The organism is Leeuwenhoekiella marinoflava DSM 3653 (assembly GCF_900129005.1).
Taxonomy (GTDB): Bacteria; Bacteroidota; Bacteroidia; order Flavobacteriales; family Flavobacteriaceae; genus Leeuwenhoekiella; species Leeuwenhoekiella marinoflava.
Window position 1 is genome coordinate 1 of record NZ_FQUN01000004.1, and the last position, 115,343, is coordinate 115,343.

Annotated in this window: 97 protein-coding genes and 1 pseudogene (1 of these 98 running past the window's edge); 55 read left to right on the forward strand and 43 right to left on the reverse strand. The window is 37.8% G+C overall.

Annotation, left to right across the window (positions count from 1 at the left end; all coding sequences use genetic code 11):
* Positions 1-678 precede the first annotated feature (678 nt).
* The gene (gene uvrA, locus BUB91_RS02195; RefSeq protein WP_073096413.1) at positions 679-3,462 is read right to left on the reverse strand and encodes an excinuclease ABC subunit UvrA; all 2,784 of its coding nucleotides are present in this window, start codon (positions 3,460-3,462) and stop codon (positions 679-681) included.
* A 230-nt stretch (positions 3,463-3,692) separates the two neighbouring features.
* Here uvrA and BUB91_RS02200 point away from each other — a divergent pair, with 230 nt between their 5' ends.
* Both BUB91_RS02200 and BUB91_RS20875 read left to right on the forward strand, forming a co-directional pair.
* A complete protein-coding gene (locus BUB91_RS02200; protein WP_073096415.1) occupies positions 3,693-4,277 on the forward strand; it encodes an RNA polymerase sigma factor in 585 nt (194 codons plus the stop codon).
* 58 nt (positions 4,278-4,335) lie between these two features.
* Positions 4,336-4,482, forward strand: coding sequence for a hypothetical protein (locus tag BUB91_RS20875; protein ID WP_164917811.1), 147 nt, complete (start codon positions 4,336-4,338; stop codon positions 4,480-4,482).
* Positions 4,483-4,541: 59 nt separating this feature from the next.
* Here the strand turns inward: BUB91_RS20875 and BUB91_RS02205 are convergent, their stop codons facing one another.
* Both BUB91_RS02205 and BUB91_RS02210 read right to left on the reverse strand, forming a co-directional pair.
* Positions 4,542-4,907 (reverse strand): hypothetical protein, encoded by a 366-nt coding sequence (locus BUB91_RS02205; RefSeq protein ID WP_083557808.1) that lies wholly within the window; start codon positions 4,905-4,907, stop codon positions 4,542-4,544.
* A gap of 1 nt (position 4,908) precedes the next feature.
* Positions 4,909-5,565 (reverse strand): endonuclease III domain-containing protein, encoded by a 657-nt coding sequence (locus tag BUB91_RS02210; RefSeq protein WP_073096417.1) that lies wholly within the window; start codon positions 5,563-5,565, stop codon positions 4,909-4,911.
* Positions 5,566-5,652: 87 nt separating this feature from the next.
* On the opposite strand from BUB91_RS02210, the gene bcp reads away from it, so the two are divergent.
* From bcp to BUB91_RS02235, 5 genes are all read left to right on the forward strand, one after another.
* A complete protein-coding gene (gene bcp / locus BUB91_RS02215; protein ID WP_073096419.1) occupies positions 5,653-6,102 on the forward strand; it encodes a thioredoxin-dependent thiol peroxidase in 450 nt (149 codons plus the stop codon).
* Positions 6,103-6,347: 245 nt separating this feature from the next.
* Positions 6,348-7,901, forward strand: coding sequence for a PhoX family protein (locus BUB91_RS02220; protein ID WP_073096421.1), 1,554 nt, complete (start codon positions 6,348-6,350; stop codon positions 7,899-7,901).
* Between the two features lie 74 nt (positions 7,902-7,975).
* Positions 7,976-9,814, forward strand: coding sequence for a cytochrome c peroxidase (locus tag BUB91_RS02225; RefSeq protein WP_073097173.1), 1,839 nt, complete (start codon positions 7,976-7,978; stop codon positions 9,812-9,814).
* A gap of 113 nt (positions 9,815-9,927) precedes the next feature.
* Positions 9,928-10,296, forward strand: a complete 369-nt coding sequence (locus BUB91_RS02230) for a hypothetical protein (protein ID WP_073096423.1) — start codon at positions 9,928-9,930, stop codon at positions 10,294-10,296.
* A 105-nt stretch (positions 10,297-10,401) separates the two neighbouring features.
* On the forward strand, positions 10,402-10,908 hold the full coding sequence (locus BUB91_RS02235; RefSeq protein WP_073096425.1) for a hypothetical protein: 507 nt from the start codon (positions 10,402-10,404) through the stop codon (positions 10,906-10,908).
* A gap of 116 nt (positions 10,909-11,024) precedes the next feature.
* Here the strand turns inward: BUB91_RS02235 and BUB91_RS02240 are convergent, their stop codons facing one another.
* The 8 genes from BUB91_RS02240 to BUB91_RS02280 form a co-directional block, all read right to left on the reverse strand.
* Positions 11,025-13,277 (reverse strand): S9 family peptidase, encoded by a 2,253-nt coding sequence (locus BUB91_RS02240; protein ID WP_073096427.1) that lies wholly within the window; start codon positions 13,275-13,277, stop codon positions 11,025-11,027.
* Between the two features lie 3 nt (positions 13,278-13,280).
* Positions 13,281-14,672 carry an aminopeptidase P family protein gene (locus tag BUB91_RS02245; RefSeq protein WP_073096429.1) on the reverse strand — a complete coding sequence of 464 codons (1,392 nt, stop codon included), beginning with the start codon at positions 14,670-14,672 and terminating at the stop codon, positions 13,281-13,283.
* Positions 14,673-15,225: 553 nt separating this feature from the next.
* Positions 15,226-15,618: an acyl-CoA thioesterase gene (locus tag BUB91_RS02255; RefSeq protein ID WP_073096433.1), complete on the reverse strand. Its 393-nt coding sequence runs from the start codon at positions 15,616-15,618 to the stop codon at positions 15,226-15,228.
* A gap of 106 nt (positions 15,619-15,724) precedes the next feature.
* Positions 15,725-18,748 carry an AAA family ATPase gene (locus BUB91_RS02260; protein ID WP_073096435.1) on the reverse strand — a complete coding sequence of 1,008 codons (3,024 nt, stop codon included), beginning with the start codon at positions 18,746-18,748 and terminating at the stop codon, positions 15,725-15,727.
* 3 nt (positions 18,749-18,751) lie between these two features.
* On the reverse strand, positions 18,752-19,969 hold the full coding sequence (locus BUB91_RS02265) for an exonuclease SbcCD subunit D C-terminal domain-containing protein (protein WP_073096437.1): 1,218 nt from the start codon (positions 19,967-19,969) through the stop codon (positions 18,752-18,754).
* A 184-nt stretch (positions 19,970-20,153) separates the two neighbouring features.
* On the reverse strand, positions 20,154-20,972 hold the full coding sequence (locus BUB91_RS02270; RefSeq protein WP_073097175.1) for an oxidoreductase: 819 nt from the start codon (positions 20,970-20,972) through the stop codon (positions 20,154-20,156).
* 136 nt (positions 20,973-21,108) lie between these two features.
* Complete coding sequence (locus BUB91_RS02275) at positions 21,109-22,296, reverse strand: BamA/TamA family outer membrane protein (protein WP_073096439.1); 1,188 nt, start codon at positions 22,294-22,296, stop codon at positions 21,109-21,111.
* A 239-nt stretch (positions 22,297-22,535) separates the two neighbouring features.
* The gene (locus BUB91_RS02280; RefSeq protein WP_073096441.1) at positions 22,536-23,072 is read right to left on the reverse strand and encodes a hypothetical protein; all 537 of its coding nucleotides are present in this window, start codon (positions 23,070-23,072) and stop codon (positions 22,536-22,538) included.
* A gap of 964 nt (positions 23,073-24,036) precedes the next feature.
* Between BUB91_RS02280 and BUB91_RS02285 the strand changes: the two genes are divergently transcribed.
* The gene (locus BUB91_RS02285; protein ID WP_073096443.1) at positions 24,037-25,590 is read left to right on the forward strand and encodes a M61 family metallopeptidase; all 1,554 of its coding nucleotides are present in this window, start codon (positions 24,037-24,039) and stop codon (positions 25,588-25,590) included.
* A 706-nt stretch (positions 25,591-26,296) separates the two neighbouring features.
* On the opposite strand, the gene BUB91_RS02290 is transcribed toward BUB91_RS02285, so the two are convergent.
* A complete protein-coding gene (locus BUB91_RS02290) occupies positions 26,297-28,612 on the reverse strand; it encodes a TonB-dependent receptor (RefSeq protein ID WP_073096445.1) in 2,316 nt (771 codons plus the stop codon).
* 209 nt (positions 28,613-28,821) lie between these two features.
* On the opposite strand from BUB91_RS02290, the gene BUB91_RS02295 reads away from it, so the two are divergent.
* Complete coding sequence (locus tag BUB91_RS02295) at positions 28,822-29,262, forward strand: VOC family protein (RefSeq protein WP_073096447.1); 441 nt, start codon at positions 28,822-28,824, stop codon at positions 29,260-29,262.
* 566 nt (positions 29,263-29,828) lie between these two features.
* A complete protein-coding gene (locus BUB91_RS02300; protein ID WP_073096449.1) occupies positions 29,829-31,295 on the forward strand; it encodes an alpha/beta hydrolase in 1,467 nt (488 codons plus the stop codon).
* Positions 31,296-31,518: 223 nt separating this feature from the next.
* On the opposite strand, the gene clpB is transcribed toward BUB91_RS02300, so the two are convergent.
* Entirely contained in the window at positions 31,519-34,122 is a 2,604-nt protein-coding gene (clpB, locus tag BUB91_RS02305; RefSeq protein ID WP_073096451.1) for an ATP-dependent chaperone ClpB, read from the reverse strand.
* A gap of 326 nt (positions 34,123-34,448) precedes the next feature.
* Here clpB and ytxJ point away from each other — a divergent pair, with 326 nt between their 5' ends.
* Positions 34,449-34,841, forward strand: a complete 393-nt coding sequence (gene ytxJ / locus BUB91_RS02310) for a bacillithiol system redox-active protein YtxJ (RefSeq protein ID WP_073096453.1) — start codon at positions 34,449-34,451, stop codon at positions 34,839-34,841.
* Positions 34,842-35,032: 191 nt separating this feature from the next.
* On the opposite strand, the gene BUB91_RS02315 is transcribed toward ytxJ, so the two are convergent.
* Positions 35,033-37,480 carry a TonB-dependent receptor gene (locus BUB91_RS02315; protein ID WP_073096455.1) on the reverse strand — a complete coding sequence of 816 codons (2,448 nt, stop codon included), beginning with the start codon at positions 37,478-37,480 and terminating at the stop codon, positions 35,033-35,035.
* A 403-nt stretch (positions 37,481-37,883) separates the two neighbouring features.
* Here BUB91_RS02315 and BUB91_RS02320 point away from each other — a divergent pair, with 403 nt between their 5' ends.
* Positions 37,884-38,249 (forward strand): CoA-binding protein, encoded by a 366-nt coding sequence (locus BUB91_RS02320; RefSeq protein ID WP_073096457.1) that lies wholly within the window; start codon positions 37,884-37,886, stop codon positions 38,247-38,249.
* Here the strand turns inward: BUB91_RS02320 and BUB91_RS02325 are convergent.
* On the reverse strand, positions 38,220-39,665 hold the full coding sequence (locus BUB91_RS02325) for a sodium:solute symporter (protein ID WP_073096459.1): 1,446 nt from the start codon (positions 39,663-39,665) through the stop codon (positions 38,220-38,222). The genes BUB91_RS02320 and BUB91_RS02325 overlap by 30 nt on opposite strands.
* A 280-nt stretch (positions 39,666-39,945) precedes the next feature.
* Between BUB91_RS02325 and BUB91_RS02330 the strand changes: the two genes are divergently transcribed.
* Genes BUB91_RS02330 through BUB91_RS02345 form a run of 4 tightly spaced genes read left to right on the forward strand, consistent with a single transcriptional unit; the run spans position 39,946 to position 41,994 of the window.
* The gene (locus BUB91_RS02330; protein ID WP_073096461.1) at positions 39,946-40,176 is read left to right on the forward strand and encodes a hypothetical protein; all 231 of its coding nucleotides are present in this window, start codon (positions 39,946-39,948) and stop codon (positions 40,174-40,176) included.
* Positions 40,177-40,749 carry a phosphatase PAP2 family protein gene (locus BUB91_RS02335; protein ID WP_073096463.1) on the forward strand — a complete coding sequence of 191 codons (573 nt, stop codon included), beginning with the start codon at positions 40,177-40,179 and terminating at the stop codon, positions 40,747-40,749. It begins immediately after the preceding gene.
* A 1-nt stretch (position 40,750) separates the two neighbouring features.
* Positions 40,751-41,695 carry an NAD-dependent epimerase/dehydratase family protein gene (locus BUB91_RS02340; RefSeq protein ID WP_073096465.1) on the forward strand — a complete coding sequence of 315 codons (945 nt, stop codon included), beginning with the start codon at positions 40,751-40,753 and terminating at the stop codon, positions 41,693-41,695.
* 29 nt (positions 41,696-41,724) lie between these two features.
* Positions 41,725-41,994 carry a hypothetical protein gene (locus BUB91_RS02345; RefSeq protein WP_073096467.1) on the forward strand — a complete coding sequence of 90 codons (270 nt, stop codon included), beginning with the start codon at positions 41,725-41,727 and terminating at the stop codon, positions 41,992-41,994.
* A gap of 5 nt (positions 41,995-41,999) precedes the next feature.
* Here the strand turns inward: BUB91_RS02345 and meaB are convergent, their stop codons facing one another.
* Positions 42,000-43,040: a methylmalonyl Co-A mutase-associated GTPase MeaB gene (meaB, locus tag BUB91_RS02350; RefSeq protein WP_073096469.1), complete on the reverse strand. Its 1,041-nt coding sequence runs from the start codon at positions 43,038-43,040 to the stop codon at positions 42,000-42,002.
* A 208-nt stretch (positions 43,041-43,248) separates the two neighbouring features.
* Between meaB and BUB91_RS02355 the strand changes: the two genes are divergently transcribed.
* The 5 genes from BUB91_RS02355 (at position 43,249) to BUB91_RS02375 (ending at position 47,947) form a co-directional block, all read left to right on the forward strand.
* Positions 43,249-43,674, forward strand: coding sequence for an organic hydroperoxide resistance protein (locus BUB91_RS02355; protein ID WP_073096471.1), 426 nt, complete (start codon positions 43,249-43,251; stop codon positions 43,672-43,674).
* A 635-nt stretch (positions 43,675-44,309) separates the two neighbouring features.
* On the forward strand, positions 44,310-44,855 hold the full coding sequence (locus BUB91_RS02360) for an RNA polymerase sigma factor (RefSeq protein WP_073096473.1): 546 nt from the start codon (positions 44,310-44,312) through the stop codon (positions 44,853-44,855).
* Positions 44,839-45,438 (forward strand): hypothetical protein, encoded by a 600-nt coding sequence (locus BUB91_RS02365; protein ID WP_073096475.1) that lies wholly within the window; start codon positions 44,839-44,841, stop codon positions 45,436-45,438. Before BUB91_RS02360 ends, BUB91_RS02365 begins: the two co-directional genes overlap by 17 nt.
* Before the next feature lie 2 nt (positions 45,439-45,440).
* The gene (locus tag BUB91_RS02370; protein ID WP_073096477.1) at positions 45,441-47,165 is read left to right on the forward strand and encodes a DUF4097 family beta strand repeat-containing protein; all 1,725 of its coding nucleotides are present in this window, start codon (positions 45,441-45,443) and stop codon (positions 47,163-47,165) included.
* A gap of 89 nt (positions 47,166-47,254) precedes the next feature.
* On the forward strand, positions 47,255-47,947 hold the full coding sequence (locus BUB91_RS02375; protein WP_073096479.1) for a peptidoglycan DD-metalloendopeptidase family protein: 693 nt from the start codon (positions 47,255-47,257) through the stop codon (positions 47,945-47,947).
* On the opposite strand, the gene BUB91_RS02380 is transcribed toward BUB91_RS02375, so the two are convergent.
* Positions 47,944-48,789 (reverse strand): AraC family transcriptional regulator, encoded by an 846-nt coding sequence (locus tag BUB91_RS02380; protein WP_073096481.1) that lies wholly within the window; start codon positions 48,787-48,789, stop codon positions 47,944-47,946. The genes BUB91_RS02375 and BUB91_RS02380 overlap by 4 nt on opposite strands.
* 416 nt (positions 48,790-49,205) lie before the next feature.
* Here BUB91_RS02380 and BUB91_RS02385 point away from each other — a divergent pair, with 416 nt between their 5' ends.
* From BUB91_RS02385 to BUB91_RS20705, 5 genes are all read left to right on the forward strand, one after another.
* The gene (locus tag BUB91_RS02385; protein WP_073096483.1) at positions 49,206-51,542 is read left to right on the forward strand and encodes an alpha-L-arabinofuranosidase C-terminal domain-containing protein; all 2,337 of its coding nucleotides are present in this window, start codon (positions 49,206-49,208) and stop codon (positions 51,540-51,542) included.
* A gap of 14 nt (positions 51,543-51,556) precedes the next feature.
* Complete coding sequence (locus tag BUB91_RS02390) at positions 51,557-54,256, forward strand: DUF5695 domain-containing protein (protein WP_073096485.1); 2,700 nt, start codon at positions 51,557-51,559, stop codon at positions 54,254-54,256.
* Between the two features lie 3 nt (positions 54,257-54,259).
* The gene (locus tag BUB91_RS02395) at positions 54,260-55,930 is read left to right on the forward strand and encodes a M1 family metallopeptidase (RefSeq protein ID WP_241652553.1); all 1,671 of its coding nucleotides are present in this window, start codon (positions 54,260-54,262) and stop codon (positions 55,928-55,930) included.
* Between the two features lie 773 nt (positions 55,931-56,703).
* Positions 56,704-58,287 (forward strand): DUF6055 domain-containing protein, encoded by a 1,584-nt coding sequence (locus BUB91_RS02400; protein WP_128759287.1) that lies wholly within the window; start codon positions 56,704-56,706, stop codon positions 58,285-58,287.
* On the forward strand, positions 58,253-58,537 hold the full coding sequence (locus BUB91_RS20705; protein ID WP_164917813.1) for a DUF4859 domain-containing protein: 285 nt from the start codon (positions 58,253-58,255) through the stop codon (positions 58,535-58,537). Before BUB91_RS02400 ends, BUB91_RS20705 begins: the two co-directional genes overlap by 35 nt.
* 133 nt (positions 58,538-58,670) lie before the next feature.
* On the opposite strand, the pseudogene BUB91_RS21600 reads toward BUB91_RS20705, so the two are convergent.
* Together BUB91_RS21600 and BUB91_RS02405 are read right to left on the reverse strand one after the other, a co-directional pair.
* Positions 58,671-58,979: pseudogene (locus BUB91_RS21600) on the reverse strand (DUF1684 domain-containing protein).
* Positions 58,980-59,269: 290 nt separating this feature from the next.
* The gene (locus BUB91_RS02405) at positions 59,270-60,028 is read right to left on the reverse strand and encodes a hypothetical protein (protein WP_073096487.1); all 759 of its coding nucleotides are present in this window, start codon (positions 60,026-60,028) and stop codon (positions 59,270-59,272) included.
* 378 nt (positions 60,029-60,406) lie between these two features.
* Here BUB91_RS02405 and BUB91_RS02410 point away from each other — a divergent pair, with 378 nt between their 5' ends.
* On the forward strand, positions 60,407-60,751 hold the full coding sequence (locus BUB91_RS02410; protein ID WP_073096489.1) for a MotA/TolQ/ExbB proton channel family protein: 345 nt from the start codon (positions 60,407-60,409) through the stop codon (positions 60,749-60,751).
* A gap of 113 nt (positions 60,752-60,864) precedes the next feature.
* Here the strand turns inward: BUB91_RS02410 and BUB91_RS02415 are convergent, their stop codons facing one another.
* The 6 genes from BUB91_RS02415 to BUB91_RS02440 all read right to left on the reverse strand — a co-directional run bounded on the left by BUB91_RS02415 (position 60,865) and on the right by BUB91_RS02440 (position 66,847).
* A complete protein-coding gene (locus tag BUB91_RS02415; protein WP_073096491.1) occupies positions 60,865-61,923 on the reverse strand; it encodes a nucleoid-associated protein in 1,059 nt (352 codons plus the stop codon).
* A gap of 82 nt (positions 61,924-62,005) precedes the next feature.
* The gene (locus BUB91_RS02420; RefSeq protein ID WP_073096493.1) at positions 62,006-62,530 is read right to left on the reverse strand and encodes an IS1096 element passenger TnpR family protein; all 525 of its coding nucleotides are present in this window, start codon (positions 62,528-62,530) and stop codon (positions 62,006-62,008) included.
* A gap of 33 nt (positions 62,531-62,563) precedes the next feature.
* The gene (locus BUB91_RS02425; RefSeq protein WP_073097180.1) at positions 62,564-63,595 is read right to left on the reverse strand and encodes a COX15/CtaA family protein; all 1,032 of its coding nucleotides are present in this window, start codon (positions 63,593-63,595) and stop codon (positions 62,564-62,566) included.
* A 46-nt stretch (positions 63,596-63,641) separates the two neighbouring features.
* Positions 63,642-65,069, reverse strand: coding sequence for a CCA tRNA nucleotidyltransferase (locus BUB91_RS02430; RefSeq protein WP_073096495.1), 1,428 nt, complete (start codon positions 65,067-65,069; stop codon positions 63,642-63,644).
* A 94-nt stretch (positions 65,070-65,163) separates the two neighbouring features.
* Positions 65,164-65,751, reverse strand: a complete 588-nt coding sequence (locus tag BUB91_RS02435) for an L-threonylcarbamoyladenylate synthase (RefSeq protein ID WP_073096497.1) — start codon at positions 65,749-65,751, stop codon at positions 65,164-65,166.
* Positions 65,752-65,779: 28 nt separating this feature from the next.
* Positions 65,780-66,847: a glycosyltransferase family 4 protein gene (locus BUB91_RS02440; protein ID WP_073096500.1), complete on the reverse strand. Its 1,068-nt coding sequence runs from the start codon at positions 66,845-66,847 to the stop codon at positions 65,780-65,782.
* A gap of 64 nt (positions 66,848-66,911) precedes the next feature.
* On the opposite strand from BUB91_RS02440, the gene BUB91_RS02445 reads away from it, so the two are divergent.
* The gene (locus BUB91_RS02445) at positions 66,912-67,670 is read left to right on the forward strand and encodes a lipopolysaccharide kinase InaA family protein (RefSeq protein WP_073096503.1); all 759 of its coding nucleotides are present in this window, start codon (positions 66,912-66,914) and stop codon (positions 67,668-67,670) included.
* Between the two features lie 3 nt (positions 67,671-67,673).
* Here the strand turns inward: BUB91_RS02445 and BUB91_RS02450 are convergent, their stop codons facing one another.
* Positions 67,674-68,429 (reverse strand): glycosyltransferase family 2 protein, encoded by a 756-nt coding sequence (locus BUB91_RS02450; RefSeq protein ID WP_073096506.1) that lies wholly within the window; start codon positions 68,427-68,429, stop codon positions 67,674-67,676.
* A 61-nt stretch (positions 68,430-68,490) separates the two neighbouring features.
* On the opposite strand from BUB91_RS02450, the gene BUB91_RS02455 reads away from it, so the two are divergent.
* Entirely contained in the window at positions 68,491-69,312 is an 822-nt protein-coding gene (locus BUB91_RS02455; protein WP_073096510.1) for a glycosyltransferase family 2 protein, read from the forward strand.
* On the opposite strand, the gene BUB91_RS02460 is transcribed toward BUB91_RS02455, so the two are convergent.
* Together BUB91_RS02460 and BUB91_RS02465 are read right to left on the reverse strand one after the other, a co-directional pair.
* Entirely contained in the window at positions 69,302-70,360 is a 1,059-nt protein-coding gene (locus BUB91_RS02460; RefSeq protein ID WP_073096513.1) for a glycosyltransferase family 9 protein, read from the reverse strand. The genes BUB91_RS02455 and BUB91_RS02460 overlap by 11 nt on opposite strands.
* Positions 70,361-70,372: 12 nt before the next feature.
* Positions 70,373-71,188 carry a 2,3,4,5-tetrahydropyridine-2,6-dicarboxylate N-succinyltransferase gene (locus tag BUB91_RS02465; RefSeq protein ID WP_073096516.1) on the reverse strand — a complete coding sequence of 272 codons (816 nt, stop codon included), beginning with the start codon at positions 71,186-71,188 and terminating at the stop codon, positions 70,373-70,375.
* 281 nt (positions 71,189-71,469) lie between these two features.
* Between BUB91_RS02465 and ruvX the strand changes: the two genes are divergently transcribed.
* The 5 genes from ruvX (at position 71,470) to BUB91_RS02490 (ending at position 75,008) form a co-directional block, all read left to right on the forward strand.
* Entirely contained in the window at positions 71,470-71,874 is a 405-nt protein-coding gene (gene ruvX, locus BUB91_RS02470) for a Holliday junction resolvase RuvX (protein WP_073096519.1), read from the forward strand.
* Between the two features lie 39 nt (positions 71,875-71,913).
* On the forward strand, positions 71,914-72,501 hold the full coding sequence (gene def, locus BUB91_RS02475; protein ID WP_073096522.1) for a peptide deformylase: 588 nt from the start codon (positions 71,914-71,916) through the stop codon (positions 72,499-72,501).
* 160 nt (positions 72,502-72,661) lie between these two features.
* Positions 72,662-73,090 carry a DUF5606 family protein gene (locus BUB91_RS02480; RefSeq protein ID WP_073096524.1) on the forward strand — a complete coding sequence of 143 codons (429 nt, stop codon included), beginning with the start codon at positions 72,662-72,664 and terminating at the stop codon, positions 73,088-73,090.
* Between the two features lie 100 nt (positions 73,091-73,190).
* Positions 73,191-73,964, forward strand: coding sequence for a nucleoside triphosphate pyrophosphohydrolase (gene mazG / locus BUB91_RS02485; RefSeq protein ID WP_073096527.1), 774 nt, complete (start codon positions 73,191-73,193; stop codon positions 73,962-73,964).
* Between the two features lie 87 nt (positions 73,965-74,051).
* Positions 74,052-75,008, forward strand: coding sequence for a sterol desaturase family protein (locus BUB91_RS02490; RefSeq protein WP_073096530.1), 957 nt, complete (start codon positions 74,052-74,054; stop codon positions 75,006-75,008).
* A gap of 20 nt (positions 75,009-75,028) precedes the next feature.
* Here the strand turns inward: BUB91_RS02490 and BUB91_RS02495 are convergent, their stop codons facing one another.
* Positions 75,029-75,784, reverse strand: coding sequence for a helix-turn-helix domain-containing protein (locus BUB91_RS02495; RefSeq protein WP_073096533.1), 756 nt, complete (start codon positions 75,782-75,784; stop codon positions 75,029-75,031).
* A 267-nt stretch (positions 75,785-76,051) separates the two neighbouring features.
* On the opposite strand from BUB91_RS02495, the gene BUB91_RS02500 reads away from it, so the two are divergent.
* The 5 genes from BUB91_RS02500 to BUB91_RS02520 all read left to right on the forward strand — a co-directional run bounded on the left by BUB91_RS02500 (position 76,052) and on the right by BUB91_RS02520 (position 85,046).
* The gene (locus BUB91_RS02500; protein ID WP_073096536.1) at positions 76,052-76,447 is read left to right on the forward strand and encodes a type III secretion system chaperone family protein; all 396 of its coding nucleotides are present in this window, start codon (positions 76,052-76,054) and stop codon (positions 76,445-76,447) included.
* A 12-nt stretch (positions 76,448-76,459) separates the two neighbouring features.
* Positions 76,460-77,179 (forward strand): PspA/IM30 family protein, encoded by a 720-nt coding sequence (locus tag BUB91_RS02505; protein WP_073096538.1) that lies wholly within the window; start codon positions 76,460-76,462, stop codon positions 77,177-77,179.
* A 2-nt stretch (positions 77,180-77,181) separates the two neighbouring features.
* Positions 77,182-77,889, forward strand: a complete 708-nt coding sequence (locus tag BUB91_RS02510) for a hypothetical protein (RefSeq protein ID WP_073096541.1) — start codon at positions 77,182-77,184, stop codon at positions 77,887-77,889.
* A gap of 16 nt (positions 77,890-77,905) precedes the next feature.
* Complete coding sequence (locus BUB91_RS02515) at positions 77,906-79,972, forward strand: flotillin family protein (protein ID WP_073096544.1); 2,067 nt, start codon at positions 77,906-77,908, stop codon at positions 79,970-79,972.
* A 160-nt stretch (positions 79,973-80,132) separates the two neighbouring features.
* Positions 80,133-85,046: a DNA repair ATPase gene (locus BUB91_RS02520; protein WP_073096547.1), complete on the forward strand. Its 4,914-nt coding sequence runs from the start codon at positions 80,133-80,135 to the stop codon at positions 85,044-85,046.
* Here the strand turns inward: BUB91_RS02520 and BUB91_RS21440 are convergent, their stop codons facing one another.
* Positions 85,047-85,178: a hypothetical protein gene (locus tag BUB91_RS21440; RefSeq protein WP_262490522.1), complete on the reverse strand. Its 132-nt coding sequence runs from the start codon at positions 85,176-85,178 to the stop codon at positions 85,047-85,049.
* A 113-nt stretch (positions 85,179-85,291) separates the two neighbouring features.
* Here BUB91_RS21440 and BUB91_RS02525 point away from each other — a divergent pair, with 113 nt between their 5' ends.
* A complete protein-coding gene (locus tag BUB91_RS02525; RefSeq protein WP_073096550.1) occupies positions 85,292-85,777 on the forward strand; it encodes a GyrI-like domain-containing protein in 486 nt (161 codons plus the stop codon).
* Here BUB91_RS02525 and rlmH read toward each other — a convergent pair whose 3' ends face one another.
* Positions 85,778-86,251, reverse strand: a complete 474-nt coding sequence (rlmH, locus tag BUB91_RS02530) for a 23S rRNA (pseudouridine(1915)-N(3))-methyltransferase RlmH (protein ID WP_073096553.1) — start codon at positions 86,249-86,251, stop codon at positions 85,778-85,780.
* Positions 86,252-86,377: 126 nt separating this feature from the next.
* Here rlmH and nadC point away from each other — a divergent pair, with 126 nt between their 5' ends.
* The 4 genes from nadC to priA all read left to right on the forward strand — a co-directional run bounded on the left by nadC (position 86,378) and on the right by priA (position 91,220).
* Entirely contained in the window at positions 86,378-87,235 is an 858-nt protein-coding gene (gene nadC / locus BUB91_RS02535; RefSeq protein WP_073096556.1) for a carboxylating nicotinate-nucleotide diphosphorylase, read from the forward strand.
* Positions 87,235-88,179, forward strand: coding sequence for a YihY/virulence factor BrkB family protein (locus BUB91_RS02540; protein WP_073096558.1), 945 nt, complete (start codon positions 87,235-87,237; stop codon positions 88,177-88,179). Before nadC ends, BUB91_RS02540 begins: the two co-directional genes overlap by 1 nt.
* Before the next feature lie 87 nt (positions 88,180-88,266).
* The gene (locus BUB91_RS02545; protein ID WP_073096560.1) at positions 88,267-88,695 is read left to right on the forward strand and encodes a DUF2147 domain-containing protein; all 429 of its coding nucleotides are present in this window, start codon (positions 88,267-88,269) and stop codon (positions 88,693-88,695) included.
* A 68-nt stretch (positions 88,696-88,763) separates the two neighbouring features.
* A complete protein-coding gene (gene priA / locus BUB91_RS02550) occupies positions 88,764-91,220 on the forward strand; it encodes a replication restart helicase PriA (RefSeq protein WP_073096562.1) in 2,457 nt (818 codons plus the stop codon).
* 48 nt (positions 91,221-91,268) lie between these two features.
* On the opposite strand, the gene BUB91_RS02555 is transcribed toward priA, so the two are convergent.
* Entirely contained in the window at positions 91,269-91,970 is a 702-nt protein-coding gene (locus BUB91_RS02555; protein WP_073096564.1) for a LytR/AlgR family response regulator transcription factor, read from the reverse strand.
* Between the two features lie 205 nt (positions 91,971-92,175).
* Here BUB91_RS02555 and rpsF point away from each other — a divergent pair, with 205 nt between their 5' ends.
* The 4 genes from rpsF (at position 92,176) to BUB91_RS02575 (ending at position 93,824) form a co-directional block, all read left to right on the forward strand.
* On the forward strand, positions 92,176-92,514 hold the full coding sequence (gene rpsF, locus BUB91_RS02560; protein WP_073096566.1) for a 30S ribosomal protein S6: 339 nt from the start codon (positions 92,176-92,178) through the stop codon (positions 92,512-92,514).
* 2 nt (positions 92,515-92,516) lie between these two features.
* Positions 92,517-92,816 carry a 30S ribosomal protein S18 gene (rpsR, locus tag BUB91_RS02565; RefSeq protein ID WP_073096569.1) on the forward strand — a complete coding sequence of 100 codons (300 nt, stop codon included), beginning with the start codon at positions 92,517-92,519 and terminating at the stop codon, positions 92,814-92,816.
* 13 nt (positions 92,817-92,829) lie between these two features.
* Positions 92,830-93,279: a 50S ribosomal protein L9 gene (rplI, locus tag BUB91_RS02570; RefSeq protein WP_073096572.1), complete on the forward strand. Its 450-nt coding sequence runs from the start codon at positions 92,830-92,832 to the stop codon at positions 93,277-93,279.
* A gap of 68 nt (positions 93,280-93,347) precedes the next feature.
* Positions 93,348-93,824 (forward strand): DUF6495 family protein, encoded by a 477-nt coding sequence (locus BUB91_RS02575; RefSeq protein WP_073096574.1) that lies wholly within the window; start codon positions 93,348-93,350, stop codon positions 93,822-93,824.
* A 55-nt stretch (positions 93,825-93,879) separates the two neighbouring features.
* Here the strand turns inward: BUB91_RS02575 and BUB91_RS02580 are convergent, their stop codons facing one another.
* A complete protein-coding gene (locus BUB91_RS02580; RefSeq protein ID WP_073096577.1) occupies positions 93,880-95,121 on the reverse strand; it encodes an ABC transporter permease in 1,242 nt (413 codons plus the stop codon).
* A 142-nt stretch (positions 95,122-95,263) separates the two neighbouring features.
* Between BUB91_RS02580 and hisS the strand changes: the two genes are divergently transcribed.
* Positions 95,264-96,994 carry a histidine--tRNA ligase gene (hisS, locus tag BUB91_RS02585; protein WP_073096580.1) on the forward strand — a complete coding sequence of 577 codons (1,731 nt, stop codon included), beginning with the start codon at positions 95,264-95,266 and terminating at the stop codon, positions 96,992-96,994.
* Between the two features lie 68 nt (positions 96,995-97,062).
* Here hisS and BUB91_RS02590 read toward each other — a convergent pair whose 3' ends face one another.
* A complete protein-coding gene (locus BUB91_RS02590) occupies positions 97,063-98,517 on the reverse strand; it encodes a nicotinate-nucleotide adenylyltransferase (RefSeq protein ID WP_073096582.1) in 1,455 nt (484 codons plus the stop codon).
* Between the two features lie 109 nt (positions 98,518-98,626).
* On the opposite strand from BUB91_RS02590, the gene BUB91_RS02595 reads away from it, so the two are divergent.
* Together BUB91_RS02595 and BUB91_RS02600 are read left to right on the forward strand one after the other, a co-directional pair.
* A complete protein-coding gene (locus BUB91_RS02595) occupies positions 98,627-99,391 on the forward strand; it encodes an MBL fold metallo-hydrolase (protein WP_073097182.1) in 765 nt (254 codons plus the stop codon).
* Between the two features lie 5 nt (positions 99,392-99,396).
* On the forward strand, positions 99,397-99,882 hold the full coding sequence (locus BUB91_RS02600; RefSeq protein WP_073096585.1) for a hypothetical protein: 486 nt from the start codon (positions 99,397-99,399) through the stop codon (positions 99,880-99,882).
* Here BUB91_RS02600 and BUB91_RS02605 read toward each other — a convergent pair.
* The 8 genes from BUB91_RS02605 to BUB91_RS02640 all read right to left on the reverse strand — a co-directional run bounded on the left by BUB91_RS02605 (position 99,879) and on the right by BUB91_RS02640 (position 108,185).
* A complete protein-coding gene (locus BUB91_RS02605) occupies positions 99,879-100,535 on the reverse strand; it encodes an alpha/beta hydrolase (protein WP_073096588.1) in 657 nt (218 codons plus the stop codon). The two genes, BUB91_RS02600 and BUB91_RS02605, sit on opposite strands and share 4 nt — an antisense overlap.
* A 1-nt stretch (position 100,536) precedes the next feature.
* Positions 100,537-100,866, reverse strand: a complete 330-nt coding sequence (locus tag BUB91_RS02610) for a hypothetical protein (protein WP_073096591.1) — start codon at positions 100,864-100,866, stop codon at positions 100,537-100,539.
* A gap of 2 nt (positions 100,867-100,868) precedes the next feature.
* Positions 100,869-102,122: a dihydroorotase gene (locus BUB91_RS02615; RefSeq protein ID WP_073096594.1), complete on the reverse strand. Its 1,254-nt coding sequence runs from the start codon at positions 102,120-102,122 to the stop codon at positions 100,869-100,871.
* Positions 102,119-104,038: a vWA domain-containing protein gene (locus BUB91_RS02620; RefSeq protein ID WP_073096597.1), complete on the reverse strand. Its 1,920-nt coding sequence runs from the start codon at positions 104,036-104,038 to the stop codon at positions 102,119-102,121. The genes BUB91_RS02615 and BUB91_RS02620 overlap by 4 nt, the downstream gene beginning before the upstream one ends.
* A gap of 74 nt (positions 104,039-104,112) precedes the next feature.
* On the reverse strand, positions 104,113-105,360 hold the full coding sequence (locus BUB91_RS02625; RefSeq protein ID WP_073096600.1) for a sensor histidine kinase: 1,248 nt from the start codon (positions 105,358-105,360) through the stop codon (positions 104,113-104,115).
* A 40-nt stretch (positions 105,361-105,400) separates the two neighbouring features.
* The gene (locus tag BUB91_RS02630) at positions 105,401-106,612 is read right to left on the reverse strand and encodes a sensor histidine kinase (protein ID WP_073096603.1); all 1,212 of its coding nucleotides are present in this window, start codon (positions 106,610-106,612) and stop codon (positions 105,401-105,403) included.
* A 138-nt stretch (positions 106,613-106,750) separates the two neighbouring features.
* On the reverse strand, positions 106,751-107,542 hold the full coding sequence (locus tag BUB91_RS02635) for a TIGR02757 family protein (RefSeq protein ID WP_073096606.1): 792 nt from the start codon (positions 107,540-107,542) through the stop codon (positions 106,751-106,753).
* Positions 107,523-108,185 (reverse strand): ABC transporter ATP-binding protein, encoded by a 663-nt coding sequence (locus BUB91_RS02640; RefSeq protein ID WP_073096611.1) that lies wholly within the window; start codon positions 108,183-108,185, stop codon positions 107,523-107,525. Before BUB91_RS02640 ends, BUB91_RS02635 begins: the two co-directional genes overlap by 20 nt.
* 306 nt (positions 108,186-108,491) lie before the next feature.
* On the opposite strand from BUB91_RS02640, the gene msrA reads away from it, so the two are divergent.
* From msrA to BUB91_RS02655, 3 genes are all read left to right on the forward strand, one after another.
* On the forward strand, positions 108,492-109,046 hold the full coding sequence (msrA, locus tag BUB91_RS02645; protein ID WP_394342896.1) for a peptide-methionine (S)-S-oxide reductase MsrA: 555 nt from the start codon (positions 108,492-108,494) through the stop codon (positions 109,044-109,046).
* Positions 109,047-109,058: 12 nt separating this feature from the next.
* On the forward strand, positions 109,059-109,658 hold the full coding sequence (gene folE, locus BUB91_RS02650) for a GTP cyclohydrolase I FolE (RefSeq protein WP_073096617.1): 600 nt from the start codon (positions 109,059-109,061) through the stop codon (positions 109,656-109,658).
* Positions 109,659-109,772: 114 nt separating this feature from the next.
* Positions 109,773-110,081, forward strand: coding sequence for a hypothetical protein (locus BUB91_RS02655; RefSeq protein WP_073096619.1), 309 nt, complete (start codon positions 109,773-109,775; stop codon positions 110,079-110,081).
* A 525-nt stretch (positions 110,082-110,606) separates the two neighbouring features.
* Here the strand turns inward: BUB91_RS02655 and BUB91_RS02660 are convergent.
* The gene (locus BUB91_RS02660; protein WP_073096622.1) at positions 110,607-113,153 is read right to left on the reverse strand and encodes an ATP-dependent Clp protease ATP-binding subunit; all 2,547 of its coding nucleotides are present in this window, start codon (positions 113,151-113,153) and stop codon (positions 110,607-110,609) included.
* Positions 113,154-113,402: 249 nt separating this feature from the next.
* Between BUB91_RS02660 and gyrA the strand changes: the two genes are divergently transcribed.
* Positions 113,403-115,343: the 5' portion of a DNA gyrase subunit A gene (gene gyrA / locus BUB91_RS02665; protein ID WP_073096625.1), read on the forward strand. 600 nt of this gene lie beyond the right edge of the window; the window shows 1,941 of its 2,541 coding nt (coding positions 1-1,941); the start codon lies at positions 113,403-113,405; the stop codon falls past the right edge of the window.

Consider the following 115,343-nt stretch of genomic DNA (forward strand, 5'->3'; position numbering starts at 1 on the left):
GGAAGGGGGTAAGCCAATTAATATCTTTTGGTTCGGAATAAACATAGGAAGTTACGAAGGAGCGGAGTGATAGCGACGTGGAGCAGGCAATAGCATACATGAATAGCTTTTTTAGTATTCAATAAGCTTTTTTCTTTTTTGCATCGCCCAAAAAAGAACCAAAATCCTCATCCCCAACCCTTCTCCCATAGAGAAGGGAGTTTGATTCCTGACAGCATCCCTCGTGAGATTCAAAACACGTTCAGCATGACGCTTTAACAAATTGGAAGGGGGTAAGCCAATTAATATCTTTTGATTCGGAATAAACATAGGAAGTTACGAAGGAGCGGAGCGATAGCGATGTGGAGTTAGCAATAGCATACATGAATAGCTTTTTTAGGGTTCAATAAGCTTTTTTCTTTTTTGCATTGCCCAAAAAAGAACCAAAAAAGTCTAGGCTTATAGGAGGTTCTCTAAATTTATTGCTCGCTGCGCTGCATGCAAATTATAAGAGAACCTCCTGATAGGGCAGTACTGGAGTTTTAATAAACCTTGTTTTAAACTTATACTAAAGCTCCCTTCTCTCCCGAAGCGCAGGGGAGGAGAAAGGCCGAAGGTTACTTCGGTTCACTGCTCCTGGCGTCGCAATACTCAGCAATCAAAGGTTACCGCTTTTAAATAATGAATAACCAATAACAATCAAAGTTTCTCTTTTAAATACTGCGCGGTATAGGACTTTTTATTTTTAGCGACTTCTTCTGGAGTACCGGAAGCAATAAGGTGCCCGCCATTTTCGCCACCTTCCAAACCTAAATCAATCACGTGGTCTGCACATTTGATCAGATCCAGATTGTGTTCTACTACTAAAATAGAATGTCCTTTTTTAATCAAGGCCTGAAAAGAAGTCAGCAACTTCTGAATATCGTGAAAATGCAAACCGGTTGTAGGTTCGTCAAAAATGAACAGGTTCTTTTCTTTGGTGGTACCTTTTACTAAAAACGAGGCCAGTTTGATACGCTGTGCTTCTCCGCCCGAAAGCGTAGAGGAGCTTTGTCCCAGTGTTACATAGCCCAGACCTACATCTTGTAAGGGTTTGAGCTTGCGCGTTATTTTATCTTGTTTGTGTTCTTTAAAGAATGTTATCGCATCATCTATGGTTAGGTTGAGCATGTCGTCTATATTCTTGCCTTCAAAAGTAACTTCGAGTACTTCTTTTTTGAAACGCTTTCCTTTACAGACTTCACACTCTAAATGTACATCAGCCATAAACTGCATTTCGATGGTCACTTCGCCTTCTCCTTTACAGTTTTCACAACGTCCACCATCTACATTAAACGAGAAATGCTTGGTTTGAAAATTACGGATCTTACTGAGTTTCTGTCCCGCATATAACGAACGGATGTCGTCATAAGCTTTAATATAGGTCACCGGATTGGAACGCGAAGAACGCCCTATAGGATTCTGATCTACAAATTCTATGTGATTGATGTTGTCAAAGTTGCCTTCAATGCCGGTCATTTGACCCACTTTCTCCCCATAACCGCCTGTTTCTTTAAGCATAGACGGATATAAGAGCTTTTTAACCAGCGTACTTTTACCACTACCGGAAACTCCGGTTACCGCTACAAAAACACCTAATGGAAAACGAACATCTATATTCTTCAAATTATTCTCCCGAGCCCCGATGATATCCACATAATACTTAGAAGTTCGTCGGGTTTCAGGGACTTTGATCTCCATCTCTCCGTTGAGGTATTTTGCAGTTAGGGAGTTACTTTTAAGGATCTCATCGTAAGTACCCACAGCAACCACATCACCACCAAAAGTCCCGGCTTCCGGACCAATATCAATGATCTCATCGGCTGCCTTCATAATATCTTCATCGTGTTCTACCACAATCACCGTATTCCCCAGATCGCGTAGGTTTTTAAGTACCTCAATCAGACGCTCGGTATCTTTAGGATGCAAACCTATACTGGGTTCATCTAAGATATACATAGAGCCCACCAGACTACTTCCCAAAGAAGTGGCCAGGTTGATACGTTGCGATTCACCCCCGGAAAGGGTATTGGATTTTCGATTTAAAGTCAGGTAATTCAAACCAACTTTTGAAAGGAATTCTAATCTGCTTTCAATCTCCGTCAACAGGCGTTTTGCGATTTTGGTGTCGTGTTCGCTTAGTTTTAGTTGCTTGAAGAAATCAGCTACTTTGTTAAGTGGTAAGCCCACTAAATCTGTTATGGTCGCACCACCAATCTTGACGTAGTTAGCTTCTTTTCGCAGGCGTTTACCCCCACATGTTTTACAACGGGTTTTTCCGCGATAGCGCGAAAGCATCACCCTATTTTGGATTTTATAGGCTTTAGATTCTAAAAACTCAAAAAACGAATTCAAGCCTTCAAAATGTTTGTTTCCTTTCCAAATCAAGTCCTTTTGAGCTTCGGAAAGTTCGAAATACGGTTTATGAATAGGGAAATCAAACTTATAGGCATTATTCACGAGTTGGTCTCTATAATAACTCATACTATCCCCACGCCATGGAAAAATAGCATTCTCATAAACCGAAAGCGCCGTGTTAGGAATCACCAGATCCTCATCAATACCAATCACATCACCATAGCCCTCACAAGTAGGGCAGGCACCATACGGGTTGTTGAAACTGAATAAGTGTACATTAGGTTCGAGAAAGCTTATTCCATCCAATTCAAAACTGTTGCTAAAATGACGTTGTTTATTGGTGGCAAGATCTTCTACATAAGCTTCGCCCTTGCCTTCAAAAAATGCTGTTTGTACTGCATCAGCGAGCCGGTTGTAAAAATCTTCCTCGTCTTTTTTAATGATTCGGTCAACAACCAGAAAGAGATTGTCAGTCTTTTTGATGCTTCCGGTTTCTTCAATACGCACCACATCGTCATTTACTTTAATACGCGCATAACCTTGTTGCTTCAGGATATTCAGCTTTTCTTCAATCTTTCGGCCTTCTTCTAGAATAAACGGAGCCAGCAACAGCAATTTACTGCGCTCCTCAAAAGCGCGTACATATTCAACAACATCAGTTACCGTATCTTTTTTGACTTCGTCGCCAGAAATAGGAGAGTAAGTTCTCCCGACACGAGCAAAAAGCAATTTCAGGTAATCGTAAATCTCTGTAGAAGTCCCTACAGTAGAACGCGGGTTGGTACTGTTTACCTTTTGCTCAATGGCAATAGCAGGTGCAATACCTTTTATATAGTCAACCTTGGGTTTGTTTAAACGCCCTAAGAACTGGCGCGCATACGAAGATAAACTCTCCACATAGCGGCGCTGTCCTTCTGCATAAAGCGTGTCAAATGCAAGACTGGACTTACCCGAACCCGATAAACCGGTAATCACAACCAGTTTATTACGCGGTATTATGGTATTTATATTTTTTAAATTATGAAGCTTAGCCCCTTTAATGATGATATTCTGTTTAGGGTCCGCTTTAGAAACGTCAATGATCATAGCAATAGGTATAGGTATGCAAAGATAATTTATAGTATGGATAACCCATCAAAGATTTGCCCAACGTCCTGTTAATGTTAAAATTGTAGAACGGGTGTTGTTTATTTGGAATGAAAGTTGTTATATTTGGTTCACTATTAACAAATAAGCGAAACGCCTATATCTGAAAATTACTTTTTAAAACTTTGACCGGTCCTTAAAGGATCAACTTAACCTACAAAAGTAATTTTATGGAAGATATGTTAATAACTGACGCAGCTCTGGTCAGCAACTACATACAGGGCGATGAAGCGGCACTTTCTGTTTTAATATCAAGGCATCAGCAACGTATATATAGTTTTATTTACTCTAAGGTCTATGACCGTGATGTAACTGAAGACATTTTTCAGGATACCTTTATCAAAGTAATTCGCACGTTAAAACGCGGCGGATATAACGAAGAAGGAAAGTTTTTACCCTGGGTGATGCGTATTGCTCACAACCTGGTAATTGATTATTTTAGAAAGAACAAACGCATGCCGAAGTTTGACAACACCGGCGACTTTAACATATTTTCTGTTTTAGGAGATCCCGATTTAAATGCCGAAAAGCGCATTATTAAAGATCAGGTAGAAGAAGACGTGCGTAAACTTATTGAAGAATTACCTGAAGATCAACGCGATGTTTTGGTGATGCGTATCTATAAAGATATGAGTTTTAAAGAAATAGCAGAGCGTACCGATGTGAGTATCAACACCGCTCTGGGACGTATGCGTTATGCATTGATCAACCTGAGAAAGGTGATTGAGAAAAACAATATAATTTTAACAAATTGAAGTAAACTAAATCCAAAAAGTGTACGTTATAGGTAGACTAATAACCAAACGTCATTTGATGGAAAACATTTACTCTAAGAAATCGTGTGATCACGATAAAAACTTACAACCTTCTAAAGAGACGGTTAACCGCATTTTAAATTATTCTAAGGCTTTAAGTGTTATGAATACCAAATTTGGAAAGTTTGAGAACCTTCTCAATTAAAACTGAAAATCCCCGTTATTTAGCGGGGATTTTTGATTTAAGGTTCTTAAGATCATTTTTTAAGACCGAGGCAATTTAAAACGACTTAAAACTTTATATACATTTTCAGGGTCATCTTGAGCGTGATAGTTAAAATGAATTTGTTCAATATTTACTTCATAGGTTTCGCCCGAATATGGATATTCTGGCATGCAAATCAATTTGGGTTTGAATTTCGTTTCTTGAGTGAGAATAGCTATAGGATTTTCAATAGCTACACTCCAAGTTGCTTTGCCACCGTTTATTAAGGGGAGGTAGTTGTTAAGAATAATGTGTTTGATGATATCTGATATTTTCCAATTGGATTGAATTGTGATCTCTTGTAAATGGGAATCTATATCATCTCCTGCAGCAACACTGTCTCTATTAATTTTTATAGTTTTCACCCTATTTCTTCCCCTTATAATATTCTTTTAAAACACTTTTGCGACCTATGGTTGCGGTGATGATATCTTTATGGAGATCCCATCCGCGGGCCGGACTGTATTGCCGTCCGTACCAAATGATTTGCAGGTGGAGTTCGTTCCAAAGGTCTTTAGGAAAAAGACGCTTGGCATCTTTTTCGGTTTGAACTACGTTTTTACCATTGGTTAAATTCCAGCGATACATCAATCGGTGAATGTGCGTATCTACCGGAAATGCCGGTATATTAAAGGCCTGCGCTACAACAACACTTGCCGTTTTATGGCCTACCGCCGGTAACTGCTCCAGTTCTTCAATACTTTCAGGAACCCTTCCGTTATACTTATCAATTAAAATATGTGAGAGTCCGTATATACCTTTTGCTTTCATCGGTGACAAGCCCACCGGTTTGATGATCTCCCGTATTTCTTCCACAGAAAGCTTTATCATATCATATGGGTTGTCGGCAACTTCAAATAATAATGGTGTGATTTGATTCACCTTGACATCGGTACTTTGCGCACTCATCAAAACAGCGATGAGCAATGTATATGGATCTTTATGATCTAACGGAATGGGAATTTGTGGATACAAACGCTTTAACGTATCTATAACAAAGGTTACCTTATCGGCTTTAGTCATTATCTGTAATTTTAGGGTCTGAATGCAAAAGAAGCAATTGCTTCACTATAATTAAAGTAATAATAAGAATAATAAAAATAAACCGATATGAACATGCTTAAAGAAGGAGATCAAGTACCTGAATTTACTACAACAGATCAGGACGGTAACGAAGTAAAATGGAGTGATTATGCAACTAAAAAAGTTGTGGTGTTCTTTTATCCTAAGGCTTCTACACCGGGCTGTACGGCAGAAGCGTGTAACCTGAGAGATCATTATAAAGCGTTGCAAGCTGCAGGGTACGAACTGCTGGGAGTAAGTGCAGATTCTGAAAAACGCCAGCGTAATTTTAAAACTAAATATGAGTTCCCATTTCCGTTATTGGCAGATGAAGATAAAACGGTGATCAACGCTTTTGGTGTTTGGGGACCTAAAAAATTTATGGGGAAAGAATACGACGGAATTCACCGTACTACCTTTATTGTAGAAAACGGCACCGTAACCCGTGTCATCGGAAAAGTAAAAACAAAAGATCACGCTGCGCAGATCTTAGAATAGCAATTACCTACATAAATAAGAATTGAAGAGGCTGCTAATTAAGCAGTCTTTTTTTTTCAGTATTCTAAAATCAATTTGTGCCCGCTTAACACAAATCCTTAGAACAGGTTTAAATAGTAAAGTTGCGGTAACTTTTTTAACGTTTAATTGATTTAAAATTAATTCAACCACGATGCGAAATTAACCTCCCTCAAGAGTCCTAATGATAGATTTGTTTCAAACTAAAAATCAAACTTTATTTAAAAATGACTACACTTAAAAAACTTCTTTTTAACCTTATGATGCTTGCATCGGTAAGTGTTGTATTTCTTGCTTGTGATGTAGAAGACGGTATGGATGGTATCGACGGAATTGACGGTGAGGACGGAACCGACGGCATTGACGGTGAGGATGGTGAAGATTTCACTCCAGACCCGGGAATGTTCTCAAACAAATCTAACTTAGCTCCACTAGTAGCGATGATGCCGCAGTTTAATTATGTTAATGCGTATTCAATAATCAGTTCTTCTGATACGCTAAGCAACGACTTTAAATTAATAGGTGCTCAGGACGGTGCCGGATTTTTAAAAGATCCAGATAGTGATGGTTATATATATGTTGTAAATGCCGAAGATACCTATGCTGTTTCTCGTATTATGCTCGATAAAGATTTAAAACCTATAAGCGGCGAGTGGTTATTGAATTCAAGTGTGGGAGACTACGCGCGCCAATGTAGCGGTACCATGTGGGAAGCTGCAATTCACGGCGGTTCACAGGATCTGTTTCTTTCAGCTTCAGAAAGCATAAATTACGATGTAAAAGGAATTGATCCTTATATGATCCCAACTCCAGGTGCAGATTTTGGCCTGGATGCTTTAGGCGAATTCTCTTGGGAAAACGCAGTGCCGCTACCTAAAGATGCTTACTCAGGAAAGACAGTTATCATTGGTGGAGATGATGATTCAGATGTTTCTGAAGGTCAGGTGACGATGTACCTTTCTGAGAATGGGGATGCGGACTTAGATAATGGTAAGATCTACGTGTTGCGTTTTAAAGAAATTAGCGACAATACAGGTGGGAAAACAGAAGTAACAGCCGGCGAAATTTATAACGAAAGCGATCTGGATTTTCAGGAAACATATGCCGTTGAATTTGTAGAAATTCCTAACGGAAAGGATATGACAAAAGATGAAATGGAAGACGCTTGCGTAGCGGTTCAGGCATCTGGTTTTATGCGTGTTGAAGATGTAGATTATCAAAAAGGCTCTGCTGCAAATAATCGCAACGTATATTTTGCAGTTACCGGTAGAGGACCTGAAGGAAACTACAACAACTGGGGAACCGTTTACAAATTAGAGTTGGATGAAAACAATCCGCTTGAAGGTCAATTAACGCAAGTAATTAGCGGAAACACCAATACTAACAATGAGGATGGTAATGTTTCGGTATTGCAGAGCCCTGATAACATCTGTGTGACTGAAAACTTTATTTATACACAGGAAGACCCTAACTCATTCAGCAGGGGGCATTCAGCTTACATCTATCAATCTGATTTAAATGGAAACAACACCAGCGTTGTTTTGGAGTTTGTAGTACGTCAGGATCTTGCTCCTAACGGTACAGGATTAAGTGGCGAGTATGGTGCGTTGATTGATATCTCGGATAAAGTAGGACAACCGGGTACATTTATCCTCAATCTTCAGCCTCACTATTGGAGAGATGATAGCTTCAGAGGTCGTGATGGACATACCTTTACAGATGGTACTTATGAGGATAATCAAGGTGGACAAATTGTTTTATTACAGGGCTTACCAAGATAAGTTTTAGATGAACAATATTTAAAAACCTCCGTTTTTTGACGGGGGTTTTTTCTATGAAATCAAATTTAGAGATAATGAAAATACCTTTAAAAATACTGATGCTGACAGTTACACTGGTGTCGGTTATGTTTTCTGCTTGTAAAAATGAAGAAAAAACAACGCAGAGCGATGAATTGGTAGCACGGGTAGATTGGACAGCAGTACAAGATTTTTATTTAGAAAACAGCAAAAAAACTTTAGCTTATTTAGATAGCCTGAATACCTCATCAGTCTCATCAGAAGCTGCTAAAATCTATTTTATAGAAGCCCGTAAAGCGTTTAAAGAAGCAGAGCCGTATGCTTCCTACCTCAAACCCGAAGTAGGACATCAGGCAAACGGCCCGGCTTTGCCACGCTTGACCGATGATACCCAGCGCGTATTGTTGCCCATTGGGCTTCAGAAGATTGAAGAATCTATTTATGAAGGTGGTGTATCTGAAAATAACTTTAAACGGGAAGTTGAACTGACTCGCGGTCTTGTTCAGGTATTGCACGACGCTATCGAGAAACGCGACCTTAATGAACAACGTTTTTTTATTGCTACACACCAGCAGTTGATGCGTATGGTAAGTTTTGGAATTACCGGTTTTGATACGCCCGTTAGCGGTTTGGGATTAGAGGAAACTAAGGCTTCTTTACAAAATTTGATAACTGTTTACGGTTTGAGTGTTCAGGAACTGGTGCAATCTAAGGATGCAGCTCTTGATAAAAAATTACAAAAGCAAGTGACTGAAGCGATCAATTTTATAGGTGATAATCCTAATTTTGAAACTTTTGACCGTTATACTTTTCTTAGGGAGTATTTTAACCCGGTAATGCGTAGTTGGGTCGCCATTCGCAAAGCTTCCGGTTTAGGGGAGCCGGTGTTGCATAAGCCCTTCAATTTTGATGCCCCCACCTTCTTTGAAGAAGATTCTTTTAATGTTGAATACTTCAGGGCGATTACCAATCGCAATCCTTCCGAAGCTAAAATTGCATTGGGCAAACGCTTGTTTTTTGATAAGAATTTATCTCAGGCTAAGGATATGGCTTGCGTGACCTGTCACAATCCGAAGTTGACCTATACAGACGGACTCGTAACCAATCTGAATAACTCGGGTAATCCGTTAAAACGCAATTCACCTACCTTGATCAATGCTATTTTTCAACGTGGTTTTTTCTGGGATGGCAGAGCCGAAACTTTACTGGCGCAAATTTCTGGCGTGTTCACCAATAAGGAGGAATTCAACAGCAGTGTTCATGAATTTTCTGATGAGGTTCTGAAAGATTCTACATATTATGAGGCTTTTAAAGAAGTCTTTGGTACGCGCCGTAAATGGAGTAATGACGAAACCATAAAAGCGCTTTCGGCTTATATTTCTACGCTTAACGGTTTCAGTTCTAAATTTGATAAAAATATCAGAGGTGAAGTAGACACGTTCACAGCGTCTGAAAAACTGGGTATGAACTTGTTTATGGGAAAAGCTTTGTGCGCGACCTGTCACTTTATGCCCTTGACCAGCGGAACGGTGCCCCCATTTTTTACCGATACTGAAAAAGAAGTTATTGGAGTACCGGAGACTGCAGCTAATAAACACCTTGATGATGATCTGGGTTTTTATTTTATGTATACTGAGCCTATACAATTGGGAATGTTTAAAACCCCTACGGTACGTAATGTGGCGCTTACCGCACCGTATATGCATAATGGCGTGTATCAAACTTTAGAAGAAGTCATCGATTTTTACAACAAAGGCGGTGGCGGTGGTCTGGGCTTTGATTTACCGCATCAAACTCTGCCTTTTGATAATCTTGATTTAACCGATACCGAGCAAACAGCTCTGATAGATTTTTTAAAAAACCTTACAGATGTTCCTCAGGAAACCGAATATTAGCTTTCTTTAAAGCGCGTTTGAAGCTCATAAATATTTAAATCTCGGTGATTGCGTAAAATAGTTCAAATTTTAGCAGCAACTTAACAGGTTGCTGCTTTAACTTTGTACCTGTTATGAAAGCAGTTATCTATTCCATATTTATGTTTTTGTTCTTGCTCTTGGGAGCAGGGCAAACTTCTTATGGTTTTGCTACAGATAGTATTTCTTTACCGCAAGACAGTTCTAGACATATTGCGGTTTTTGAGCGCGCCAATGATAAAGCAGTTGCCGTAGAGCAACTCACGCTGGCAGAACCAGCGGTATCGGTTGATGCACAACAGCAACAAAACCAGACAGATCGTTTCCGTAATTTTAGCGGTTCTGGCTTACTGAATTACACGTTTGCATCACCGATTGATACCAGCTATTTAGAGCAATCAGCGTTGATTACTGCGTCGTGTACCAGTCTGGTACTTATTTTTCCTTTTCATTTATTTCCGTAAAGAACATTCTTTTTTAGAACGCGCGTAGGCAGTCTGTTGATTTGTACTACGACTTTGTGATGCTCTGCATCCATTAAATTTTTAAAAACAGAATACCTTATTATTATGAAAATAGACATGATTGTGGTTTTCGCCTTTGTGGTGGGAATCGTAGCACTACCTTATATATTCTTTATCTTATTTGGATCAAGCAATACCAAAAAGATCCATGCTAAATTTAAAGAGGAAGCCTCTAAAAATGATTTGTCTTTAGCGCAAAGCGAAACGTGGAACGGTCGCCAAATAGCGATTGATACTATTAAAAATGTCTTGTTGTACGGTCGTATTGTACAGGATAAACTCATTTTTGAATACATAGATCTTGCTCAAATTAGTCAGGTGAACATCTTTGAAGATTCAAAAACCAAGCGTATTGACGGTAAAGTGATAACGACTTTAGAAAATTTAGCTTTAACCTTTACTCCTCAAGGAAACGGAACTCCTGTAACACTTAATTTTTACGATTCGCTTTTTGATGCGTCTCAAAACTTTGAACTCAAACGAGCTACACAGTGGAAAAATACCATTGCACAGCAACTCCATATTAAATCAGCTCATCATGTAGCTGCTTAATGTGCCTTTTCCCCCTTATAGGCAAAAACCTCGGTCTTCTATGAAGCCGAGGTTTTTTATTGGCACCGCCAAAGGGTTTTATATCCCGTCCCGCTATCGGGATGCCTCGAAATAATTTACTTCCCGTTATGAGTGAATAAATAATTAGTCAGTAACGTATATAAATGTCTGCGGGTATTTTCTCCTTCATAAATACCGTGAGAACGGTTGGGGTAGGCCATCATCGTAAATTGTTTGTTGTGTTTGATGAGTTCGTTGACCAGGTATTCCATATTCTGATAATGTACGTTATCATCACCAGTTCCGTGAACAACGAGCAGATTTCCTTCTAAATCTTTTGCATAAGTTGCAGGCGACCCTTCCCTAAAATCTTCTTTGTTTTCCTGTGGAAGTCCCATATAACGCTCCTGATAAATGTTATCATAAAACAGCTGATTGGCTACAGCAGCTACAGCCATTCCGGTTTGATAAAGTTCAGGATACCGAAACATCAGATTTAAAGTCATAGAGCCCCCGCCGCTCCAGCCCCAGACAGACACACGGTTTTCATCTAAGAAACTCCATTTTTTCAAAAGAGCTTTTGTCGCCATCGCCTGATCGCGAGAATTAATCACACCCACTTTGCGATAGATAGACTTACGCCAGTCGCTTCCTTTTAAAGAAGGCGTACCGCGGTTGTCCATATTGATAATTACAAACCCATTTTGCGCTAAAAAGATATCGTACAAACCGATGAAATTATCAGTAGCCATTTGTCCCCAAGGCTCACCATATACGTGAAAAAGTACCGGGTATTCTTCAGAAGCATCAAAACCTGTTGGTTTGGTGATACGCCCTTCAACCACAATACCGTCTTCGGTCTCTACTTGAAAAAACTCAGTCTCCGGCATAGCCAAGGTAGATAGTTTATCCTTTAGCTTTTGATTAGTTATTAGGGTTTTAATGGTTTTGTGTTTCGGTAAACCAATCAAACGCGTTGTAGTCGGTGTAGTCACATCGGTGTGATTGTGAATAGCATATTTTCCGTTAGGAGCGATTTGATAGGTATTGATTCCTTCAAATGTTGACGGAGTCAAACGCTGGGGTTTTCCTTTTCCGCTTAGCGATGCTTTAAATAAATAGCGCTGTGCAGGGCTTTCAGGTGAAGCCGAAAAGAATACTTCTTTATCTGTTGCAGTATAAAAAGCCGCTACATCATAAGCCCCGGGCGTCAACAAAGTCTTTTTACCATCTTTAAGCCGCACTTTATAAATGTGTCTCCACGCGTCATTCTCGGTCATTCTTAAAAAAGCCGACTGATCATCGGTAAGTAACAAGTCGTTTTTACCCCATTGATTGGCGGAAACATCGGGATAATCCAGATCAACCCAGGTATCTTCAGTTTCGGTATACACGTTTTTAATCACATCTGTAGAAGGCGTATAGGTAAAGATCTTAAGCGTATTTTGCTTGCGGTTTAATTGCTGAATCAACAACAAATCTTCATTAATCCATTGCAGCGCAGGAATGTAATGTTGTACGGCATCTCCCGGAACAGCAATCCAATGGGTCTTTTGAGTTTCGGTATTTACAATACCTACTTTAGCTGAAGACGGATCGTAACCGGTTTTAGGATACTGTAAGGGAATAGGCTTAGCATACACCGAATCTGTATTGTTTATCATATAAAAGGTGCCTATTTCTGAAGCATCCAGTTGCCAATACGCGATGTGCTTTCCGTCAGGATTCCAACGAAAGCCATCACGAGCCCCAAATTCTTCTTCATAAACCCAGTCAAAAGTTCCGTTGATGATATCGCCGGTTCCGTCTGTGGTGAGCTGCGTTACTTCGCCGGTTTTGAAGTCTTCTTCGTATAAATTGAAGCCCGAAACATAAGCTACCTTTTTATTAGCATCCGAAAACTTAGCAAACATCAGCGAAGAGGAGGGAAGGTCAGTTCCCAGTTGCTTCAGCTTTTTGGTATCCAAATCATAAACCCAGTAATCTCCTTTTGTATTAGAACGCCATACCCGACTGGTATTGGTAAAAATCAATACTTTGCTTTCATCCTTAGAAAGGCTGAAATCTGCTACACGTAAAGCTTGACTAGCTCCGGCAGGCGTAAGCGCATCAGCACTTAAAAAGACTTCCTGATCGTTAGATTTACTTTCATATTTGATCAATTGATCCTCTCCAGAATCCGTACGCTCTATGGTTACAAAAGCCTCACCATCGTTAATCCAGCTGATGGAGCGGGCATTGTCACCATTAAATTCTGGTGAGTAAATGCGATCTAAAGTCAGTTTAGAAAGATCTTGTTCCTGAGCAGTAGCAGTAAACCCTATCTGGGCTGCCACTAGTACAACGAATACGTGTTTTAAAATTCTCATGATTTAGTTGTTTCTTAATTTTTCGATAGCTGCTACGGTTTTCGCAAGTGGTTCTCCCAGGAGATCGCTGCCGTCTTTGGTGATCACAAAATCTTCTTCAACGCGGATACCGCCAAAGGTTTTGAACTTTTCAACTTCGTCGTAATTCACAAAATCCATATACTTATTTTGGGCTCTACGCTCGTCAATCAAAAACGGATTGAAATACAAGCCGGGTTCAACCGTAAGCACAAAATCTTCTTGTAGTTCCTTACCCAGACGCAAGGATTTTAAACCAAACTCGGTGCTTTTCTCAAGTTCTGGCGTGTAGCCTACATATTGCTCGCCCATATTTTCCATATCATGAATATCAAGCCCCATCATATGGCCCAATCCACACTGAAAGAACAAGGTGTGTGCTCCAGCCGCAACAGCATCGTCTGCATTCCCTTTCATCAAGCCCAAATCAGTGAGCCCTTCTACTAACTTCTTAGAAGCTAAAAGGTGTACCTCTTTAAAACGAATACCGGGTTTTAGTGCAGCAATCGCACTCTCGTGTGCGTTTAAAACAATGTTGTACACCTCTTTTTGAAGTGGTGTAAAGGTTTTGCCTGCAGGGAAGGTACGGGTCATATCACCCCCATACCCCATTTTATTATAAGCACCACTATCACATAAAACCAAATCACCTTCACTCAGTTTTGCTGTTGTCGCGTGGTTGTGTAAATATTGTCCATCTTTAGTCAAAATAATAGGGAAAGCGAGACCGCCACCGCCACTTACAGCAATACCATTTAAAGCACCGGCAACTTCCATTTCGGTCATTCCGGGTCTTGTATTTCTAATAGCATACTCGTGCATTTTACGCGTGATGTTTACCGCTTCGTGCAGTTCTACTAATTCTTCAGCAGATTTGCGTTCGCGCTGTGCGACAACAGCTTTTATCAGTTCAACAGATTTATTGGCTTCAACTTCCGCAAGCGGAATATTCAATAAATCACTTATAGCCATCTTTTGAGCTCCACGATAAGGAGGCAAGTAATGCACCTGTTGCCCTTTTTTTAACTGTGTTTTTAAATAAGAAGCAACCTGATCCAAAGGTTTTACGGTACTGAAGCCTGACTTTTCAGCAAAGCTTTCTAGTTTTTCCGGGGAGCCTATCCATACTTTTTCTTCTGGGGTAGCATTGTTTCCAAAAAGGATTTCTTCTCCGGTATCTATATTGATCAGAAAATACAAATCAGGGATATGATCAATCCCGGTATAATATAAAAAGCTGCTGTCTTGTTTGAATGGATACCAGTTGTCAGCATAGTTCATCGAACTTTCTCCGTTACCAGGTAAAAGTACGATGCCGCTTTTTAGGGTTTGTTTTAAGATATTTCGTCTGTTGACATATGTGTTTTTAGGGAACATAAAGATGTAAAAGTTTTAAAAATTTATTGGCACCGCCAAAGGGTTTAATATTCCGTCCCGAGCTATCGGGATGCCTCGAAATTGAAAATTTGTTTCCAACGAATGCCTCGTGGGCCTGCCTTTGTCGGCAGACAGGCTTGCCCCGAGGTAGTTTACTTCACCGGTTTGAAGATTTCTGTGAATTTAGAGCGCTAAAAACCGGGCATTGGCTGCTAAATTATCAAAATGCATCGGGACTGAATAAACAACTATTGCCCTATTGTATGCATTTATTAGCAGGTAAAAACAAAAAGAGGCTGAAAGGGCCTCTTTTTATGCAAAATATAGCACTTGACTCGATAATCGAGAGGTAACTACTTTGAGGCTTGACTCGAAGTCAAAAGCTGTTTCATTGGCACCGCCAAAGGGTTTAATACCCCGTCCCGCTATCGAGATGCCTCGAAATTGAAAATTTGTTTCTAACGAATGCCTCGTGGGCCTGCCTTTGTCGGCAGACAGGCTTGTCCCGAGGTAGTTTACTTTATGCTTTATGGGCTTGTCTCCAAGTGAATTTTTAGGGGTTCTCCAGCCTGTTTTTTACGTATTCGATCTCTGTTTTGCCGTGGGGTTTGGCATTCCCGTTTTCATCTAGACCAACCATAACAATCTTATCGATGGTGATGATGGTTTCCCGAGTCATTTTGTTACGGACTTCACATTTCAACGTGATTGAAGCATTACCAAATTTTACCGGTTCGAGACCTATTTCTACAATATCACCTTCGCGGGCACTGGCTTTAAAATCTATTTCACTGATATATTTAGTAACCGTACGTGGATTTTCTAATTGAATGATTGCATATAAAGCAGCTTCTTCGTCAATCCACTCTAAAAGCCGACCTCCAAAAAGGGAACGGTTGGGATTTAAGTCCTGTGGTTTGATCCATTTTCGGGTGTGAAAATTCATGGTATTTGTCTTTAAGATTTCTACTGCAAATTTAAGACTTATACCTCCTAAACGGTGCTAAACACAGCTAGTTTCCTTTATGATTCGATAGAATTTTTAGATAGCATTACACCACTTTAAGGCTACTATAACCCTGCCCGTTTTGAGTGAGTTGTATTTGAGTGGCAATGCGTTCTTTTAGGCTGTCTACGTGACTGATAACCCCAATCATTTTTGAAGATTCGGCTTGTAAGACTTCTAGCGTGTCTAAGGTTTGATCTAAAGTTTCCGGGTCTAATGTTCCAAAACCTTCATCTATAAACAAACTGTTGATTTCAATATTGCGAGAAGCCAAATCAGATAAGGCCAGCGCAAGCGCCAGACTCAAAATAAAGGTTTCTCCACCACTCAGGGTTTTGATCGATCTGCGTTGTCCACCCATATGCTCATCTATCGCAACCAAACTGTCATCTTCATCATCAGTGGGTTGATCAATACGGTACCGGTCTGTAAGGTGGGTTAAGCGTTTGTTGGCAAGTTGCAGCAATTGCGCAAGCGTTAGATCCTGTGCAAAGTCATTGAATTTGTCACCTTTAGAATCGCCAATCAGATCTTTGAGAATAAGCCAATGTTCTGAGTCTTTTAATTCCTTATCAATTTGTGTTTTTAAATCAAAAATCCACTTTAAATATTGTTTTTGATTTAAAATAGTGCGCGTGATTTCTCCCGCTAGTTTTTCATTTTCTGTGAGCGCAGCTGCTTTTATTTTTTGTTGTTCTTGTAACTCTTCAAGAGGAATCTCATCTGCTGCATCGGCTAAGGTTTTAATTTCTTCAACGAGTTTATTACGCAGTGTTTTTAAACGCAAGAGTTGGTTTTCAAGCTCCTGGTTTTCGTGTGCCCAGGCTTGAGCCTGAGTTGCATTGAGCCGAATAGCAATTGCAGCTTCTATAGCATCGTAACCTTTAGGCTTCAGTTTGCTGAGTAAATCAGAACTGATTTTTTCGTTTTCTATTTTAAGTGTTTCTGAAGTTTCTTCTGCAGCTTTTAAAAGTTGATTTTGTTGTGCAGCATTCTGTTCGTTGCTGTTCCAGGAAGTTTCGGCTTCACCGATTTCTTGCTCAAAATTTTCACCTTTAAATAAGCCAGTGATCGCCTTTTTCTTCTCGATACCAGAATCAATAAGCGTTTGTAGTTCCTGCGTTTGTACTTTTAGATTCGCATAAAGACTGCGCGTGTCTTGTAGTTTTTTAGCAGCTGCTAAGTCTTGCTCCTGTTTTTCTAACATATTTTCTAGCACTGTAAAATCGTTTTCCTCAATTTCTTTCAGAACGGTTTTAAACTGTGTTGTGAATTCGCTTTGAACGGTTTTTACGTGTGCTGTTCCGACTTGTATGCGTTGCTGTAAATCACTGCTTTGTTGCGTAAATTGCTTTAAGGCTGTTTGATGTTCTGTAAACGATTTGTTCAAGATTTTAAGCTCTTGCTCCAATAGGCTTACGGCTTTTTTTAGTCCGTTTTCTTCCAGCGGTAGATGTGCTGCAAACGGATGATGTAACGCGCCGCATAAGGGACAAGCTTCATCGGGTTTTAAATCCCTGCGGAAATCTTCCAACTGTTTTTGCAATTGTTCAACTTCAAGCTTGTTTTGCTTGGCTTCCAGTTGGGCTTCTTTCAGCTCAATCTCACTTTTGAGTTTAGAAAGTTTATCAGGTAAATCGGCTGATTGGGTTTGCAGCTTTTTCAATTCATTTTGCTGTTCCTGCAATTTTGATTTTTGGTTCTCTAAATCCCGATGTGCTTTTTCAGCCTGACGAATGAGTCGCAGTTTCTGCTGCAGTTTATTTTGCAGATCTTCAACCGACTGGTTTGCCAAATCAAATTGTTGTTTCAATTTTTGATAGGCTGCAGAATTCTCCCGTTCCTGTATTTCCAGTTCTTCTTGAAAAGCAGTCAAGTTAGAAACAGAAGCGGTAAGTTTCAAGGGTTTTGCTAAAGTCTCAATATGCGTTTTAGTGGTTTTATAGGTAGCAGCAATCGTACTGCGCTCTGTAATCAGTGTGCGTATGCGGTTTTTATAAGCCGTTACTTTTTCTAAGAAATTATCAGGAGTAACTGCTAATTGAAAGGTTTCCTTAAAGCGTACGGTTAAAGTCTCACGTTGTTTTTTAGCTTGCTGAAGCACTTCGCTTGCAACAGAAATTTCCTGCTTTTTATCTTTTAGTTTGTTTTGTAAACTTTGCCATTGATTGAGTTCTTCCCCAAACAATTGTACCTCTTGATGCCGTTTTAAAGCTTCGCCTTTTTCGGTGTCAAATTTTTCTTTCTGAAGCGCAAAGCTTTCCAGTTGTTGCACGGTTTGCTTCAGTTCGTTTTCTTCTTTTTGAAGCTTGTTTTTAAGATCAAGTTCTTTAGCGAGGCGTTCTAATTCTTGTTGCAGTTGTTTTTTTTCCGTAGCTAATTTTTCAGCTTCCTGCTGTTTTTCAGCAAAGACCGCTTCTTCTAATAACTGCTCTTTGTAGGTTTCTATCTTAGCACGTTTGGCATCTATCTCTTTAGCGCGCTCTTTATGTTTCAGAAAAACTTCTTGCCCGATGCGTCGGTAAATTTCGGTACCGGTAATTTTCTCAAGCAATGCGCCGCGTTCCTTTTTCGGAACTTGTAAAAACTTGGCAAATTCGCCTTGCGCGAGAACAACCGACTTGATAAACTGATCGTAATTGAGTCCGATGAGTTCCTCATTTTTAGTAGGCACATCAGACTTCTTTAAGTCTAAAAGCGTGTTGCCGGTAACATTTGCAATCTCCATGTGATAATCGCGCAGGTTTCCGTTTCTATTGGTAGAGATTTCCCATTTTGATGCGAAAATTCCGTCTTTACATTGGTAGGTAATTTCTGCAAAAGCATCACTCTGATTGCGGGTAAGAATGGCTCCTTTTTTTAAAACCTCAGTGGTGCTCATTTTACCAAGTCGCGGCACCTGATTAAACAGCGCTAAGGAAATCACATCGAGAATGGTGGTCTTACCACTACCGGTGGGACCGGTGATGGCAAAAAGACTGTTTTGTAAAAAGGGTTCTTTAGTAAAATCGATCTTATGCTCGCCGCGTAGCGAGTTGATATTTTTAAATGCGATCTTTAATATTTTCATAGTTTAAGGCTGATCTGCTGTATGTATTTCCTCTAGAATTTCTTGAAAAGCCTGAGTTACCCGTGCTTTGATTTCGGTATCGTAACTGTTTTGCTCCAGCATTTTTTGAAACACTTCTTGTGGCTTGAGATCTTCAAGGTGTATATGCGATTCAAAGAGTTTTCCGGTTTCCTGAAGGCGGTTTTTAAAGCTAGCCCGATGCTTTACAATTTCTAGTCCGGGTGTATCAAAGCTGGTGACGCTTTCATCTAATTGAGCCAGTACATGCGCATCAAAATCATCTTCAATAAGTTCGACTTCAATCAGATCCGTGAGTTCACCTTGTGGGGTAAGGTTGCTCAGTTTCGCTTTTATATTTTCTAAAGTACCGCTAATCTTATGCAGTTTTCTAAAATTGGGTATCGAAAGACTCTGCGGTTCAAAACCGGTTCTGGTATCTAAAATCAGCACTCGTTTTTCATCGCTACGTTCACTAAAAGAAAGAGGCAGGGGCGAACCGCTGTAAAACGTAGGAATGCTTGCACTCACGCGCTGGGGTTTATGAATATGTCCCAGCGCCACATAACTGAAATAGTCGCCAAACTGACTCGCCTGAAAGGCTGCTTGATTGCCGATCTGAATATCACGCTCACTTTCTGAAGCCTCGATGCCTGCAGCATATAAATGTCCCATGGCTATGGCGGGCAGATCGAAATATTTTTGTTTGCACAGGTCCGCTGCTTGTGCGAATGTGGCTTCCATACCTTTGCGAATGGCTTCAATGCGGTTATCATAGGTAACGCCGGTTTCGGCACTGCGTATATCGCTATCCCGTAAAAACGGAATCGCAGCAACAACGAGTTCGGTTTCGCCCTGTTTATTAGAAACTGGTATGATACAGTCTTTAAGATCCTGTGGCAGACCACCAATGATGTGAACATTGAGCGCTTCCAGAATTTCGCGGGGCGCATCTAACATGGTAGGCGAATCGTGATTGCCACCCGTGATGATGATTTTACAGTTGAGAATGCTTAGTTTTTTAAGCGCCAGGTAGTATTGCCGGCGTGCTTCTGCAGACGGGTTTGCCAGATCAAACACGTCACCTGAAATCAGTAGAAGCTCTATTTTTTCATCTTCAATGATTTGCAATAACCAATTGATAAACAGCTCAAAGTCTGCGTGTAAATAATGTTTGTGTAATTTTTTACCGATATGCCAGTCAGCGGTATGCAGGATTTTCATGTACCAGATTTTAATTGCGTAGGATGAAAGCCGAAGTTACGAAAATTGATAAGTAGATCAGAAAGGTTGTTCAAGGTTAAATGTGGGATAGTTGAAAGCTATAATAGACCAGAATATTAAGCAAATGGTATCTTATCTAAAAAAACTTAGTGTTAGAAACTTTAGAATGGCATTGTATGGAACATCACTTAAACTGCGACATAATGATCTTTTCATAAATCCCATCGCCTAGCCATTTGCGTAAGGCCATCGCAGGTTTTGCCATAAAACCTTTTGCATATCGGCGTTTTGGTTTTTTTACTGTTGCTGCTTTGGCAATGGTTTTTCCTAAAACTGCAACATCAGTTAAGCGATCACTGGTATAGGCATCGTGCATACTGTCTGCTGCAGCATTTGCAAAGTTAGCATAAGCACCAGACCCTGAATTTTCTTTTAGGTTTTTTGCCGCAATGGTTCCCCAGTCGGTTTTTATAGCTCCCGGCTGTATGATCACCACATCTATATCAAAAGCTTTCAATTCGAGGCGTAAACAATCGCTCCAGCCTTCAAGTGCGTGTTTTGTAGCGTGGTACCAGGCACCAAAAGGGGTGTATATTTTACCTGCCATTGATGAAATATTTACAATACGACCATGCTTATTTTTTCGCATACTTGGGAGTACCAACTGTGTGATGCGCGCCAACCCGAAAAGATTGACTTCAAACTGACGTTTTGCTTCTTCAATGGAAACATCTTCCACCGCTCCATAAGATCCGTAACCGGCGTTGTTAATCAGTACATCAATACGGCCTTCTTTTTGAAGAATGGTATTCACGCATGTTTGTATAGAATCTTCTTTGGTCAGATCGAGAAACTGGGTGTGCATCCCTAATTTTTCGAGATCTTGCATTTCTTCAAGTCTGCGGGCTGCGCCATAAACGGTATGACCTTTTGCAAGTAATTTTTTGGCAGTAGACTTTCCTATACCCGAGCTCGTTCCGGTGATTAAAATAACTTTTTGCATAGCAGCTTTATTTTTTCTTTTGAAGTTACTCAATAATGCAGAGTTTCCGGTTTTAGAATATGCTTTGAACCAAATCACTTTAAATAGTGAAGCTATTTATTTATGAGTCAGTTGAAATGTGATAACTAAGCGTTACTTAAAAAGCTTCACCGATACTTAAATAGAAATTATTTCCGTCTGGAGTAAACGCATAATCAAAGCGTAAATAAATATCTTTTTTCTGAAAGAGTAAAAAGCGGGCACCGGCACCGGCAGACCATTTTAGATTGTTCATTTTGATTTCATTAAATCCATCAAAAACTTCACCAATACCGGTAAATACCGTTGCTCCAATACGATTCGTAAAACCTAATTTGAGCGGTAAGAAACGATATTCAATTTGAGCAGCAAGCTGATTTCGGTCTCTAAATCTTCCTTTAAAATACCCCCGCATCATATTCTCTCCTCCCATATAGGAGAGCTGATTGAAGGGAACATCGCCACCAAAATTAAATTCACCCAGAAGCTGTGCAGCTAGCACATCGTTTTTTCCTATTTTTTTGAAAAACCGGTTATCAGTCGTGATGATCTGATATTTCACATCGCTTTTCCAAAACGGATTGTAGTTGATATATGCAAACTCACTAAAAAATGCATCGCGCTCATTCAATACATTGTGCCGCTCGTCATAAACCAAGCCTAACCCCATGCCAAAGCTAGTCGTGCCTTCGGCTCCAAAAGGTAAATCAAAATTTGCTAAAGGCTCTTCTTCTTCCGGACTTTTAAATGTTACGTTACTCAGACTTCTAAAATCGGTTTCTAAACCCACGTAAAAGTTTTTAGTAACGTTTCTTAAAACCCGTTCTTTAATACGTATTTGGGTTGCATCAACTAGCGCGATATTTTCTTTTGGGACCTCATTGCCAATGCCGTAATATTTAAGTGGGAATTGTTCGAAATCTAAATCACCCAGAAAAAACCACTTGTCCTGATCAGCATATACAGCGTGATTGATGCGAAGACCGTATTGCCCGTTTAAGGTGAAAAAAGCGTAGGCATTTATTTCACTAAGTCTGTTATTAACATTTTCATTGGCATAAAAGACATAAAGCGGTACTACTCCAAATTCAATACCAGTTTCCGGGCGGTACCCCATTACAGGATAGATAAGAAATTGTGCTTTTTCCTTTGCAACAGTATCGTTAAAGATGTTATTGATATAGCGGGAAATGAATCCCTTTTTTGACTTTTCAGCTTTAGATTCTGTATCCTGTGCTTGTATCTGAAGACCAAGAAATAGAAATATACTAAGGTTTAGAACTAGGAAACATAATTTTCTCAGCATAGTAGGTTTTCAAGCAAAAATAGCCTTTTACTCGATAATCGAGATTTAAATGCTCCGAGACTTGTCTCGTTCTAAAAATGTAGTGTTCCGTTTAATGCTTCGGGGGCCTGTCTGCCGACAAAGGCAGGCCTGCCCCGAAGTAGTTTACAAGCTGAAAAAACCAACTCAATACCTAAGGAAATCCTAATTTTTAAGCTGAATCACCCTATATCCTGATTGATTAAATACAGACTTACAGTCTATTTAAAAAGGAAGCATCCCAGACGAATACCTATAATAGGAGAGAAATACGCTTTATCATAATCATCAAAACCAAGACCGCCTCCTAAGTTGAGATCCAACTTGAACCCACTTTTGTAATAACGCTGTAATCCCCACACAGGCCCTATCACGCCAAAGTAATCTTCATAGTACTCCAGATTACCAATAATAGGTTTGCCAGTTTGTACTGCACCACTTAAGGCTAGATAATTAGCACTGTTGTTAGTCGTGTTTTTACCTTTATCATGTCTTTTTTTTAAGTTGTAGTAATAGCGGTATTGCACATTAAAAATAGGGTAAACACCATATCCTTCTCCAAAAAAACCTTTGCGATATGCGAAGCCGGTACCTATTCTAAAATCTAATGTGGTTGTATTGGTAAGACCCAGTTCGTATTCTAAGCCTGGGGTTAAAATGTTTACAGAAAGCAGGCCTTTTTCTACACCGTTTTGTTGTTGTGCATTTAGCGTAAAAAGAGTACAAAAAGAAAAGCTAAGGAGCAAAATGTATTTCATGGAGGAGAATACTAATTATTTGATTGATTGGGTAAATATATAGAAGTGGACCTTATTAGCGACAGTTATAAGTTTATTTAATCATACCTTCTTTTATTTGCTTAAAAATTAAGAGCTTGTATATCGTTTACGTTTAATATTGTATGGCTTTTCTTTATTGAAACTATGTAGCATCATATCTGGTATTACCAATACAATTCCTATTATCGAACATGTGGATTTTTAAATTAGTATTTCGCCAATCAGCGCAAAAAGTACTTCTGCTGACTAGTGGCTTCAACAGAAGCTAAAGTTTTTTCATTTTTTAGTACCCTGTCAGTTGCCATAAAAAACAAAACTATAACAATTACACCTGGCTTATTTACACAATTAATATGCCCAGTAAGATTATTAAAGAAAACGCAAGAGCTTGGATGTATATAGCTTTTTTGTTGAAAGTCCAAGCAACCACTTCACTATTCCTTTTACATCAGCTGTAAGTAATGAGGGATTAGTTGATCTCCAATTATCATGCTTGCTTTTGATATTTAAGTAACTCAAAAGTCAATTTGAATCGTACTCACAGTCAGTTATTTCAGGAAATTTATAATCTATTATCTTAAATTCTAAGACTTGATTATCTGCTCCTAAATATCATTTTCTCTTTTTTGGGCTCCTCAAAACTACTCTTTTTCACAGTTATTTTACTAAAGTATTCTATAAAGCGATAGGGCAAGTTTTTTAGGGTATTCTTAGGGGTTTAAGCATAGATTGACCGTTGATTCACCATTGTTTGTGCATATACACTAGGGTTTAATAGTAAAATAAGGATTAAAGTATGCATGATCAATGTTCAAAATTCAAACTTGATCTGTAATTGATTGATTTGAAATGCGGTGTATTTTGGTTAAATAATGTAAGGTGAGAAGTCACAACAAGCTCCTGTGTATTACTTAAATTTATCCTTCTTTTTAAGTCCGTTTTTATGATTCAAAAAATAAATTTATTCTTAATTATTCTGATTTTCAATGCATTAAATCCTGTTGCTGCTCAAAAGGAATCAGAGATACACTACCAATTAAATTTCTCGGAAGCTCAGGAGCATTATATAGCAGTAAGCCTAAAACTGAGTAATCTTAAAGAATCTACTACAACACTTGTTTTACCGGTATGGACCCCCGGTTACTATAAAATTTTAGACAACCCTGCTCATATTGTAGATTTTCAGGCAATTACCGCTGATAACGCTAAGCTTGATTGGCATAAATCTTCAAAAAACAAATGGGTAATCAATACGAATAAGCAGACTTCAATACGTGTTAGCTATCGGGTTTATGCCAACAGAAAATCGGTAGCAGAGTCTAATGTCAATGCGACTTATGCTTTTCTGGCAAATACAGATGTTTTTATGTTTCCGGAAGGAAAAAAAGAGGATTCGATATCTCTTGCGGTTGAATTGCCAGAGCAGTGGAGTGAGATTGCTACCGGTTTAAAAAAGCAAGAAGATGAACTCTTCTATGCATCAAATTTTGATGTGTTGTATGATAGTCCGTTGTATTTGGGTAACCAGAAGATGTTTGATTTTCAACAACTGGGTAAAGACTTTACACTGGCTATTGCCACGCCAGAGGGTTTTAATAAAGATCGATTTATAAAAGATTTACGGGAGATTATTTTGCGTACGACCGATTTGATGCAACATATTCCGTTTGAAGAATACACGTTTATAATGATGGAAGCCGGAGGTGGTGGTCTGGAACATGCCAATTCGCAAGCGGTTTTTACCTACGGAAGTTTTGATTTTAAAACAGATGCAGATTATAAAGCTTTTCTCAATTTTATCACCCACGAGTATTTTCACCTGTATAATGTAAAAGCTTTACGACCGGTTGAATTAGGACCGTTTGATTACAGTAAAGAAAATTATACAACAATGCTTTGGGTAGCCGAAGGTTTTACCGTGTATTATGAATATCTTATTATGCGTGATGCCGGCCTGATCAATTCGCAGGAAGTGCTCCACTATTTAAGCAGTCATTTTAAAGCGATAGAAAATAAAGAAGGGAAGGAGCATATGTCTTTAGAACGTTCGAGTTTTGATGTATGGAATCACTTTTTAAACAAGGATGCGATTACCGATGCAACCACCATTTCGTATTATCAAAAAGGACCTATTATAGCATTGTTGTTGGATTTGGCTATTCGCCACGAAAGTGAAAACAAGCATTCATTAGATGATGTGATGCGCTATTTATACAAGGTTTATTATCAAGAACAGGAGCAGGGCTATACCGAAGATGAATTTTGGCAAGCTGTTGCAGAACTAGCAGGTAAATCACTGGATGAATTGCGGGGTTATGTAGAAACTACAACAGCACCTGATTATGAAAAGTACTTAGCTTACGGAGCTTTGGCTTTAGATTTAACCGAAGTTGACAACCCGGAAACAACACTTGTGGAACGTGAATACCAACTTATCAAAACGGAACCAAAGACTAGTTTACAAAAGGAAATTAGGGAGGCGCTTTTAAGAGAGTAGTACGGGTTAATACTTTCAATGCAATGTGTTGGGTTTTTATCTTTTTCTAACATGAGAATAAAGTAGTCGGGCCTTTGGTGATCATCTTAGTATTTATACCTGATGATTTCAGACCAACTTATCATTTATTTATTAGTTGAAAAAAATTACTGGTTTCTTGATCACGCGTATGTGTAATGGTTGAGAAGTGCTGGTGATTTCTGCTTTTCCTTTTGCTTTTGTGAATTTGTTTAAATCTGAAAGCTTTGCCATTATCCGATCTATTCGCACACTTGACATTCCCCATCGATACCCACCCGTTTCTAATGAGTTTTTAAATTCATTTATACGTTTTGAGGCACTAATATTCGTATTAATATTTTTTAAGAGAGCCGAAACAATTTTACTAGATGTTGAGTTTTGTGTATGGGGAGACCCAATAGCCTAGTAATTTATAAGTTTCTTGTGCATATAAGGTACATAAACAGAAAAAAAGCGAAAAGATATATAGAGTTCTTATTTTTAATTTTAAGGGTTTTCCACTGTAAAATTAATCGTAGTTGTTTCTTCGTAATAGCATACCATGTAAAATGTATTATTAATTTTGGAAGTGTTTTTAGGCTTGAGGATTTGTTAAATTGCGAATTAGAAAATGATGTATCATACAAAAAATGCGATCACCCGGAGGTGATCGCATCTAAAGTCTAGAATAAAGAGCAAATAAATTCTAAAACTTATAGTTAAGGCTAACTCTAAAATTACGTCCCGGTTCGCTTTGCCAGTACAGATAGCTGCCATAGTCTGCACCGGAATACAAGTATTCGTTCAGCAGGTTGTTGATGTTAAGCGCCACTCTAAATTTGTTGTTTTCCCATGATAAGGCACCATCCATTCTAAAGTAATCCGGTAGGTCAGTTTCTCCATCAGAACCCCACGCCCAAGTGGAGCGATCTACCAGATACTGGTATCCTAGCGACACGCCAAAACCATGCAATTTAGATTCCTGAAATTTGTAGTTTAACCATCCGTTTGTGATGTGTTTAGAAAAACCAACCACCTTGTTTCCGTCTGCATCTTCTACATTGGTGTTAGCATAATTAAGCACTACACCCAGTCCGTTTAAAATCTCTCCTCTCAGGTCAAATTCAAAACCTTTTGAAGTCACATCGCTGTCTATTTGTATGGAATAATTAGGGTCTGGTCCCGGTACTAATATTTTATCTTTTTGAATGTTGAAATACCCTGCGGTAGCATTCCATTTTCCATCGCCAAACTCATATTTAATTCCTCCTTCAATATCTTCTGCCGTAACGGGATCAAAAGCATTTCCATTGGCATTTGCTCCCTGAGTAGGTAAAAATGATTGATCATACATGGCATAAGCACTTAAATTATCTAGTATAGAATAAGAAGCAGCCACGCGCGGGGTAAATACTTTATCGGTTGAGGTAGAGCCATACGAGTTGGTTTTCATCTCTGTGTATCTTCCCGCCAGCGTTAGTCTAAGATCGTCATTAAAAAAGCCGAGCTCATCCTGAACATAATAGGCTAAATACTGGCTGCTTATAAAACCTGCGGTACGCTGTGTTAAGGGTACAGAGCGGTCAAAGACTGGTGCGACAGCGAGCGGCTGCGGATTGTAAATATTGAATGGATTTTCTTCCGTATCAATATTGATCGCCTGTGACCAGTCTGCTATATATTCATTTTTACCGAAATCTAGTCCACCTAAAACTTTGTGACTTACTGCACCGGTATTAGCTTTACCGTTTACGAAAACCTGTCCCAATTTTTTTTCTTCTTTAGCATCCCAGATACTTATGGTACGTATTAAATCACCGTTTTCCTGAACGCCAAAAGTACCGTCAAGCCATAAACTGGAACCGCTGTGCTGGTAATTGAGATAGGCCAGCTGGGCATTTACGGTCCAGTTAGGATCCAATTGATGTTCAAAATTTATCAGTCCGTAATGCTCTTTCATAATTGCCGGACCTAATTTGGGGTCAGATAAGGTAAAATCACGGTCAAGACTGGCATATTCACTGGGAGCGAATACATAAGCCGAACCGATTAAACGGGTTTTGTTATACTGGTAAGTATATTGTGCGGTAACCGAAGTTTTGTCATCAATTAAATATTTTACGGAAGGCGCAAAGGTGTAACGATTTTGCTCTTCAAAAGCACGGTGGGCTTCCTGAGTGGTTCCTGCGCCCACAAAGCGGTATTGTAGTTTGTTATCATCAGAAAGCTTGCCTTGCACATCAAGCGTAGCTCTCAGCGTGTTATAGCTACCCATTGTAAGACCTACGTTTCCGCCGGAAAGCCCCGTAGGTTTTTTAGTAACCACATTATACAAACCGCCCGGTTCTCCGCTTGATAGCATAAAAGCAGCAGGCCCTTTTACCACTTCTATTTTTTCAACTAAAGCCATATCTTCGGCGAGAGGCCCCCATGTAGAAAGTACATTTTGTCCGTTTCTAAAGGGAGGAATTCGAAAACCACGCATATTGATACGGGCAAAATTTCCCCAGTGCTCTATCATTTGTGCACCACTTACATTACGGGTCACATTTTCCATAATACTAATGACTTGCTGATCTTCTAGCAGGTCACTACTAATCACCTGTATGTTCTGCGGAATTTTATTGATTTCCTGTTGCAATCTTAAAGACTCAGAAGGATTGCGTTCTACATATTCTGTCTTACCATGACCGGAAATAAGCACATCATCCAGAGCACTTACAGTCTCCTGAAGTTCTACATTAAAAGTGAGATCTCCGTTTACGCTAATATTTGCTTTACGGAAGGTTTTATAGCCCATTTCAGAAATAATAAGTGTATAGGTTCCCGGTTGTATGTTACTCAGTTTGTAAAAGCCGGTAGCATTTACCGAAGTTCCATAATTAGTATCCTCGAGATACACATTGGCATTGCTAAGTGCGTTGCCATTGGCATCAAGCACGTTACCGGTGATGGTGTGAGACTGTTGTGCAAACACCGCTGTTTGCAGAAGAATCAGCAGCATGAGTATTGATTTTTTCATTGTATATTAATTAGATTGGTTATAAATAACAACGCGAATGTACTAAACGTTTTTATTTAGAATAAATAAAAATAAAAATAATTTGCATAAGTATTTTCAAGAGACACAACTGTAGGAGGTTAAAAATAATTTTGCCTGAATGTTACAGCTTTAGCAATACCGTATATCTTTAAAATCTGACTTAATTTTAACCTTTTTAGCTTCAAAATATGGCTTTAATCAATCCTTACATTCATTTTGATGTTTATGCAGAAGAGGTGTTTAGCTTTTACAAATCGGTTTTTGGTGGAGACTTTGCGGTGATGCGCTTTAAAGATGTGCCCAAAAATCCTGATTTTCTTATTTGTGCGGAACATGCAGACCGCATGATGCATATCACATTGCCTATTGACAAAAATGATATCCTGATGGCACGCGATATTCATCCTTCGCTAGGGCCATTAAATACCCATGAAAACCGAAGTAAAATCTCAATCAGTACCGAAACCAAAGAAGAGACCGAAACCTTATTTAAAGGTCTTTCTGAAGGTGGTACGGTAGCAGTACCTTTTGACCAGAGCTTTTTGGGGTCGTATTTTGGGATGTTCTGTGATAAATACCGGATTGAGTGGATGGTAAATTACGATCCAAAATATCAGGGGAGTGTCTAAGCTAGGTTTAAGCATAAAGTCTGCCTGCACCTTTATAAACCCTCTAGCGTTTACTGGCTGTAAACACGCCTATTCCATAGGTTATGTATGCTTTTACTACGGGTGAAGTACGGGTGAACCTCGGGTGAAGTACGAGTGAACCACGGGTGAACCACGGGTGAACTAATGTCTAAGGAGCGTTGCAACTACTTTGAAGGTTAAAAGTAGTTTAGCGCATTTTGAAAGGTGTAGGGCTAATATACGCCAAATGGCGTCTTCTGTCAAGTAGGGAGCGATAAACTGCTTAATATTAGGTGTTTTGCCACAAGACATAATTCCCCATATGCATTGGGATATGCAGCGCAGTAACGAGAGAAATAGACTTTGTATTAAAAATGCTTTGACTTTAAGAACGGAGGAAAAGGTAGTCGCTGCGTTGCATTTTCCATCAGGATGTTCAGTATAAGAAGCGACTTTTTCTTAACTGCTGATTTTGAGCGACAGATAACCTAATTGCTTGGGGATTCTACCTCGCAATCCTTTAGGAGATCGGCTAGTTTTATAGCCTGTAATTTAAAATCAAGTCTATGCGTTTTTTCGAAATTATCTTACTTCTAATTCTTAGCTTGTTATCCATTTTTTGGAAGCCACTCGCCAGGCGTATCCAATCTCAATGGATTCTGTATGCTTTGGGCGTGATCCTTATACTTCAGCTTTTATTGGAAGGCTACCGCTGGCAATTGCTTCCGGCCTATTTTCTAAGTCTTGTTTTAGCCTTACGTATTCAATTTACAGCTGCTGCGCCAACCTTTCGGTGGTCTGTTTTGTATGTTTTACGCGGAATAGGCCTTTTAGTCGTACTTGTTGTAGTTTGGGCTTTGCCCGCTGTGCTTCCGGTTTTTGATTTGCCCGAGCCTGGTGGTGCTTATGAAGTAGGTACCGATACGGTGTATGTTATTACAAAACGTGACGAAGCTATCACCGATGATCCTAAAGACACCCGACGCATGGTTTTAAAAATTTGGTATCCGGCAGATTCAATTGCGGCAGATATAAAACGCGATACCTATCTAGATCCCGTAAGTCGAGCTGGTTTTGCAACCAAATACGGGCTGCCCGCTTCGACACTCAACTATCTGGATTATGTCAAAACCTATGCGTATCCTAAAGTTGCGGTTGCCCAAGGTTCGTTTCCGGTCTTGTTATTTTCACACGGGTATGGTTCTAAAGCAACCGGTTATTATGCCTTGCTCAGCGAAGTAGCCAGCCAGGGGTATATCGTGATCAATATGAATCATACCTATGAGAGTCTGGGTTCTGCTTTTCCAGATGGCGAAGCAGCCTATTTTAATTATGCCTACCAGCAGCAAATTGCAGCAGATCAGATGCAAACCATAACGCCTATTCAAGAGGCTTTTGAAGGGAAGCTTGATTTTGAGCAGCGGCATCCTATTGTGCGCGATGCAGTACAGGAATATTTTGAAAACGATATTCAAAATCGCTGGGTTGTAGATATGCAAAGCATACTTGATTTGTTACCCGAGTGGAATACCGAAGGGTTTTTAAAAGGAAGTATGCGGCTTGATCAACTCGGCGTATTTGGACATTCGGTAGGTGGGGGCGCGGCAGGGAAACTCGCGCTTACTGATGACCGCATTAAAGCGGGAGCTAATCTAGACGGAATACAATGGGGCACTAAGATCGATACGGTGTTTCAAAAACCCTTTTTGTATCTATCTGCAGATTGGCCTGCAGAGCACGAAGACCTCAACAGCCACATCTACAACAAAAAGAGCACCGATTATTATTATGAGCCCAAAATATTAACTACCGGTCATCCTAATTTTATGGACATCCCGTTTATGATTCCCGTTGCTTCCCTTACCGGAAGCGGAAGCATTGACCCTGAACTGGCAATGGAAATTACCACCAAACTGGTTGCCGGTTTTTTTGACAAACATTTGAAGAACGAAGAAAGCGTGAATATTGAAGCGTTGAAGACAAAATACGAATTGCTGGAGTTGGAGGTTTTTAAAGGGGATAGGGCTGAGTAGAAGAATGATTTTTGAAAGCTTGTCTGAATAATACTAATTTATATTTCTGTTCCCGTGCGATTGTATCGCGCTGAGATAATGCTAACTAAATGCCACGCGATACAATCGCGCGGCAACACATGATATATATTGGGACAGCATAACGTTTTCTTTAATACACACATAAAAAAAAGCGACCACCTTTCGGGGATCGCTTTTTGGTTATTTATACAACCAGTGCTCTTCAGTCATTCTTGACCAGATCATTTTGATTGCGGAAAACGAGTTCATCATCAAAAGCATCGAGTAATATGATGCTGTCTGTGGTTACTTTACCGCTCAGAATTTCTTTAGAAAGCTGGTTCAGCACTTCTTTCTGAATGGTACGTTTTACCGGCCGTGCCCCAAACTCCGGCTGAAAGCCTTTGTCTGCCAGATATTTTATAGCCTCTGAGGTAGCATCTAAGGTAATACCTTGTTTGCCCAGCATTTTGGTGACGCCTTTCAGCTGTAAGCTTACCACTTTCTCGATGTCTTTTCGCGTAAGCGGGGTAAACATCACAATATCATCTATACGGTTTATAAATTCGGGTCTGATGCTTTGCTTTAAAAGTCCAAGCACTTCAACTTTGGCACCTTCCATTGCAGTCTCAGGATCTTTGATACTCTCAAATTTCTCCTGAATAATATGACTTCCCATATTTGAGGTCATAATGATGATGGTGTTTTTAAAGTCGGCAAGACGGCCTTTGTTATCTGTAAGACGCCCTTCATCAAGTACTTGTAATAGAATGTTAAAGGTGTCAGGATGTGCTTTTTCAATCTCATCAAGCAAGATCACGCTATACGGCTTGCGACGCACCGCTTCGGTTAATTGCCCACCTTCATCATAACCCACATATCCCGGAGGCGCACCTACCAGGCGACTCACACTGTGACGCTCCTGATATTCACTCATATCTATACGCGTCAGGTTGTTCTCATCGTCAAAGAGGTATTCTGCCAGCGCTTTTGCCAATTCGGTTTTGCCCACACCGGTGGTCCCGAGGAATAAGAATGAACCAATAGGTCGCTTTTGATCTTGCAGCCCGGCACGGCTTCTGCGTACTGCATCACTCACCGCAACAATCGCTTCCTGCTGTCCAACCACACGTTTGTGCAGTTGGTCTTCAAGAAGCAGTAGTTTTTCACGCTCGCTTTGTAGCATTTTGGTCACCGGGATTCCGGTCCATTTTGCAACTACTTCGGCGATATCTTCGCTGGTAACCTCTTCTTTAATCAAGGTATTCTCCCCTTGATTGGCTAATGCCTCCTGCAGTTTTTCGAGTTCTTCCTGAGCCTGTTTGATTTTTCCGTAGCGCAATTCTGCTACCAGACCGTAGTTGCCCTCGCGTTCTGCACGTTCCGCTTCCAGCTTATAGTTTTCAATATCCTGTTTTGCATTCTGAATATTGTCAACCACATCTTTTTCACTTTTCCACTTCGCATTGATTTCGTTACGCTCTTCTTTTAAGTTTGCCAAATCTGCGTGTAGCGACTTGAGTTTGCTCTCGTCTTTTTCGCGCTTGATGGCCTCGATCTCGATTTCCAGCTGCATAATCTTTCGATCTAAAACATCGAGTTCTTCAGGTTTAGAATTGATTTCCATACGCATTTTAGAAGCCGCCTCATCCATCAGGTCAATCGCCTTATCGGGTAAAAACCGGTTCGTGATGTAGCGCTGCGAAAGCTCTACCGCTGCAATGATTGCGTTATCTTTAATACGTACTTTATGGTGGGTCTCGTATTTCTCTTTAATACCACGCAAGATCGAAATTGCACTCTCAGTATCCGGTTCAAATACATTTACTTTCTGAAAACGACGTTCTAAGGCCTTATCTTGCTCAAAGTATTTTTGATACTCGTCTAGGGTCGTTGCACCTATTGCGCGCAGTTCACCACGGGCTAAAGCAGGTTTTAAGATGTTTGCAGCATCCATCGCACCCTGACCTCCACCGGCGCCCACAAGGGTGTGTATCTCGTCAATAAACAAGACGATATCTCCGGCTGCTGTGGTTACTTCTTTGATCACTCCTTTCAAGCGCTCTTCAAATTCACCTTTGTATTTCGCTCCTGCTATTAACGCACCCATATCGAGCGCCCAGATTTGTTTTTCCTGAAGGTTTTCTGGCACATCACCATCTACAATACGGTGGGCGAGACCTTCTGCAATAGCAGTTTTACCGGTACCGGGTTCTCCTACGAGAATGGGGTTGTTTTTAGTTCTACGTGAAAGGATTTGCAAGATTCTGCGTATCTCTTCATCGCGACCAATCACCGGATCCAGCTTTCCGTCACGGGCAAGCTGATTGAGGTTTTTGGCGTATTTGCTTAACGAATTATAGGTTTCTTCTGCGCTTTGTGAAGTCACACGGTCGCCTTTGCGCAATTCTTCAATCGCAGCTTTCAGGTGTTTTTCGGTAACGCCCTGATCCTTTAAAATCTGTCCGATTTTAGAGCTCGATTTAAAAATTGCTAGGATGAGGTGTTCTAGCGATACATACTCATCATTCATTTTCTTTGCAATGTTACCGGCTTCGGTTACCGTTTTACCAGCTTCGCGAGACAGCATAATATCGCCACCGCTTACTTTAGAAAAACTGCTAAGCGTACTTTCTAAAATCTGTTTCAACAGATTGATATTTACATCCAATTTCTGTAAAAGAAACGGAGTAACATTCTCATCAACTTCAAGAATGGCTTTAAAAATATGCTCATTCTCAATCTGCTGATGACCATACCCCTGAGCAAGCGCCTGGGCTTGCTGTATGGCTTCTTGTGATTTGATTGTAAAATTATTAAAGTTCATCGTGTCTATATGTTTGTGCCTCTTGAGAGGATTACTGTATTGATTTCGGGTATGCAATGGCAATTAATATACCGTTTCAATTAACCGACGTTTCGTCAGTTTTTTTAACAATTTATACCGACTTTTTGTCGGTAGGCGTCTTTGGGTTTTATTAATAGAAAAGCCCGGTTTCTTTCTTTAAATTTGTCTGATAATCGGGATTAAGATACTTGGGGTTTTAAACCGAAGTTGCAGGCTTAACTTTTTTATTACTTGTGCCTGACCTTAAGTAAATTTACCCACGCTTTGTGTTAATAGGCGTTAATGAAATTAAAAAGAATACTATTATGGGATTTTTTGACAAGTTTAAAAGTCAGCGAGATATCGTAAAAGAAGAACTAAAAGAGATGAACTGGATTCAGCTAGAGCGCGAGCAGCAGTTGGATGAGATTGTTGAAGTTTCTAATGCCGTGCCGGTTTTAATTTTTAAACACAGTACTACCTGTGGAATTAGTAAAATGGCGTTACGCAGTTTTGAGCGTGCGTATGATTATGATAAGAAGGAAATAGCGCCTTATTTTTTAGATCTTAAAGCGCATCGTGACATCAGTAGTGCGATTGCAGAAAAGTTTAACGTACAGCACGAGAGTCCGCAAATACTTCTTATTAAAAACGGAACTGCCGTTTATCATACTTCTCACGGAGCTATTGATGCAGAAAGCCTGCGTTCTAAACTTTAAGTAGAGCCTGCATAATATACATGCAAAAACCCGAAGCAAGCGCTTCGGGTTTTTTATACCTATTAAATGGTTATTTCATTTGAAGATGGCTAAATCTAATAAACAATAACCGTAGTTTTTAACAGGTTGGTTGATAATACTGTCAAATATGATAAAAAAATTGACAATATAATAATTTATTTAAAATTTTGTTAAAACATTCCGCTGTCGTCTTTAACATTGTCTTCCCGGCTCTTGCGTTTTTTAGCACGGTACTTACTATCCCCAAAACGGTAATTAAAGCCTACATAAACCGTATTGCTTTCCCAATTGAATTGGCCTTGTAAAGCATACGGATTCGTCGCAGTAAAACGGGCCTTCATTGTATTGAAGATGTCATTATAGTTCAAGCTGATTGTTCCTTTACCTTCAAAGATGGAGTAGCGAGCCCCTATGTTTGTCATAAACATCGACTTGTTTGAGAACTGAATACCTTTTTGTGGTCCTCTAAACATCGCAAACGCAGTAAATGTCAATTGCTTGGTTGCGGTAAAGTTGTTGATCATGCGCACATTGTAAACCGTATTTTCAATTTCCTTGGTGCTTTGTGTAATATCTGCCGTAGTTGGGTTTTCAATATTAGGATCTAAAGATTCTGTGATACCCATTTGTGTTTGATTAAACAAATCAAAACTAGCATTAATACTCCACCATTCTAACGGCTTGTAATTGCTGCTTACTTCAAAACCATAGGCAGTCGTAGCGTCAAAATTGTCGTTGGTCAACACCATACGATCCAGGTTAAAACGATCTACAAAAACCGCCTGATTGATCAGATCGTCTATCATTCGGTAAAAAACGCCGGCTGTGAGACTTCCTTTTTCTAAAGTACGCGTGTAGTTTGCTTCAATAGAATTGGTGAATTGCGGCCTTAGATTTACATTACCATATTCAGTTACCAGAGGCGAACTCCATTCTCTAATAGGATTTACTTGTCCTACACCGGGACGGTCTATACGACGGCTATAACTTAGCTGATACTGGTTTTTTTCCGAAGGATTAAAAGTGACGTAGGCTGAAGGATACAACTCAAAATAATCGTTTGTAAATGCTCTTACGCTATTCGTATCTGCAGCAACATTTACCTGTTCTGCACGCACACCGGCTTGGTACGACCATTTTTCATAGCTTTTACCATAGGTCACATAAGCCGAATAAATATCTCTGCTGTAATCAAACTGTGTGTTAGGAGTAGGGATGAGGTTTCCACTGGAGTTGAATGATTGCCCGGTACTGCTGTAACCAATATCCGTATTGAACAAAATCGCCTGAAGTCCCACTTCTAATTTTTCACTATCAGACAACGGATTTACATAATCCAGATTTAGAGTCGTTCGGTCTCTTTTAGTATTTACAAAATCTTCATAGTCAGAAAGCTGAGTCGCTCCTGTAAAATCAAAATACGTATCTTCATCGGCGTCAAAAGTGTTGTAGTCAGCTTCAAACTCGATGTTATGACCTTCTTTTTCAAAATCCAGTTTATAGTCAAAGTTATACTGTTGAGAATAATTGTCCATATCCGCTCCAAAATCCTGAAGCAAATTACGCGTAGTATCATCTGCATACACGATGTTGATGGTTCCGCCCGGTTCGCCTGCAAAGCTGTTTTGAGACGTAAAAATAGAAATGGTGTTCTTATCATTTAAGTACACATCCAGTCCCACTTTTAATAAGTGTGAGTTTTGATCATTCAGCATATCAAAAAACTGCGTAGAGTCATCGCCTTCGCGAAAGATGGTTCCGTAATTCGCACGCTCTGCAATCGTATTACTGTAGTTAGAATACAGGTTGAATTTCCCGTTGCGGTAGTTTAGGTTTAAACCACTGTTGAATTGTGGGTTTTTCTCATAAGCCAGGCCAGCACTCACGTCTCCATTAAAGCCAATATTCACATTTTTGTGCAATACAATATTGATGATTCCGCTCATTCCATCAGGATTGTATTTGGCTGAAGGATTGGTGATCAATTCTATTTTTTTGATCGAATTAGAAGGCAATTGCTTTAATAATTGGTCTGGTGGAATGTTAGATAATTTACCATCCACCATCACTTGTACGTTGCTGTTTCCGCGCAGCGTAAGCGCTCCCGATTGCTGATCAAGGTTTACCGAAGGAATATTGTTCATAATATCTGCTGCAGAAGCCTCGGAAGTCGTAAGGTCTTTTCCTACATTAATCACCTTGCGGTCAATTTTTTGCTCAATTGTGGTGCGTTCTGCAACAATATTCACTACATCAAGTTCTGCTGCTATCGGACTCAAATTGAGTTTACCCATATCGTGCTCCCGGTGCTCCCGGTCAATTTTTAAGTCGCGTTCAAAAGTTTCATAACCTATAAATTGAATTTTAAGCGTATAGATACCTTCCGGTATTTTTTTAATTTCAAAAATACCATTATCGTTGGTGATTCCACCGGTAAGTGTTTCTCCTCCAGATTTACTAATAATAATGGTAGCGTAGGGAATAGGCTGATTGAGGTCAGCATCTATGACGACACCAGTTACAGAACCGGTAACCACTTCTGTGGGTTTGGGCTGAGCAACTATCAGAGTTGTACATAGGAGGAAAAGGAGGCTGAGTAGCCCATGGTTAGATTTCATAACTGTTCGATTTTGATTGATGATTTAACATAATACTTTGTAAAGCATACTAGCTTAAACAATGTATCCCGTGATTAGCGGTTTATTAAGAGACGAACATGTTTTAAATCTGTTACAGTAAAAGTTATATTTATTTGATAATTGAAATTTTATACATGCTAATATCTTGAATTTAAAGGGTTTGTTGAGGGTGCGAAATTTAAGATTGCGTGTAAAGGTACTCGGTTATAAAAAAAGAAAACCCGGGACCGCTAAATCTCGGGTTTTCAAGCTTGAACGTTAGAAATTAACACTAACCATCAAAACTAATTTTAAACGATTCAAACTTGGAAGTCGACTTCTATTACATAGACTTTTAAAAAAAGATATTGTTACACCTGCTGTAATCATTTAACTTTGATTTATGAAAGCAAAGAAAACGTTGGTGTTGGGTGCATCTTTAAAACCTATTCGTTATTCCTATATGGCGATTAATCGTTTGGTGCAAAAGGAACAGCCTGTAGTTGCAATAGGTTTGCGAGAGGGTACAGTTGCGGGAGTAGCTATACAAACCGGAAAACCTGATATTGAAGATCTAGATACGGTAACATTGTATCTCAATGCGCAGCGCCAAGAAGAATATTACGAGTATCTGTTAGGGCTAAAGCCCAGACGGGTGATTTTTAATCCCGGTACCGAAAATCCGGAGTTCTATAAAATTTTGGATACGGCAGGAATTGCAGTAGAGTCTGCCTGTACTTTAGTGCTTTTGAGTACGAATAGCTACTAATCCAAAAAAGGTTAGCAATCCGTTGAGGATTAAAATAAAGAAACCAAATTCAAAATTGAGATACTGCATACTCAGGTCGCTGATGATATAGCCTAAAATAGGAGATGCAACAGCCGCCAGCGGAACCCATTTGTCTTTTACATTCCATTTTGTAAAAAGACCGAAAGCATAAAGTCCCAGCAACGGACCGTAAGTGTAGCCGGCAAAAACAAAGAGGCGGGCGATCACGCTTTCATCTGCAATCAAATATTTAAAACCAATAATCACGAGCACTAAAATTACTGAAGCTGCGATATGTATCTTTTTTCTGATGGCTATTTGCTTCGCTTTATCGTATTTCTTTTCAATTCCTAAAATATCTATACTGAAGGATGTTGTAAGCGAAGTAAGCGCACTGTCTGCACTAGAATACGCAGCGGCAATAAGCCCTAGAATGAAGCAAATTGCAATTCCAGAACCAAGTCCGCTTTTTGTTGCGATAAACGGGAAAAGATCATCTTTAGAAGCATCAATACCGTTTTTCTGAGCGTAAACGGAAAGCAAAACACCTAACGCCAGAAATACAAAGTTTACAACCGTAAGCACGAGTGTAAACCAGAACATATTTTTTTGAGCATCTTTAAGGCTTCGGCAGGTGAGGTTTTTTTGCATCATATCCTGATCGAGACCGGTCATCACAATTGCGATAAATGCTCCACTGATAAACTGTTTGAAAAAGAAATCCTGACTTTTCCAGTCGTCAAAAAAGAACATTTGACTCCTATCACTTTCAGCAATAAAATTAAAAATAGAGCCCGCATTCAGTCCTAAATCTGCAGAGACAAAATAAATGGCAACTCCCAGTGCTGTAAGCATAAACAAGGTTTGCAAGGTGTCTGTCCATACAATGGTTTTAATTCCGCTTTTAAAGGTGTACAACCAGATGAGCAAAATAGTGATGGTTACCGTAACCCAAAACGGAACACCCATACTGTCAAAAACCAACAGCTGTAGTACATTAGCAACAAGATATAATCTAAAACTGGCACCAACCACGCGGCTTAATAAAAAGAAGGAAGCTCCTGTTTTATAGGATGCAGTACCCAAACGCTCTTCTAAATACGTATAGATTGAGGTTAGGTTGAGTCGGTAATACAGCGGAAGTAATACTAAACTGATTACAGCATAACCCACCGTATATCCTAGCACGACCTGAAAATAACTAAACTGTGAAGCTTCTACCCAACCGGGTACCGAAATAAACGTAACCCCGGAAAGTGAAGCGCCAATCATTCCAAAAGCAACTAAATACCATGGAGATTGTTTACTGGCTTTGAAAAAGTCTTCGTTAGACCCGCCTTTACCGGTAAAATAAGAAACTAGCATTAAAGTTATAAAGTAGCCTGCAATGAGTAGTAGTATGGTTGTGGGCTGCATAAAATGTCAGAAAATAGGGTTTGTAAACTGGGGGCGAAGATAAGATATAAAACTTCATCTTACTTATGATAGAGCGGTTACAGCTAAGCTATAAAGACAAACTTCAAAGTAGGATTGTTCTATTCGCATTAAAATCTTGATTATCGAGTGAATTCTATAAACTAAACTTACCTTTGCCGTCCCATTTCAGATTGGTGTTTTTTCATCGGAAATGAGAACAATAATAATAAATAAAGTCTTCGCTGGTTTAGCGAATTATTTAAATAATAACACCTTAACTATGGAACTTCCTAAGTTTATACTGGGCGATAATACTGATTATCCCGAATCTATTTTTGTGATACATACCGATTTTCCACGATTTATAATCGATTTGAAAACCGATGATGTAGAGTGGTTTGAAGATTTTGATAAAAATGATGAGGACGAACTCGCAACAGAAGCAGAAGGTTTAATTCAGGCAGCAACAGATTTTTACGACAGAGAAGTTGCACGTTACGAAGAAGAGTAGATGAAGGAGTTGAAGCAACTGGACTATGAGCTGTTTCTCTACCTCAATAATTTGGGGACAGAGACTTGGGATCCGTTTTGGCTTTTCCTTACAGATAAATGGTCGAGTATTCCACTTTATGTGGTTTTATTGTTCTTGATTTTTAAACGCTTTGGACTAAAAGGAACCCTTCTCACTTTAGTAACAGTCGCTTTACTGATCACCGCTACAGACCAACTTGCCAATGTATTCAAACACGGTTTTGAGCGTTTGCGTCCGTGTCGTCAAGAAGGTATTATGGAGCAAGCTCGCTTTATAGCCGTGCGCTGCGGAAGCTTTGGTTATTTTTCAGCACATGCTGCCAGCTCAATGGCTTTAGCTGTTTTTGTAGGTTTATTGCTCCGATCAAAATTTAAATGGCTATTTCCACTTTTAATGTTTTGGGCAATTTTAGTAGGATACAGTCGTATTTATGTGGGTGTGCATTATCCCGGAGATGTGTTGACAGGGATGTTGATCGGTGCGCTCATTGGTTTGCTGATGCAATTTTTGCATCGTTTTGGCTACGCCAAATTTTTTAAAGAAACGTATTAGTATGAAAGCATTAGTAACCGGTGCTGCCGGTTTTATAGGTTCGCATTGTGCCGAACGTTTGAAGAAAATGGATTTTGAAGTAGTAGGAATCGACAATTTCTCACCGTATTATAGTCCGGATTTAAAAGACCGAAACGCAAAAGATCTTAAGGAAGCAGGAATACCAATTGTTATGATTGATCTGCGGGAGCCTAAAGATTTTAAAAAGCTGGATACTGATTTTGATTATATTTTTCATTTTGCGGCACAACCCGGCATTGCAGCGACTTCAAGTTTTGAAGACTACCTGATGAATAACTTGGTAGCGACTAAAAACCTCATTGATTTTGCATTGAAATGTGAAGGGTTAAAACTTTTTACTAATATTTCTACATCTTCAATTTATGGTTTACGTGCTACCTTAACCGAAGATGCAGCGCCAGAGCCGGCTTCTTTTTATGGAGTAACTAAACTTGCAGCTGAGCAAATCGTGTTGTCTAAAACGCGGGAGCAAAAGATGAAAACCTGTTCGTTGCGTTTATTTTCAGTTTACGGTCCACGGGAGCGTCCTGAAAAGCTGTATACTAAATTGATAGGTTGTGGTTTCTTCCATCAAGAATTTCCATTATTTGAAGGAAGCGAAGAGCACGTGCGCAGTTTTACCTTTGTAGATGATATTATAGACGGTGTGGTGAGTGTGATAGGTAAAGAAGACACGATTGACGGTGAAGTGATCAATTTGGGAACAGAACAAGAACATACCACCGGAGAAGGTTTTGCAATTGTAGAAGAACTGCTGGATACGAAGATCCGTAAAGAGATTGTGCCTAAACGTGGGGGAGACCAGATGTTTACCAAAGCCAATATCGAAAAAGCCCGTCGTTTGTTAAATTACAATCCGTCTACTACGTTGAAAGAAGGTTTAGAAAAGCAAATAGCTTGGTACCGTAAAGAATTTGTAGACTAGGATTTGTGTAAATACTGAAATAGAAGGCTATGAAATTGAGAGAGGAGGATAAAAAGTTTGTAAACAAGTGGCAGGAAAAACGCGAAAGTAAGTTGCAGTTTTTTTTAGGTATTATTCTTCAGGTTACACTTGGTGCGATAACTTATAAGTTAGTAGTGAGCTTTATTTCTACAGGAATGTTTGATAAGACTGATTTTATAAGTTACGGAATATTCGGTTTTATATTAGGTGTTGTTGTAGCATTTGTGAAATACCGAATGAATGAAAAGCGTTTTAAAAAGTTGAAGACCGGAAAGTAATAATTTCACTTAGCTTTTTTCAACAACTCCTGCGCTGCCTGAAAAGCTGTAATTTTCCCAGCATTCAAATCATTTAGAAGTTTCGGTAATTGATCTTGAACTTTAATATTTCTATAAAAATCATCTTTTAATGCATTCTCAACACTGGTCTGTAGCCAGTATTTATTTTGGCTTTTCCGGTTTTCTTTAAAGAACTGATTGCTTTTAACAGTGTTGAGGTAATTTTCAATAAGTTCCCAGATATTTTTAATGCCTTGATTTTCGAGGGCGCTACACAAAGCAACCTGTGGTTGCCAATTGCTTGCCTTTGGTGGAAAAAGATGTAATGCTTTAGCAAATGCGTTTTGGGCTTTTTTTGCAGCTGGTACGTTTTCTCCATCTGCTTTATTGATTATAAGTGCATCTGCCATTTCTACGATACCGCGTTTGATACCCTGCAATTCGTCACCTGCACCGGCAAGTTTCAGTAGTAAAAAGAAGTCAGTCATATTATGAACTGCCGTTTCGCTTTGACCTACACCTACGGTTTCTATAAAAATCACATCATAACCGGCCGCTTCACAAAGGATAATTGCTTCCCGGGTTTTTCGGGCTACACCGCCTAAAGAGTTTCCGGCTGCAGAAGGTCTTATAAAAGCGTTAGTATTGGTGGTGAGTTGTTCCATTCGGGTTTTATCACCTAGAATGCTTCCGTGAGAGATTGAACTGCTGGGATCTATCGCCAAGACTGCCAGTTTTTTTCCGTTGTTGATGCAATGCGTGCCCAAAGCTTCTATAAAAGTACTTTTACCCACACCGGGAACACCTGTAATTCCTATTCGTACCGAATTGCCGGAAAGCGGTAAACACCCCTTTAAAATCTCTTGTGCAACTACCTGATGTTTTACTGCGGTACTTTCAATAAGTGTGATCGCCTGACTTAAAGCTGTGGTGTTTCCGTTGGCTATTTTTTGGATAAGATCTTTAGCCTGAAATGCTTTTTTGCGTTTGGTTATTATTTTTTCCGCGGAAGCGGAATGTATATGTCCAGTTTTTTTAGGTTTCAAGCTTGGTGTGTTTTAAGCAGTATAAAGGTAGCAGAAATCGAAAGTATAAAAAACGAAATTTAAAATATAGAATTAGATCTATATAGGAACTCTGGTAAACTAAAGTATAGAGTAAAACTGATTTTTGGGAAATCTTTAAGAATATCGCGTTGATTCCTCAAAGCAGTATTGGTATATTCAACTATTAATCCATGAAAAAATTCTAGATATGAAAGCTTTATATAAAGCGAAGGCTACCGCAACCGGTGGTCGCGACAGCAGTGTTTCATCAGACGACGGAACTTTAGACTTTAATTTATCTGTGCCTAAAGGACTTGGCGGAGCAGGAGGAGCAGGTACTAACCCGGAACAGCTTTTTGCAGCTGGATATTCAGCTTGTTTTGGTAGTGCATTAGCACACGTAGCTCGCGAGAAAAAAGTAGATCTTGGTGATTATACTGTGACTGCAACCGTAAAAATTGGTAAGAACGAAGAAGAAATGTTTCAATTGGCTGTTGTGCTAGATTGTTACCTGCCTACGTTAGATGTAGAAGAAGGCGAGGAGCTTGTAAACGAAGCTCACGAAGTTTGCCCGTATTCTCGTGCTACGATGGACAATATAGATGTTACTTTAAACCTGCTTTTAGACGAGTAGTTTGGTACATTCTTAAAATGAAAAGTGGCTGTCTAAAAAGTATTTAGGCGGCCTTTTTTTATAGATAAAAATTCTTTTTAGAAGAGGTGCTTTTTTTGTGAATATTCTTACTGATAAAAAAGCAAGGAGAGCTTTTGCTATGCTATACTGAACTTGTTTAAATTGTGCGCCATAGCTATTAAGCCTATTTCAGGAAATACTTTATCCATTCCTGAGCATAAAACACCTGAAGCCCATATTGTGCTTGATATTTTCAAAGATTGCTTCTACATCCCGGCATCTTCTTTTACGAGGTATGCTATTCCCTGTTCACTTGAGAGTAGGTTCCTGGCCTTTTTTTGAGACGAATCAGGTTGTGATTGCGCTCGATAATCTTGTTTTCTTAGGCTTTATAGCAGTGGTTTGGGCTAAGGTATAATTGGTGATAAACTGATTATTGGTAGAGGTTTGAAGGTTATATCCGGGTTTTAACTGCCCATTTTGCATATAATCCTCTCTCATTCGATTCTATTTTCAGTTTAAATTCAAATAACCAGCCAGTAATAGTTTATCTAAAATATTTAATTACAATTTTGCAACGCAGACGAAATCAGTTCGTCTTTATAAAAGGAATTAGCAACTAACCATATACCATTTTGCAAATTACCGAAATACTTGAACGATGTAAGCAAAACGACCGGAGGGCGCAGATGCAACTGTATAACAAATACAACGAAGGTATGTATTATGTAGCTTTTCGGTTTTTGAAGAACTCGTTTGAAGCTGAAGAAGCGATGCAAGAAGGCTTTGTAAAGGCCTTTACTAAGATGCATCAGTACAATGGTGAAGTAACCTTTGGAGCTTGGTTGAAGCGTATTGTGATCAATAAAAGTATCGATATGCTGAAGGCTAAAAAGCTAGAGCTTGTAGCTATCAATGAGCAGGTATTGGGTACAGTAGATGAGTATAACGACTGGTCTGTAGATGATGGGATTACGCTAGATCAAATCAAAGAAGCTATTGAAGACTTACCGGAGCGGTATCGTTATGCCGTAATGCTTTTTTTAATAGAAGGCTACGACCATCAGGAAATATCAGAAATATTAGAAATAACCGAGGTGGCTTCGCGTACGCTGGTTCACCGCGGAAAGAAAAAATTGCAAGAAAAACTTAAAACAAAATATCATGGCACAGGATATTAGAGAACTGTTTAAAAATGATTTAAGCATTCCTTCTGAAGGGCTTAAAAACGGTCATGAAGCGCGATTTCATGCGCGGCTTGATGCTAATTTTGGCACCCAACAAAAAGCAAAAGCTGAAGCTTATCTCTGGATGAAAATCGCAGCGGTACTGGTCGTACTTATTGCAGTAACAGGCTTACTGCTTAACAATCCATTGTCTGGTAACGCGCAAGATCCAGAGCAGATAGAAGCTAATTCTGTAGCAAGTACAGAAATTACTAGAGTACAACTGAGTGATTTTTCACCAGAGTATAAGCAGATAGAAGACCGCTATTTAGCAAGTATTCATATGGAACTTGCTCAACTCAACGTAACCGAAGATAATAAAGCGCTTGTAGATGCATTTATGGGGCAACTTGAAGAATTGAATCAAGAATACGATCGTCTGAATGCTGACTTGGTAGAAACCGGAGTAAACGACCAGAACATACAGGCTTTAATAGATAACCTACAGTTCCGCCTGGATCTGTTGACTAAATTGAAAGAAAAATTAAACGAATTACAAGAATCTCAATCTAGTGAGATTCAAACCAACACCCTATAATAATGAGAATCATTGTTAACTTTTATGTAAGCCTTTTGGCTGCTGTTTGCGTTATTCCGCATATGAAGGCGCAGACCAAGACTACAAAGCTTGACGAGCGTTTTGCTACCAGTGCAGATGCTGCAATTATTGCAGATACACAGTATGCAGATATAGTTTTTGACGACTGGAATAAGAATGAAATAGCTGTAGAAGCAGTTATAGAATCTGAAGATCTTTCTAAAGAAGAAATAGAACAGTTTTTAAAAGGCTGGCAAATAAGCGTGCAGGGCAACAGTTCTGGAGTGCGTATCATTAGTAGAGGAGCACCTGCAGCGGTTACTGTTGCGTTAGGCAACACGCAGATGCGTGGTGTAAATGATCTGATCTCCTCGTCTATGCAGATGATGAAACCGGTGATGCAAAATATGATAAGTCCGATGCTTGAGCAGTTTTCTACAATGCAATTACCCGCAGAATATTATAAAGGAATGAATGCAATTTCTTTTGATTACCAGGCTTACAAACGTGACGGTACTAAATATTTGGAGCAATATAAGCAGAAAGTAGAGCAGATCTTTGGGGAAGATTTTGATGTGGTGATGAAGAAGTGGGAGCAAAGCAATAAAAAAAAGGTAGCTGCCGGTCAGGGGCTTGCGGGTAGCAGTTTGCTGGGTATGCCGAAGTCTCCTTTTGGAAAAGATATGAGCTTTAATAGCACGCAATACAATAAAGATAAAAAGGCTTACGTGGCTGCTATGAATAAGAAGTACGGGACTCGTGTAAATCTTGCTCAGGTAGAAAAATGGCGCAATGATATTGAGGATTGGGGTGATGATTTTGGTGATAATATGAAAGCTTGGGGCAAACGTTTTGGCAAGCAATTTGGCGGTTCTACAGAAGCATTAGGAGCTAACTTTGGTCGTGCCTTAGAGAATGACATGGCTGCTTTGGGGCAAAATGTAGGGAAAGCAATGGAAGGATGGAGTAATGATTTTGCTCAAAAACTACAGCAAATGGCGGAAGAGCAAGGCGGTAGTTTAAAGAAAACCGTAACCCGTGATGCAAATGGTACTGTGAGTACACAAATGACCTATAGCTTTAGCGGCGGTTCTCCTGCCGTAGCAACATCATCAAAGCCAAAAGGTTCGTACAAGCGCAAAATAATCGTGCATATGCCTAAAGAAGCGCGTCTAGATCTTAATGTGCGTCATGGTAATATTCAGATTGAATCTGCTGTAAATGCACGTGTAAATCTGGCTCATGGTGATTTTATTGCTGAAACTATTTCAGGAGATAAGACTTTGATCAATGTAGCTTATAGTCCGGTGGATGTTGCATCTTGGGATTATGGTACATTACGAGCTAGTTACCTTAAGAATTGTGTGATTGAGAAAGCAAAAAGCATCAATATAGATGCTCGTGCCAGCAGCATTCTTATAAAAGAATTAGAAGATACCGCAGTGATTACAGGGAGTTTTGGAGAGTTATCAATACCTAAACTGGGTAAAAATTTCAAAACCTTAAATATTAGTGTAGAGAATAGCGATGTGGTGCTTAATCTGCCCGAGACACCTTTTCATTTTAATTTTAATGGCGTACGCAGCCGCTTAAACTATCCTAAAAGTTTAGATGCAAAAGTGATGGAAGGTTATAACAGCAGTATGGTTAATGGCTTTTATAAATCACGTAATACAGACAGCATAATTACAATATCATCTAAGTACAGTGATATTGTTCTTAATTGAGTTTTAGTTTTAATTGTTCTAAAGTCCGTTCCTGCCAGAACGGACTTTTTTATGCCTTATAGTTGTGTGAGAATTGTATTTTTGGCGCGATGAAACACGAAGTTTTTTTAGAACGTTTGGCTAAGTTGACTACCACATTTACTCCCGTGGTAGATGCAGCGTATGAAGTAAATGCTTATCGTTTTTTAGATCTTTCGGTGACCAATACGATTTTAGAAGAAGTTGATACCGCTTCCGCGGAAGCGATACAGGTTTACATCAATACCTTTTTAGCAAAGACTGGCGGTCAGGTTGCATATGGTGGGTATTTAGAAAAAAGAAGCATTTACGACCGAAGCATTTATTTCAATAATGCCAATCCAGATTTAAAAAGGAATATACACTTGGGACTTGACGTCTGGTGTGCGGCTGGTACAGCAATTTTAGCTCCGTTAGCTAGCGTTGTTCACAGCTTTAAAGATAACCGTAATTACGGAGATTACGGACCATGTATCGTGCTGAAACATCAATTTGATGATTTAGTATTTTATACGCTTTATGGGCATTTATCTCGTAAATCTTTAAACGGATTAAGCGTTGGTCAAGAAATAAAAGCAGGAGCTGTATTTGCTAATCTTGGAGAGTCTCACGAAAACGGAGAGTACAGTCCGCATTTGCATTTTCAAATAATCAAGGATATTCAAGATTTCAAGGGAGATTACCCAGGCGTTTCAACAAAAGCTAACCTTGAGTTTTTTAAAGAGAACTGTCCTGATCCTCAGTTATTACTGAAAATAATTTAAGCTACATTGATGCGATACCGCGTTGGCGTAGTTTGCTTTAACTCTTTAAATTTTCGGTTAAAATTAGCTATATTTTGAAAACCACAAAGCTCAGAAACTGCAGAAACCGATAACTCTCGTTCTTTGTAAAGCAGTTTACACGCATGCTCAATTCTCAACTCGATTAAAAACTGTAAAAAAGTCTTATTCGTTCGTTTTTTAAAATACCGACAAAAGGCATTCTTTGTCATATTCGCAACCTCTGCAATTGTATCTAATGTGATGTTTTCCTGAAAATGGTTCAGGGTATATTCATAAACATCATTCATGCGTTTTCCTTCGATTTCTGTGTATTTTTTGTGATAGACAAAAGAGGATAGAGGCATTTTATCTGACTGTTGAATAAGGTCTAAAATCTGTAAAAAGGAAGCTAGACGCTCAATGCGGTTTTGATTTTTCAGACGAGAGAATTTTCTAATTAGTTGATCTGAATTAGAGGTTATTTTCATACCGTATTCCGCTTCGTTGAAAAAATTATCAATACCCGTTAAATCAGTTAGTTTAAAAAATTCTTTACCAAATGAATTTTTAGTAAAAAAGAGGGTGTACATAATTGACTTATCGGTAGCATTATCATCACTTTTAAATACATGAGGAATATGCTCGCCTATAACTAATATATCATTCTCTTGATATTCATTTATAGTATCCCCTAAAATTAAACTGCCAGAGCCTTTAGCGATATAGCTTATTTGTATTTCTTCGTGCTCATGAAGTTTATCATAAAATCGATCTTCATGGTCTTCCTGATAGACTAGGGCTTCTTTCCCGGGCTTGGGGATTTTAAAGGGGAGAACTTTCATGATTTGTAACAGTTATGCTATAAAGTTTGCGCTAAAAATAGATATGAGTCAAGCTTAGGGGTAATATAGTATCAATATCGGTTAGATTTGGCATATAAAAGTGTGACTTTAACATTTCAAAATATTGATTTTAGCTAAAACGATCAATTTAATTGATATTTCTATAGGATTGATACTTGATTAACTTAATCGTTGTAATCATTTTAAATTCTGGTTAATATATTACCAGACTTCGCTAAAATCAGCAAACAGATCATTCTTAATTTTTTGTTATTTTATCTTCTTCTTAAAGATTCTATTCGATTATTATAGAAAGCTTATAAAGTTTTTTAAGAGAAAAGCAGAGTGGTTTTAGAATAAAAAAGAGTTGCCTAATTTCTTATGGTAGAAGTGAAGTGTATAAATATAAAATAACAATGAAGAAGCGTATTTATTTTTTCTTGAGTCTAATTATTCTGATTGGATGTAATGTAAAAGACAAAGGGGATAAAGTTAAACTCCTTTCTCCACAAGTAGATGTGTCTTTTAAAGAAGCAGGTTGGGAGACTGAATATTGGAGTAATCAGGAAAATTATAGCGATACTACTTTTAGTGATTCAGAATCGCAGGTTTTGGCTATATATCATGATACGCTTCAAGTTGGGAGAATTTTTAAAAAGGTTGAGGTTAAACCATATTCTCATTATAAAGTTACCGGATTTATCAAAACCGAAAATGTGTCTGCAGATAAGTCGGATGCTGGAGCAGGTTTTGATCTCGATAACTTTAAAATCAAAAACGATACGGTTTTTACGGGTAAGACAGATTGGACACCCGTAACGATGGAATTTGATTCTGAAGGAGATGATAGTTTTATTATTTCGTGCTTTTTAGGCAAGAATGGGCCTGCGAAAGGTAAAGCATTTTTTAAAGATATTCAGGTTGAAGAGATTTCTTCAACTGTTTTAAAGCCGGCAGTTGCGATAGATATTACCAAAGAAAAAGAACCCATGTCTCCATATATCTACGGGCAGTTCATTGAGCATATGGGTAAATCTATTTATGGTGGGTTATGGGCTGAAATGCTAACTGATAGAAAATTTTATCACAAACCCGGGACAAGTGTTTCTCCTTGGAAAACAGAATTAGATACTAATCAAATTGTTTTAAATACGTCTAATGGTTTCTCAGAAATGCCATTGCCGGTTTTTTCGTTAAAGAATGGAAAGATTTTACTTAAGCAGGATTCTATAGCGCTGCTTAAAGATAAATCGTATACCGGGCGATTGGTTTTTAAAGCCAAGGGAACTATTGAAGAAATCAAGCTGAGTTTGATTTCTGAAAATATTCAAAAAGAAAAGCAACTTGAATTTTCTAAAAATGAATTTGTTAGTATTCCGTTTGAATTTGCAACTGTAAATGCTTCAGAACAGGCAAGTTTTCAAATTGAATTTACAGGAAGCGGAAGTGTAACACTAGCCGCAGTTTCACTAATGCCCAGTGATAATATAGAGGGTTTCCGCTCAGATGTAATCGCTCTGTTAAAAGAATTAGATGCGCCTATTTACCGCTGGCCTGGAGGGAATTTTGTTTCCGGTTACGATTGGAAAGACGGTTTAGGGAATCCCGATGCTAGACCAACGCGTTATGAACGTGCCTGGGATGGGTTAGAGTATAATGATGTCGGGATCCACGAGTTTATGAAGCTCTGCGAGATTCTTGATGTAGAAGCCAATATTGCTGTAAATACCGGTTTGGGGGATGCTGAATTAGCAGCTAATGAAGTTGCTTATTTTAATAGCGATACTTCAACAAAAATGGGGGAATGGCGTGCAGAAAATGGTCACGCAGAACCTTATAATGTAAAGCTCTGGGCAGTAGGAAATGAGATGTTTGGCGATTGGCAATTGGGACATATGCCTATTGAAGACTATGTGAAAAAGCATAATAAGGTTGCGGAAGCCATGTGGGCTGTAGATCCGGATATCGACTTGATTGCTGTTGGTTTTCCCGGGGAATGGAATGATATGATGTACTCCAACTGCGCTGAAAATATGACCTACATCAGTGAGCATTTTTACCGTCAGGATTGGCACGCAGGTGGTTTGCTGACGCACGTAAAACAAATGCCTGATGCGATTAGAGATATTGCAGAAGAGCACAAAAGAGCAAGAAGAGAAATCCCCGAGATAGCAGATCAAAATATCAGAATAGCATTAGATGAATGGAATTATTGGTACGGTCCGCACGAGTTTGGTTTACTGGGAACTAGATATTTTCTTAGAGATGCTTTAGGTATTGCCGCCGGATTGAATGAGTTTTCACGGCAGTCAGATATGTATTATATGGCAAATTATGCACAAACAGTAAATGTGATAGGAGCCATAAAAACAACACAAACTGACAGCTGGTTAGAAGGAACAGGTCTGGTTTTAAAAATCTATCGCAAGGAGTTTGGTGCCAGACCAATAGCAATTACCGGAACTCCCGAGCCCCTTGATATTGCGGCAACACTTACAGAAGATGGTGAATATCTAACACTTTCTGTTGTTAATGCAACACATAAAGAATATGAGTTAAATCTTGACTTTTTAGAACAGAAGATTGCTCAGCAAGGACAAGCCTTTATCATCACCGGTGAAAATGATATGGTATACAATGACGTGGAAAATAAAGAGCGTATTTACCTTTTAGAAGACGCATTCACGCTTCAAGATAATGCCTTACGGGTTAGAAAAGAATCAGCAGGAATTTATAAGTTCAAATTAAACTAGAAATCAACACAAGCATGAATAATTATAAGAGCGCTATAAAGGGATTTCTCTTTATATTTTTATGTGCAGCAAGCACAGTTAATGCCCAAGGATATTGGGATAGAATAACCGTTAAAGATTCAACTTTAGGTCTGGAGCAAGGCTTTGAAACCTATGAGACCAGTCAGTTTATTTTAAAGCTTGTTAAAGCATCTCAAACAGTCGCAGCATTGTCTCCAAAAGAAGATCCCGATTTTGATTTCACTCCCGGGGATCGCTTGGCTATCAGGTCTCGAGATAGTTTATACCAGTTGGGAGACGTAAATTTTAGAATACGCAATACAGACTCAGAAGCGTGGAGCTTGTATTCAACCGCGCACCAGCGCAAGCCGGTTAAAGCTATTTCAAAAGCAGGAGCACTTGCAGCTGCAGATTTAGCAGCAACCTTGCCCAAGGATCTTCCATTAGAAATAATCAGATATTATAAGGTTGAAGGTGGAGATCTCATTCTGGCTTTTGATTTTAAGAATCCAACGGACCACAAAATTGAGTTGGGAGCATTAGGTGTGCCAATGATCTTTAATAACATTTTAGAAGGAAACTCTCTGGAAGAAGCCCACGCTAAAAATGTATTTTTTGATCCTTATATCGGAGAGGATGCAGGGTATCTTGAAGTTAAAAAGTTAGACGGAAAAGGTAAGGTGCTTTTAGTACTTCCTGAAGAGAATATGCCATTTGAAGCGTATCGCCCGTTGTTAGATGAATTAACACCACGCAGTATTGTTTTTGAAGGCTATCACGAGTGGATGTCTCTGAGTAAAGCTTATGCTGAAAATGAGTGGGAAGGTGTAAATCAATGGAATACTCCAACAAGTACGGTTTTAAACCCCGGGGAGACCCGTACATTTTCAATACGATTAACCTTATCGCCATCTATTCAGGAGGTTTCTAAGACCTTGACTGAGCAAGAGATCCCCGTTGCTGTTAGCTCTCCTGGTTATGTACTTCCACAGGATGTAAAAGCAAAGCTATTTTTAAAATATGACGCAGCTGTAGCTTCAGTATCAATTGAACCTAAAGGATCTCTTTCTGTAGAAAAATTAGACGATACTAAAACAGATTATGCAGTTTACGAAGTTACCGGAAACGAATGGGGAAGAACACGTTTAACCTTAACGTATACAGACGGAAAAACGCAAACCATTAATTATAAAGTAATCAAAGCTGAGGATGAACTTGTTTCTGATTTTGGTGATTTCTTATTTAAAAAGCAATGGTTTGATGACGATACAGATGTGTTTAACAGAGCACCATCATTAATCTCTTATGATTATGAAAACAAGCGACAAGTAACTCAGGATTCTCGTGCTTGGATTGCAGGTTTGAGCGATGAAGGCGGAGCCGGAAGTTGGTTAGGAGGAATAATGAAACAACTCATTCAACCTGATCAAGAACAAGTCGCAAAATTAGAAGATTTTGTAAATCAAACCGTTTGGGGAGTTTTGCAAAATACCGAAGGTGAACATACATACGGTGTGCGCAAAAGTGTTTTCTATTATGAGCCTGAAGAAATGCCGGCCGGTACCTACAGCGATACCATTAACTGGAAAACCTGGGCTGCCTGGAATAAAGAAGGAGCAGCAGATCCTGGTAGATCGTATAACTATCCACACGTTGTAGCTGCTTACTGGACGCTTTATCGCTTATCACGTTATCATCAAGATCTGGTTACTCAAAAAGACTGGAAGTGGTACCTGGAGCAGGCTTATAAAACCACTTTAGCAATGGTAAATCATGCACCGTATTATGCACAGTTTGGGCAGATGGAAGGCTCCGTATTTTTATATGTTTTAGAAGATTTAAAACGAGAAAATCTTGAAGAAGAAGCGACAGCTTTAGAAGCTGAGATGAAAAAACGTACTGATCACTGGGAGAGTCTGGCGTATCCTTTTGGTAGTGAAATGCCGTGGGATTCTACCGGTCAGGAAGAGGTTTATATGTGGTCAGATTATTTTGGTTACGATGCAAAAGCAGCAGTGACTTTGAATGCAATTTTAGCCTATATGCCTACAATGCCACACTGGGCGTACAATGGTAATGCCCGTCGTTACTGGGATTTCTTGTATGGGGGTAAACTTTCTCGCGTAGAGCGACAAATACATCATTACGGTTCTGGTTTGAATGCAATTCCCGTTTTAGATGCTTATCGCGAGAATCCAGATGATTTACATTTATTAAAAGTAGGTTACGGAGGTTTATTAGGTTCGGTTGCTAATATTACTGAAGATGGTTTTGGAGCTGCCGCTTTCCACAGTTGGCCTTCAACGTTAGATATCGATTATCTTTCTGGGGATTACGGCTCTAACTTTTATGGGTATGCTATCAATTCTTCGGCGTATTTAGTGAAGGATGCTGATTTAGGTTATTTAGCCTTCGGCGGAAATCTTTCAGAAAACAAGAATGAAGTGAGTATGCAATTGACAACGGCTGCAAAAAATGCAGTATTCATTCAGCCTTTAAAACTATGGATAACCCTTGATGCCGGAAAGGTTGAAGCGGTGAGCTATAACTCCAAAACAAAAGAAGTCAAACTGAAGCTAGCCGCGAAAGACGCTTATACTTCAGATGCATATCTAAACCTTCCGGAAGGATACAACCTAAAGTATTCTCAGGTAAGAGGCGCATATAAAATTACATTAAAAGACAAAGCGATTAGTATTACTCTAAAACCTTAAATTTTGAGAATTAAGAATTTAGTAGTTATTGCAAGTCTGAACCTCTGTTCCCTAGCAGGTTCGGCTCAGCAATTTACAAAGGCAGACACCTTACGCGGTAGTATTAGGCCACAGCGAGCTTGGTGGGATGTGATGCGCTACGACATCGCCATACAACCTAATTATAAGACCAAATCTACCAGCGGATATAATCAAATAACCTATAAAGTGGTTCAAGAGGAACATCCGGACGTGATGCAAATAGATTTGCAAGAACCGCTTGTTATAGATCGAATTCTTTTTGACGGTTCAACAGAACTTACATTCAGTAGAGAAGGTAATGTGTATTGGGTAAATACAACACCACAGCAACTGAATTCAGAGCATAGCGTTAAAGTGTTTTTCAGTGGGAATCCGCATGTTGCAGTTCGTCCGCCTTGGGATGGTGGCTGGTCGTTTTCAGAAGATAAAAAGGGAAGACCTTTAATGACCGTGACTTGTCAGGGGCTTGGTGCTTCAATATGGTATCCTAATAAAGACCATCAGAGCGATGAGCCAGACCACGGAGCTTCTCTAACAATGCGTGTACCCGATGATTTAACTGCAGTTGCAAACGGAAGATTATTGGGTAAAATCGAGCATAAAGACGGTACTACCAGTTACAAATGGGGAGTTGAGAACCCAATTAGTACCTATACCATCATTCCATATATTGGGCACTATGAGAATTTTAAAGAGGTTTATCCGGGAGTTAAAGGTGATTTGGATCTTAACTATTGGGTTCTGGACTACAATCTGGAAAAGGCCAAAGACTATATGCCTAATGAAGTGCATAATATGCTCAATGCTTTTGAATATTGGTTTGGTCCGTATCCTTTTTACGAGGATGGCTACAAGCTGATAGAAGTTGATAACACCGGGATGGAGCACCAGTCTGCGGTTTCTTACGGAAATTACTATGCGGGCGGATATCGTGGCCGTGATGGCTCTGGTACCGGTCTGGGCTTGACTTGGGATTTTATCATCATTCACGAAAGTGGTCACGAGTGGTTTGGTAACAACATCACGACAAACGATCTGGCCGATATGTATGTGCACGAAAGCTTTACCAATTACAGTGAGACGCTTTTTGTAGATTACAGCTACGGGCCTGAAGCTGCAAATGATTACAACTACGGTATCCGCCAGGGAATAGGCAATGAAACACCTATTATTCCTGCTTATGGTGTGAATGCACAGGGTAGTGGGGATATGTACCCAAAAGGAGGAAATATGCTGCATAGCATTCGCCACAGTATTAATAATGATCAGTTATTTCGGAATATTTTGGCGGGTTTAAATCAGACGTTCCATAACCAAACTGTGGATGGAAAGCAAGTGCAGGAATATATTTCTAGAAAAGCGGGGTTTGATTATACCCATGTTTTTCAGCAATATTTGACCACAACGGAGATCCCTACTTTGCAACTATATGTTGATGCGGAGAACCACGAAATCAAATACAGATATGTAAATTCTCTATCGGAATTCAACTTGCCTTTAAGTTTGGTAGGTACTTCAGAAGAACTTAAAATCTATCCGGAAGCGAATGAATGGAAAAGCATAGCGATCACCAATAAAAATCAATATTTGTTTACACCGGCGCGAATTGAGTATATGTATTATTTAAATATAGCATTGGTAAAGGAACTTTAATAAGTAGTGTTTTACAAACGGAGGAGCTCTGAAACTGTAAAAGGTTTCAGAGCTTTTTTATTTAAACAGGTTTACAAATTTCATGTATGGTAATTCAAGAAAGCTATTTTATAAAATCCACAAAATCAGATTGATTTAACGCAGCTGAAAGATCAATTGAACGAAGCCGGGCATAGTATCAGTTCTAGAAATCTGGTCATTACCCATGGCTCGTACGTGCGGGCTATGTGTGTGGTGAGCATTTATTTGGTAAAACAAAAAGTGAAAATAATAAGGCTATAGTGCACATTATTGGGGAACGCCCCGGTGCGGACATCATAACTTTTCGGATTATCTCACAGCTGCACCTCCTAAAAGCTGGTCGCAAAAGCGTTGGGTAGATCACGATATAACTCGTGTCATATTTGGGATTTCTGATACTGCACTTGATCCTAAACTAGTAGCGCAATAGACAGCTTGCTCAAAAAAGATTTTAAAGAACTGGAAGCTATGAAGCGTGCTTAGATAGCATAAAGATTTGAATTTAAGTTATTCCCGTCATCCTGAATTTATTTCAGGGTCACACATCCCAAATCAGTGTTCTTCAGGCCCATAAATACCTGCTTTTACCCTTGTTTTAGATCATTGGCTTCCGGTAGAATTGGGCAGGAGTAGTTGGGATTGTAAGCTTTATTAAAAGGTTAACTTATATTTAAGATTGGTGTAGATTCTATGAATTTTTGATGTGGTATTCTGTTAATTTTAAACTTATTTAATTGATAATAGGCAGATATATGAAGAAAATTAACAGAATACTTGCAGTATTTGTTTTGGCTTTTGGCCTTTGTTCTTGTACAGAAGATTCTTTTTTTGAAGAAGAGGAAGATACACTGGAGCCACCTGTTAAATCAAGTCTTGAGATATACAAACCTCAGGAATTTGGAGATATGGATTATGAAGACGATTCCAGTAAGTGGAGTTTTACCCGTAGCCGCGAGTCTGAACACTTTATCATTTTTTGGGATGCAAAGTATAAAGATGAAGATCCAGGGGCAAATACCATTCCAGAGAAGTACCGTGTGAATATTGATAATCTTCTGGAAAAGGCTGAAGAGTTCTATACCTTAAATGTAGAAGAACTCAAATTTGCCAATTTAAATCTGGAAGACACGAAACTCAAAACCTACAAGATGATGATTTTTCTGTATTATCAGGATGAGTGGTTGGCAACTGGTAGTGGTTATGATGATGTCATTGGAGCTCTATGGATTAGCCCTGGGACAACGCAACCCGCAGGACACACTTTGGCCCACGAAATAGGCCACAGTTTTCAATATCAAGTGTTTGCCGATTTAGGGAATGGTCATGGTTTTCGTTACGGTTTTGGCGGAGACGGAGGAAATGGTTTCTGGGAGCAAACGGCCCAATGGCAAGCCTTTAAAGCTTTCCCATCACAGATTTTTACAGCGTATGATTTTGGGGTGTATGTTGAAAATTACAATAAGCACATTCACCATGAAAATTACCGTTATGCCAGCTATTTTATTCATTATTACTGGACGCAATTGCATGGGCAGGATTTTATAGGCCGTTTATGGCGTGAAGCCCAAGAGCCCGAAGATCCGGTACAGGCTTATATGCGCATAACAGGGATAGATGTCAAAACCTTAAATGATGAGATTTATGATGCAGCTTCTAAAATGGTTACTTGGGATCTTGACGAACTGCGCGATTTAGGCGAAGGCTATTTAGGAACTCAAAAGTTTGGTTACACCACGCGTGAAGATGGTACGCATGTGGTGGCTAAAGCTTATGCCCCGCAAACAACGGGATATAATGTGATTCCGCTTAAAGTGCCTGAAGCAAATACCGAAGTGCGCGTAAACTTTAAAGGCCTGGCTAATGCTGCCGGATTTAATAGTGTTGATTCCTCTATCGCAGGATGGCGTTATGGTTTTGTTGCACTTACAAATAGTGGAGAACGGGTTTACAGTACTACGCAAAGTGCTGCAGAAGGAGAATACAGTTTTACGCTACCTGAAAATTGTGTAAAACTATGGCTGGTAGTTAGCGGTGCACCTACTGAGTATAGTGCACACGCGTGGGATGAGGATAACAGTAATGATGCAGAATGGCCTTACGCTGTTAAGTTTACCAATACCGATATTTTAGGATATGTTGATTCATCGGGAGAAGAAACGCCGCAGTCTAAAGACTTTAATTATAACCTTACTTTTCCTGCAGATGTAGAGGCTTATTCCGGTAAGACAGTACTTGTAGATGCAGATCAATTAGCAAATGCCTTTCAGCTTTCTTCCAATGAGATCACGGCCAAAATTGGAGATGTCATTAAGTTTTATGCTATACAGTGCTGGTGATTTAATCTCAGAAACGACAGCAAATGGTTACGGACACTGGTTTAGTTCGGCGGGTGATGTAGTAAGTTGGGGTGATACCGCTTTCTTGTTTTCAGAGTTTGATGAGGCGGGATTAAAATTCAGCATTGGGCAATTCCCAGCACGTTTAACAACAGGGGACACCTATACTATCAAGCAGGCTTTGGTTTATGAATATGAAAGTGGAAAGTCTGTACAGGCTACCTTCACTTTCGAAATACAGATTGAATAGCAACTGAAATGTGAAAATTTCGGGAGAGTTAGCTTTGTTATTCTTTTAAAACGCACCTTCGATTCTTAAGGGAGTATTTGTTCCTTAGAGTCTTTAGGTGCTTTTGCTCTATGAATTGATCGACAGTACTAAATCACTTATGTCCTTCAGGACCTCGTATACCCGCCTTAATTCCTGTTTTTAAGTCATTGGCTTCCGGGGGAATGGGGCAGGGATAGTTAGGATTATATGCTCAAAACGGATTGTAAGCCTTATTAAAATCAATAATAATCGTATCATCTTCCGGAATTCTTAAATCGATATACCTTTCGGCTCCATAGGTTTTTATAACACTCGTATAATCGGGAAAAAGGAAGAATAAATAATCTTTGTATTCTTCAACTTCACGTAAGGTGTGGCTTTGGTAAACAGGAAGTTGAAGAGTGTTCCGTTTAAGTAAAATTCAGCAATAGCATAGGTATCATACTTCTTAACTGCGTCTGACGAGGTAGGGAGTTTGATTCTTTCTAATTTTCACAAAATTCGCCACAATTAGATAGGTCGAATCAATAAGATAGAAGTGTTGCCCTTCAAATTATTCTTATTTTCAGAAGTAAGCGGAGATTCCTGGTATCAACATATTTTGCATGTAAGCTTTCTGAAACTCCGTATAAAGTAGGTTACTAATCTTAACAGTGAATAAAAAAAGGACTTTAACCTGACCCCCCTATAGTGTTGTGATATTAAAAGATTCTATTGAAACTTTGTAACCGTTAATTGCGCCCCGTAGGAGGCAGCAGTAGGTTTATCATTGGCAATACGGTTTGATGCAAAAGCAGGTTGAAACCCAAAAAAAACAGTGTCTCCTGCATTGTAATATTTTACATCTTTAAAAGTTACAGGGGCTGCAATTACACTTCCTGCAGCGCCTGCTGCTGGAATTCCTGCGTAGATACGTAAAATATCAGTTTCAATTCCTCCTGCTGCACGGTTTATTTCAACATAAAAATTCACATAATACTGAACTGTTTCTATAAGAGATATAGAAGTTTGTATTTCAAACGTATAATAACCATCTTCACTAATTTGAAAATACTCATTTCCCCTTGTACTTGTGTCAGGATCAATTACAGAGATAGCACTGGTTTTTTGATAAGCAATTTTAGGTTGTACAAGATTTAGTCTAAGAATAGTTCCGGCTGTACAAGTATTCTCACATGTGTTGAAGAAAGGTATGTAAGGGGTTTGAGTTCCGTATTTAGCACTGTACACAACCTCTGGGAAGGTTATTCCTTTAAGTATCTGATCTCTTAAAACAGTGACTACATCACCATTTTCATCTGTAGCTAAAACTCTTTGACTGGCATCAAGATCAACACCTGCGGGGGTATTTGTAATGCGTAGGCCTCCTTCTATATGAAGGTCATTTTTGGGATCTGTAGTACCTATCCCTACTTGAGCTTGTGAAGTAATTGTACAGCATAGTAAAAGAACGAGTAGTTGTATTCTCATAATTTAAACATATTGATTTGGGAGCAACAAACTTACGCATTAATAAAATCGATTTATCAATTTACAAGTGAAAATACTCGCTTAATAAGTTGTTTTTTAATATTTTATAAAAAAATAATTACTTTTTGAAATTCTACTGATCATTGGATTAGGCTTTTCATTATTAAAAGGTGATGGAAAACAGGTACAGGAATATATTTCTAGAAAATCCGAGTTTAATTATACGGGGATAACTCGGATCAAATTACTCTGAAATAGCCAATCCAAAGTTGGGTTTCCGTTAAATTGCGTATTAAAAACGTCATCGATCGCAAAAAATAATTATACTCAATCAAACTGGATACTTTTGGAAGGTATTCATTTTTAAACAATCAACTTATGTTAGACAGAATCCAAGAAGGTGGTCCTTTTTTTATGTGGCCAATTGTAATTGTTTTTATCATTTTGGCAGCCTTATTTGTCAGGCAATTGGTCACCAAAGCAGATAAAGCACATACCATTATTTTACTCAGTAACATCAGTTTATTTATTCTGAGTTGGGGATTATTAGGTAGTGTAATAGGTCTTATTGAGGCTTTTGATGCTGTAGAAGGTCTTGGTGATGTATCTCAAGGTATGATGGCAGGTGGTCTCAAAATAGCGTTCTTGACCACTGTATTTGGTTTGGTAACCTTTATAACTGGTAGGCTTTTTATTCTAATTTTAACTATTAAAAAAGAATAAAAGTCTAAAAATTTAAAAGCCGAATTCTTAGAACTCGGCTTTTTAAATGTTTACTCGATAATCGAGATTTAAATAGCTCCTAGGCTTGCCCCAAGGTCGTTTACTAATTTTCGTTAGGATTTTTGTTCTTTATTAAAATAAACCAGATAATAATACATCTGGCGTTCTTCATCCCAACCTTTTTCTACAAATTTCTCTGCACTTTCAGGGTTTACAAAATCTAGTTTTATCTGAATATTCGTATCGAGTTCAATGACGCTTTTAATTCGTTTGCGGGCACCCGTCACTGCAGTATTTGAAATAGGGAAGGTGGTAAGATCTTCTATTTTATACTTGGGTGCTTTTTCAATTTTATAATTATTGAATTCTGGTATGAGCGCAGGATTTTCCATTACTTCATTCATAAAGTTTTGCTCTACAAACTCATCGTTTTTTGCAAAGTGATTCACCGCCCGGTTCATAAACATCACCTCTTCCTTTTTATCTTCGGCGGGTAATACCACATCTTTAGCAAAATCCTGACAGAACTTTAAATACTTTTTGGTGTAGAAATTTTCGTCAGCAAGAATATCAACTCCTAAGAAATTTTCTAGCCAGTATTTGGTGTCGTATCGGTTGGAATCTATAGAAAGAATTTTATAACCGTTTTCAGAATTCTTGTTCAAAATCAGGCAACCTTTGTCTAATTTATTGAGGTTAACGCCCTGCTCCAATTGCATTTTTAGATTGCTTTCTCCTTCCTGAAACTGTAAAAAATCTTGTTTCAATTCTGATTTAAAAATCCCTATAGCATCAACCTTTTCATTATCTGCCATTACATTTTCAATATGTGCAACATAGACCTCTCCCGGTTTTATATGCGGATGGCTGGATTGCTCATAGAGCAGTTTAGCAACTTCAATAGAAAGCTCGTGAGATTGAGCGGGATTATTAAAAATCGAAGCAACAAGGTTAGATAGGGAGTGAAACTCCAGATCTGCCTCGTGCACAAACTGATAATAATTCTCTTCTTTGTCTCTAAAGGGCTTGAAGAAAAACTCTTTGATCAACGGCGTGATCTCATCATTAAGCTGGTAGCGCTCTTTAGAAAGAAAGGCACCTTCGTTGCGGCTTTTATTACCAATACGGTGTATAGAAAGCGACTCTATCTGAGCCGAATATAAGTTGATCATTGTTTTGTTGTATTTAGATTTTAAGATTTAGTAGTTAGACTTCTTATGTCTAAAATCTAATATCTATGATCTGTAGTCTATTTTAGTTCCAGTTTTCATCAAAGTCAAGTCCGTCATAATCTTCGATGTCGTAATCATCGTCCTCATCTGCAAACGGATCATCCTCGTCAAAGTCATCTTCATCACCAGAAAAATCAGCTTCAGGAGCTTGAGCAGGGATCTGCCCATGCACATACATTAATTTTGGGTATGATTTCCCATCTTCAACTTCGGCGATCTCACCAAGTTCTACAAAGAATGTCCATAGGTTTAAGAAGTCATACACATAAATCATACGGGTCTGATCTTCAGAAAGAACTTCTTCAAGCGGAGTTTCAATCATCGTACGTAAAGGGGTTTGACCTTCACCCATATCAAAAAGTGCAATCTCTTCGCCCTGACGCCACTCATCATCGCTTATATAAAAAGAAGCCATTTCGGTTCCGTCAAAGCCAAAACTTTGTGTGATGCTGTTATGCAGGTCTTCACAGGTAGCAGTTTGCTCGATCTCGATATCTCTAAAAATATCCTCTTCGGTATCTAAAATGATGCGAAAACGGTAAATCATATTCAAAAATTTTTAAGCGGGTAAAGATACAATTTAGTGTGCAGCTGCCACGGCAGGCTTAATATTTTCTTTGAAGGCAGTAAGCAAAATATAAAATTGAATACCGAATAAAACCGAAGCGATTACTAAATGTAGTGGCTGCGTTAAAAATGGAAAATCAAGATAATACATTAAAATACCGGTTACAATTTCTATGGAAATTAAAACCACGACCCAATTGAAGCTTTTATGCCCTAAAACTAATTTTCGATTCTTGTAGAATAACCATGCATTTAGTAGAAAAACTACAATTGAAAAAGAACGATGCAGGTAAAAAGAAACTTCGGGATTCTCGAGCCAAAGCGACTTTGCCGAATAGCCTACCAGATCCACTTGCTCATCAATATGTTGTCTTACTTGTGTTCCTAAAACAATCTGAATGAGTGTTAGAATGATAGCAACGAACATTCCTATTTTAAATGATTTACTGAATTTAAAACGGTGTTTGAGGTTAGAAGCTTCATACAGCATATATATGAGTAACGCTACGATAAGCAAAGCGATAACCATATGTATTGTGATTCGAATAGGTGATAAAACTGAATAAACTACAGTTGCACCAATCCATCCTTGAAACCCAATCATAAAAACGGCAAGTAGCGATAACAAAATGCGTTTGCGATTACGTTCTTTAAATACAGCAGCGGCTAACATTACTAGAAAAGCAATACCCGCCAGAGCGCCGAAGAGTCTGTTTATATATTCAATCCACGTGTGCCAGGGGTTAAAAATAGCGTAGTCGTGTTTCTCATAGCCATTCCAGTTTTGTGGGTTGAATGTGTCTGTTGTGGTGAAATCAGTTTTGGCAACGCGCAAGGTTTCTTCAACAATAATAACTTGTCCTTTTTCAAAAGACCTTTCCGCTTTCCACTGCAGTTCACTGGCATCAGTAGGAGGAATAATATATCCAAAACATTTAGGCCAATCCGGGCATCCCATACCACTACCAGTCATACGCACAACCGCACCGGCAATAATTACCAGATAAATAAGAATGAGCGAAACAATTATTGATTTTTTATACACCCGATTTGAATTATAATTACATTTCTTAATAATCTTCTTTCTGAAATCAGCCTGCGACTTCAAGCCCCAGATCAGCACCTTTTTTAAGCATAAATGCGTGAGCAGCTTCGTACTCATTAGGGATTTCACCTTCGAGAATGGCCTCTTTAATAGCTTCCTTAATTATTCCTATTTCGCGGGAAGGCTTCAGGTTAAAAGTCTCCATAATTTCTTCTCCGCTAACCGGTGGTTGAAAATTGCGCAAATGATCACGCTCTTCAACTTCTCCAATTTTTTGACGAACTGTTTTAAAATTATTGTGATATCTGCGGTAACGCTTAGGGTTTTTAGTTGTGATATCTGCTTCACAAAGTGTCATCAAATCTTCAAGATTTTCTCCGGAGTCAAATATCAACCTACGTACAGCGCTGTCTGTCACAAAATCTTCGGCGATAACAATAGGGCGGGAACTCATCAAAACCAATTTTTGAACGAATTTCATTTTTTCATTTAATGGCATTTTTAATCTTTTAAAAAGTTTAAAAACCATTTTAGAACCCACAAATTCGTGTCCGTGGAAGGTCCATCCTATTTTTTTATCAAAACGCTTTGTAGGTGCTTTACCAATATCGTGGAGTAATGCAGCCCACCGCAGCCAGAGATCTTCCGTGTTTTCTGAAATATTATCAACCACCTCAAGCGTGTGGTAAAAATTGTCTTTATGTTTTTGACCTTCTTTTTCTTCGATTCCCTTTAAAGCAGTAAGCTCCGGAAGAATATATTTTAAAAGGCCTGTTTTTTCTAACAGTAAAAATCCTTTAGATGGTTTTTTACTCAGCATTATTTTATTGAGTTCATCTACGATGCGCTCATTCGTAATAATCTTAATACGCTCTTTATTTTCAAAAATAGCCTCTAGCGATTTGCGCTCGATTGTAAAATCTAGTTGTGTAGCAAAGCGTATCGCACGCATCATTCTTAATGGGTCGTCGCTATACGTAATATCAGGATTTAATGGCGTTCTGATGATCTCACGCTCCAGATCCACTAAACCGTTAAAGGGATCGACCAGATTTGCACGAGTAGCTTTGTTGAGGCTTAAAGCCAATGCATTAATAGTGAAATCTCTGCGATTCTGATCGTCTTCAAGACTGCCGTCTTCTACAATCGGGTTGCGGCTGTTCTCATTGTAGGATTCTTTGCGAGCACCTACAAATTCAACTTCAACCTCGCCATCGCGTAGCATCGCAGTGCCATAGGTTTTAAATACCTGAACTTTGGGTTTATGCGGAAGTAATGCAGCAACCTTCTGAGCGAGCTCAATACCGCTTCCTACCGCAACAACATCAATATCTTTAGCAGCACCTCTTTTAAGTAGAAAGTCTCGCACATAACCGCCAATGACGTAGGTCTCAAGATTTAATTCTTCCGAAGCCTGCGTGATGGTGTCAAAGATTTTTGGCTCTAAAGCCTCCGGAAAATGGGGAACTGGCATGTATTCTTATTTACTCGGTAATCGAGATTAATATTTCAGGTCAAAACCCGAAGTTACAAATTGACTAATACGGCCTTTGGGAATTACCCTAAGACTATTTGCGTAAAACCTTAACCTGACCATCATTACTCAAGCGTATAATCGTAGAGGATTTGGTCGATTTATGTTTGCGCTGCAAATTTACGATATAGTCTACTCCTTCCAAAATAGGTTGGCTTATTTCAAGGAAGCGCATAGGAGTTTTTTCGCCACTGATATTTGCTGAAGTAGAAACCAGTGGTTTGCCCAATTTTTTAATGAGAGCTCGGCAAAATTCATCCTGAACAATGCGAATACCCAGGGTGTTGTCTTCAGCGATTAAATTTTCGGCAACTCTAATAGGATCGTCGTAAATGATTGTTGTAGGCTGATCTGCGTATTTTAAGATGTTGTATGCGACCTCAGGAATATCTTCAACAAACTGGTTTAACATTTTTAGATCGCTTACCAGACAGATTAAAGATTTACTTTCTTTACGCTTTTTAAGTGCAAAAATTTTGTCAATCGCATCGGCATTAGTAGCATCACAGCCAATGCCCCAGACCGTATCTGTAGGGTAGAGTAGGAGTCCGCCTCGCTTTAAAACACCAAGCGACTCATTTACTTCATCAATTATATTTTGATCGTATTTTTTTTTTGCCATTTTTATTTAAAGCTTAGAAGCTGCAAAGTTATTTGTTTAAAACCGATCTGTAAACTTTAAGATAGGCCTTAGCAGTATTATTCCAGTTAAAAGATTTTGCGTGCGCTATAGCATCTTGTTTCAGTTGCGTATCAGCATTAAATCTCGTAATTCCTTGAAGTAGTTTTTTTGCCATATATTCAGGTGCATAATGCTCCCAATATGTAGCGTATGTACCACCTACTTCAGGAAGTGAGGTATTGTTAGAAGTAATCACGGGAGTTCCAAAACGTAAAGCTTCGATAATAGGAATGCCAAATCCCTCTTTTAGAGAAGGAAAAACAAATGCTGCGCAATTTTTAAGATGGTATTTTTTTTCAGTTTCTGAAATTTTACCGGGAATATGAACGCGACTTTCTAATTTATTGGCGGTGATGACTTGTTTGATTTTCTCGAGATAAGGTCTCTCAGAATTTCCAGCAATAATCAATTCATAATCTGGTAAAAACTGAAGCATTTCAATCAACGAATGAAAGTTTTTTCGTTCTGTAAATTCTCCTATTGTAAATAAATAAGGCTTATTTGGCTTGAAATTTGGTTCAAAATTAACAGGAATAGATGTGTCAATCATTGGATTGCCGTTATAGATCACATGTTCTTCGTGATTTGAGGTGTCAAAAATTGATTTTGTTGCCGTTTGTGCAAATTTTGAAATATAGACCAGCGCATGAGCTCTGTTTAATTTCTCTTGAAAGCGTTTAATACGCGCAGTCTTATCACCACTGTCTGTCCCTTCTGCAAAATGTACATCGTGAACCGTCATAACATACGGCATATTAAAACGCGGTTCTATCTTGGTATTTTGATTGAGTGAATGCCAGAGATCGTATTTAAAAGGTAGTCTTAATGCTTTATACCGTGTAAAGGAGTAATAATGAAGGTATTTGAAATAGTCGCCAAAATCATTTTTGAGTTTCCCGTTAATATTGCTGTGTACTACAAATTTGAGATCATCTGCAGCACTCTCATACAAGCCTTTGATCAAATGGTAATTAAACTGACCTAAACCGGAAAATTGATTTTTGATGTTATGAGATTCTAAAAAAATCTGTTTCATTCTTAAGCGCTACTTTTTGAGAACTTGTTTTATTAAAACTACTTTTGCAATCTAAATTTTCTCCATGAAAATCGTTGTTCACAAATCGGTCAAAAATAGTCTTTTAAAACTAAAGGAGTTTTTCTTCAATTTTGAAAAAGAAGGAAGCATTCTTGCAGATGGTAATCGAAATCAAATAAAAGTTTATAAGTTAGAAGGTGAAGATATTACCATCAAGGCTTTTAAAGTACCTAATCTGGTTAATAAAATTGCTTATCAATATTTTAGAAAATCTAAAGCACAACGCTCGTATGAATATGCTTGCAAACTGCTTGAAAACGGAATTCTAACTCCGCAACCACTAGGTTATGCTATAGAAAATGACGGATTGCTTTTTGGTAAAAGTTTTTATGCGTGCAAGTTAGTTGAAGCAGCTGCAACATACCGTACGCTGGTTAATGATGAAAATTACCCCAATCGTATAGAAATACTTAAAGCATTCACGCGTTTTACTTTTGAAATGCATCAAAAAGGAATTCACTTTCTAGATCATTCTCCAGGTAATACGCTTATTGTAAAAAATATGGAGGGATATGATTTCTATTTGGTTGATTTAAATAGAATGGAATTTAGAGAACTTGATTTAGAAACTCGAATTCAGAATTTTGCCCGTTTAACTCCAAAAAAAGAAATGGTAGCTATTATGGCTGAAGAATACGCGCGTATTGGAGGTTTTGATGAGAACAAAACTAAGAATTCCATGTGGAAGGCAACTCAGGATTTTCAAGAGTCTTTTAAAAAGAAACAAGAGCTGAAAAAGAAACTCAAATTCTGGAAAAAGTAGGAACTACTTCTTAGATTTTCTCAATATCCATAATTTGATATAGCGCATAGCTGCTGCATAAGCCTGTAAATAACTTATGGTAAAACCCGGAAGACCATCTCTAAAACCTTGTTGTATGAAATAATGTTTTATAAAGCGCCATGCAGGTTTACAGAACAAATGATACAGTGTGATTAAACCGGTTTTAGAATCGTAATCCTGAGCTTGCCAACTCGCATAGCGGTTTAATTTAGCGGTATATTGATCTACAGACATAAAGCTGTAATGCTCCAATTTATATTTTAAAAAAGCAAGGTTTCCCGAAGTCTCAATCTCCGCGTGAACCCTTTTATCTTCATATTTGCATTCGTTTTTTTTGAATAGCCGTATTACTTTATCGTTCTGCCAACCGCTATATTTAATATGTTGATTGATAAAATGATTTTTTCGATAGACCCAATATCCAGTTATGGTTTTAGGTGGATTCTGAAGTATTTTAAGAATTTCTTCTTTCAATTTAACGGTAACACGTTCATCAGCATCTAAAATAAAAACCCAATCATGCTTTGCCTGCGGAATTGCCCAATTTTTCTGAGAAGCTGAATATTCATAGTCGCGCTGAATAATCTTTACCGGAAATTTTTTGGCCAACTGAATAGTTGCATCCGTGCTAAAAGAATCAACGATTACTATTTCATCAGCAAATAAAACCGACTTAATTGCAGCTTCTATATGGAGCGCTTCGTTATAAGTAGGTATTATTACGGTAAGTTTTTTCATAAAATGTTTAAAGCTAATTAAAATATGGATTTAGTTAGAAATTTCTTTTCTTTGATTTATGATGGAAAAACCTCAGATATCAATAATAATTAGCACGTATGATTCGGTAGATTGGCTAAAGAAGACACTCTTTGGTTATGCAAATCAGTCTTTTACAGATTTTGAACTACTTGTAGCTGATGATGGTTCTGATGATTTGACCAAAAAAACAATTGCTAAATTATCTTCGCTATTTAAAAGACCTCTAAAGCATATTTGGCACGAAGATAAAGGCTTTAGGAAGACAACTATTTTGAATAAAGCAATTGAGGCAACACAGGCGGATTATATTTTAATGTCTGATGGAGACTGTATTCCTGAGTTTAATTTTGTTGCGAAACATATGAAATATAGAAAGGCTGATTACTTCCTTTCTGGAGGTTATTTTAAACTTTCACTTTTACTTTCACAAATGATTACTTTAGGTGATATAGAAAATCAATCTTGTTTTAATATTAATTGGTTAAAAAAAAGAGGATTAAAAAATTCAATTAAGAACATAAAAATTACAGCGAAGGGTTTTGAATCTGATTTATTAAATTCATTAACTCCTACAAAAGCTACTTGGAACGGCCATAACTCCAGCGGTTGGAAAAAAGATATTCTCAAAGTGAATGGATTTGATGAACGTATGCAATACGGTGGAGAAGACCGAGAGATGGGGGAGCGTCTTTTGAATTTGGGAATTAAAGCAAAACAAATACGCTATTGCGCAATTTGTGTTCATCTTGATCATACTCGTGGATATGTAAAAGAAGAAATGCTTATTAATAATGCCCGCATCAGAAAAGAAACAAGAATTATGAAAAAGACCTATACTGATTACGGAATTGTCAAGAAATAGTCTCCAAAAAATGTTTAAATTTTGGACTCAGTAATTGAGGTGTGAATACCTTATATAAAGCATCAACATTTGTTTTGATTTCTTTTGTTTTTTTTGATTGAAATAGTTTAGGTTTAAAATCTTTTAAGTGTACTGAAAGGTTTTGATCACCGCTAAATAGCGCCCAGACTTCTTTAGTAATCCAGGGAGAGAAAATAGCAAATGTAGGCACGTTAAGTGCCTTGGCCATATTTACAGCTCCGCCTTCATTACCTATAAGCGCTTTGCAAAAGGATAAGACAGCAATGAATTTTCTTAAATCTTTAGCGTAGACTTCAGGGAAGATTTTGGCTCTTAACTCTGTAGAGCAATATTCTAAAAATTTATTAACTGCTTCTTTTTGATCGGGGATGTAATTCAGTAGTAATTGAGCTTCAGGGGTTTCTTTAACCACAGTTTCCAGCAATTGCGCAAGATATTCTAAAGGATAGGTTTTAGTATCAGAACTACCCAGTAAGCCAATCATAAATATAGGCTTATTGAAGTCTAAATTAGATGTAGTTAGAAAAGCTTTAGCCTCGTCAAGTTCCTCTTGGCTAAGGTATATTTTTGGTTTAACGCTTTCTTTAAAAGTTTTTGGGAAGAGTTTTAATAATTGCAACCTGTTTTCAATAGCTAAACCAGCTTGTGTTTTTGGTTCTTTAAGTGGAGTAACCGTTTGCGAGTAGGCAAAACTAGTATACCATTTTTTGTAGCTTATGGTTTTCGTGTTACTACGCAAACAGATATAAGCAGTTCCTAGTTTAGAGTATACATCTAGAATATGAGAGTATTTTTCATTTCTAATGCGGGATGCAAATGCATTAAGGCTAACTGGCTTATCACTTGCATCAGTTTGGTCAAAAATAAATTGATCTATAAACGGATTGTTTTTAACGACTGCAAGGGTATGCGGCTTAATAAGGTAGTGTAATTCAGCTTCAGGATACTTTTCACGTATGGCTTTAAAAAGGATAGATGACGTTAAAACGTCACCTATCATCTTCTGTTGAATTACTAAAATTTTCATATTCTGTAAATGCTATACAGCAACATCATACTCACGAAGCGCGTCGTTAAGTGATGTTTTTTTGTTGGTACTTTCTTTACGTGTACCTATGATCAATGCACAAGGAACATTGTATTCCCCAGCAGCAAATTTCTTAGTGTAGCTACCAGGAATTACTACTGAACGAGGAGGTACAATTCCTTTCATTTCTTTAGGCTCATCACCGGTAACATCTATAATTTTAGTAGATGCAGTAAGTACAACATTTGCACCTAAAACCGCTTCTTTACCTACGCGCACTCCTTCAACTACGATACAACGAGAGCCTACAAAAGCATTATCTTCAATAATGACCGGAGCAGCTTGTAATGGTTCTAAAACACCACCAATTCCTACCCCGCCACTTAAGTGGACATTCTTGCCTATTTGAGCACAACTGCCTACAGTCGCCCAAGTATCTACCATTGTGCCTTCATCTACATAAGCACCGATGTTTACATAACTTGGCATTAAGATCACACCTTTTGAAATGAAAGCTCCGTGGCGTGCTATAGCGTGAGGTACAACACGAATTCCTTTATCTTGATAGCCTTTTTTAAGCGGCATTTTATCGTGATATTCAAAAATACCAACTTCTAATTTTTCCATTTTTTGAATAGGGAAATACAGCACAACTGCTTTTTTTACCCATTCGTTTACCTGCCAGTCATCACCTTTAGGTTCTGCAACGCGCAGCGTACCACCATCTATAAGTTCTATAACTTCACGTATAGCATCTTGAGTTACTTTATCAGAAAGTAGGGAACGATCTTCCCAGGCTGCTTCGATAAGATTTTTTACTTGTTGCATTTTTAAACTTGTTTTTAGTTGATTCGTTCAATTTTTGCGGCTTCAAATATAGCCTAGCTAATTTTAAAAAACCAAGATACGGGTATTTGTTTTCCTTATTGAAAGACGATTAAACTTTATAGTGAGGTATAATGAGTTTTGATAAAAGTTCAATAATCTACATGAAGTTAATTTGCTTAAAGCCTATGTTTTATTTTTAGACTGAAATCTTGATAATCGAGTAAAAGGAATACGAGGTGTTTAAATTCCCTTTGAATGCCTTATTTTTGCCAAAAAATAAAATGGGGCGTATTCTTGCTTTAGATTTTGGTACAAAACGTACAGGTATTGCTGTGACCGATGAGTTGAAGCTTATAGCCTCTGGTCTCACTACTGTAAATACTAAAGAGTTGCTGACTTTTTTGAAAGCGTATTTTGCTAAAGAATCTGTAGAACTCATTTTATTAGGTGAGCCTAAACGTCTGAATAATGTTGCTTCTGATGTAGAAGTAGCTATTTCAAAATTTCGCGAAAGCTTAGAAAAGATTACCACAATTCCCATTGAGCGTGTTGACGAGCGGTTTACTTCAAAAATGGCTGCACAATCTATGTTAGATGGCGGATTGAAAAAGAAAAAGAGAAAAAATAAGGCACTGCTTGATGAGATCAGTGCAACTATAATTCTTCAATCTTATCTGTACAGATAACGTTTTTGATCAATTAATAATTACGAAAAGAAGTTTAAAATGATTTTACCCATTGTTGCATACGGCGATCCTGTTTTGAGAAAGAAAGCCGCTCCTATCACTCAAGATTATCCTAAGTTAGATGAACTTATAGCTAATATGTTTGAGACCATGTATGGCGCGAGTGGAGTAGGGCTTGCAGCTCCTCAAATAGGGAAAGCGATTCGGATTTTTGTGGTTGATGCGACTCCGTTTGCAGATGACGAAGACTTGTCTGAAAAAGAGCAAGCGCAACTTAAAACGTTCAAAAAAGCTTTTATAAACCCTGAAATCATTGAGGAGACCGGCGATGAATGGGCTTTTAGCGAAGGTTGTCTAAGCATCCCGGGTATCAATGAAGACGTCTTTAGATGTCCCAATATTAAAATTAAATATCAGGATCAGGATTTTAAAGAACACATTGAAGAATATGACGGGTTATTGGCACGAGTGATTCAGCATGAATATGATCATATAGAAGGAATTTTGTTCACAGATAAATTGAGCAGCCTTAAAAAACGAATTATTAAAAGTAAACTAGCAGGTATCAGTAAAGGAAAAACCAATGCGGATTACCGTATGCGTTTTCCAGATAAAAAAGGACGTTAAGATAGCGGAGTGATTTTTTATTTTGATAATTCAAAAAGAGCCTAGATATTTGCGCCCTTTTAGAATAGAAATTTTATAAATCCGTTTTAAAAAGCATCCTGAGGAAAGACCGTAGGGAATTATAAAGAAAATACGTTTAGTTTCGAGTTAAATACAACATATGAGTTTAGATAAAATAGTTTCAATTTCAGGAAAACCAGGTTTATATCATCTAAGAGCACAAACACGTTCTGGCTTTATTGCAGAGTCTTTAACAGACGGAAAGAAAATACCGGTAGGTTTGAGACACAATGTGAGTGTACTTTCAGAAATTTCTATTTATACATTGGACGGTGAAGAGCCCTTACGCGAAGTATTTGCTAAAATTTCGGAAAAAGAAGACGGGGGTAAGGCGATTGATCACAAGGTCTCTAAAGATGAACTAGAAGCTTACTTTTTTGATGTGCTTCCTAATTTTGATGAAGACCGCGTATATGCGAGTGATATCAAAAAAGTTATACAATGGTACAATTTGCTTCAGGCAAATGATCTTATAGAATCACAAACTGAAGAGGTTGCAGATGCAGCTAAATCAGACGAAGAAGAATAAAAATCTTCAGTATAAAAGATTTAAGAAATCCTGTGATTGTATCACGGGATTTTTTGTTTTTACAAGTATTCTAAAGCTTATTAATACTTAAATTGCAGCTATGAACACTAGAGAAAATCAGCTACAAGCAATAGATCGTTTACTGACCATAATGGATGAACTGCGGGAGCAATGCCCATGGGATCGAAAGCAGACGCTGCAAAGTCTAAGACATCTTACTATTGAGGAAACCTATGAGTTGGGTGATGCCATTCTTGATAATGATTTGAAGGAAGTTAAGAACGAACTAGGAGACTTGCTGCTTCATATTATTTTTTATGCTAAAATAGGAAGTGAGACCCAGGATTTTGATATCGCAGATGTTGCAAATGGGATATGTGAGAAGTTGATTTCAAGACATCCGCATATTTATGGCGATGTATCTGTTGAAAATGAAGATGACGTAAAACGAAACTGGGAAAATCTAAAGTTGAAAGAAGGCAAGCAATCTGTTTTAGAAGGTGTGCCAAGATCTTTACCGGCTCTGGTAAAAGCTACCCGAATTCAAGATAAGGTTGCTGGGGTAGGTTTTGATTGGGAAGAACCAAAACAGGTTTTTGAGAAGCTTCAGGAAGAATTAACAGAATTACAAGTCGAAATAGATGCTCAAGACCAAGAAAAGATAGAAGCTGAATTTGGTGACGTATTTTTCTCGATGATTAATTATGCGCGGTTCTTAAAAGTAGATCCGGAAAGTGCGTTAGAGCGAACAAACAAGAAGTTTATCAAGCGCTTTCAGTATTTAGAATCAAAAGCTAAAGAGAGGAATAAAGCACTTCATGATATGACTTTAGGCGAAATGGATGTTTTCTGGGAAGAGGCTAAGAAACTTTAAAAAATTACACCTCAAAAATCTATTGTTTAACCTTAAAGTTCTTGTATTTTAAAGTGTAAAGTCTATTTTTGGAATTAAACCAATTTTATGGATTTTACAAACCCGTTAATTTACGGAGTGCCTTGCTTTTTAGGTCTTATTTTAGTAGAATTAACCTATAGTAAACATCACGATCACGACAAATTATATAATTGGAAGGATCTGGGTGCTAGTCTTACAATGGGTATAGGCTCTACGCTTATTGCACCACTAGTAAAGACAGTAACTGTTATCCTGCTTTTCAATTGGGTATATGATGTTTTTAATCCGGTTGTTGGAGGGGTGCGAACAAATATTTTTGGATGGGAATCTTTTGGTTATGCTTGGTACATTTGGATATTGTGTCAGTTAGCTGATGATTTTTCCTATTACTGGTTCCACCGTCAGAATCATATGGTGCGTTTCTTCTGGGCGGCTCACATTGTACATCATTCTTCGGATAATTTTAATTTAGGAACTGCAGTAAGAAACGGCTGGTTTACTATTTTTTATAAACCTTTATTTTATGTGTGGATTGTCGCTATTGGCTTTCCGCCAGAAATGCTTGTTGTTTGTCTGGGTATAGAGGCTTTGTGGCAATTTCAGTTACATTCGCAATACATTCCTAAACTAGGAATCATAGATAAGGTGTTTAATACACATACGATGCATCAGGTACATCACGCGCGTAACCTGGAATACATGGATAAAAACCACGGAGGTTTTCTAAACACCTTTGATCGCATCTTTGGAACTTTTAAAGAGCTTGATGAGGAAATAGATATTGAATACGGTGTAACTAAAGCACCTAATAGTTATAATCCGTTAATTATTCTTACGCATGAATATAAGGATATCTGGAGTGATATGAAACGCTCTCCTAAATTGAAACACAAATTTATGTACATCTTTGGACCTCCGGGATGGAGTCACGACGGAAGCACGCTTACTATTAAACAAATGCGTAAAAAATTAAAAGAAGAAGCTGAGCAGGAACGATTGAATCTAGAAATGGCAGCGGAGTAAATGGTTACTGGGGGGAGTTGTCAAATTTGGCTTCTCAGTTTAGCGAATTCTTTTTCTAACATAGAAAGTTTGTCTTCAATACCAGAACTAATGGCAGTTATACGTCTTTGATATACAGATGTTATTTTCCAGATTTCATTGATTTCAGAAAGGACAAAATTCAATTCGTCAATATTTTGATGTTCTGCTTTTAATACTAGCGTGTTATTTATTACATAAGCTTTGCGAAGTATAAGTTGGTCTTTTGTAAGAACCAAAACAATTGAGCCGTGTTCAATATTCTTATACTTATCTTTTTTTACAAATGTTCCTAAAACTACATCTTTAGGAAAAAGCCCTTGATTTTGATTGGTCATTTCTAGATTGGTCACCACAAAAGCGCGCATAGTTTCAGAGCTATCTACAGGTAATGTTACCTGAACCATATCTTGTACAAAACTTCGATTTTGGTAATTACTGATATAATCTGTTGTGTTTTTTTCTGTAATACACGGTATCTGTTTAAAGGTTTCCGGGTTGGATAAATCGTGTTGTTCAGACAGTGAACTTTTAAACTTTAAGAGTTCGTTAACCGTAAGTTCTCGTTTTAACAAGTCATCTATAGGTATGCTAAAATAATTAGCAATTTTAATAATGGTTTCTATTTTAGGTTCACTTCTACCTTCTTCATAAGCACCTAAAGTCCCTCTTTTTAAGTTGAATAGCTCAGCAAATGCCTGCTGACTCAGCGTTTTTACACTTCGTATTTTTCGAATATTTTTACCAAAAAAAGACATATTTTGCTAATTTTATTTGCAAATTGAAAATATTTAATTATATTTACCTAACAATATTAGCAAAAACTATTTTATTCAGCTAATTTTTTTAGTGGGTATTCTAGTTTTCAATATTGTAAAAAATATTCATCAATCAAAAATCAAACAGTATGACAGCATTAATTCACGCATTGTTAACAATAATAATTAACTTAATCTGAACAATTAAAAACTAGTTTTTGTATTATTAACTTTTAGAAATCCTTAACAACCTGCAACCAAAAGTCGATGAAAGATCATTTCCTTATAACCAAAAATTATTTACTTGAACTTGATTTTAATATCACCTTTCAGAATCCTGAAGATGGTATACTGGTCGTCCAAAAAGAAAATTCTGGAATTAAAAATCTGATTTTGGGTGTAGCACCACCCATTCTCATTTTGGAACAATTCATCTTTAAAATTAACAACCAGTCAGAAAAAGTTTTTAAAAGTCTCCTTCAAAAAAATAGAGACATCATTCACGGAGCTTTTGTGCTGAATGAGAGTGGTGAAAAAGTAATCTTTAGAGACACGCTTCAGATAGAGAATATGGATTTAAATGAGTTGGAAGGCTCTTTAAATTCACTGAGTTTACTGATGAGTGAGTATTCAGATAAAATAATAGAATTTTCAAAATATTAAATCTTAGAAATCATGAACATATTTAAGCGCTTATTTAAAATTGGAGAGGCAGAGGCTAATTCCGCTATTGATAACATGGAAGACCCTATCAAATTAACCGAGCAGGGCATACGTGATATGAAACAAGACCTTGATAAAAGTCTTGAGGCTCTTGCGCAGGTAAAAGCACTTGCAATACGGGCAAGGAATGATCAAGAGGAATTTCAGGATAAAGCAGAAGATTATCAGAGCAAGGCTATCGTGATTTTGAAGAAGGCTCATAATAAGCAGATGGATGCTGCCGAAGCAGATAGACTGGCGAAAGAAGCTTTAGTCAAAAAAGAAGAAGCGCAGAAGCAGGTAGATCAAGCCAAGACTGAGTCTGAAAAATTTGATGCTAACGTTGCTCAATTGCAAAAGAATATTCAGAATATAAAATCGAATATCAGCAAGTGGGAGAACGAACTCAAAACGCTGAAAGCGCGTGTGAAAGTTAGTAATGCCACAAAAAGCTTGAATAAGCAAATGGCAGAATTAGACAGCACGGGTACTGTTTCTATGTTAGAGCGTATGAAAGATAAAGTTGCTCAAGAAGAGGCGCTTGCCGAAGCGTATGGTGATATTGCAAATGCGTCTAAATCTATAGACGATGAGTTGGATAAGGCTGCAGATACAACTACAGCAAAAGCTGATGACGAACTCGAAAAATTAAAATCACAACTGGGTCTTGACGACTCTAAAAAACAGGGGTAATAGTGGATGCAACCTTAACAGAAGTACTGTTCTCAGACGTCAATATAGTGTTATCTATTTTGCTCCTCATTTTGATCCTGTATTGGATTGTTACAATGGTAGGCGGTATTGATTTTGATCTGGATATTGACGTAGATGTTGATGCAGACCTAGATCTGGATACTGGGTTAGAGGGCGGTAATATGGATTTCGAAGATGTCTCTAATGTTGAGGTGACTAAAGAAAATGTGATCGGAAAACGCCGTAAGCCTTTAAAAGGTTGGCAGATTTTCTTGATCTATTTTAATTTCGTTGGACTTCCTTTTATGTTCACATTTACTTGTTGGATTTTTGTCTGGTGGTTGATGACGACGCTGACTACAGCGCTCACAATGACCTATGATTCGGTTTTTGGCTTTGCAATAATGCTAATAGCCTTAGTTCCGGCATTGGTTGTCAATAAGATTTTCACTACTCCATTCAAAGGTTTTTTCAGACACTTAAATAAAGATGGTGATGTTGCAGTAGATTATTTGGGAAGAAAAGCAACCTTGCTTTCTACTATTACCGGTGATAAATTGGGTAACGCAGAAGTACTTGCAGACGGAAATACAATGTCTATTTACGTGAAATCGCTCACTGGAGAACCGCTTACTTACGGTAGCACCGTACTCATTATCAAACATTCTGAAGATCAGAATTTTTACCTCGTACAGAATTATAACGACTAAATAAATCAATCAAAAAATGAATCAAGTATTACCAATTATTGGAGTTGGGTTAGGAATTCTCTTGTTCTTAATCATCGTTTATTTCGCGATCATCGCGATGTTTTACAAAAAAGTACACCAAGGTCAGGCGCTAATTCGTACCGGTTTCGGTGGGACAAAAGTGGCTACAGACAAAGGACTTTATGTGGTTCCGGTCTTTCACAGAGTGGAAATTATGGACGTTTCTGTAAAGAAAATCCAGATTGAAAGACTGGGTGTTGAAGGTCTTATCTGTAAAGACAATATGCGGGCTGACATTAAAGTAGCATTCTTCGTTCGTGTGAATAATGATATTTCTTATATCAAAAAAGTTGCGCAAACTATTGGTGTTGCCCGTGCTTCTCGTATAGAAACCCTAGAAGATCTTTTTGAAGCTAAATTTTCTGAAGCGCTTAAAACGGTAGGTAAAAAGTTTCAATTTATTGAATTATACGAGGCGCGTCGCGAATTTCGGGATGAGATTGTAGATATCATCGGTACAGATCTTAACGGGTATACCTTAGAAGATTGTGCAATTGACTTTTTAGAACAAACTCCGGTGATGCATCTAAAACCAGATAATATTCTGGATGCGGAAGGCATTAAGAAGATTACTGAGTTGACTGCTGTTCAAAACGTAAAAGCAAACTTGATCAAGCGCGATGAGGAAAAAACCATTCGTAAGCAAGATGTGGAAGCACGTGAAGCTATTTTGGAGTTAGACAAGCAATTGGCTGAAAAAGAAGAACAGCAAAAAAGAGAGATAGCAAACATCAAAGCTCGTGAAGAAGCCGAAACGATGAAAGTTGCAGAAGAAGAGCGTCTTAAATCGGAAACGGCACGTATTGCTACACAGGAAAAAGTTAAAGTTGCTGAAGAAAACATGGAGCGTCAGATTATTGTCGCTGCTAAGAATAAGCAACGTACTGATGCTGTAGAAACCGAAAGAGTAGAAAAAGACCGTCTGCTAGAAGCTACTGAAAGAGAGCGTGTGGTTACATTGGCTCAGATCGAAAAAGAAAAGGTAGTAGAAGTTGAAAAGAAAAATATTCAGGATGTGATTCGCGACCGTGTGATGCTTGAAAAAGGCGTGGTAGAAGAGCAGGAGAATATGAAAGATATTCAAGCATTTAAAACTGCAGATCGTGATAAGCAGGTGAAAATTACTATTGCCGAAGCGAATGCGCAGGAAGATTTGATCAAAACTATTAAAGCTGCTGAGGCTCAGAAAGAGGCTGCAAAACAAAAAGCAGAAGAGATCAATATAGAGGCACTTGCGCACAAAGAAGCTTCTGAGAAGGAAGCTCAGGCACGTAAGATTTTAGCAGAAGCACAAGCTAAAGAAGAAGCGACTGTGGGTATGTCTGAAGCTCAGGTTATGCACGCTAAAGCTGATGCTAACGAGCGTCAGGGAATTGTTGAAGCATCTATCATCGAGAAGAAAATGAAAGCTGAAGCAGCTGGTATGGAAGCTAAAGCAGATGCGAAGCGCAAAGACGGTATGGCTGAAGCAGATGTGATCAAAGGCAAAGCACTGGCTGATGCTGCCGGTATTGAAGAGAAAGCAAATGCAATGAAGAAACTAGACGGTGTAGGTAAAGAACACGAAGAGTTTAAACTACGTCTTGATAAAGAATTACAAGTTGATCTGGCACATATAAATATTCAGAAAGATATTGCTGATGCTCAGGCTCAGGTGATAGGAGATGCGCTTAAAGCTGCTAAGATTGATATTGTAGGTGGTGAGACGATGTTCTTTGATCAGATCATTGGTCAGATTACAAAGGCTAAAGGGTACGACCGTTTGGTTGCAAACAGCACCAATATTCAAGATGTAAAAAATGCAATTTTAGGAAGTGACGATGTCAAAGGCAATCTGCTTGAAAAAGTAAAAGAGTTTGCAGACAAATACGGTGTTTCTTCAGAAGATATCAAAAACCTGACTATTGCTAATCTGCTGATGCATCTTAAGGATCAATCGCACGACAGTGAGGAGCAGACCTTATTTAGTAATCTGTTCAACCTGGCTAAAGGCTTGGGGATAGATAGTAAGAAGTTGAAGTGATAAACTTCAGAAGCTCAGGCACACGTTCTCTTAAAACCGAGAGCGTGTGTTTATAAGGTATTCTTAGCTTCACAGGAAGTATAGAAAACGTTCACTCTTTTTAATTCTTTCTTGGAATTGAATTCGAATTCACTCGTTTTATTTTTTAGACGAAAAACCCATGACAAAAAAGTCACAAACCACTATAAACAATCCTAAAGAAAACCTTGCTCAAGATACACTTGATGGTGGTACGTATGCAATCATACGCAGCCGACTTCAAAAACAAAAGCAGGACCTGCAGGATCGGTTATCTCAGCTTAATGAAGAGCGCAAATCAGTATTTGGCTCATTAGAGACTAAGCTTATTGCAAACGACCGCATTAGCACGGAAAATAACTGTATTGCGCGTGATATTGTTTCGTTAGGTAACACTTGTATTTTTGGATATAATGTCCATTTTGGCCTGCGTACAGAAATCGTACTTTCTGATGTTTTTAGCATTTACAACTTCACCGAAAATCGTTTTGAGCCTACTGCATTAGACTTATTAGATGATACGACTTTTAAAACAGATTTTTCCAACCTCTATAAGTATTATAGGAATACCATTTTTTCTCGTTTTGCCGTTATAGGCAATTACTTGCATATGGTTTTTCAGTTAAGCGAGAGTGTCTCTGATATCAAGACTTTCAAGTGGTTAATCAAAGAAAATAAACTCGAGTATGTAGATAACCGTAGCGACCACGAGTATCGCTTTCCCCCGCAGCACGAGTTTAAATGGCAGGCGGTTAGCCGCGAGATGCATCGTTATGGTGTGCATTCGCATGTTTCAATTTTAGACCGTGTTTTTGTAGAAACCATAGGCGGTGATCTCACCATCAAGATTGAAGATAATACGGAGGATGGTAAGGGGATTTTTTCTGAACCTGTAGAACACTATGACCAGACATTAGATGATGGTCAGTACCGCTATGCAAATCTGGGTAACTTGATCGTTATCGATATCAAACCTTTTCAGGAGGCGTCCCGTTATTTTGTGTACAATCATAAGATTAAGCAAGTTCATAAAATTCAAAGTGTTGGCGTTGCAGCTGTGTTGCTTCCGGATGACCAAGGGATTATTTTTCCTAACGGCTATTACTTGCAGACTGGTGAATACAAAGTTTTTGATGACGGACTTTTAGATTTAAAATTTCAAGAAAAAACAGTCTCTCCTAATGGTGAAGATTTCTTGTATGTATTCTACGAGGGAAGCAAAGGACTTTATAAACTGATGTCTTATAATATCATCAGTCAGGAAATAAAAACACCAATTGTTTGTAGTGGTTTTACCATTCTTGAAAATGGGGAACTCTGCTATTTTACTGCGGAAGATAATCAGACCAAGCATCATGTCGTTCAGATCTGGCAAACTCCTTTTTTAAAAGGGGATTATATGCCCTCACAGCATACCGAATCTATGCTCTACAAAATAGGGAATAAGGATATTGTGAAAGCAATGGCCGAATCACAGGCACTTATTACCTTGTTGAATAAGGAAGATAATTACGATGGCTTGTATGCAGATATTGCGAAGTCTGCAAAAGATATTCAGGATTCTTATTATTGGTTAGCCGAAGAAGAGGCCGAAGGTTTGGATCTTCCGCTACGCGAAATCAATAAAGCTGCAAATGCTGCGATAGATGAGTTTGAAAAAGTAACCGAACTCCGTCGCCATGCTGCTACACAAACTAAAGAATTACGTGAAGAAGCTGAGAAGATTTTTTCTAAGATTAAGAGTTCTTCGTTTAAAAGTATTAATGATTTTGTTGTCTTATTGACTCAACTGCGTATGCTGCGTGGTAAGGTGATTAGCCTGCGAGACGTGCGTTACGTAAATGTTGATTTCTTAAACGAGCTAGAGACCGAAATAGGAGAACAAACTCAAAAAATATCAAGACGCTGTGTTCAGTTTTTATTAGATGATAAAGCTTTACAACCGTATCACGATCAGGTTGCTGCGAAATATGATGAGCTAGAGCAGGTCAAGAAGGTTATCGAAGCTAAAAAGCTTGAAGAAGAAGTCAATCAGATCGCTGCAGATTTAGAGTTGCTAATCGATATCGTAACCAATTTGGAGATTGAAGATACCGCACATGCAACAAAAATTGTAGATAATATATCGTTGATTTTCGCGACGATTAATCAGTTAAAAGCGGCTTTAAAAAACAAGAAAAAAGCGCTGGGAAGCGCAGAGGCACAAGCTGATTTCTCGGCACAGCTTAAATTGATAGATCAGAGTATCATCAATTATATAGATATCGCTTCAACACCTGAGAAGTGCGATGAGTTTCAGAATAAAATTTCGATACAACTTGAAGAGTTAGAAGGGAAATTTGCAGATTTTGAAGAGTTTATCACGGTTATTCTTGAGAAGCGCGAAGAGGTTTATGCCGCTTTTGAAGCGCGTAAGAATAGCTTGGTTGAGAAGCGTAATAAAAAAGCGCTTGCGTTACAAAATGCTTCTGAGCGTATATTAAAAGGCGTTTCTAAGCGAGCACAAAGTCTGGGTTCTGCAGATGAGATCAATGGGTATTTTGCTTCAGATCTAATGATCAATAAGCTACGGGATATCATCGTGCAGCTTAATGAACTGGAAGATAGTGGTAAGGCCGAAGAGCTGGAGACTGCGCTTAAAGTAGCGCGGGAAGATGCGCTGAGAAAGCTAAAAGACAAGCTTGACCTGTATGAAGATGGTGAGCATGTAATCCGTTTAGGGAAGCATAAGTTTGGTGTAAACAAGCAACCTCTGGATTTGACTATTGTTCTAAAAAATGGAGAGCTTGCTTATCACTTAACGGGAACCGATTTTTATGAGAAGTTGAACCATCCTGTATTGTTGAATTCCAGACAGATTTGGGATCAGGAATTTGTTTCTGAGAATGATAGTATTTATCGTTCGGCTTATTTGGCCTATAAAATATTTGATGCTTCAGATAAGCAATATTTGCACGAATTATCTGATGAAGATTTGTTGAAGAAAATACAAGAATTGAGTAGTTCTAATTACAGTGAAGGCTACGTAAAAGGCGTACATGATCTGGATGCTGCTCAAATCTTAAAAGTTTTGCTGCAGAAATATGTTGATCTGGGCTTGTTGCGATTCGATCCTAAAATACGAGCCTATGCGCAGTATTTTTGGAACAGTCTTGAGCAAGAAGAACAGCACCTACTTGATCAGAAACTCAAAGCTAGCGGAGCGGTTTTACAGTATTTTCCTGCTGATAAAGAATATGAGTTTATCCTGAATTTATTATTTAAAAAGATAACAGCTTTTAATGAAGAAAACCAACTTTTTGATTATGTAGATACTCAGGAAATAACCAAATATCTTTTTGATGAATTGCAAAATGACGATTCGTTTATAAGAAGTGCAGTTGCTGTTGATATTAAAGAGTCTTTTGTCAAAAGCTTGAAAGACAAGCAAGCCGATTTAAAATTTAAAAACAGCTACGAAAGTCAGGCAGATTATGAATCTAAAATTGCTTTAGTCAAACAGTGGGTTGGCGCATTTATAAGGAATGAAAGCAGTTTACATAATGAGCTTACGTTGGCGCAACGTTCCAGATATATTGATGAGGTTGTTTGCCTGATTTTATTTGAGGACGATTCAGTCTCAAAAATAAACGTTGGTAAACCTTCGGAAAAGATTGAAAATTTGAAAGGCGACCATAGAAGCTTAGAAAATGGAAGTTTGCTTTTTAATTTTCACGACTTTATAACAGAACTCAGTCATTTTGTAGCTGAATATGTTCCTGCATTTGAAGCATTTAGAAAAGCAAAGCACGAGGTTACAGAAACTTTAAAAGAAGAGCTGAAGCTCGAAGAATTTAAACCGAAAGTTTTGACCTCATTTGTGCGTAATAAATTGATTGATCAGGTTTATTTTCCGCTGTTTGGAGATAATCTTGCGAAGCAATTAGGAACAGTGGGGGATACCACGCGCACAGATCGTATGGGAATGCTGTTGTTGATCTCGCCACCGGGTTATGGTAAAACTACGCTGATGGAGTATATCGCAAATCGTCTGGGCTTGATTTTTATGAAAATTAACGGCCCGGCAATAGGTCACGAAGTGACATCTGTTGATCCTGCTGCAGCTACAAATTCCGCTTCTAGGGAAGAGTTGAAAAAGCTCAATCTTGCTTTTGAAATGGGAAATAACGTGATGTTGTATCTAGACGATATACAGCATTGTAATCCGGAGTTTTTACAGAAATTCATTTCTCTATCTGATGGGACGCGCAAAATAGAAGGTGTTTATAATGAACAGCCTAAAACCTACGATTTAAGAGGTAAGAAGTTTTGCATTATCATGGCGGGTAACCCGTATACCGAAAGTGGTGCCAAGTTTCAGATTCCTGATATGTTAGCAAACCGTGCAGATATTTATAATTTGGGTGATATCATCGGCGATACTGCTGATTTATTTAAACTCAGTTTGATTGAAAATTCGCTTACTGCAAACCCGGTTTTACAACAGTTGAGCAGCTCACATTTTGACGATGTTTATACGCTATTAGAACGTTTAGAGACCGGAAATAACGAGTTGCAGTTAAAAGGAAACCACAGCAATCGCGAGTTAGAAGAATACACTTCAATTTTAGAGAAAGTACTGAAAGTTAGAAACACAATCCTTAAAGTTAATGAAGCTTATATAAAGTCTGCAGCAATGGAAGATGCGTATCGCACCGAACCGGCGTTCAAACTCCAAGGATCGTACCGTGACATGAATAAACTCGTTGCTAAAGTTGTGCCTATAATGAATGAGAAGGAATTACAAATCTTATTATTAGCGCATTATGAAAGTGAAGCGCAAACCTTAACCGGTTCTGCCGAAGCCAATTTGCTGAAATACAAAACGCTTATCAATTCGATTTCTAAAGAAGAAGAAGCTCGCTGGGAATCTATCAAAGAAACTTTTGTGAAAAATAACAAGCTTAAAGGTTTTGGTGAAGCTAATGAGATGGCTCAGGTATTAGCGCAAATGATGCAATTTTCAGATAACCTAGAAGGAATTAAAAAAGTCCTTGAGCGTGGTTTGAAGTCTTAATTAACGCTTAAGGTTCTTATATTTTTTTTTGATAGTAGCCTTGTTTTTATCAGCAAAAATAACGGCGTAATAGCCTATTTGCATAGCTGTTGTAAATAAGAAGAATCTACTGATTAGTTCTCTTGGTTTCATAGTTGTTTGTTTTCATTAAGTATACGTTTTGAGTGATGTATTCTTAGTTAAATAAAACCTATAATTGAGACTTCTTGTTAAAATCTGTATTTTCAGGCACAACTAAACTTTTTATGGAACCACGACTACAAAAAATAGAACCACGTAAAATAGTAGGTAAATGCCTTATTACAACTCTTTCTTTTGATGATACTGCTACACTGTGGCAAGACTTTATGAGCAGACATAAGGAAATTAAAAATCGTGTAGACTCCGGATTTTATTCCATGCAGGTTTATCCTTTTGGTCTTAAAGTCGAAGAGTTTACGCGTGAAACTAAGTTTGAACGCTGGGCAGCTGTAGAGGTAAATAGCTTTGAGAATGTACCTGACGGAATGCAAACTAAAACAATTGCAGGCGGCTTGTATGCTGTTTTTACCCACGTGGGACCAGTAAAGCAGTTTGTAGAAACTTCTAATTATATTTATGGAACCTGGTTGCCACAATCAAAATATAAACTAGATGAGCGTGCCCATTTTGAAAGACTAGGAGAAAAATATTACGGGCCTAGTCATCCGGAAAGTGAAGAGGAAATATGGATCCCTATACAGCTTAAATAGTTAGCGGTGATGATAAGGTTCGTTTCTTAAAATGGTAAACGCTCTATAAACTTGCTCGGTCATAAATAATCGAATCATTTGGTGCGAAAAAGTCATTTTTGATAATGAAATCTTCCCTTGTGCTTTTGCATAAACTTCTGGAGAAAACCCGTAAGGACCGCCAATAACAAAAACGAGTGTTTTGATACCACTATTCATTTTTTTCTGAAGATAATCTGCAAATTTTTCGCTGGTCAGGTCTTTTCCTTTTTCATCCAATACAATAAGTTGATCCTGAGCACTGAGTTTTGACAGAATCAATTCACCTTCTTTTTCTTTTTGTTGATCTTCAGAGAGGTTCTTGGTTTTTTTTAGATCAGGGATAATCTCCAGATCAAAATTCACGTAGAATTTTAAGCGTTTTGTATAAATAGAAATCAACTCGTCTAGGTTGCGGTCGTCGGTTTTACCAATGCAGAGCAGTTTTATATTCATTCTTCAAAATTAGTATTTTTCAATTTTGAACACTTTATAAAATAAGATATCTTAACACTATTTGCAATTAGGTGTTGTAAATTGCTCGGTTGTTTGTCTAACTTAGCAAAAATTCGTTCCATATTTATGATTTCAGAAATTAAGCTTTTAGAAGAGGTAAATCTTATTATAAAAAATGCAATTCGGGAAGATATTGGTCCCGGTGATTACAGTTCGTTAGCCTGTATACCAGCAGATGCAACAGGTAAAGCCAAGCTTCTGGTAAAAGAACCCGGTGTTATTGCCGGAGTAGATTTTGCTAAGCGTGCTTTTGATTATGTTGACTCAGAACTTGAAATTGAGGTATTAATCAAAGACGGAGAATCTGTTAATGAAGGAGATATTGTGTTTTATGTTTCGGGCAGTTCTCAAAGTATTTTAAAAGCAGAGAGGTTGGTGCTTAATGCTATGCAGCGCATGAGTGCGATAGCGACAAAGACCAAACAATATGTAAGCCTTTTAGAAGGAACAAATACTCAAATTCTGGATACGCGTAAAACCACACCGGGTTTTAGAGCTTTAGAAAAAATGGCTGTGAAAATTGGTGGTGGCGAAAACCATCGTTTTGCGTTGTATGATATGGTAATGTTGAAAGATAATCACATTGATTTTGCAGGTGGCATTGTTGAAGCGATAGCGAAAACTAAACAATATTTAGCTGAAAATAATTTGGATCTCAAGATTATTGTTGAAGCTCGAGACCTTAAAGAAGTTGATGCAATTTTAGAAGCAGGTGGCATTTACCGCATTTTGCTGGATAACTTTAATTATGAAGATACACGTACTGCAGTAGAAACGATTGGTGACAAATGCTTAACCGAATCCTCAGGGAATATAAATGAAGAGACTCTCGCTGAATATGCAAAATGTGGTGTAGATTATATATCGAGTGGAGCGTTAACCCATTCGGTTTACAATATGGATTTAAGTTTAAAAGCAGTTTGATGAGTGACGAGTGGGATGATAAATTAAAGACGATTCCATTATTACTACCTCTGGTCAAGTGGGCAAAGACAATTATTTTACCCGGCTTTGAAGGTTTGTCGCTTTATGACTTTTGGGAAATGTATGCCATTGGCATAATAAAGGGAACTTTTGCAACGCGGGCAAGTGCAGTAGCTTTCAGTTTTTTTATGGCGCTTTTTCCATTTTTTCTATTTATTTTGAACTTGATTCCATACGTTCCCATAAATGGGTTTCAAACTGATTTTCTTTCTTTTATAAATAATTTATTGCCTCCTCAAACTCAAGATTTTTTTGATCCCATTCTGCTGGATATTGCAGCAAATCAGCGTGGCGGACTTTTATCGTTTACTTTGATCTTTGCTATATTCCTGATGACAAATGGGGTTAATGCTATTTTTACAGGTTTTGAGTATAGCTTTCATTCGGTGACTAATAGAAATATGTTTAAGCAATATGCTGTGGCTCTGGGGGTTTCGTTAATGTTGGCATTGTTGTTGCTTGTAGTAGTTATAGTGGTGCTGTACCTTCAGTTTTCTATTACAGAATTGAAACGACGCGGTATCGTAAATGAAGATAATTTGTGGATATCCAGATTGGGAAGTTTTATTTCACTTTTAATTCTGATTTACGGAGTGGTCGCGACACTTTATTATTTTGGAACTAAAGAAGGAAAAAGCACCCGGTTTTTTTCAATAGGAGCGACACTAACAACAATTTTATTTGTGGTGACAACTTATTTATTTGGTATTTACATCAATAATTTTGCAACGTATAACCAATTATACGGTTCTATTGGTGCTTTATTGATAATGATGGTTTATATCTGGCTCAATTCTAACTTATTACTTTTGGGTTTTGAATTGAATGCTACGATGTATCGTCTAAAAAAGCGAAGAGATCTTAAAAAATCGCAAATATCTTGAATTTAACTGTTGGATTATTAAAAATATCCTATTATTGATCTTGATACTTTGTTGAATTAAAAAAAATAACCCCTTTAAATAACGATTATGAAAAAAATATGTGCTTTTTTAATGTTTGCTCTTATTTCTGCAGCAGGAATGTTTGCTCAAGATGTTACTGGTAAATGGAAAACTATTGACGATGAGACTGGTGATGCAAAATCTATTGTAGAGATTTACAAACAAGATGGTAAGATTTACGGTAAAATTATCGAAATCCTTAATAAAGATCGTCAAGATGCTAAATGTGTTGATTGTCCCGGTTCTGATAAAGGAAAACCTGTTCAAGGTCTTGTAATCATCAAGGGTTTAGTGAAAGACGGTGATGAGTATAATGATGGAAAAATTTTAGATCCTCAAAGTGGAAAACTCTATAAGTGTTTAATTGAGCTAGAGAATCCTGATAAACTTAAAGTTCGTGGTTATATTGGTTTTTCATTATTAGGAAGAACTCAATATTGGGCACGCGTTAAATAACATTAAACTTCTTATAAACTAAGGCTGTTTCTAAAACTAGAGACAGCCTTTTTTTTATCTTTACCCTCGTGTATTTTGTAGATGTAATCTTACCTATTCCTGTTGAAAATGCGTTCACGTATCGCATCAGTGAAGCCGAATATTCCTTTATAAAACCAGGGATGAGGCTTGCTGTGCCTTTTGGTAAAAGCAAGATTTATACTTCTCTAGCAATACGCGTACATCAAGAGGAGCCGCGTATTTACGAGGCTAAAGAAATAGAACAAATTCTTGATGAAGTACCTGTAGTTCATCAAGCACAGTTGAATTTCTGGAAGTGGATGGCAAGCTATTATATGGCTACTTTAGGAGAAATCATGCGAGCGGCATTGCCCGGCGCTTTTCTTTTAGAAAGCGAGACCATTATAAAAAAACTTTCTAATGATAATGCAGAAGAGTATTTGGATAGTTTAGATGACGAAAGTTTACTCATTTTAAAAACTTTTAAGGATCAATCTATTTTACGCATTAGTGAAGTGATGCAGGTTTTGGATAAAAAAAAGGTACTTCCCAGTATCAACCGTTTAATAGATTTGAATCTGGTAGCTCTTGATCAGGAGATTTATGAGGCTTATAAGCCTAAGCTGGTAAAATATGTGCGTCTTACTAAAGAATATGAACAAGAGGCAAATATGCATATTGCACTTGATGAACTCAATAGAGCTCCAAAACAACGCGAGCTATTACTCAATTATTTTTCGATACAAGCGCGTGCTAAAAAACCGATAAAAGCTAAAGAGTTACAGGAGCAAAGTGGAGCTTCTTCTGCTCAATTGAAGGCTTTGGTAAGCAAGGGTATTTTTGAAACCTATAAAATTAAGAAGGATCGTATTGTGTATTCAGGTAAAGAAGATAGTGCCGTTAAACAATTAAATACGCAGCAAGAGAATGCTTTAAAGGAAATAAAAGCTTCATATGATTCGCACGAAGTTTGTTTGCTACATGGGGTTACTGCTTCTGGTAAGACAGAAGTTTACGTTAATCTTATTAAAGAGTATTTAGCTGAAGGAAAACAGGTACTCTATTTATTACCCGAAATTGCTCTTACAACACAACTTGTTTCCCGATTGCAGGAATTTTTCGGGAATCAACTTTCAGTTTATCATTCTAAATATTCTGTTCATGAGCGCGTAGAAGTGTGGAATAATGTCTTAAATAAAGCTTCTAAAGCTCAACTTGTTTTAGGAGCACGTAGTGCTTTGTTTCTTCCTTTTGAGAATCTAGGGCTTGTGGTTGTTGATGAGGAGCACGAGAGTAGTTATAAACAATACGATCCTGCACCTCGCTATCAGGCTCGTGATGCAAGTATTGTTTTGGCATTTCAGCAGGGAGCAAAAGTTTTATTAGGTTCCGCTACACCTTCTTTAGAGACGTATTATAATGCCAGTACCGGTAAGTATGGTCTGGTTACAATGAAAGAGCGCTATGGTAATATTTTAATGCCCGAAAATAGTATAATAGACATTCAGGATAAATACCGTAAAAAGCGAATGACCGGGCATTTTAGTGATGATCTCTTGCGTGCCATTACTGATGCTCTTGATCTGGGAGAACAAGTAATCTTATTTCAAAATAGAAGAGGGTATTCTCCTATATTAGAATGTAATACGTGTGGGCATGCTCCACAATGTCCTAATTGTGATGTGAGTTTGACTTTTCATAAGCATCGCAGTCAGTTGCGTTGTCATTATTGTGGTTATCATATTGCTATGCTCCAAAAATGTATGGCTTGCGGTAGTGAGGAGTTGGATACTAAAGGATTCGGTACAGAACAAGTAGAAGTAGAGCTTAAGGAATTATACCCGGAGTATAATATAGGTCGAATGGATTCTGACACGACTCGGGGTAAATATGGCTTTGAGAAAATCATTACCGCTTTTGAGCAGGGCGAGGTAGATATTCTTGTAGGAACGCAAATGCTTACAAAAGGACTCGATTTTAGAAATGTGACTCTTGTAGGAATTTTAAATGCAGACAGTATGCTCAATATTCCGGATTTTAGGGCTCACGAACGCAGTTTTCAGTTGATTCAGCAAGTTTCCGGAAGGGCAGGACGTACGCAAAAACGGGGTACGGTGTTGATTCAAAGTTATAATCCGCATCATCAGATTTTGCAGCAGGTTTCAACGAATGCCTATGAAAAGATGTATCACGAGCAACTTGAAGAACGTCATGTGTATAAGTATCCGCCATTTTGCCGAACGATTAAAATTACGTTGAAACATCGGGATTTTCAAAAGATTGAAGAATCTTCAGTTTGGCTGGGGCAAGCTTTAAAAAATGTGTTTAAAGATCAGGTTTTGGGGCCAGAACCGCCGCCAGTTTCAAGAATCCGGAATGAGTATTACAGAAACATTCTTATAAAAATTCCTAGAAAGCAAAGTCTTGAAAAAACTAAGAAAGCAATCTTAAAAATACGAAGTAGTTTTCTGAGTATTTCTCAATACAGAAGTGTCAAAATAGTTCTCGACGTAGATAATTATTAGACAAAAAAAATCCTGCTTGAATCAAGCAGGATTTTTTTTGTCTAATAATTATCTCGAGAGTGCTTCCATAAGTTTTGTTTTCTTATGTCTGCTTAAAGGAATTTTATCTCCTTCGATCTCTATATTTCTACTGTTGTATTTCTCAACTTTGTCCATATTAATAATATACGATTTGTGTATACGCATAAATCGTTCTGCCGGAAGCTGTGCTTCAAAAGCTTTCATCGTTGAAAGTACTATGATAGGCTCATTGTAGGTAACCAACTTCACATAATCTCCTAAAGCTTCGATAAATTTTAGGTCGTTCAAAAACACTTTTTTCTTCTTCAGATTACTCTTCACGAAGATATAATCATCATCTTCAACATTGCCTTCGGTTTTAAGACGGTGAAGATTAATGGCTTTGTGTACTGCATTTAAGAAACGGTCTTTTGTAAGCGGTTTTCTTAAATAATCTATGGCGTTATAGTTAAAAGCCTTGTATGCATATTTTGTTTTACCGGTGACGAATATAATTTGTGGTTTATGTACCAAATCATCCAGTAAATCAAAACCAGTCAAAATAGGCATTTCAATATCTAAAAAGATAAGGTCAACCTTAGTTTCTAGAAGTCCATTTTTCGTTTCAATTGCATTGTTGTATTGTGCCGCTAGTCGCAGGTTGGGATGATCTTTAATCATCTTTACGATTGCGAGGCGTTGCAGACTTGAATCGTCAACAACAGCACAGTCTAAAATTAATTCTTCCAAAGTTGTGTTTTGAGATGGCGTTAGTTTATCAAATCTAGGTACAATTTATGGATAAAGCAACTTTTTTGTGTAGTTCATCGATATTTCTTCATTTTTTTTTATTTTAAATTAAAAAAGGGGTGTTTGTAGTCGAATATCCTAATTCTACTTTTGTTATCTGAAAAATTAAAAGTACTTTTGCACTCATTTTTAAATAAACTATTTTATGAATCATTACGAAACTGTTTTCATCTTGAATCCCGTTTTATCTGATGACCAGGTAAAGGAAACAGTAAAGAAATTTGAAGATTTTCTTGTTTCTAACGGCGCCAAGATGATAGCTAAAGAAGATTGGGGGCTAAAAAAATTAGCTTACGCAATCCAGAACAAAAAAAGTGGCTTTTACCACCTTTTTGAATTTACGGTACCGGGAGAGGTTATCGCAAATTTTGAACTAGAGTTTAGACGTGACGAGCGTATTATGCGTTTCTTAACGGTAAGCTTAGACAAGCACGCGATCGAGTGGGCTGAAAAGCGTAGAAAAAGAAACAAAGAAAAAGCATAGTTATGGCATCATCTATTGAGCAACAAGCGAAAGCTAAGAAAGATGGAGAAATTAGATATTTAACTCCGTTAAATATTGAGACCTCTAAAACAAAAAAATACTGTCGTTTTAAGCGTTCAGGTATTAAGTATATTGACTATAAAGATGCAGATTGGTTAGGATCTTTTGTAAATGAACAAGGTAAGTTGTTACCACGTCGTCTTACAGGTACGTCATTAAAATACCAACGTAAAGTAAGCGTAGCGGTTAAGCGTGCAAGACACCTAGCTCTTATGCCTTATGTAACGGATTTATATAAATAAAAACTAGATAAAGATGGAAGTTATACTTAAGAAAGACGTCGACAATCTAGGATTTGTTGATGATTTAGTTACTGTAAAAAACGGTTACGGAAGAAACTTTTTGATTCCACAGGGTCACGCTGTTTTAGCTACTCCTTCTGCTAAGAAAGTATTAGCTGAAAATTTAAAGCAACGTGCATATAAAGAGAAGCAAGTAATTGATGCTGCTAAAGCACAAGCTGAAAAATTAAACGGTTTAGAGATTAAACTTACAGCTAAGTCTGGTGAAGCAGACAAATTATTTGGTTCTATCACTGATGCAGACCTTGCAAATGCACTTTCTAAAGAAGGTGTTGAGATTGATAAAAAATACATCACTATTGCTGGTGGTAACATCAAGCGTTTAGGTCAATACGATGCTAGTCTTCGTTTTCACCGTGAGGTAGTATCAAATCTTACATTTGACGTGGTAGCAGAGGCTTAAGCCTTTTAAACTATACTTAAAAGCTTCCGTCTGACGGAAGCTTTTTTTATTTAAAAAATTCTCAGATTATGAAGTATATCAGACTTTCAAAAGAACAATTGGATGAGATGCATCAAGAATTTATAAATTTTCTTGCAGCACAATCTATCACTGCTGATGAGTGGGACGATATCAAAAAAAATAAACCAGAAGTTGCAGAGCAGGAGCTAGATGTTTTTAGTGATTTGGTTTGGGAGGGTGTTTTAGGGAAAGTTGAATATCTAGAACATTTTTCGCAACAGCATATGTTTTTATTTAAAGTAGGAGATCTTAAAATAAGTATGATCTCTATTGAGGTAGAGAATAAAAGTATAGATATTACGACTCCGCAAGGTTATAAATGGTTGCAGGAAAATTTTATGAAAGACGAAGTGAATTTGTATAGTTCGAGTAAACTTTTATCTGATGATCGCAATAATGATATTTTTGTATTGATTCGTCAGGGGGCAAATATTACTCAGGGTGACTTGTACAGGTGGTTTGAAAAATTTGTTGAAGTAGATTAATTCAAACTTATTTAAAGATTAAAGCCTGATTGAAAAAATTTCAATCAGGCTTTTTTTATTCGTATCTAAGAGATTCTATAGGATCTAATTTAGCTGCTTTTAAAGCCGGAAATAATCCTGCTACAACAGCTACAATAAGCGTGACAGTTACTGCGGCTAACATTGCCATCCAGGGAGTGGTGAAATTGAAATTAGCCACGGTAGAAATCAATAAGCCAATTCCGATTCCTAAAATAATTCCGAGTAGACCGCCAAACTGACCAATCATTATGGTTTCCATTAAGAATTGACCGGCAATTATAGATTTTTTAGCTCCCAGAGCTTTGCGCACACCGATCTCCCGGGTGCGTTCTGTTACCGAAACCAGCATGATGTTCATAAGCGCAATAGATGAGCCCAAAATTGTTATAAGGCTAATAATCCACGCTGCCATGGAGAGATATCCGCTAATTTGTGAAATCTGATTGATAAGATCATCACTTCGACCTATACCAAAGTTGTTTTCTTCAATAGGAGCGAGTTTTCGTACGTTTCTAAATGTGATTATAGCTTCATCTAATGCGCCTTCAAGCATGTCTTTATTTTCAACTTTTACACTCAAAGAATAATTAATATTAGCCTGAGTAAACATAGAACGGGCAAGTTGTATTGGAATAATAACTCGTAAATCCTGATTGTTTCCAAAAGTTGAGCCTTTTTCTTCAAGAACACCTATCACTTTAAATCTCGTTCCACGAATACTTATGGTTTTCCCTATGGGATCTATGTTTTTTAGGAGTCCGTTTTTAAAATCACTACCCAAAATACATACATTATTGTTGTTCTTAATGTCGAACAAATTGAAATTTCTTCCGGAGTCTAATTCTAAACCACCATTGTCAAGAAAGTTCTCGTTAGTTCCGAGAACGGTAACTTCTGGATCTGTATCTTGATTTTCATATTTTACTTCAGCGGCAGAAGTACCGGTAAATGAAACTGAAACTTTAGTAAGTGGATATGTATAGCGCTCTTCAAAATCGCGCACTTCGGTATACCGAATCACAGGATTTACTTTTTGCTTCTCACCACTTCCACGACGTTGGGTAGTAAATTCATAGCGCTGAACATTAAAAGTATTAGCGCCCATAGAAGAGAAGTCACTGCTAATCGTGTTTTCTAAAGCTTTTACAAGGCTTAAAATAGCCACGAGAGCAGTAATCCCAATTGCGATAATTACTACTGTAAGAATGGTTCTAAGCAGCTGGCTGCGTATAGAATCAAAGGCTATGCGAATATTTTCTCTAAAGAGTGAGAACATAGAGTATGCGATTTGAACTCATAAGTCTACTAAAATCTAAAAAAGTTACCGTTTTATAAAATTAAGACAGACAAACCCTCAAATTTTAAGATATTTGCAGCCCCTAACGGGCATTCATTAAAATACACAACAGATTATAACAATGGCTCAAAAACCAAGCATACCTAAAGGAACCCGTGATTTTTCTCCGGAAGAAGTTTTAAGACGTAACTACATCATCAATACGCTTAGACATAATTTTGAGCTTTTTGGTTTTCAGCCTATAGAAACACCTTCATTTGAAAACAGCAGCACGCTGATGGGAAAATATGGAGATGAAGGAGATCGTCTTATTTTTAAAATTTTGAATAGTGGGGATTATTTTTCTGAAATGGATACTATTCTAAAGAAAAATAAAATACTTAGTTTTTTAATTAATGATGAATTTTTCATCAATTTTTACCAGAATTATATAAATATTTCAAATAGCATTTTATCAAATATTCCAGCTCTTGGCAAGCGTTTTGAAGAAGCAGAGAGAAAGAAAATCGATGATTTGTTGAATTTACATCTTTCTTCGTACTATTCGGAAATTATTTCGAAAACTTCGTTAAATTCTGAACAGAAATCATTTTTAGAAGATGTAGTAAGAGATTATAGAAAGGTAATTCTTCCTCGATGTTTAAACGTTATACAAAAAATGAAATTCCAAGAAGGGAATAACATTATTTATCAGACAGATATAAATAATCTATCTATTGAAATCCTGAATAAATATTTTTCAAGAGAGCTAACCTCTGAAATCTCAGAAAAAGCATTGCGTTATGACCTTACTGTGCCCTTTGCGCGTTATGTAGTTCAGCATCAAAATGAGATCGAGTTCCCTTTTAAGCGTTATCAAATTCAGCCGGTTTGGCGTGCAGATCGTCCGCAGAAAGGGAGATTCAGAGAGTTTTTTCAGTGTGATGCAGATGCTGTAGGTTCTGATTCCCTTTTACAGGAGGTTGCTTTTGTACAGTTATACGATTCGGTTTTTACAGATTTAGGACTGATAGGAACTACGGTTAAAATGAATAATCGTAAAATACTTTCCGGTCTTGCCGAAACAATCGGAGCGGCAGATAAGCTGATCGATTTTACAGTTGCTTTAGACAAATTAGATAAAATAGGAGAGGAGGGTGTAATTAAAGAAATGCTTGCAAAAGGAATTACTGAAGAAGCTATAGAACGTGTAAAGCCTATTTTTAATGTAAGTGGAAATTTTGCTGAGAAACTAAACTTGCTCAAAGACTTGCTTGCTGATTCTGAAACTGGAAAACAAGGTATTGAAGAATTAGAATACATTAACACAAAGATTGAAGCTTTAGGTTTAAAAACAGTTGCATTAGATCTTGATGTGACTCTTGCCCGTGGCTTAAATTATTATACAGGAGCAATTTTTGAAGTTTCGGCACCAGAAGGTGTCAAGATGGGAAGCATAGGTGGCGGTGGTCGTTATGATGATCTTACCGGTATTTTTGGACTTAAGAATATGAGCGGAGTAGGGATTTCCTTTGGTTTAGATAGAATCTACTTGGTTCTTGAAGAATTGGGTTTATTTCCGGAGCAGGCTATTAAAGGAACGCGCTTGTTGTTTATCAATTTTGGTGAGAATGAGTCCTTGTATTGTTTGAAAGCGGTACAGTCTTTGCGTGAAGCGGGAATCACTGCAGAACTTTATCCTGATGCTGCTAAAATGAAAAAACAAATGTCGCACGCAGATAAACGCAATATTCAATTTGTGGTGCTTGCAGGAACTCAAGAAATGGAAGAAGGTGTTTATACTTTGAAAAATATGAAAAGCGGAGAACAACAACGCGTAAGTATAGACGGACTCATAAAAGCGTTGAGCTGATTCATAAAAATAAAAGCATAAAAAATCCCGAATTTAATTCGGGATTTTTTATGCTTTTTATTGAAATCTTATTCGTTTTCTACAGCAGCCGGTGGTCTGTAATCAAATAAGCGCTGGTCTTTAATTTGTTCAGCAATACCTTTTGGCAACATTGCTTCCCAGCCTTCTTCTCCGCTAGAAATCATTTTTAAGACCTGTCTTGAGAATACATTTAATATGTCAGGATTGTAGTCTTCAATATCTACTACACGACCATTGTATTTAAAGAACTTGTACAGTTCTTTCATACGTGGGTGTACTTTAAGATTTTCGCTGGTGAAGAATTCTCCTGTTTCAGGATCACGCATAGGATATAAATAAACGCGAAGATCTTTAAAGAATAGTTTACCAAAAGCTTCCAGAATACCTCCACTTAAATGCCGGTAATACGATTCATCAAAAATATCAATCAGGTTATTTACACCCATCGCAAGTCCCATACGTTCTTTAGTATAGCGTGAGAAATATTCAACCAGACGGTAATATTCCTGAAAGTTTGAGATCATTACGGTGTGACCCAGATTACAAAGCAACCGGGCACGCGCCATAAAATCTTCTTCATCAATCTCACCTTCAGCTCTCAGGTTAGAAAGTGTGATTTCAAAAATCACTTCTGTATTTTCTTCTTTTACTCTATTTTCATTCAGGAAGATCTCCAGTGATTTGCGATACATATCAGTATTCACTTTAGTCACCGGCCTAAAACTTCCGCGAAGCGCAAGAATGTTTTTCTTGTAAAGAATTTTAGCAGAAAGAATATTGTTTCCGTCAGGACCAAACATTACCGCATCGGTAAATCCATTTTTTACCAGTTGTAAGCTCATCAAGCGATTATCAACTTTAGAAAAAACAGGTCCTGAGAAGTTGATCATATCAATCTCGATCTGATCTTTATCGATATGGTCGTATAAGTAACGCAATAATTTTTTAGGAGAGTCGTATTTATAATATGCTCCATATATAAGATTTACACCCAGAGTACCTAATGTTAATTGTTGTAAGCGGGCATCAGTCTCATGAAAGCGTATGTGCAGGATAATCTCGTTAAATTCGGCTTGTGGCTCGGTCTGATATTTAATTCCTACCCAACCGTGGCCTTTATATTTTTTAGCAAAATCTATAGTAGCAACCGTGTTTGCGTACGTGAAATAGATCTTATTAGGGTGTTTTTCGCGTGAAATGCGGTTCTCTAATAAGTTAGTCTCATGAGCAAGCATTTTTTTAAGTCTTGCTTCGGTTACATAGCGCTGATCTTGCTCAACACCATAAACAGCATCACTAAAATCTTTGTCGTAAGCAGACATCGCTTTTGCAATTGTACCACTGGCACCACCTGCTCTAAAAAAATGTCTTACTGTTTCCTGACCTGCACCTATTTCGGCAAAAGTACCGTAGATGTTCTCGTTAAGATTTATGCGTAGTGCTTTATTATTTATTGAAGGGATATTTTCAAACTCTTTGTCACCTTGAATTGTGATCGGCATACTGCTTAGTTTTTGGGTGAGTACTGGCTATTTCCTTTGCGGGTTAAAGGTAGCAAAATGGTAGGGCTTACAAAAAAATAAGTGTAGTTTTGTGCTAAATTTCACAGGTTTGAAAATCACCTTTCTAGGCACAGGCACATCACAGGGAATCCCCATTATAGGTAGCACACACCCGGTTTGCATGAGTACAGATCCTCGAGACAAACGTTTGCGTGTATCCATTTTAATAGAATTTGAAGGCGCAAATTATGTTATAGATTGCGGGCCAGATTTTAGACAACAGATGTTGATGCATAATGTTAACCATCTCGAGGCTTTATTGTTTACTCATGAACACGCAGATCATACAGCAGGTTTAGATGATATACGTCCGTTTTTCTTTAGACAGGGCGATATACCTGTTTATGCGCATAAGCGTGTTATTGCCGAATTGAAAAAACGTTTTGATTATATCTTTAAGACTGAAAATCGTTATCCCGGTGCTCCGGCAGTGGCTATTCAAGAGGTTGTAAATAATAATTCTTTTACTATTAATAAACTTAAAGTAGAGCCCATAAATGTGATGCACGGCAATTTACAGGTCTTTGGGTATCGCTTCGGGAATTTTGCTTACCTGACGGATGTAAAAACCATAAGCGAATCTGAAAAAGCAAAGTTGAATGATCTCGATGTATTGGTAGTAAATGCATTGCGTGAAGAACCGCATTATTCGCATTTCAATTTAAAGGAAGCTCTTGCCTTTGTTGAAGAAATTCAACCGAAACAAACTTATTTTACTCACATCAGTCATTTGTTAGGTTTTCATGCTGAAGTAGAAGCCAATCTGCCTGAAAATATTCACTTAGCCTACGACGGATTACAACTAGAACTTTAGAAAATATGCGCAGAAATATATTTATGTATTTGTTTTTATTTACAGCCTTGTGGGTTGTATTTCAATACGTGAATTCAACAAAGGTTTATGAATCTCAAGACGCTCAAATAATCCGACTTAAAGAACGTCTGGAAAAAGCTGAAGATTCAATACAGTCCCTGACAGAAAATGGTGACGGGCGTTATTTTAAATTAGAAAATAACGAACATGCATACACTTATTTTGAGCGTTTTGGTGTAGATATCACAGATCTGGAAGCAAAAATTGAATCCTCGCTGGTTAGTGAAAATAAAGCTTCCGGGAATTCATTAATTCCTTATGAAAACGCAACCGGAGTTTTTCAAATCAACAAAGTAGAAGTCTTAAATCACAAATGGATAATCGCAGACTTTAGCGATGGTACGCGTTGGGGCGAACTTATTTTACGTTATGATGTTGCAAAAGGCGGAAGCATAAATTTTGAAACACTTCAAAGTGTGATTTATCCTTAAGCGTGCTTTACTAACCAATCTTTTAAATCGTAAAAGTTTTGTGGAGCAACGCCATGACCTACAGGATATTCGTTGAGTTTTGCTTCAATATTTAAATCAGCTAAATAAGCGGGAATTTTACGAGCGGCATCTACGGGGATAACTTGATCAACTGTCCCATGAGAACTGAATACTGACAAGTGTTCGTAAGCAGATAAGTCGGTTTTAGGCTCAGTAATTGCTTCATTAACATAACCGCTTAAACCAATAAGATTCTTTATTTTTTCAGGATACGTTAGCGCTACGGAATAGCTTAAAATACATCCCTGACTAAATCCTAAAAGCGTAACATTGGTCGCATCGAGATCATATTCGGTTATTGCCTCATCAATAAATTTTGAGATCAGTTCACGAGCCGCAATGGCTTCGTCGTCATCAGACCATTTACCGTCTGTTGAATCCCAGTGAATGGTATACCATGCGTTACCATACGGTTGCATTGGTAAGGGTGCTTTAGCTGAAATCACAAAATATTTTTCAGGCAACTCCGGCGCAAAAGAAAATAAATCCTGCTCATTACTTCCATAACCGTGAAGGAGCAGTAAGAGTGGGGGTTTAGAATCAGATTCTATTCGGGGTTTTTGTATAAGATGTTCTAGCGATAAGTTGTGCATATTATTGTATGAATGTGAACCATTTCTGAAAATATTTCCCCAGAAGTGGTACCGGTATGATGTTTCCTTGAAATGCATTAGCAATACCATAACCCCATAGCGTAATGATAAAGATGTAGAATGCTATGGAAACACCCCAACTATCAAAGAAAGGCACGATAAAAGTAAGAGCAAAAAAGGTGATGAAAATTCCAAAAGCTTGTCTGATATGAAATCGAGCAAACGGATTTTTAGGTTCCATATTCATGAAAATCGAAATGATTGCTCCTACAATGGTAATGTAAGCAACAATAGCTGTTGTCTTTCCTGTTTTAATATTTTCTTCCGTCATTATTAAGATGCTGTAAACTGATTATTAGCAATGATTCCATAAACTTTTCCTTTCAGTTTTGCACCTAAGAAAGCTGCATTTTTAGATTTAGAAAGAATCATTTCTTTGGTGAATGTGCTCGTTCCTTTTGTGGTAAACAAACTTAGGTTTGCAGGTTGACCCATTTCGATTTTAGAAGTAGTTTCAGTAAAACGCTTACGACCTGCAGTTAATAATTGCACAGCTTTTTTCTCTGAAACTAAAGTCAATAATGCTCCTAAAGTTGCTTCCTGAGCAATAGTTCCGAATTTTGCATGGTCAAATTCTAGTTTCTTTTGTTCAATATCCAGCGGATTGTGGTCACTGGTAACCATATCTATTGTGCCGTCTTTAATTCCCGCAACAAGAGCTTTTCGATCTTCTTCATTACGCAGTGGTGGAGTTACTTTATAGCGGGTATCAAAATCTTCTAAAACAGTGTCTGTAAAGAATAGGTTAGTGATTGCAACACTACACGTTACATCTAAACCTTTAGCTTTAGCTTCCTTGATTAACGCAACACTCTGAGCAGTTGAGATCGTCGGGATGTGTAATTTTCCTCCTGTATATTCTAAAATATAAAGGTCGCGGGCAATTTGCAAATGTTCAGCAAGAGCAGGCATTCCTTTCAACCCAAGCTTGATTGCGGTTTCTCCTTCGTTTGCCATTCCTTTTATAATCAAATCATCTTCCTGCGGAAAAGACAAAACCAAGCCATTAAAACCCTGTGTATACTGTAAAGCAATCTTTAGCAAATTGGGGTTTTTAATCGCGTGCTGGTAATCTCCAAAAGCAATCGCACCGGCCTGTTGCATATCGTATAATTCAGCAAGATCAACTCCCTCAGATTTTTGAGTCAATGCTCCAATTGGAAAAAGCTCCACAGCATTATTTGCAGCTTTATTTTGTAAAAATGCAATTGACGAACTCGTGTCGGGCACGGGATAGGAATTTGGGTTTAAAGCAATTCCTGTGAATCCACTTTTTGCAGCGACAAGTAGTCCGTTTTTTATAGTCTCTCGTTCTTCATATCCCGGTTCTCCTATGCTCACGCTGCTATCAAACCAACCTGGTGAAACTGTGAGATTTTCAAAGTTGATGAGTTCTTCACCTTTTTTTGCTTCTAGCGTTGAAGCAATCTCGGTAATAATACCTTTTTCAATACGGATATCTACTTGTTTACCGTGGTGCGGGTTAGATTCATCCAGTAGCGTTGCCTGAGTGATGCGTGCGTTCATTTAAACTTTTTTAGGATAAACATTTCTAATACAAATGCGAGCAGTGCAAAAATAACAAACCATTTGTAAAGAAAATTGAGATTTGTCTCTTCTTCTAGTGTATTCAATAGGTCGGGTATATTTGAGTTTTCAGATATACCTTTAATTGGTTCAAGGGTAACTTCTTGAAGTTTGCTTTCGCTTCTGTTATAATTATAAGCAACAGTAGCCAGTGTGTCATTTTTAAACTTTAGAGCATACAAACCGGCTTTTTCAATACCTTCTTTTGCCGAAATACGAATTTTATTTCCTTGTTTTTCTTGAAGTGGAATGAATTGCTGGTTGTCTTTTTCAAGAACTACAACCGCATCTTCGGGAATTGTGATATTGATATCGAAACTATTTTGCGTGCCTAACGTGTAATACGTTTGTGGAAGAGAAAGTGCTGTTTTCGCAATTTTATCGAAAGTTGGTACAATGAGTTGCCCATTAATAAAATTACTATTGGTTATGTTAAGTCCACCCGTAAAAACGTACAGGTTATTTATTTTTGTTAGAAATGGCGCACCGTTCTCCAAGCTTAGAATCGAATTAGTTATTTCTAAAGGAAAATACGTCTGTACGACGTGTGATTGCAAATTAGAAGATCTTCCATTGAAGACATTTTGATACAACGGATGATCATAATTGATGTCTGTAATGCGCTGTGGAAGATCACTTTTTTCTGAAAATCCAGAAAAACCAAATGTGTTCAGAAGATTGCTATAAGTGCTTGAAGGTACATCCATCGCTGGAATCAAGATCAATGCTCCGCCTTGTTGGGTATGTGTTTTGAGAAGATTAGCCAGCTCTGCCGGTACTTTTTGGGGTTCATTTAGAATTATAAGGTTCTGTTCAGAAAGCATCCCATAATCCAACTGATTTTCAAAAACAGTGGTAAACTGGTATTCTTCTGATTTGTACAATCTTCTTAGAAAATCATCGTCAGCATTTGAAATCGCTAAAACCTTCAGCGGATTCGTTTTATTAATACTGAAATAGAAATCATTATCAAAACGCAAATCAGGGTCGGCAATACTCAACTTTCCGGCTATTGCCTGATCTGTATCCAGCTGAAAATTTACAGAAGCTGTATCGCGTTCTTTGAACTGCACCGAAGCTTTTGCGATGAGTTTATCCTTGTTAAATAGCGAAACCGGAAGTTCTGCCTGGGTAGGGAAGGAGCTGCGTAGCATCACATTTAAATTGTAGCGCTCACCAGTTCCCTGTAGGCTCAAACTGTCTATGGCGTAATTTTCTAATGTAGCCGATTGTAAAATCACTCTGTGTTGAGCAACTTGATTGGTGTCTAAAGCTTCTCGTAAACCAATATCTTGAAAATCTGAAATTATGATAAGTTGTTTTGCTGTTGTTTGGTCGTTAGCGAAGTAGGTGTTTAATCGTAATAATAAACTTTCGGCATTTGTGGTTTTTCCTGTGAAATCGAGGTCTAGTAAAAGATTGCGGTCTGTTGTAGGATCAAAATCTTTTATTACATTATCCCATGTAACCAAAGTCAAGCGTTCATCCTGAGGCAGGTTTGTTAATAGATCTTGTTTGGCTTCGTTTAAAAGATTTCCTTTTTTACCGTTAGCTTGCATGCTAAACGAATTGTCAATAAAAATAACTGTTTCTCGAGGTTTAACAGCTGTTTCCGTAGCTGGGAAGAAGGGTTGAGCAAACGCTAGTATAAGAAGACCTAAAGCTAAAATACGGGTACATAGAACGAGCCACTTTTTTAGCGAACTGCTTTTGCGTGTATTTTGAATGATTTTTTCTAGAAAAGCAACATTAGAAAAAGGCGTCTTTTTAAAACGTCTTAACTGAAATAAATGAATGAGAATGGGTATGAGCAGTAGAAAAAGCGCGTAAAGAATTTCTGGGTTTTTAAACTGCATAAGTAAGCACATTTCGGCTAAACGAAAATACTGGTTTTGATTTTTTAAAGCTTGTGTTTTCCTGCTTTATTTTGTTATGCTATTAAATCTGAATTGTCTTTTTCCGGACCGCTGATTAGTGTTGGGATATTTTCTTTTCGAGCCGAAAACTCAAAGGTGCTTCCTTCGCCTATTTTAGAAGTAACACTGATTTTTCCGCCTAGATTAGCAACCAGTTTTTTAACAGTAGACAGGCCTATTCCATTGCCGCGGTTTCCGTTGTTATCTTTTGGAGCTACAATAGAAAATAGATTGAAAATCTCTTCTATTTTCTCTTGCGGAATCCCAATGCCGTTGTCAATGACTTTAAAACGGTAAAAATTATCGTCTTCATTAAAATCAACGTTAATTACCGGCTCTTTTTTGTCATTGTATTTAAGGCTGTTGCCTAATAGGTTGATGAAAATCTGATGCAAAGCAACACGGTTACAATATATGATGTGATTCGCTTCCGGCAGGTTTATTACGGTCTTGTAATCGTGATTGAGCATATCTTCTATTTGCTCCAATAAATCGTGAATGTCAAACGATTCTCGCTGATCTATTGTGAGATTATCACTCTCGTAATGCTGTAAAATTCCGTTTATGTATTCACTTAGTGAAAAAGAAGAACTTTTGAGATAATTCAAATAATCCAATCCTTTCTCATCTAGCAGCTCTTTGTATTTGGTTTTGAGCAGGTCTGTTGTGGTAATGATATTAGCCAAAGGCATTTTCATATCATGGGAAACCACACCTGCAAATTCTTTTAAGAGACTATTTTTCTTAAGAAGATTTTTTTGTAGATTTTTATTTTCAATGTTTTGACGACGCAGTTCAAAAAGACTCACGACTTGGCTGGCAAGAGCAACCATAGTGCTTATTTGTTTATCGTTGAGTTCGCGAGGTTCATGATCAAAAACGCAAAGCGTCCCTAATGCGTGCCCGCCTTTATCTATAAGAGGCACTCCTGCATAAAAAATAGCTTTTAGATCACCAGTAACCAGCGGGTTGTTCTTGAAGCGGTCATCTAGGCGAGCATCTGGAATTATAAAAACAGAATCTTTAGTTTGTATGGCATGGGTGCAAAAAGAAATCTCACGAGGAGATTCATTAAAAGGAACACCGTAATGAGACTTTAAAAAGTTACGGTTATAATCAAGCATGGTGATTAACGCGATGGGGGTGCCGCAGATGAATGATGCTATCTGGGTGATATCATCATAACTTTTTTCGGGCAAGGTTCCTACCAATTTGTAAGAGTCAACAGCCTTTTGTCTTTTTTGTTCGTCTATTTGCAACATGCTATAAAATGAATGTAAATATAATAAACAAATATTCAGATTATACGCTTAGCTTTTTTATTGTAAAATCAAAAGTGGCACCTTTGTGTTCTTCACTGCTTACGCTAATAATTCCACCCAAAGAATGAACTAAATTACGCACGGTAGAAAGACCTATACCATTACCTTTTTTGCCTTTATTGTCTGTTTCTGAAGCTGTACTGAATAAATCAAATATGCTTTCTATTTTATTCTGTGGAATGCCTCTTCCGTTATCTGAAACCTGAATGTAATAATACGCGTGGTCTTCTACGCAATTAATGTTTATGATTCCGGTGTCTTTGTCATTATACTTAAGACTGTTTGTGATAAGATTCAGCAGTATCTGATTTAAAGCTGACCTATTGGTTTGTATTTCGATGCCATTTTCAGGCAAATTGATGATATAATCTTCGTTTATGTTCAGTAAATCAATAATTTCTTCCAAAAGATCGTGCAGATCGAATACTTCCAGATTTTGCACGGTGAGTGCTTCGCTTTCGTAATAAGAAAGTAAATTATCTATATAGTCGCTCAGTGAAAATGAAGATTGCTTTAGATAAGAAAGGTAATTTATGCCTTGCTCGTCAAGACTAGGGGAATACTTTGCTTTTAAAATATCTGTAGTAACAATCATATTTGCAAGAGGCATTTTCATATCATGAGACACGGTACCCGCAAATTTTCTCAATTGTTCATTTTTTTTCTGAAGTAAGCTTTCTACCTCTCGCAGTTGAAGATTACTTTTACGCAACTCAAATAAACTTTCTACTTGGGATGCCAAATCTTTTAAAGATGCAAGTTGAGATTTTGAGAGCGTTTTAGGTTGATGATCTATGATACATAGCGTACCAATAGCATTCCCTTTTTTAGTAAGTAACGGAACTCCTGCGTAAAAAATAACCGGATAGTCTGAAGTGAGCAACGGATTGTTTTTAAACCTTGTATCTAATCGAGAATCTGGGATAATAGTAATTTCTTTAGGCTGAAGTATGGCGTGCGCACAAAATGAAATGTCACGTTCTGTATCGCAAATATCCCAACCTGTTTTTGATTTAAACCATTGTTGGTCAGAATCTATCAGCGAGATTACAGCGATTGGTACTTCGCAAATAGCCGAAGCAAGTCTTGTAATGATATCAAAATTAGGATCGGTTTCTGTGTGCATCAGCTTTAATTGCCGAAGTTCTAGTAATCGATCTTGTTCATTTATAGGTTTGGCTGGTATTTGCATATTTAATTTAGGAGTCTTGATAAAGATTAGTGCTTGAGAGGTTAAGTTTGCACCTTTAATCTTTATTTCTAAGTAAAGAGGTATTGTCTTTATCGAGAATAAATGTACTAAATAATAGTATAAATGCTACTTAATGATTTAAAATAAATCGTTCTCAAAAGCGCTCAAGCCAAACAGTGCAAAATCATATTTCACAGGATCTTCAGCATCTAGTTTTCTCAACTGTTTATCAAGTTCAGCAAGTGCTAAAGCATCATTCTGATTACGCTTTAAAAGACCTAGATCACGAGCAACTCTGCCTGAATGTACATCTAACGGACAAGATAGTACTGCAGCCGGAATTTGATTCCAAATTCCAAAATCTACTCCTGCAGTATTGGGTCTTACCATCCACCTTAAAAACATATTGATGCGTTTTGCAGCAGATTTTTTTGAAGGGTCGCTTACGTGTTTTTGAGTACGTCGTAAATGTTCTATTTCAAAAAAAAGCTTTTTAAACTCAGTTATAGCAGGCTGTAAGGAGTTTTTTGATTTGTATTTTGAAAATATTTCTTCAAGTCCGCCATGGTTCAAATAAATATTTTTCAAACTTTTAATAAAAGTAATGAGGTCAATACCATTGAAAGTACGGTGAACAAAATTTTGTAAATAATCAAGATCATCTTCCGAGTGATTGATTACAAAGTCATACGGATTCTCCTCTAAAAGATTTATCAGTTTATTGCCATTAGTAATAATGCTTTTGCGATTTCCCCAAGCAATTGTGGCAACCAGAAAGCCTATAATTTCAATATCTTCTTTTTTAGAAAACTGATGTGGAATTTGGATAGGGTCTGTACCTATAAATTTTGGGCTTTCGTATAAAGCCGCTTTTTCATCTAGAAATTCTTTAAGCTGTGTTTTGTTGAGCTTAAGCGACGATTTTGCCATCTACCATGCTTAGTTTGCGATCTGCCATTGCAGCAAGATCTTCATTATGCGTCACAATTACAAAAGTTTGATTGTAGGTGTCGCGTAGTTTAAAAAAGAGTTTGTGTAGGTTTTCTGCAGATTCACTATCTAAATTTCCAGAAGGTTCATCGGCTAAAATAAGCGCCGGTTCATTAATTAAAGATCGTGCTACAGCAACACGTTGTTGCTCACCTCCAGATAATTCTCCGGGTTTGTGGTTGATGCGGTGATCAAGCCCCAGAAAGCCTAATAATTCTTTAGCCTTGGTTTCTGCTTCAGCTTTGCTTTTTTTAGCTATAAAAGCTGGGATGCATACATTCTCCAAAGCTGTAAATTCTGGCAAAAGCTGATGAAACTGAAAAATAAAACCAATATTGAGGTTTCTAAATTTACTGAGTTCTTTTTCGCTTAATGAGGTAATAAGCGTATCATTAATGCTTAAGCTGGTATTGGGTTTTTTGTCTGCGCGATCTAGAGTTCCTAAAATTTGTAAGAGTGTGGTTTTACCTGCGCCGCTGGCACCTACAACAGACACTACCTCTCCACTTTTTATCTCTAAATCAACTCCTTTCAGCACTTCTACAGAACCGTAGGATTTATAAATATTTTCAGCTTTAATCATCGTTTTTCTAAAATCAGTGTGGGTTGATATTCGGGTTTAAATAAATTTTAAAAGTCATTAAACTCTAATAGCGTTATTATACAAAGGCTGGTATTTTTTCGTAAGATAAACAACAATTTTTCGACTAGCTTGTTGCATTTCAATCTTAAGAAAAATCAGCTTTGATAATCAGTTTTCAAAGATAAGACAGTGTGAAAGATTAAAGCTAATGCAGATGGATTTTGTCATTTTGTTTAACGATTTGATGAAATGTATTAACAAAAGGTTAAACTAACCTTTAAACTAGTATCAGGTTATATATTTGTTATGATGAGTGAGAATTTAGAAAAAGCTACATTCGCTAATGGTTGTTTTTGGTGTTCCGAAGCAGTTTTTCAGCGTTTTAAAGGAATTTATAATGTGAAGAGTGGTTATACGGGGGGATTTATTAAAAATCCGCCATATCGCGAAGTGTGTCAGGGGAGAACCGGTCATGCTGAAGGAATACAGTTTGACTACGATCCAAGTGTTATTTCGTATCAAGAGTTGCTTCAGGTATTTTTTACCACGCACGATCCTACAACTTTAAACCGTCAAGGTAATGATGTAGGGACACAATATAGAAGCGCTATCTTTTACCATACCGAAGAACAAAAACAAAAAGCTGAAAATTTCATCAAGTATCTGGATTCTGAGCAGGTTTTTGATTCTAAAATTGTCACAGAAGTGACCGAAGCAAAACCATTTTATCTGGCAGAAGAAGAGCACGATTCTTATTATAACAAGAATAAAATGCAGGGTTATTGCCAGTTTATTATAAATCCTAAAGTGAATAAAATTAAGCAACTTTACCGAAATAAACTTCAGGAGGTTTATTTATAGAAAATACAGTTTATGAGGCCATATAGAGAATTTGAAGAATACAATATCGAGGTTCAGGAAGGTATAAAAGATCGTTATAAATCAATTATTGCAGATCTTGGTGAAGATGTAAATCGCGAAGGAATTGTAAAAACGCCAGAGCGTGCAGCTAAAGCGATGATGTATCTTACCAGTGGTTATGATGTAGATGCAAGTGAAATCTTGAGCGGTGCGATGTTTAAAGAAGATTATAATGAGATGGTAATCGTAAAGAATATAGAGTTGTATTCTTTATGTGAACATCATCTGTTACCTTTTTTTGGGAAAGCACACATAGCCTATATCCCTAACGGTCATATTGTAGGATTAAGTAAATTGCCTCGTGTGGTAGATGTTTTTTCACGCAGATTACAGGTGCAAGAGCGTTTAACACATGATATTTTAGAGTGTATCAATAATACATTGAAGCCACAAGGTGTAGCGGTTGTTATTGAAGCTTCACATATGTGTATGATGATGCGCGGCGTTCAAAAACAAAATTCTACAACAACTACATCTGGGTTTAGAGGACAGTTTGAGCACAATGAAACGCGTAATGAGTTTTTAAAGCTTATTGGTTCAGATTTAAGTTAGTTTGGCAAGTTATTTGCTTATCTTTAAATGTCTATCCAACTATTAATCATATTGGGGAGATTATTGAATTTGAGAATAGTCTCAGTGTTTCAATAGTGATTAAAACAATTTCAGATGAAAACATTAAATTATAATTTATTATTTAAGGGTGTTCTTTTTGATTTGATTGGAATGCTTTCTATGGCGATACCTGTTGTAGGTCCTTTTTTAGATCTCGCTTGGGCGCCCTATGCTGCAAAACAAATGGGTGAAATGTATCCCGGCAGAAATGGTAAAATTGCTTCAATAATAGTATTTATAGAAGAGATACTTCCATTTACAGATATAATCCCGTCATTCACTTTAATGTGGATTTATACTTATTTAATGAGCTCGCAACCTGAAAGGAATACTCGAGTTATTCCAATTCGTATTAACGATTAAAAAAACAAAAAAAGGATGCTAATTAGTATCCTTTTTTTTTTTGTTTTTCTTAATCTCTAAGAATCAAAATTTAAAATTCTCCTACGGATGTTTTATGGCATTTTTCATCCACAGCATAGCTTCTTCTTTAGTACCAAATATTCTGAATGTCTTTTTTTTGAAAAACTCTCCTTCAATTTTAGCGTTGCTTTTACATATTTCAGAAAAAGAAACTATGGCAAATACTTTAAGGTTATCTACTTTGTTTAAGTTTATATTAATAAGTGGGTTAATGCTGTGCCCATGTTCCCTTATTGAAATATATCCGAATGGCTTTTGATTGAAATAATCTAGACATACATCTAAGAAAATTTGACGTTCCTTTTGATCAAAATCTATATGGATATATAGCCTATGGTAAACGATTCGTGTAATTCAAGAATACCGATATTTAAATCTAATTGAGAGCAAGAAGAAGTTGAGTATATAAGATGAGCAAAAAAAAAGTCGCCAACTGGCGACTTTTAAGTTCTGTTTAATTTTGATTTAAGATTGAGCAGAATTTTCAGTCTTCTCAATTCTAATTGTCAATTCATCTTTACCTTCTTCAATATCCATAAAGATATTATCGCCTTCACTTACCTTAGAAGTTATAATCTCTTCCGCTAGGGCATCTTCAATATATTTTTGAATAGCTCTCTTAAGAGGTCTTGCACCGTATTCCTTATCAAAACCTTTATCGCTGATAAAGTCTTTCGCTTTATCACTAAGTTCTAGGTGGTAACCCAGAGACTCAATACGTTGATACAGTTTTTTAAGCTCGATATCAATAATTAGGTGAATTTCTTTGCGATCTAGTGCGTTGAATACAACAACATCATCTACACGGTTCAAAAATTCTGGAGCGAAAGCCTTTTTAAGGGCTTGTTGAATCACGCCTTTAGCGTTATCATCTGCTTGTTGTTGACGCGCAGCGGTACCAAAACCAACTCCCTGACCAAAATCCTTCAGTTTACGTGCACCAATATTTGATGTCATAATAATCACGGTGTTTCTAAAGTCAATTTTTCGGCCTAAAGAATCTGTGATATAGCCGTCATCAAGAACCTGAAGCAGCATATTGAAAACATCTGGATGTGCTTTTTCGATCTCATCTAATAAGATAACTGAATAGGGCTTTCTTCTTACTTTTTCAGTAAGCTGACCACCTTCTTCATAACCTACGTATCCCGGAGGTGCGCCAATTAAGCGAGAAATGGCAAATTTTTCCATATACTCACTCATATCAATACGAACAAGTGAATCTTCGTTGTCAAATAATTCGGTAGCTAAAATCTTTGCAAGCTGCGTTTTACCAACACCAGTCTGACCTAAAAAGATAAACGAACCAATTGGTTTATGCGGATCTTTAAGTCCGGCGCGATTACGCTGAATTGCTTTAGCAACTTTTGCAACAGCTTCATCCTGACCAATAACCTTAGCTTTTATAGATTTAGGTAATTCAGCAAGCTTGTTGCTTTCGGTTTTCGCAATTCTATTAACTGGAATTCCAGACATCATAGAAACAACGTCAGCAACATTATCTTCTGATACCGTTTCTTTATGTTGTTTAGAATCTTCTTCCCAGTTTTGTTGCGCAACTGCTAATTCCTTTTCAATATTTTTCTCATCATCACGCAGTTTTGCAGCCTCTTCATATTTCTGTTTTTTAACAACAGAATTTTTACGCTCACGTACTTCTTCAAGTTGACGTTCCAGATCTAAAATCTTTTTAGGAACATCAATATTTATGATATGCACACGAGAACCTGCCTCATCTAAAGCATCAATTGCCTTGTCTGGAAGAAAACGATCTGTAATGTATCTGCTGGTAAGCGTAACACAAGCTTTTATAGCTTCTGGTGTGTATTCTACATTATGGTGATCTTCATATTTATCCTTGATGTTATTAAGGATCTCAATGGTTTCTTCTTCATTGGTAGGTTCAACAATTACCTTTTGAAAGCGACGCTCTAAAGCACCATCTTTTTCGATATATTGTCTGTATTCATCAAGCGTAGTAGCCCCAATACATTGTATCTCGCCACGTGCTAGTGCCGGTTTAAACATATTACTCGCGTCTAGCGAACCTGTAGCGCCACCTGCACCTACAATAGTATGAATCTCATCTATAAAAAGTATGATGTCAGAATTCTTTTCTAATTCATTCATCACAGCTTTCATACGCTCTTCAAATTGGCCGCGATATTTAGTGCCTGCAACAAGACTTGCAAGGTCTAAAGTTACCACCCGCTTATCAAAAAGAATACGCGAAACTTTACGTTTAACAATGCGTAAGGCAAGGCCTTCTGCAATTGCAGATTTACCTACACCAGGCTCCCCTATAAGCAAAGGATTGTTCTTTTTACGTCTACTCAATATTTGAGAAACACGCTCTATTTCTTTCTCACGGCCTACAACCGGATCCAATTTATCTTCTTCAGCCATAGCTGTAAGATCTCGACCAAAATTGTCTAACACCGGAGTTTTAGATTTTTTATTCGATTTATTTCCGGGAGTATTAAAAGGATTTTCCTTAGAAGAATCTGCAGTGCCGTCGTCTTCACTAAACGACTCACTTTTAATGGGCTCTATATAATCGTCATCACTAGTCATCATAAGCTTAAATTGATCTTTTACATTGTCATAATCTACTTTGAGTTTGTTGAGCAACTTGGTTGTTGGATCGTTCTCGTTGCGTAAAACACAAAGTAAAAGATGCGCTGTGTTAATAGAAGAACTTTGAAAAAGTTTAGCTTCTAAAAAAGTGGTTTTTAAGGCACGTTCTGCCTGCCTTGTAAGATGTAAATTCTTTTTGTCATTGCTAGCCAGACCAGAACCGGGATTTGCCGGACTTAAGATTTCTACCTTGCGTCTTAAGTGACTTAGGTCTACATCTAAAGCTTGTAAAATCTCGATAGCTTTGCCGCTTCCGTCACGAAGAAGTCCTAACATTAAATGTTCGGTTCCTATAAAATCATGACCTAATCGTAAAGCTTCTTCTTTACTAAAGGCTATTACATCTTTAACTCTTGGGGAAAAATTATCATCCATAAACGCTCCAATCTTTTTCTTAGATTTTTAAATAGAATAATTCAAAAACCATTCCGTTCATAACTTTGTAAGTAAATTGACAAAATTACTTTCAAAGACACAATGGAAGTTAAGCATACTTATTAAAAACCAAAATTTATTTTTGTTAATAAAAAGCGGTAGGTGGCTAAAGGTGAAATACCGAAAACACACGAGAAAAACGTATATTGCCCCTTACTGTTTAAACCAATTATTTAAAGATAAATACATATGGCTGAAGGAGAGAAGTTAATTCCTATCAACATTGAAGATGAAATGAAATCAGCCTACATTGATTATTCAATGTCGGTCATCGTGTCACGTGCGCTACCAGATGTACGTGACGGTTTAAAACCTGTACACAGACGTGTTTTATTTGGAATGCACGAATTAGGTGTTCGCTCGAATACTGCTCATAAAAAGTCAGCAAGAATCGTTGGGGAAGTATTGGGGAAGTATCACCCACACGGGGATACTTCTGTATACGACACGATGGTACGTATGGCTCAGGAATGGAGTTTGCGATATATGCTTGTAGATGGTCAGGGTAACTTTGGTTCTGTAGATGGTGATAGCCCTGCGGCTATGCGATATACAGAGGCGCGTATGCGTAAGATTTCTGAAGAGATGCTTGCGGATATAGATAAAGATACTGTAGATCATACTTTAAACTTTGATGATACTTTAAAAGAACCTACCGTATTACCTACGCGTATTCCGGGACTTTTAGTAAATGGAGCATCGGGTATTGCTGTGGGTATGGCTACCAATATGCCGCCTCATAACCTTACGGAAGTTATTAATGGCATCACTGCTTATATTGAAAATAACGACATCGAGATAGACGAATTGATGCAGCATGTGACTGCACCAGATTTTCCTACTGGTGGGACTATTTATGGTTACGAGGGTGTGCGTGAGGCATTTAAGACCGGTCGTGGTCGTGTGGTGCTTAGAGCTAAAGCGATTATTGAAGAGGTTAAAGGGAGAGAATGTATAATCGTGAGTGAGATTCCATATCAGGTGAATAAAGCCGATATGATTAAGAAGACAGCTGATCTTGTAAATGATAAGAAAATAGAAGGTATAGCCTCTATACGTGATGAGTCTGACCGTAACGGTATGCGTATCGTTTATGTTCTTAAGCGTGATGCTATTCCTAATATTGTTCTCAATACTTTATATAAATATACTGCTTTACAATCTTCGTTTAGTGTAAATAACATTGCTCTTGTAAAAGGTCGTCCGCAGATGTTGAATCTTAAGGATATGATTCATCATTTTGTAGAACACCGCCACGAGGTTGTTGTGAGACGTACTGAATATGAGTTGAAGAAAGCAGAAGATAGAGCTCATATACTAGAAGGACTTATCATCGCTTCAGATAATATAGATGAAGTAATCGCCTTAATTCGATCAAGTAGCAATGCTGAAGAAGCGCGAAATAAATTAATTGAGCGTTTTGAATTGAGTGAGATACAAGCTCGTGCTATTGTTGAAATGCGTTTACGACAGCTTACCGGTCTTGAACAAGACAAGTTGCGTGAAGAGTATGATGGCATTATGAAGCTTATAGAGGAACTCAAAGATATTTTAGCGCGTAAAGAGCGCAGAATGGAAATCATTCAGGAAGAATTACAAGAAATCAAAGCTAAATATGGTGATGAGCGTCGTACCAGTATAGATATTGCAGGTGGAGATGTAAGCATCACAGACTTGATTCCTGATGAGAAAGTTGTTCTTACTATTTCACATGCGGGATATGTTAAGCGAACTTCGTTAATGGAGTATAAAACTCAAAATAGAGGTGGAGTTGGTCAAAAAGGCTCAACAACACGTAATGAAGATTTCTTAGAGCACTTATTTGTAGGTACAAACCATCAGTACCTTATCTTCTTTACTCAAAAAGGAAAATGTTTCTGGATTCGCGTATTTGAAATACCCGAAGGAAGTAAAACATCAAAAGGTAGAGCAATTCAGAATCTAATAAATATAGAGCCAGACGATAAAGTGAAAGCTTTCATCTGTACAAATGACTTGAAAGATGAAGAGTACACTAACAGTCATTATGTCATTATGGCTACCAAGAAAGGGCAGGTTAAGAAAACTTCTCTGGAACAATACTCAAGACCTCGTACAAATGGTATCAATGCGATAACTATTAAAGATGGT

Bases quoted from the DNA above. Each gene is read 5' to 3' on its own strand.
- uvrA (WP_073096413.1), bottom strand. From the start codon at position 3,462: ATGATCATTGACGTTTCTAAAGCGGACCCTAAACAGAATATCATCATT.
- BUB91_RS02200 (WP_073096415.1), top strand. From the start codon at position 3,693: ATGGAAGATATGTTAATAACTGACGCAGCTCTGGTCAGCAACTACATA.
- BUB91_RS20875 (WP_164917811.1), top strand. From the start codon at position 4,336: ATGGAAAACATTTACTCTAAGAAATCGTGTGATCACGATAAAAACTTA.
- BUB91_RS02210 (WP_073096417.1), bottom strand. From the start codon at position 5,565: ATGACTAAAGCCGATAAGGTAACCTTTGTTATAGATACGTTAAAGCGT.
- bcp (WP_073096419.1), top strand. From the start codon at position 5,653: ATGAACATGCTTAAAGAAGGAGATCAAGTACCTGAATTTACTACAACA.
- BUB91_RS02220 (WP_073096421.1), top strand. From the start codon at position 6,348: ATGACTACACTTAAAAAACTTCTTTTTAACCTTATGATGCTTGCATCG.
- BUB91_RS02225 (WP_073097173.1), top strand. From the start codon at position 7,976: ATGAAAATACCTTTAAAAATACTGATGCTGACAGTTACACTGGTGTCG.
- BUB91_RS02230 (WP_073096423.1), top strand. From the start codon at position 9,928: ATGAAAGCAGTTATCTATTCCATATTTATGTTTTTGTTCTTGCTCTTG.
- BUB91_RS02235 (WP_073096425.1), top strand. From the start codon at position 10,402: ATGAAAATAGACATGATTGTGGTTTTCGCCTTTGTGGTGGGAATCGTA.
- BUB91_RS02240 (WP_073096427.1), bottom strand. From the start codon at position 13,277: ATGAGAATTTTAAAACACGTATTCGTTGTACTAGTGGCAGCCCAGATA.
- BUB91_RS02245 (WP_073096429.1), bottom strand. From the start codon at position 14,672: ATGTTCCCTAAAAACACATATGTCAACAGACGAAATATCTTAAAACAA.
- BUB91_RS02255 (WP_073096433.1), bottom strand. From the start codon at position 15,618: ATGAATTTTCACACCCGAAAATGGATCAAACCACAGGACTTAAATCCC.
- BUB91_RS02260 (WP_073096435.1), bottom strand. From the start codon at position 18,748: ATGAAAATATTAAAGATCGCATTTAAAAATATCAACTCGCTACGCGGC.
- BUB91_RS02265 (WP_073096437.1), bottom strand. From the start codon at position 19,969: ATGAAAATCCTGCATACCGCTGACTGGCATATCGGTAAAAAATTACAC.
- BUB91_RS02270 (WP_073097175.1), bottom strand. From the start codon at position 20,972: ATGCAAAAAGTTATTTTAATCACCGGAACGAGCTCGGGTATAGGAAAG.
- BUB91_RS02275 (WP_073096439.1), bottom strand. From the start codon at position 22,296: ATGCTGAGAAAATTATGTTTCCTAGTTCTAAACCTTAGTATATTTCTA.
- BUB91_RS02280 (WP_073096441.1), bottom strand. From the start codon at position 23,072: ATGAAATACATTTTGCTCCTTAGCTTTTCTTTTTGTACTCTTTTTACG.
- BUB91_RS02285 (WP_073096443.1), top strand. From the start codon at position 24,037: ATGATTCAAAAAATAAATTTATTCTTAATTATTCTGATTTTCAATGCA.
- BUB91_RS02290 (WP_073096445.1), bottom strand. From the start codon at position 28,612: ATGAAAAAATCAATACTCATGCTGCTGATTCTTCTGCAAACAGCGGTG.
- BUB91_RS02295 (WP_073096447.1), top strand. From the start codon at position 28,822: ATGGCTTTAATCAATCCTTACATTCATTTTGATGTTTATGCAGAAGAG.
- BUB91_RS02300 (WP_073096449.1), top strand. From the start codon at position 29,829: ATGCGTTTTTTCGAAATTATCTTACTTCTAATTCTTAGCTTGTTATCC.
- clpB (WP_073096451.1), bottom strand. From the start codon at position 34,122: ATGAACTTTAATAATTTTACAATCAAATCACAAGAAGCCATACAGCAA.
- ytxJ (WP_073096453.1), top strand. From the start codon at position 34,449: ATGGGATTTTTTGACAAGTTTAAAAGTCAGCGAGATATCGTAAAAGAA.
- BUB91_RS02315 (WP_073096455.1), bottom strand. From the start codon at position 37,480: ATGAAATCTAACCATGGGCTACTCAGCCTCCTTTTCCTCCTATGTACA.
- BUB91_RS02320 (WP_073096457.1), top strand. From the start codon at position 37,884: ATGAAAGCAAAGAAAACGTTGGTGTTGGGTGCATCTTTAAAACCTATT.
- BUB91_RS02325 (WP_073096459.1), bottom strand. From the start codon at position 39,665: ATGCAGCCCACAACCATACTACTACTCATTGCAGGCTACTTTATAACT.
- BUB91_RS02330 (WP_073096461.1), top strand. From the start codon at position 39,946: ATGGAACTTCCTAAGTTTATACTGGGCGATAATACTGATTATCCCGAA.
- BUB91_RS02335 (WP_073096463.1), top strand. From the start codon at position 40,177: ATGAAGGAGTTGAAGCAACTGGACTATGAGCTGTTTCTCTACCTCAAT.
- BUB91_RS02340 (WP_073096465.1), top strand. From the start codon at position 40,751: ATGAAAGCATTAGTAACCGGTGCTGCCGGTTTTATAGGTTCGCATTGT.
- BUB91_RS02345 (WP_073096467.1), top strand. From the start codon at position 41,725: ATGAAATTGAGAGAGGAGGATAAAAAGTTTGTAAACAAGTGGCAGGAA.
- BUB91_RS02355 (WP_073096471.1), top strand. From the start codon at position 43,249: ATGAAAGCTTTATATAAAGCGAAGGCTACCGCAACCGGTGGTCGCGAC.
- BUB91_RS02365 (WP_073096475.1), top strand. From the start codon at position 44,839: ATGGCACAGGATATTAGAGAACTGTTTAAAAATGATTTAAGCATTCCT.
- BUB91_RS02370 (WP_073096477.1), top strand. From the start codon at position 45,441: ATGAGAATCATTGTTAACTTTTATGTAAGCCTTTTGGCTGCTGTTTGC.
- BUB91_RS02375 (WP_073096479.1), top strand. From the start codon at position 47,255: ATGAAACACGAAGTTTTTTTAGAACGTTTGGCTAAGTTGACTACCACA.
- BUB91_RS02380 (WP_073096481.1), bottom strand. From the start codon at position 48,789: ATGAAAGTTCTCCCCTTTAAAATCCCCAAGCCCGGGAAAGAAGCCCTA.
- BUB91_RS02385 (WP_073096483.1), top strand. From the start codon at position 49,206: ATGAAGAAGCGTATTTATTTTTTCTTGAGTCTAATTATTCTGATTGGA.
- BUB91_RS02390 (WP_073096485.1), top strand. From the start codon at position 51,557: ATGAATAATTATAAGAGCGCTATAAAGGGATTTCTCTTTATATTTTTA.
- BUB91_RS02400 (WP_128759287.1), top strand. From the start codon at position 56,704: ATGAAGAAAATTAACAGAATACTTGCAGTATTTGTTTTGGCTTTTGGC.
- BUB91_RS20705 (WP_164917813.1), top strand. From the start codon at position 58,253: ATGTCATTAAGTTTTATGCTATACAGTGCTGGTGATTTAATCTCAGAA.
- BUB91_RS02405 (WP_073096487.1), bottom strand. From the start codon at position 60,028: ATGAGAATACAACTACTCGTTCTTTTACTATGCTGTACAATTACTTCA.
- BUB91_RS02410 (WP_073096489.1), top strand. From the start codon at position 60,407: ATGTTAGACAGAATCCAAGAAGGTGGTCCTTTTTTTATGTGGCCAATT.
- BUB91_RS02415 (WP_073096491.1), bottom strand. From the start codon at position 61,923: ATGATCAACTTATATTCGGCTCAGATAGAGTCGCTTTCTATACACCGT.
- BUB91_RS02420 (WP_073096493.1), bottom strand. From the start codon at position 62,530: ATGATTTACCGTTTTCGCATCATTTTAGATACCGAAGAGGATATTTTT.
- BUB91_RS02430 (WP_073096495.1), bottom strand. From the start codon at position 65,069: ATGCCAGTTCCCCATTTTCCGGAGGCTTTAGAGCCAAAAATCTTTGAC.
- BUB91_RS02435 (WP_073096497.1), bottom strand. From the start codon at position 65,751: ATGGCAAAAAAAAAATACGATCAAAATATAATTGATGAAGTAAATGAG.
- BUB91_RS02440 (WP_073096500.1), bottom strand. From the start codon at position 66,847: ATGAAACAGATTTTTTTAGAATCTCATAACATCAAAAATCAATTTTCC.
- BUB91_RS02445 (WP_073096503.1), top strand. From the start codon at position 66,912: ATGAAAATCGTTGTTCACAAATCGGTCAAAAATAGTCTTTTAAAACTA.
- BUB91_RS02450 (WP_073096506.1), bottom strand. From the start codon at position 68,429: ATGAAAAAACTTACCGTAATAATACCTACTTATAACGAAGCGCTCCAT.
- BUB91_RS02455 (WP_073096510.1), top strand. From the start codon at position 68,491: ATGGAAAAACCTCAGATATCAATAATAATTAGCACGTATGATTCGGTA.
- BUB91_RS02460 (WP_073096513.1), bottom strand. From the start codon at position 70,360: ATGAAAATTTTAGTAATTCAACAGAAGATGATAGGTGACGTTTTAACG.
- BUB91_RS02465 (WP_073096516.1), bottom strand. From the start codon at position 71,188: ATGCAACAAGTAAAAAATCTTATCGAAGCAGCCTGGGAAGATCGTTCC.
- ruvX (WP_073096519.1), top strand. From the start codon at position 71,470: ATGGGGCGTATTCTTGCTTTAGATTTTGGTACAAAACGTACAGGTATT.
- def (WP_073096522.1), top strand. From the start codon at position 71,914: ATGATTTTACCCATTGTTGCATACGGCGATCCTGTTTTGAGAAAGAAA.
- BUB91_RS02480 (WP_073096524.1), top strand. From the start codon at position 72,662: ATGAGTTTAGATAAAATAGTTTCAATTTCAGGAAAACCAGGTTTATAT.
- mazG (WP_073096527.1), top strand. From the start codon at position 73,191: ATGAACACTAGAGAAAATCAGCTACAAGCAATAGATCGTTTACTGACC.
- BUB91_RS02490 (WP_073096530.1), top strand. From the start codon at position 74,052: ATGGATTTTACAAACCCGTTAATTTACGGAGTGCCTTGCTTTTTAGGT.
- BUB91_RS02495 (WP_073096533.1), bottom strand. From the start codon at position 75,784: ATGTCTTTTTTTGGTAAAAATATTCGAAAAATACGAAGTGTAAAAACG.
- BUB91_RS02500 (WP_073096536.1), top strand. From the start codon at position 76,052: ATGAAAGATCATTTCCTTATAACCAAAAATTATTTACTTGAACTTGAT.
- BUB91_RS02505 (WP_073096538.1), top strand. From the start codon at position 76,460: ATGAACATATTTAAGCGCTTATTTAAAATTGGAGAGGCAGAGGCTAAT.
- BUB91_RS02515 (WP_073096544.1), top strand. From the start codon at position 77,906: ATGAATCAAGTATTACCAATTATTGGAGTTGGGTTAGGAATTCTCTTG.
- BUB91_RS02520 (WP_073096547.1), top strand. From the start codon at position 80,133: ATGACAAAAAAGTCACAAACCACTATAAACAATCCTAAAGAAAACCTT.
- BUB91_RS21440 (WP_262490522.1), bottom strand. From the start codon at position 85,178: ATGAAACCAAGAGAACTAATCAGTAGATTCTTCTTATTTACAACAGCT.
- BUB91_RS02525 (WP_073096550.1), top strand. From the start codon at position 85,292: ATGGAACCACGACTACAAAAAATAGAACCACGTAAAATAGTAGGTAAA.
- rlmH (WP_073096553.1), bottom strand. From the start codon at position 86,251: ATGAATATAAAACTGCTCTGCATTGGTAAAACCGACGACCGCAACCTA.
- nadC (WP_073096556.1), top strand. From the start codon at position 86,378: ATGATTTCAGAAATTAAGCTTTTAGAAGAGGTAAATCTTATTATAAAA.
- BUB91_RS02540 (WP_073096558.1), top strand. From the start codon at position 87,235: ATGAGTGACGAGTGGGATGATAAATTAAAGACGATTCCATTATTACTA.
- BUB91_RS02545 (WP_073096560.1), top strand. From the start codon at position 88,267: ATGAAAAAAATATGTGCTTTTTTAATGTTTGCTCTTATTTCTGCAGCA.
- rpsF (WP_073096566.1), top strand. From the start codon at position 92,176: ATGAATCATTACGAAACTGTTTTCATCTTGAATCCCGTTTTATCTGAT.
- rpsR (WP_073096569.1), top strand. From the start codon at position 92,517: ATGGCATCATCTATTGAGCAACAAGCGAAAGCTAAGAAAGATGGAGAA.
- rplI (WP_073096572.1), top strand. From the start codon at position 92,830: ATGGAAGTTATACTTAAGAAAGACGTCGACAATCTAGGATTTGTTGAT.
- BUB91_RS02575 (WP_073096574.1), top strand. From the start codon at position 93,348: ATGAAGTATATCAGACTTTCAAAAGAACAATTGGATGAGATGCATCAA.
- BUB91_RS02580 (WP_073096577.1), bottom strand. From the start codon at position 95,121: ATGTTCTCACTCTTTAGAGAAAATATTCGCATAGCCTTTGATTCTATA.
- hisS (WP_073096580.1), top strand. From the start codon at position 95,264: ATGGCTCAAAAACCAAGCATACCTAAAGGAACCCGTGATTTTTCTCCG.
- BUB91_RS02590 (WP_073096582.1), bottom strand. From the start codon at position 98,517: ATGCCGATCACAATTCAAGGTGACAAAGAGTTTGAAAATATCCCTTCA.
- BUB91_RS02600 (WP_073096585.1), top strand. From the start codon at position 99,397: ATGCGCAGAAATATATTTATGTATTTGTTTTTATTTACAGCCTTGTGG.
- BUB91_RS02605 (WP_073096588.1), bottom strand. From the start codon at position 100,535: ATGCACAACTTATCGCTAGAACATCTTATACAAAAACCCCGAATAGAA.
- BUB91_RS02610 (WP_073096591.1), bottom strand. From the start codon at position 100,866: ATGACGGAAGAAAATATTAAAACAGGAAAGACAACAGCTATTGTTGCT.
- BUB91_RS02615 (WP_073096594.1), bottom strand. From the start codon at position 102,122: ATGAACGCACGCATCACTCAGGCAACGCTACTGGATGAATCTAACCCG.
- BUB91_RS02620 (WP_073096597.1), bottom strand. From the start codon at position 104,038: ATGCAGTTTAAAAACCCAGAAATTCTTTACGCGCTTTTTCTACTGCTC.
- BUB91_RS02625 (WP_073096600.1), bottom strand. From the start codon at position 105,360: ATGTTGCAAATAGACGAACAAAAAAGACAAAAGGCTGTTGACTCTTAC.
- BUB91_RS02630 (WP_073096603.1), bottom strand. From the start codon at position 106,612: ATGCAAATACCAGCCAAACCTATAAATGAACAAGATCGATTACTAGAA.
- BUB91_RS02635 (WP_073096606.1), bottom strand. From the start codon at position 107,542: ATGGCAAAATCGTCGCTTAAGCTCAACAAAACACAGCTTAAAGAATTT.
- BUB91_RS02640 (WP_073096611.1), bottom strand. From the start codon at position 108,185: ATGATTAAAGCTGAAAATATTTATAAATCCTACGGTTCTGTAGAAGTG.
- msrA (WP_394342896.1), top strand. From the start codon at position 108,492: ATGATGAGTGAGAATTTAGAAAAAGCTACATTCGCTAATGGTTGTTTT.
- folE (WP_073096617.1), top strand. From the start codon at position 109,059: ATGAGGCCATATAGAGAATTTGAAGAATACAATATCGAGGTTCAGGAA.
- BUB91_RS02655 (WP_073096619.1), top strand. From the start codon at position 109,773: ATGAAAACATTAAATTATAATTTATTATTTAAGGGTGTTCTTTTTGAT.
- BUB91_RS02660 (WP_073096622.1), bottom strand. From the start codon at position 113,153: ATGGATGATAATTTTTCCCCAAGAGTTAAAGATGTAATAGCCTTTAGT.